This window comes from Bacillus sp. CD3-5, assembly GCF_006349665.1.
GTDB classification, from domain to species: Bacteria; Bacillota; Bacilli; order Bacillales; family Bacillaceae_G; genus Bacillus_A; species Bacillus_A paranthracis.
This window is the reverse complement of the sequence record NZ_VEPX01000007.1, coordinates 115,344-230,530: the sequence shown is the minus strand read 5'-3', so window position 1 is coordinate 230,530 and position 115,187 is coordinate 115,344. Positions and strand designations below refer to the sequence as shown.

The 115,187-nt window shown below is 36.7% G+C and carries 121 protein-coding genes, 6 pseudogenes and 5 other annotated features (1 of these 132 only partly in view); of the genes and pseudogenes, 88 read left to right on the top strand and 39 right to left on the bottom strand.

From position 1 onward, the window contains the following. Nucleotides 1-324 precede the first annotated feature (324 nt). The 3 genes from acuC to acuA are packed head-to-tail and all read right to left on the bottom strand — an operon-like array spanning nucleotide 325 to nucleotide 2,782. Entirely contained in the window at nucleotides 325-1,491 is a 1,167-nt protein-coding gene (gene acuC / locus FH036_RS16150) for an acetoin utilization protein AcuC (protein ID WP_000092805.1), read from the bottom strand. Further along, complete coding sequence (locus tag FH036_RS16145; protein WP_139895988.1) at nucleotides 1,488-2,132, bottom strand: acetoin utilization AcuB family protein; 645 nt, start codon at nucleotides 2,130-2,132, stop codon at nucleotides 1,488-1,490. The genes acuC and FH036_RS16145 overlap by 4 nt, the downstream gene beginning before the upstream one ends. Before the next feature lie 17 nt (nucleotides 2,133-2,149). Next, nucleotides 2,150-2,782: an acetoin utilization protein acetyltransferase AcuA gene (gene acuA / locus FH036_RS16140; protein WP_000581383.1), complete on the bottom strand. Its 633-nt coding sequence runs from the start codon at nucleotides 2,780-2,782 to the stop codon at nucleotides 2,150-2,152. 176 nt (nucleotides 2,783-2,958) lie between these two features. Between acuA and acsA the strand changes: the two genes are divergently transcribed. From acsA to tyrS, 6 genes are all read left to right on the top strand, one after another. Continuing rightward, nucleotides 2,959-4,677 carry an acetate--CoA ligase gene (gene acsA, locus FH036_RS16135; RefSeq protein WP_000862042.1) on the top strand — a complete coding sequence of 573 codons (1,719 nt, stop codon included), beginning with the start codon at nucleotides 2,959-2,961 and terminating at the stop codon, nucleotides 4,675-4,677. Between the two features lie 81 nt (nucleotides 4,678-4,758). Then, complete coding sequence (locus FH036_RS27450) at nucleotides 4,759-4,884, top strand: hypothetical protein (RefSeq protein WP_257469603.1); 126 nt, start codon at nucleotides 4,759-4,761, stop codon at nucleotides 4,882-4,884. A gap of 72 nt (nucleotides 4,885-4,956) precedes the next feature. Continuing rightward, nucleotides 4,957-5,412, top strand: coding sequence for a hypothetical protein (locus FH036_RS16125; RefSeq protein ID WP_000066452.1), 456 nt, complete (start codon nucleotides 4,957-4,959; stop codon nucleotides 5,410-5,412). Further along, complete coding sequence (locus tag FH036_RS16120; RefSeq protein WP_000057186.1) at nucleotides 5,393-5,938, top strand: RNA polymerase sigma factor; 546 nt, start codon at nucleotides 5,393-5,395, stop codon at nucleotides 5,936-5,938. The genes FH036_RS16125 and FH036_RS16120 overlap by 20 nt, the downstream gene beginning before the upstream one ends. After that, on the top strand, nucleotides 5,919-6,164 hold the full coding sequence (locus tag FH036_RS16115; protein ID WP_139895987.1) for a hypothetical protein: 246 nt from the start codon (nucleotides 5,919-5,921) through the stop codon (nucleotides 6,162-6,164). Before FH036_RS16120 ends, FH036_RS16115 begins: the two co-directional genes overlap by 20 nt. 77 nt (nucleotides 6,165-6,241) lie before the next feature. Beyond that, nucleotides 6,242-6,470: a binding site (T-box leader), on the top strand. A 70-nt stretch (nucleotides 6,471-6,540) separates the two neighbouring features. Further along, nucleotides 6,541-7,797: a tyrosine--tRNA ligase gene (gene tyrS / locus FH036_RS16110; protein WP_000512078.1), complete on the top strand. Its 1,257-nt coding sequence runs from the start codon at nucleotides 6,541-6,543 to the stop codon at nucleotides 7,795-7,797. A gap of 77 nt (nucleotides 7,798-7,874) precedes the next feature. Here the strand turns inward: tyrS and FH036_RS16105 are convergent, their stop codons facing one another. Then, entirely contained in the window at nucleotides 7,875-8,177 is a 303-nt protein-coding gene (locus tag FH036_RS16105) for a YjdJ family protein (RefSeq protein WP_000154634.1), read from the bottom strand. Between the two features lie 150 nt (nucleotides 8,178-8,327). Here FH036_RS16105 and FH036_RS16100 point away from each other — a divergent pair, with 150 nt between their 5' ends. After that, a complete protein-coding gene (locus FH036_RS16100) occupies nucleotides 8,328-8,456 on the top strand; it encodes a hypothetical protein (protein ID WP_044790658.1) in 129 nt (42 codons plus the stop codon). Nucleotides 8,457-8,774: 318 nt separating this feature from the next. Here FH036_RS16100 and FH036_RS16095 read toward each other — a convergent pair whose 3' ends face one another. Next, entirely contained in the window at nucleotides 8,775-9,155 is a 381-nt protein-coding gene (locus FH036_RS16095; protein ID WP_139895986.1) for a DUF6572 domain-containing protein, read from the bottom strand. A gap of 12 nt (nucleotides 9,156-9,167) precedes the next feature. Continuing rightward, nucleotides 9,168-9,578 (bottom strand): SMI1/KNR4 family protein, encoded by a 411-nt coding sequence (locus FH036_RS16090; protein WP_044790656.1) that lies wholly within the window; start codon nucleotides 9,576-9,578, stop codon nucleotides 9,168-9,170. 435 nt (nucleotides 9,579-10,013) lie between these two features. On the opposite strand from FH036_RS16090, the gene FH036_RS16080 reads away from it, so the two are divergent. Continuing rightward, a complete protein-coding gene (locus FH036_RS16080) occupies nucleotides 10,014-10,259 on the top strand; it encodes a hypothetical protein (RefSeq protein WP_044790655.1) in 246 nt (81 codons plus the stop codon). 107 nt (nucleotides 10,260-10,366) lie between these two features. Here FH036_RS16080 and FH036_RS27445 read toward each other — a convergent pair. Next, a pseudogene (locus tag FH036_RS27445) lies at nucleotides 10,367-10,598 on the bottom strand (N-acetyltransferase); the annotation flags it as partial. Here FH036_RS27445 and FH036_RS16070 point away from each other — a divergent pair. Continuing rightward, on the top strand, nucleotides 10,489-11,175 hold the full coding sequence (locus FH036_RS16070) for an ImmA/IrrE family metallo-endopeptidase (protein ID WP_306821675.1): 687 nt from the start codon (nucleotides 10,489-10,491) through the stop codon (nucleotides 11,173-11,175). The pseudogene FH036_RS27445 and the gene FH036_RS16070 overlap by 110 nt on opposite strands. 61 nt (nucleotides 11,176-11,236) lie before the next feature. Here the strand turns inward: FH036_RS16070 and FH036_RS16065 are convergent, their stop codons facing one another. From FH036_RS16065 to rpsD, 4 genes and pseudogenes are all read right to left on the bottom strand, one after another. Continuing rightward, complete coding sequence (locus FH036_RS16065) at nucleotides 11,237-11,452, bottom strand: bacteriocin immunity protein (protein WP_044790654.1); 216 nt, start codon at nucleotides 11,450-11,452, stop codon at nucleotides 11,237-11,239. A gap of 27 nt (nucleotides 11,453-11,479) precedes the next feature. Further along, a pseudogene (locus FH036_RS27730) lies at nucleotides 11,480-11,932 on the bottom strand (HNH endonuclease signature motif containing protein); the annotation flags it as partial. A 720-nt stretch (nucleotides 11,933-12,652) separates the two neighbouring features. Next, entirely contained in the window at nucleotides 12,653-12,781 is a 129-nt protein-coding gene (locus FH036_RS27440) for a hypothetical protein (protein ID WP_257469601.1), read from the bottom strand. Between the two features lie 494 nt (nucleotides 12,782-13,275). After that, complete coding sequence (gene rpsD, locus FH036_RS16055; RefSeq protein ID WP_000135311.1) at nucleotides 13,276-13,878, bottom strand: 30S ribosomal protein S4; 603 nt, start codon at nucleotides 13,876-13,878, stop codon at nucleotides 13,276-13,278. A 398-nt stretch (nucleotides 13,879-14,276) separates the two neighbouring features. On the opposite strand from rpsD, the gene megL reads away from it, so the two are divergent. Then, the gene (megL, locus tag FH036_RS16045) at nucleotides 14,277-15,455 is read left to right on the top strand and encodes a methionine gamma-lyase (protein ID WP_000726583.1); all 1,179 of its coding nucleotides are present in this window, start codon (nucleotides 14,277-14,279) and stop codon (nucleotides 15,453-15,455) included. Nucleotides 15,456-15,516: 61 nt separating this feature from the next. On the opposite strand, the gene FH036_RS16040 is transcribed toward megL, so the two are convergent. Further along, nucleotides 15,517-15,996: a GAF domain-containing protein gene (locus FH036_RS16040; protein WP_000494335.1), complete on the bottom strand. Its 480-nt coding sequence runs from the start codon at nucleotides 15,994-15,996 to the stop codon at nucleotides 15,517-15,519. Nucleotides 15,997-16,143: 147 nt separating this feature from the next. On the opposite strand from FH036_RS16040, the gene refZ reads away from it, so the two are divergent. After that, nucleotides 16,144-16,782 carry a forespore capture DNA-binding protein RefZ gene (gene refZ, locus FH036_RS16035; RefSeq protein ID WP_139895985.1) on the top strand — a complete coding sequence of 213 codons (639 nt, stop codon included), beginning with the start codon at nucleotides 16,144-16,146 and terminating at the stop codon, nucleotides 16,780-16,782. 11 nt (nucleotides 16,783-16,793) lie between these two features. Here the strand turns inward: refZ and FH036_RS16030 are convergent, their stop codons facing one another. Beyond that, on the bottom strand, nucleotides 16,794-17,738 hold the full coding sequence (locus FH036_RS16030; RefSeq protein WP_138320982.1) for a DMT family transporter: 945 nt from the start codon (nucleotides 17,736-17,738) through the stop codon (nucleotides 16,794-16,796). A gap of 124 nt (nucleotides 17,739-17,862) precedes the next feature. Between FH036_RS16030 and FH036_RS16025 the strand changes: the two genes are divergently transcribed. The 8 genes from FH036_RS16025 to FH036_RS15990 all read left to right on the top strand — a co-directional run bounded on the left by FH036_RS16025 (nucleotide 17,863) and on the right by FH036_RS15990 (nucleotide 27,492). Beyond that, a complete protein-coding gene (locus FH036_RS16025; RefSeq protein ID WP_139895984.1) occupies nucleotides 17,863-18,705 on the top strand; it encodes a LysR family transcriptional regulator in 843 nt (280 codons plus the stop codon). 207 nt (nucleotides 18,706-18,912) lie between these two features. Beyond that, nucleotides 18,913-20,625, top strand: coding sequence for a septation ring formation regulator EzrA (ezrA, locus tag FH036_RS16020; protein WP_000377295.1), 1,713 nt, complete (start codon nucleotides 18,913-18,915; stop codon nucleotides 20,623-20,625). Between the two features lie 168 nt (nucleotides 20,626-20,793). Continuing rightward, a complete protein-coding gene (locus FH036_RS16015) occupies nucleotides 20,794-21,936 on the top strand; it encodes a cysteine desulfurase family protein (protein ID WP_138320984.1) in 1,143 nt (380 codons plus the stop codon). 6 nt (nucleotides 21,937-21,942) lie between these two features. Further along, nucleotides 21,943-23,157, top strand: coding sequence for a tRNA uracil 4-sulfurtransferase ThiI (gene thiI / locus FH036_RS16010; RefSeq protein ID WP_000989284.1), 1,215 nt, complete (start codon nucleotides 21,943-21,945; stop codon nucleotides 23,155-23,157). An 80-nt stretch (nucleotides 23,158-23,237) separates the two neighbouring features. Then, nucleotides 23,238-23,435: an alpha/beta-type small acid-soluble spore protein gene (locus FH036_RS16005; protein ID WP_000091639.1), complete on the top strand. Its 198-nt coding sequence runs from the start codon at nucleotides 23,238-23,240 to the stop codon at nucleotides 23,433-23,435. 279 nt (nucleotides 23,436-23,714) lie between these two features. Beyond that, on the top strand, nucleotides 23,715-25,301 hold the full coding sequence (gene mbcS, locus FH036_RS16000; protein WP_044790649.1) for an acyl-CoA synthetase MbcS: 1,587 nt from the start codon (nucleotides 23,715-23,717) through the stop codon (nucleotides 25,299-25,301). A 103-nt stretch (nucleotides 25,302-25,404) separates the two neighbouring features. Beyond that, nucleotides 25,405-25,836 (top strand): VOC family protein, encoded by a 432-nt coding sequence (locus tag FH036_RS15995; protein WP_070806953.1) that lies wholly within the window; start codon nucleotides 25,405-25,407, stop codon nucleotides 25,834-25,836. 87 nt (nucleotides 25,837-25,923) lie between these two features. Next, the gene (locus FH036_RS15990) at nucleotides 25,924-27,492 is read left to right on the top strand and encodes an amidohydrolase (RefSeq protein WP_139895983.1); all 1,569 of its coding nucleotides are present in this window, start codon (nucleotides 25,924-25,926) and stop codon (nucleotides 27,490-27,492) included. Between the two features lie 193 nt (nucleotides 27,493-27,685). On the opposite strand, the gene FH036_RS15985 is transcribed toward FH036_RS15990, so the two are convergent. After that, on the bottom strand, nucleotides 27,686-28,489 hold the full coding sequence (locus tag FH036_RS15985; RefSeq protein ID WP_000785168.1) for an NAD kinase: 804 nt from the start codon (nucleotides 28,487-28,489) through the stop codon (nucleotides 27,686-27,688). A 205-nt stretch (nucleotides 28,490-28,694) separates the two neighbouring features. On the opposite strand from FH036_RS15985, the gene FH036_RS15980 reads away from it, so the two are divergent. The 5 genes from FH036_RS15980 to ackA all read left to right on the top strand — a co-directional run bounded on the left by FH036_RS15980 (nucleotide 28,695) and on the right by ackA (nucleotide 33,053). Next, nucleotides 28,695-29,333, top strand: coding sequence for a DUF2953 domain-containing protein (locus tag FH036_RS15980; RefSeq protein ID WP_041184147.1), 639 nt, complete (start codon nucleotides 28,695-28,697; stop codon nucleotides 29,331-29,333). A gap of 12 nt (nucleotides 29,334-29,345) precedes the next feature. After that, a complete protein-coding gene (gene ytfJ, locus FH036_RS15975; RefSeq protein ID WP_000350002.1) occupies nucleotides 29,346-29,741 on the top strand; it encodes a GerW family sporulation protein in 396 nt (131 codons plus the stop codon). Nucleotides 29,742-29,875: 134 nt separating this feature from the next. Then, nucleotides 29,876-30,376, top strand: a complete 501-nt coding sequence (tpx, locus tag FH036_RS15970) for a thiol peroxidase (protein WP_000024530.1) — start codon at nucleotides 29,876-29,878, stop codon at nucleotides 30,374-30,376. Nucleotides 30,377-30,573: 197 nt separating this feature from the next. After that, nucleotides 30,574-31,560: a class I SAM-dependent methyltransferase gene (locus FH036_RS15965; RefSeq protein WP_044790647.1), complete on the top strand. Its 987-nt coding sequence runs from the start codon at nucleotides 30,574-30,576 to the stop codon at nucleotides 31,558-31,560. A 299-nt stretch (nucleotides 31,561-31,859) separates the two neighbouring features. Continuing rightward, nucleotides 31,860-33,053: an acetate kinase gene (ackA, locus tag FH036_RS15960; RefSeq protein ID WP_139895982.1), complete on the top strand. Its 1,194-nt coding sequence runs from the start codon at nucleotides 31,860-31,862 to the stop codon at nucleotides 33,051-33,053. Nucleotides 33,054-33,076: 23 nt separating this feature from the next. Here ackA and FH036_RS15955 read toward each other — a convergent pair whose 3' ends face one another. Continuing rightward, entirely contained in the window at nucleotides 33,077-33,511 is a 435-nt protein-coding gene (locus FH036_RS15955) for an NUDIX hydrolase (protein WP_000283489.1), read from the bottom strand. Between the two features lie 224 nt (nucleotides 33,512-33,735). Continuing rightward, nucleotides 33,736-34,371, bottom strand: a complete 636-nt coding sequence (locus FH036_RS15950; RefSeq protein ID WP_139895981.1) for a DUF1796 family putative cysteine peptidase — start codon at nucleotides 34,369-34,371, stop codon at nucleotides 33,736-33,738. A 136-nt stretch (nucleotides 34,372-34,507) separates the two neighbouring features. On the opposite strand from FH036_RS15950, the gene FH036_RS15945 reads away from it, so the two are divergent. After that, a complete protein-coding gene (locus FH036_RS15945) occupies nucleotides 34,508-35,341 on the top strand; it encodes an EcsC family protein (RefSeq protein ID WP_044790645.1) in 834 nt (277 codons plus the stop codon). 31 nt (nucleotides 35,342-35,372) lie between these two features. On the opposite strand, the gene FH036_RS15940 is transcribed toward FH036_RS15945, so the two are convergent. Next, the gene (locus FH036_RS15940; protein WP_001244530.1) at nucleotides 35,373-36,035 is read right to left on the bottom strand and encodes a YitT family protein; all 663 of its coding nucleotides are present in this window, start codon (nucleotides 36,033-36,035) and stop codon (nucleotides 35,373-35,375) included. A gap of 843 nt (nucleotides 36,036-36,878) precedes the next feature. Between FH036_RS15940 and FH036_RS15935 the strand changes: the two genes are divergently transcribed. Next, nucleotides 36,879-37,073, top strand: a complete 195-nt coding sequence (locus FH036_RS15935) for a hypothetical protein (protein WP_044790644.1) — start codon at nucleotides 36,879-36,881, stop codon at nucleotides 37,071-37,073. A 28-nt stretch (nucleotides 37,074-37,101) separates the two neighbouring features. On the opposite strand, the gene FH036_RS15930 is transcribed toward FH036_RS15935, so the two are convergent. Then, nucleotides 37,102-37,419: a hypothetical protein gene (locus tag FH036_RS15930; RefSeq protein ID WP_044790643.1), complete on the bottom strand. Its 318-nt coding sequence runs from the start codon at nucleotides 37,417-37,419 to the stop codon at nucleotides 37,102-37,104. A gap of 166 nt (nucleotides 37,420-37,585) precedes the next feature. Here FH036_RS15930 and FH036_RS15925 point away from each other — a divergent pair, with 166 nt between their 5' ends. Both FH036_RS15925 and argH read left to right on the top strand, forming a co-directional pair. Further along, on the top strand, nucleotides 37,586-38,791 hold the full coding sequence (locus FH036_RS15925) for an argininosuccinate synthase (protein ID WP_070806949.1): 1,206 nt from the start codon (nucleotides 37,586-37,588) through the stop codon (nucleotides 38,789-38,791). Further along, nucleotides 38,788-40,176 (top strand): argininosuccinate lyase, encoded by a 1,389-nt coding sequence (gene argH, locus FH036_RS15920; RefSeq protein WP_044790641.1) that lies wholly within the window; start codon nucleotides 38,788-38,790, stop codon nucleotides 40,174-40,176. The genes FH036_RS15925 and argH overlap by 4 nt, the downstream gene beginning before the upstream one ends. A gap of 73 nt (nucleotides 40,177-40,249) precedes the next feature. Here the strand turns inward: argH and FH036_RS15915 are convergent, their stop codons facing one another. After that, on the bottom strand, nucleotides 40,250-40,429 hold the full coding sequence (locus tag FH036_RS15915; RefSeq protein ID WP_000342760.1) for a hypothetical protein: 180 nt from the start codon (nucleotides 40,427-40,429) through the stop codon (nucleotides 40,250-40,252). A gap of 95 nt (nucleotides 40,430-40,524) precedes the next feature. Here FH036_RS15915 and FH036_RS15910 point away from each other — a divergent pair, with 95 nt between their 5' ends. Continuing rightward, nucleotides 40,525-41,220: a hypothetical protein gene (locus FH036_RS15910; RefSeq protein WP_070806948.1), complete on the top strand. Its 696-nt coding sequence runs from the start codon at nucleotides 40,525-40,527 to the stop codon at nucleotides 41,218-41,220. A 41-nt stretch (nucleotides 41,221-41,261) separates the two neighbouring features. Here the strand turns inward: FH036_RS15910 and FH036_RS15905 are convergent, their stop codons facing one another. Continuing rightward, on the bottom strand, nucleotides 41,262-41,720 hold the full coding sequence (locus tag FH036_RS15905; protein WP_001066673.1) for a universal stress protein: 459 nt from the start codon (nucleotides 41,718-41,720) through the stop codon (nucleotides 41,262-41,264). Nucleotides 41,721-41,867: 147 nt separating this feature from the next. Here FH036_RS15905 and FH036_RS15900 point away from each other — a divergent pair, with 147 nt between their 5' ends. The 7 genes from FH036_RS15900 to FH036_RS15870 all read left to right on the top strand — a co-directional run bounded on the left by FH036_RS15900 (nucleotide 41,868) and on the right by FH036_RS15870 (nucleotide 46,633). Continuing rightward, the gene (locus tag FH036_RS15900; RefSeq protein ID WP_070807324.1) at nucleotides 41,868-42,659 is read left to right on the top strand and encodes an SDR family oxidoreductase; all 792 of its coding nucleotides are present in this window, start codon (nucleotides 41,868-41,870) and stop codon (nucleotides 42,657-42,659) included. 213 nt (nucleotides 42,660-42,872) lie between these two features. Further along, a complete protein-coding gene (gene ald / locus FH036_RS15895; RefSeq protein ID WP_001219405.1) occupies nucleotides 42,873-44,006 on the top strand; it encodes an alanine dehydrogenase in 1,134 nt (377 codons plus the stop codon). 142 nt (nucleotides 44,007-44,148) lie between these two features. After that, nucleotides 44,149-44,577: a hypothetical protein gene (locus tag FH036_RS15890; protein ID WP_000534957.1), complete on the top strand. Its 429-nt coding sequence runs from the start codon at nucleotides 44,149-44,151 to the stop codon at nucleotides 44,575-44,577. A gap of 44 nt (nucleotides 44,578-44,621) precedes the next feature. Beyond that, on the top strand, nucleotides 44,622-44,954 hold the full coding sequence (locus FH036_RS15885) for a cupin domain-containing protein (protein ID WP_070806947.1): 333 nt from the start codon (nucleotides 44,622-44,624) through the stop codon (nucleotides 44,952-44,954). Then, nucleotides 44,951-45,739 (top strand): GNAT family N-acetyltransferase, encoded by a 789-nt coding sequence (locus FH036_RS15880; RefSeq protein ID WP_139895980.1) that lies wholly within the window; start codon nucleotides 44,951-44,953, stop codon nucleotides 45,737-45,739. The genes FH036_RS15885 and FH036_RS15880 overlap by 4 nt, the downstream gene beginning before the upstream one ends. Before the next feature lie 2 nt (nucleotides 45,740-45,741). Continuing rightward, nucleotides 45,742-46,086 (top strand): DUF6176 family protein, encoded by a 345-nt coding sequence (locus tag FH036_RS15875; protein ID WP_001100203.1) that lies wholly within the window; start codon nucleotides 45,742-45,744, stop codon nucleotides 46,084-46,086. A gap of 340 nt (nucleotides 46,087-46,426) precedes the next feature. Then, nucleotides 46,427-46,633 (top strand): hypothetical protein, encoded by a 207-nt coding sequence (locus FH036_RS15870; RefSeq protein ID WP_001248905.1) that lies wholly within the window; start codon nucleotides 46,427-46,429, stop codon nucleotides 46,631-46,633. A gap of 14 nt (nucleotides 46,634-46,647) precedes the next feature. Here the strand turns inward: FH036_RS15870 and FH036_RS15865 are convergent. Continuing rightward, nucleotides 46,648-46,923, bottom strand: a pseudogene (locus FH036_RS15865) (DUF2785 domain-containing protein); the annotation flags it as partial. On the opposite strand from FH036_RS15865, the pseudogene FH036_RS27645 reads away from it, so the two are divergent. Both FH036_RS27645 and FH036_RS15860 read left to right on the top strand, forming a co-directional pair. After that, nucleotides 46,915-47,094, top strand: a pseudogene (locus FH036_RS27645) (hypothetical protein); the annotation flags it as partial. The pseudogenes FH036_RS15865 and FH036_RS27645 sit on opposite strands and share 9 nt — an antisense overlap. A 20-nt stretch (nucleotides 47,095-47,114) precedes the next feature. Further along, the gene (locus tag FH036_RS15860; RefSeq protein WP_044790636.1) at nucleotides 47,115-47,480 is read left to right on the top strand and encodes a DUF3221 domain-containing protein; all 366 of its coding nucleotides are present in this window, start codon (nucleotides 47,115-47,117) and stop codon (nucleotides 47,478-47,480) included. A 29-nt stretch (nucleotides 47,481-47,509) separates the two neighbouring features. On the opposite strand, the gene pepQ is transcribed toward FH036_RS15860, so the two are convergent. Then, nucleotides 47,510-48,607, bottom strand: coding sequence for a Xaa-Pro dipeptidase (gene pepQ / locus FH036_RS15855; RefSeq protein ID WP_000994042.1), 1,098 nt, complete (start codon nucleotides 48,605-48,607; stop codon nucleotides 47,510-47,512). Nucleotides 48,608-48,756: 149 nt separating this feature from the next. Between pepQ and FH036_RS15850 the strand changes: the two genes are divergently transcribed. Next, a complete protein-coding gene (locus tag FH036_RS15850) occupies nucleotides 48,757-49,440 on the top strand; it encodes a metal-dependent hydrolase (protein WP_000868941.1) in 684 nt (227 codons plus the stop codon). 40 nt (nucleotides 49,441-49,480) lie between these two features. On the opposite strand, the gene FH036_RS27155 is transcribed toward FH036_RS15850, so the two are convergent. Then, entirely contained in the window at nucleotides 49,481-49,642 is a 162-nt protein-coding gene (locus FH036_RS27155; RefSeq protein ID WP_044790635.1) for a hypothetical protein, read from the bottom strand. Nucleotides 49,643-49,886: 244 nt separating this feature from the next. Here FH036_RS27155 and FH036_RS15845 point away from each other — a divergent pair, with 244 nt between their 5' ends. The 4 genes and pseudogenes from FH036_RS15845 to FH036_RS15835 all read left to right on the top strand — a co-directional run bounded on the left by FH036_RS15845 (nucleotide 49,887) and on the right by FH036_RS15835 (nucleotide 52,222). Then, complete coding sequence (locus tag FH036_RS15845; RefSeq protein ID WP_000201583.1) at nucleotides 49,887-51,200, top strand: CBS domain-containing protein; 1,314 nt, start codon at nucleotides 49,887-49,889, stop codon at nucleotides 51,198-51,200. A gap of 167 nt (nucleotides 51,201-51,367) precedes the next feature. Then, a complete protein-coding gene (locus tag FH036_RS15840; protein WP_139895979.1) occupies nucleotides 51,368-51,691 on the top strand; it encodes a hypothetical protein in 324 nt (107 codons plus the stop codon). 10 nt (nucleotides 51,692-51,701) lie between these two features. Next, nucleotides 51,702-51,869: pseudogene (locus FH036_RS27565) on the top strand (phosphotransferase enzyme family protein); the annotation flags it as partial. Nucleotides 51,870-51,958: 89 nt separating this feature from the next. Beyond that, the gene (locus FH036_RS15835) at nucleotides 51,959-52,222 is read left to right on the top strand and encodes a DUF3949 domain-containing protein (protein ID WP_000099739.1); all 264 of its coding nucleotides are present in this window, start codon (nucleotides 51,959-51,961) and stop codon (nucleotides 52,220-52,222) included. A gap of 7 nt (nucleotides 52,223-52,229) precedes the next feature. Here FH036_RS15835 and FH036_RS15830 read toward each other — a convergent pair whose 3' ends face one another. Next, entirely contained in the window at nucleotides 52,230-52,535 is a 306-nt protein-coding gene (locus FH036_RS15830) for a YtpI family protein (RefSeq protein ID WP_044790633.1), read from the bottom strand. Between the two features lie 236 nt (nucleotides 52,536-52,771). Here FH036_RS15830 and FH036_RS15820 point away from each other — a divergent pair, with 236 nt between their 5' ends. Next, nucleotides 52,772-53,704, top strand: coding sequence for a DHH family phosphoesterase (locus FH036_RS15820; RefSeq protein WP_206703574.1), 933 nt, complete (start codon nucleotides 52,772-52,774; stop codon nucleotides 53,702-53,704). Between the two features lie 51 nt (nucleotides 53,705-53,755). Here FH036_RS15820 and ytrI read toward each other — a convergent pair whose 3' ends face one another. After that, nucleotides 53,756-54,259: a sporulation membrane protein YtrI gene (gene ytrI / locus FH036_RS15815; RefSeq protein WP_001265736.1), complete on the bottom strand. Its 504-nt coding sequence runs from the start codon at nucleotides 54,257-54,259 to the stop codon at nucleotides 53,756-53,758. Continuing rightward, nucleotides 54,256-54,669 (bottom strand): YtrH family sporulation protein, encoded by a 414-nt coding sequence (locus FH036_RS15810; protein WP_001998397.1) that lies wholly within the window; start codon nucleotides 54,667-54,669, stop codon nucleotides 54,256-54,258. The genes ytrI and FH036_RS15810 overlap by 4 nt, the downstream gene beginning before the upstream one ends. A 42-nt stretch (nucleotides 54,670-54,711) precedes the next feature. Between FH036_RS15810 and dnaE the strand changes: the two genes are divergently transcribed. The 8 genes from dnaE to FH036_RS15770 all read left to right on the top strand — a co-directional run bounded on the left by dnaE (nucleotide 54,712) and on the right by FH036_RS15770 (nucleotide 65,545). After that, nucleotides 54,712-58,038: a DNA polymerase III subunit alpha gene (gene dnaE / locus FH036_RS15805; protein ID WP_139895978.1), complete on the top strand. Its 3,327-nt coding sequence runs from the start codon at nucleotides 54,712-54,714 to the stop codon at nucleotides 58,036-58,038. Nucleotides 58,039-58,171: 133 nt separating this feature from the next. After that, nucleotides 58,172-59,380, top strand: a complete 1,209-nt coding sequence (ystJ, locus tag FH036_RS15800) for an NADP-dependent malic enzyme (RefSeq protein ID WP_001970845.1) — start codon at nucleotides 58,172-58,174, stop codon at nucleotides 59,378-59,380. 14 nt (nucleotides 59,381-59,394) lie between these two features. Then, nucleotides 59,395-60,039, top strand: coding sequence for a FadR/GntR family transcriptional regulator (locus FH036_RS15795; RefSeq protein WP_000204431.1), 645 nt, complete (start codon nucleotides 59,395-59,397; stop codon nucleotides 60,037-60,039). A gap of 185 nt (nucleotides 60,040-60,224) precedes the next feature. Then, on the top strand, nucleotides 60,225-61,094 hold the full coding sequence (gene accD, locus FH036_RS15790) for an acetyl-CoA carboxylase, carboxyltransferase subunit beta (protein WP_000942861.1): 870 nt from the start codon (nucleotides 60,225-60,227) through the stop codon (nucleotides 61,092-61,094). Then, entirely contained in the window at nucleotides 61,082-62,056 is a 975-nt protein-coding gene (gene accA / locus FH036_RS15785) for an acetyl-CoA carboxylase carboxyl transferase subunit alpha (protein ID WP_000818794.1), read from the top strand. Before accD ends, accA begins: the two co-directional genes overlap by 13 nt. 128 nt (nucleotides 62,057-62,184) lie before the next feature. Next, nucleotides 62,185-63,144 carry a 6-phosphofructokinase gene (gene pfkA / locus FH036_RS15780; protein WP_000821163.1) on the top strand — a complete coding sequence of 320 codons (960 nt, stop codon included), beginning with the start codon at nucleotides 62,185-62,187 and terminating at the stop codon, nucleotides 63,142-63,144. Between the two features lie 53 nt (nucleotides 63,145-63,197). Beyond that, nucleotides 63,198-64,955 (top strand): pyruvate kinase, encoded by a 1,758-nt coding sequence (gene pyk, locus FH036_RS15775; RefSeq protein ID WP_001232661.1) that lies wholly within the window; start codon nucleotides 63,198-63,200, stop codon nucleotides 64,953-64,955. A gap of 200 nt (nucleotides 64,956-65,155) precedes the next feature. Beyond that, nucleotides 65,156-65,545: an FxsA family protein gene (locus FH036_RS15770; protein WP_000871625.1), complete on the top strand. Its 390-nt coding sequence runs from the start codon at nucleotides 65,156-65,158 to the stop codon at nucleotides 65,543-65,545. A 588-nt stretch (nucleotides 65,546-66,133) separates the two neighbouring features. On the opposite strand, the gene ytvI is transcribed toward FH036_RS15770, so the two are convergent. Beyond that, nucleotides 66,134-67,252, bottom strand: a complete 1,119-nt coding sequence (gene ytvI, locus FH036_RS15765; RefSeq protein ID WP_001081397.1) for a sporulation integral membrane protein YtvI — start codon at nucleotides 67,250-67,252, stop codon at nucleotides 66,134-66,136. Between the two features lie 420 nt (nucleotides 67,253-67,672). Between ytvI and FH036_RS15760 the strand changes: the two genes are divergently transcribed. From FH036_RS15760 to FH036_RS15735, 5 genes are all read left to right on the top strand, one after another. Then, nucleotides 67,673-68,134, top strand: coding sequence for a DUF441 domain-containing protein (locus FH036_RS15760; RefSeq protein WP_000625506.1), 462 nt, complete (start codon nucleotides 67,673-67,675; stop codon nucleotides 68,132-68,134). A gap of 387 nt (nucleotides 68,135-68,521) precedes the next feature. Then, nucleotides 68,522-69,670, top strand: a complete 1,149-nt coding sequence (gene citZ / locus FH036_RS15750; protein WP_138321022.1) for a citrate synthase — start codon at nucleotides 68,522-68,524, stop codon at nucleotides 69,668-69,670. A 160-nt stretch (nucleotides 69,671-69,830) separates the two neighbouring features. Beyond that, entirely contained in the window at nucleotides 69,831-71,123 is a 1,293-nt protein-coding gene (gene icd / locus FH036_RS15745; protein ID WP_000206898.1) for an NADP-dependent isocitrate dehydrogenase, read from the top strand. A gap of 19 nt (nucleotides 71,124-71,142) precedes the next feature. Next, a complete protein-coding gene (gene mdh / locus FH036_RS15740; protein WP_000153232.1) occupies nucleotides 71,143-72,081 on the top strand; it encodes a malate dehydrogenase in 939 nt (312 codons plus the stop codon). 216 nt (nucleotides 72,082-72,297) lie between these two features. Continuing rightward, on the top strand, nucleotides 72,298-72,771 hold the full coding sequence (locus FH036_RS15735) for a MaoC family dehydratase (RefSeq protein ID WP_000914178.1): 474 nt from the start codon (nucleotides 72,298-72,300) through the stop codon (nucleotides 72,769-72,771). Between the two features lie 55 nt (nucleotides 72,772-72,826). Here FH036_RS15735 and FH036_RS27430 read toward each other — a convergent pair whose 3' ends face one another. Beyond that, a complete protein-coding gene (locus FH036_RS27430; protein ID WP_001241581.1) occupies nucleotides 72,827-72,958 on the bottom strand; it encodes a hypothetical protein in 132 nt (43 codons plus the stop codon). Between the two features lie 101 nt (nucleotides 72,959-73,059). Here FH036_RS27430 and FH036_RS15730 point away from each other — a divergent pair, with 101 nt between their 5' ends. The 19 genes from FH036_RS15730 (at nucleotide 73,060) to FH036_RS15640 (ending at nucleotide 93,239) form a co-directional block, all read left to right on the top strand. After that, nucleotides 73,060-73,296 (top strand): hypothetical protein, encoded by a 237-nt coding sequence (locus FH036_RS15730; protein WP_044790629.1) that lies wholly within the window; start codon nucleotides 73,060-73,062, stop codon nucleotides 73,294-73,296. 148 nt (nucleotides 73,297-73,444) lie between these two features. Further along, the gene (gene phoP / locus FH036_RS15725; RefSeq protein WP_001065225.1) at nucleotides 73,445-74,164 is read left to right on the top strand and encodes a two-component system response regulator PhoP; all 720 of its coding nucleotides are present in this window, start codon (nucleotides 73,445-73,447) and stop codon (nucleotides 74,162-74,164) included. Then, the gene (gene phoR, locus FH036_RS15720; RefSeq protein WP_070806938.1) at nucleotides 74,157-75,920 is read left to right on the top strand and encodes a sensory box histidine kinase PhoR; all 1,764 of its coding nucleotides are present in this window, start codon (nucleotides 74,157-74,159) and stop codon (nucleotides 75,918-75,920) included. Before phoP ends, phoR begins: the two co-directional genes overlap by 8 nt. 284 nt (nucleotides 75,921-76,204) lie before the next feature. Then, nucleotides 76,205-78,838 carry a DNA polymerase I gene (gene polA / locus FH036_RS15715; RefSeq protein ID WP_000412811.1) on the top strand — a complete coding sequence of 878 codons (2,634 nt, stop codon included), beginning with the start codon at nucleotides 76,205-76,207 and terminating at the stop codon, nucleotides 78,836-78,838. A 12-nt stretch (nucleotides 78,839-78,850) separates the two neighbouring features. Continuing rightward, a complete protein-coding gene (gene mutM / locus FH036_RS15710) occupies nucleotides 78,851-79,681 on the top strand; it encodes a DNA-formamidopyrimidine glycosylase (RefSeq protein WP_139895977.1) in 831 nt (276 codons plus the stop codon). A gap of 72 nt (nucleotides 79,682-79,753) precedes the next feature. Then, entirely contained in the window at nucleotides 79,754-80,386 is a 633-nt protein-coding gene (ytaF, locus tag FH036_RS15705) for a sporulation membrane protein YtaF (protein ID WP_000281744.1), read from the top strand. Between the two features lie 53 nt (nucleotides 80,387-80,439). After that, on the top strand, nucleotides 80,440-81,042 hold the full coding sequence (gene coaE / locus FH036_RS15700; RefSeq protein ID WP_044790626.1) for a dephospho-CoA kinase: 603 nt from the start codon (nucleotides 80,440-80,442) through the stop codon (nucleotides 81,040-81,042). 109 nt (nucleotides 81,043-81,151) lie between these two features. Further along, nucleotides 81,152-82,180 (top strand): glyceraldehyde-3-phosphate dehydrogenase, encoded by a 1,029-nt coding sequence (locus FH036_RS15695; protein ID WP_139895976.1) that lies wholly within the window; start codon nucleotides 81,152-81,154, stop codon nucleotides 82,178-82,180. 387 nt (nucleotides 82,181-82,567) lie between these two features. Next, entirely contained in the window at nucleotides 82,568-82,951 is a 384-nt protein-coding gene (gene speD / locus FH036_RS15690) for an adenosylmethionine decarboxylase (protein WP_002003660.1), read from the top strand. Nucleotides 82,952-83,236: 285 nt separating this feature from the next. Continuing rightward, a complete protein-coding gene (gene nrdR / locus FH036_RS15685) occupies nucleotides 83,237-83,698 on the top strand; it encodes a transcriptional regulator NrdR (RefSeq protein ID WP_001203687.1) in 462 nt (153 codons plus the stop codon). Between the two features lie 126 nt (nucleotides 83,699-83,824). Further along, complete coding sequence (locus FH036_RS15680) at nucleotides 83,825-85,231, top strand: replication initiation and membrane attachment family protein (protein ID WP_138321028.1); 1,407 nt, start codon at nucleotides 83,825-83,827, stop codon at nucleotides 85,229-85,231. A gap of 33 nt (nucleotides 85,232-85,264) precedes the next feature. Next, nucleotides 85,265-86,203: a primosomal protein DnaI gene (gene dnaI / locus FH036_RS15675; protein WP_000400101.1), complete on the top strand. Its 939-nt coding sequence runs from the start codon at nucleotides 85,265-85,267 to the stop codon at nucleotides 86,201-86,203. A gap of 279 nt (nucleotides 86,204-86,482) precedes the next feature. Further along, complete coding sequence (gene ytxC, locus FH036_RS15670) at nucleotides 86,483-87,364, top strand: putative sporulation protein YtxC (protein ID WP_000569622.1); 882 nt, start codon at nucleotides 86,483-86,485, stop codon at nucleotides 87,362-87,364. A 31-nt stretch (nucleotides 87,365-87,395) separates the two neighbouring features. Continuing rightward, nucleotides 87,396-87,624, top strand: a binding site (T-box leader). A 47-nt stretch (nucleotides 87,625-87,671) separates the two neighbouring features. Continuing rightward, nucleotides 87,672-89,609, top strand: coding sequence for a threonine--tRNA ligase (gene thrS, locus FH036_RS15665; RefSeq protein ID WP_000786083.1), 1,938 nt, complete (start codon nucleotides 87,672-87,674; stop codon nucleotides 89,607-89,609). 210 nt (nucleotides 89,610-89,819) lie between these two features. Then, nucleotides 89,820-89,940 (top strand) — a sequence feature (ribosomal protein L20 leader region). A gap of 62 nt (nucleotides 89,941-90,002) precedes the next feature. Then, entirely contained in the window at nucleotides 90,003-90,506 is a 504-nt protein-coding gene (gene infC, locus FH036_RS15660; protein ID WP_000973214.1) for a translation initiation factor IF-3, read from the top strand. 21 nt (nucleotides 90,507-90,527) lie between these two features. Beyond that, on the top strand, nucleotides 90,528-90,728 hold the full coding sequence (rpmI, locus tag FH036_RS15655; protein WP_001125945.1) for a 50S ribosomal protein L35: 201 nt from the start codon (nucleotides 90,528-90,530) through the stop codon (nucleotides 90,726-90,728). Between the two features lie 37 nt (nucleotides 90,729-90,765). Continuing rightward, nucleotides 90,766-91,122 (top strand): 50S ribosomal protein L20, encoded by a 357-nt coding sequence (rplT, locus tag FH036_RS15650; protein WP_001138362.1) that lies wholly within the window; start codon nucleotides 90,766-90,768, stop codon nucleotides 91,120-91,122. A gap of 470 nt (nucleotides 91,123-91,592) precedes the next feature. Beyond that, nucleotides 91,593-92,084, top strand: coding sequence for a dUTP diphosphatase (locus FH036_RS15645; RefSeq protein WP_000365050.1), 492 nt, complete (start codon nucleotides 91,593-91,595; stop codon nucleotides 92,082-92,084). Nucleotides 92,085-92,153: 69 nt separating this feature from the next. Further along, nucleotides 92,154-93,239, top strand: a complete 1,086-nt coding sequence (locus FH036_RS15640) for a M42 family metallopeptidase (protein WP_000163568.1) — start codon at nucleotides 92,154-92,156, stop codon at nucleotides 93,237-93,239. Nucleotides 93,240-93,279: 40 nt separating this feature from the next. On the opposite strand, the gene FH036_RS15635 is transcribed toward FH036_RS15640, so the two are convergent. After that, nucleotides 93,280-93,897, bottom strand: coding sequence for a TetR/AcrR family transcriptional regulator (locus tag FH036_RS15635; RefSeq protein WP_000023667.1), 618 nt, complete (start codon nucleotides 93,895-93,897; stop codon nucleotides 93,280-93,282). Between the two features lie 297 nt (nucleotides 93,898-94,194). Here FH036_RS15635 and FH036_RS15630 point away from each other — a divergent pair, with 297 nt between their 5' ends. Then, nucleotides 94,195-94,848 (top strand): HlyD family secretion protein, encoded by a 654-nt coding sequence (locus FH036_RS15630; protein ID WP_001071403.1) that lies wholly within the window; start codon nucleotides 94,195-94,197, stop codon nucleotides 94,846-94,848. A 12-nt stretch (nucleotides 94,849-94,860) separates the two neighbouring features. Beyond that, nucleotides 94,861-96,660: a DHA2 family efflux MFS transporter permease subunit gene (locus FH036_RS15625; protein WP_000095290.1), complete on the top strand. Its 1,800-nt coding sequence runs from the start codon at nucleotides 94,861-94,863 to the stop codon at nucleotides 96,658-96,660. A 23-nt stretch (nucleotides 96,661-96,683) separates the two neighbouring features. Here the strand turns inward: FH036_RS15625 and FH036_RS15620 are convergent, their stop codons facing one another. Together FH036_RS15620 and FH036_RS15615 are read right to left on the bottom strand one after the other, a co-directional pair. Further along, nucleotides 96,684-97,040: a hypothetical protein gene (locus tag FH036_RS15620; protein ID WP_041184146.1), complete on the bottom strand. Its 357-nt coding sequence runs from the start codon at nucleotides 97,038-97,040 to the stop codon at nucleotides 96,684-96,686. Nucleotides 97,041-97,077: 37 nt separating this feature from the next. Further along, a complete protein-coding gene (locus tag FH036_RS15615) occupies nucleotides 97,078-97,449 on the bottom strand; it encodes a DNA-binding protein (RefSeq protein ID WP_070806935.1) in 372 nt (123 codons plus the stop codon). A gap of 143 nt (nucleotides 97,450-97,592) precedes the next feature. On the opposite strand from FH036_RS15615, the pseudogene FH036_RS15605 reads away from it, so the two are divergent. Then, nucleotides 97,593-98,021: pseudogene (locus FH036_RS15605) on the top strand (sigma-70 family RNA polymerase sigma factor); the annotation flags it as partial. Between the two features lie 51 nt (nucleotides 98,022-98,072). On the opposite strand, the gene FH036_RS15600 reads toward FH036_RS15605, so the two are convergent. The 5 genes from FH036_RS15600 to sspI form a co-directional block, all read right to left on the bottom strand. Beyond that, nucleotides 98,073-98,747 (bottom strand): CPBP family intramembrane glutamic endopeptidase, encoded by a 675-nt coding sequence (locus FH036_RS15600; protein WP_000059262.1) that lies wholly within the window; start codon nucleotides 98,745-98,747, stop codon nucleotides 98,073-98,075. 264 nt (nucleotides 98,748-99,011) lie between these two features. Next, nucleotides 99,012-99,725 carry a CPBP family intramembrane glutamic endopeptidase gene (locus FH036_RS15595; RefSeq protein WP_001182105.1) on the bottom strand — a complete coding sequence of 238 codons (714 nt, stop codon included), beginning with the start codon at nucleotides 99,723-99,725 and terminating at the stop codon, nucleotides 99,012-99,014. Nucleotides 99,726-99,864: 139 nt separating this feature from the next. Continuing rightward, nucleotides 99,865-100,422: an HD domain-containing protein gene (locus FH036_RS15590; protein ID WP_000554793.1), complete on the bottom strand. Its 558-nt coding sequence runs from the start codon at nucleotides 100,420-100,422 to the stop codon at nucleotides 99,865-99,867. 264 nt (nucleotides 100,423-100,686) lie between these two features. After that, on the bottom strand, nucleotides 100,687-102,138 hold the full coding sequence (locus tag FH036_RS15585; RefSeq protein WP_139895975.1) for an IS1182 family transposase: 1,452 nt from the start codon (nucleotides 102,136-102,138) through the stop codon (nucleotides 100,687-100,689). A gap of 145 nt (nucleotides 102,139-102,283) precedes the next feature. After that, on the bottom strand, nucleotides 102,284-102,493 hold the full coding sequence (gene sspI / locus FH036_RS15580) for a small acid-soluble spore protein SspI (RefSeq protein WP_000009513.1): 210 nt from the start codon (nucleotides 102,491-102,493) through the stop codon (nucleotides 102,284-102,286). 82 nt (nucleotides 102,494-102,575) lie between these two features. On the opposite strand from sspI, the gene FH036_RS15575 reads away from it, so the two are divergent. From FH036_RS15575 to FH036_RS15555, 5 genes are all read left to right on the top strand, one after another. Then, nucleotides 102,576-103,373, top strand: a complete 798-nt coding sequence (locus FH036_RS15575) for a TrmH family RNA methyltransferase (RefSeq protein WP_139895974.1) — start codon at nucleotides 102,576-102,578, stop codon at nucleotides 103,371-103,373. A gap of 48 nt (nucleotides 103,374-103,421) precedes the next feature. Beyond that, nucleotides 103,422-103,650 (top strand) — a binding site (T-box leader). A gap of 44 nt (nucleotides 103,651-103,694) precedes the next feature. Continuing rightward, nucleotides 103,695-104,729, top strand: a complete 1,035-nt coding sequence (gene pheS / locus FH036_RS15570) for a phenylalanine--tRNA ligase subunit alpha (protein ID WP_044790621.1) — start codon at nucleotides 103,695-103,697, stop codon at nucleotides 104,727-104,729. An 18-nt stretch (nucleotides 104,730-104,747) separates the two neighbouring features. Then, nucleotides 104,748-107,168, top strand: coding sequence for a phenylalanine--tRNA ligase subunit beta (gene pheT / locus FH036_RS15565; RefSeq protein WP_139895973.1), 2,421 nt, complete (start codon nucleotides 104,748-104,750; stop codon nucleotides 107,166-107,168). Nucleotides 107,169-107,321: 153 nt separating this feature from the next. After that, nucleotides 107,322-107,573: a binding site (T-box leader), on the top strand. A gap of 52 nt (nucleotides 107,574-107,625) precedes the next feature. Beyond that, nucleotides 107,626-109,017 carry an asparagine--tRNA ligase gene (gene asnS / locus FH036_RS15560; protein ID WP_000432166.1) on the top strand — a complete coding sequence of 464 codons (1,392 nt, stop codon included), beginning with the start codon at nucleotides 107,626-107,628 and terminating at the stop codon, nucleotides 109,015-109,017. Nucleotides 109,018-109,110: 93 nt separating this feature from the next. Next, nucleotides 109,111-109,245, top strand: a complete 135-nt coding sequence (locus FH036_RS15555) for a YuzL family protein (RefSeq protein WP_000039588.1) — start codon at nucleotides 109,111-109,113, stop codon at nucleotides 109,243-109,245. Nucleotides 109,246-109,286: 41 nt separating this feature from the next. On the opposite strand, the gene FH036_RS15550 is transcribed toward FH036_RS15555, so the two are convergent. The 3 genes from FH036_RS15550 to rnhC form a co-directional block, all read right to left on the bottom strand. Then, the gene (locus tag FH036_RS15550; protein ID WP_139895972.1) at nucleotides 109,287-109,538 is read right to left on the bottom strand and encodes a hypothetical protein; all 252 of its coding nucleotides are present in this window, start codon (nucleotides 109,536-109,538) and stop codon (nucleotides 109,287-109,289) included. Continuing rightward, on the bottom strand, nucleotides 109,535-109,804 hold the full coding sequence (locus tag FH036_RS15545; protein WP_044790618.1) for a hypothetical protein: 270 nt from the start codon (nucleotides 109,802-109,804) through the stop codon (nucleotides 109,535-109,537). Before FH036_RS15545 ends, FH036_RS15550 begins: the two co-directional genes overlap by 4 nt. 116 nt (nucleotides 109,805-109,920) lie before the next feature. Further along, on the bottom strand, nucleotides 109,921-110,856 hold the full coding sequence (gene rnhC / locus FH036_RS15540) for a ribonuclease HIII (RefSeq protein WP_044790617.1): 936 nt from the start codon (nucleotides 110,854-110,856) through the stop codon (nucleotides 109,921-109,923). Nucleotides 110,857-110,980: 124 nt separating this feature from the next. Here rnhC and zapA point away from each other — a divergent pair, with 124 nt between their 5' ends. The 4 genes in view from zapA to FH036_RS15520 are tightly spaced (at most 55 nt apart) and all read left to right on the top strand, a layout consistent with a single transcriptional unit that may run on beyond the window. Further along, nucleotides 110,981-111,250 carry a cell division protein ZapA gene (zapA, locus tag FH036_RS15535; RefSeq protein ID WP_000082701.1) on the top strand — a complete coding sequence of 90 codons (270 nt, stop codon included), beginning with the start codon at nucleotides 110,981-110,983 and terminating at the stop codon, nucleotides 111,248-111,250. Nucleotide 111,251: 1 nt separating this feature from the next. Then, nucleotides 111,252-111,791 (top strand): CvpA family protein, encoded by a 540-nt coding sequence (locus FH036_RS15530; protein WP_000565413.1) that lies wholly within the window; start codon nucleotides 111,252-111,254, stop codon nucleotides 111,789-111,791. A 55-nt stretch (nucleotides 111,792-111,846) separates the two neighbouring features. After that, nucleotides 111,847-113,565, top strand: coding sequence for a DNA polymerase/3'-5' exonuclease PolX (gene polX / locus FH036_RS15525; RefSeq protein WP_139895971.1), 1,719 nt, complete (start codon nucleotides 111,847-111,849; stop codon nucleotides 113,563-113,565). A gap of 19 nt (nucleotides 113,566-113,584) precedes the next feature. After that, nucleotides 113,585-115,187, top strand: partial view of an endonuclease MutS2 gene (locus tag FH036_RS15520; RefSeq protein ID WP_071728173.1) — the 5' portion only. Its footprint extends 758 nt past the window's final position; 1,603 of the gene's 2,361 nt are visible here — the first part of the coding sequence; the start codon lies at nucleotides 113,585-113,587; its stop codon lies off the right edge, out of view.

Sequence of the window (115,187 nt, the reverse complement as noted above, 5' to 3'; positions counted from 1 at the left end):
CCAAATCATTATAAATTCATACTGGATAAACCAATGTATTGGGCCTTATCAAATTACACAGACTTCTTGACGGAACCGATCATTTGTTGTTTCCACATAATATCCCGACCTTTTCTTATAAAGTCCGTTAGTACATAAAAATATATCAACGATTATTAGAATATATCGGCGCAACTCGGAATATATCAGCGATTATCAAAATATATCGGCGCAACTTGAAATATATCAGCGATTATTAAAATATATCGACTTACCGACAGAAATCGACAATAATAGCAGGCTTTAAATAAAAGGAGGCTATTCAAAAACGAGCCTCCTTTTCTTTTAGTACAAAGATTTTTTCATATTATTCCGAATAATTTCAAGGGATTTCGCTACAGTTAATGCATTCTTTTCTTCAATTTCTGGTTTGCGGGGGATAGGTTTATACATGTTGTCTGGATCTTCCCATGTGAGAGGAAGTTCTGTTTCTGCTTGTCCTTTCCAAGCTTCAATCCATTCTGGAGGGAGATAACCTGAGATGTTTTGGATGTTGTTCATTTCAAGCCAAATGAGTGCCCAAGCTCTTGGGACGACGCGCCAGTGGTCATAACCACCACCGCCGACAGCAATCCAGCGACCTTCGCAATATTCGTTAGCGATTTCGCGAGCGAGCTTCGGTATCTCGCGGTAAATATTCATCGTTGCGCAAAGGTGTGTAAGTGGGTCGTAATAATGTGCGTCAGCACCATTTTGCGTTAAAATAATATCCGGTTTAAAGTATGCGGCCACTTCTCTTACGACAGTTCGATAGGAATCTAAGAAAGATTCGTCTTCTGTAAAAGCATCGAGTGGAACGTTAAAAGAATAACTATAGCCATTACCTTGTCCGCGTTCGTTTACAGCGCCAGTTCCAGGGAATAAATATCGACCAGTTTCATGTAGTGAAATGGTGCATACGTTAGGATCGTCATAAAAGGACCACTGTACACCATCACCGTGATGAGCATCTGTATCAATATATAAAACGCGTAAACCGTATTTCTTCTGAATATATTTCATTGCGATGGAACTGTCGTTATAAATACAAAAGCCAGATGCCTTGCCGCGGAAACCGTGATGTAAGCCACCTCCTAAGTTAAGCGCGTGCTTTACTTTCCCGGAAAGAACAGCATCGACAGCTGTTAACGTACCCCCAACGAGTAATGCGCTTGCTTCGTGCATATTCGGAAACATTGGTGTATCTTCTGTTCCGAGTCCATATGTCATCGCAATTGATTTTTCTAACTTTCCTTCTCCAGCACGTTTTACCGCATTTATGTACTCCTCTGTATGAATGTAGGCAATTTCTTCATCTGTAGCCATCCTTGGTGAGATGATTTGGGAAGGAGAGATGAAACCACCCTTTTGTAATAAATCATACGTAAGTGTGACGCGCAGTTGGTTAAAAGGATGATCAGGGCTAAATGAATAGCCCCGAAAGTCATCCGAATAAATAAACGCGCTACTCATGCTTGCATCCCTATAATGTTCGGCCATAATACGCGGTAGCCTTCTGCCTCAAGTGCATCAATCACTTTTAGCGGATTCATCGTTTGGATGCGGAAAACGAGTACTTTATCATTCTCATCTTTTGCTGGGTAGACGAGAACGCTCACGATATTGATTTGTAACTCACTAAAAATAGCAACGACTTTCCCGAGAATACCAGGTTCGTTTTTTACTTGAATTTCAATTTGTGAACTCGGTTGATGTGCTCCTGTTAATTTCACTAACGTGTGTAGCACAGTAGATTCAGAAATAATTCCAACTAACTTTCCAGCCTTTGTAACAGGAAGACAGCCAATTTTATTTTCAAAAAATAAAGTAGCAATTTCCTCAACAAAGTCGAGAGGATGGCAAGTCATAACAGGGTGTTTCATAATAAGTTCAAGTGGTTGCTTCAGCATATCGAGTGAAACTTGTTCATCTAAAATAGACGGACTTGCATCTCTTACATCCCGATCAGAAATAATGCCTACGACATGATTATTTTGATCGACAATTGGAATGTGCCGAATGCCTTTCGTGCGTATCGTTCGGATTGCTGTTTCGATTGTATCGTTTGGGTGTAGTGTCACCACATCTTGATTCATAATTTCTTCTACAATCATTCCAGTTGCCCCCTTTATTAATACATAAAACGATTGTGAAAACGTAGACGATCAAATGCTTGAATAGAATCCGTATCAACGCGTTTACCGATGCGGACCATTAAACAGTTAGCAGGATGCGAACAAATTTCAGGATCATCTGTAGCCATCCATTGTAACCCGCCAGCATTCATCATTTTTTCCATTACTTTTCGATACTCCCAAACATTTAAGCCAGTTTGTTTTAAATCCCAGTGCCAATAATATTCAGTCGTCAATATAATGTAATCTTCCATATGGTCGTCCATCATTGAAACTTCTAATAAGTTTTTTCCGACAGCGCAACCGCGGAAGGCAGGGACAACTTCAATCGCCCCAAGTTCAATTAAGTTTTCCATCTTTCCTTCTGACCATCGTTCAAGTGGATCAGGATACAAGTATGTAACATATCCAACAATCGTTTGGTCATGTCTAGCAATAATGAGACGAGCTTCTGGCAATTTAGAAATTTCGACAATTGCTTTATATTGTTGCTCGGCAGGACGAAACGCAATTAAGTCTGGATGAAATTCATACATTTCTAAGTTATGTGTAGAGACAGGCCCTTCAATAATTAAAGTGCCTTTCGCTGTTTTTAAGTTTCTAGCATTATATATTTTTTTATGAATCAATGTATTGCTCACCACCTTGAGGGTTTGTGAATCTATTCATATCGTACTTTATAATATATGCGATGTGAATCGAAATTTGTCATTAAAAATTTGTCTAAAAATCAACAAATATACTGAAAATTTTAAATAATGTTATTATAATAGATAATAGAATACATAGGAGGGGGATGTAAAGTATGAAAGTAGAAACGCTTCCTGTTATTAAAGGAGAAAATAATTTGCCGAATTATGATGAGGCATACGCGAATTTTAACTGGGAAGAGGTTAATAAAAACTTTACTTGGAATGAAACAGGCCGAGTAAATATGGCGTATGAGGCAATTGATAAGCATGCGAAATCCGATCGGAAGAATAAAGTAGCCCTTTATTATCAAGATGGATCGCGAAAAGAGAAGTATACATTTAAGGAAATGAAGGATTTTTCTAATAAAGCAGGAAACGTCCTGAAAAATTATGGCGATGTAGAAAAAGGCGATCGCGTTTTTATTTTTATGCCGCGTTCCCCAGAGTTATATTTCGCACTTCTTGGTGCAGTGAAGTTGGGAGCAATTGTTGGTCCGCTATTTGAAGCATTTATGGAAGGCGCAGTTCGCGATCGTTTAGAAGATAGCGAAGCAAAAGTGTTAATTACAACACCTGAATTGTTAGAGCGTGTACCATTAAATGATTTACCTGCTTTAAAAACAGTCTTTCTTGTTGGAGATCATGTAGAAGAAGGCGGTAAAACGGTAGCATTCAATCCTTTATTTGAACAAGCTTCAAAAGAATTACATATTGAATGGTTAGGCCGTGAAGACGGTTTGATTCTACATTACACGTCTGGTTCTACTGGTAAGCCAAAAGGTGTGCTTCATGCGCAAAACGCAATGGTTCAGCACTACCAAACGGCGAAGTGGGTATTAGATTTAAAAGAAGACGATGTATATTGGTGCACAGCTGACCCAGGCTGGGTAACGGGAACTGCTTACGGTATTTTTGCGCCGTGGTTAGTCGGAGCATCAAATGTTATTTTAGGCGGACGCTTTAGTCCAGAAGCGTGGTATGAAGCACTGCAAGATTACGGTGTAACAGTTTGGTATAGTGCACCAACAGCATTTCGCATGTTAATGGGCGCTGGACAAGATGCAATTAAAAAATACGATTTATCACAAGTGCGCCACGTATTAAGCGTTGGTGAACCGTTAAATCCAGAAGTAATTCGCTGGGGTATGAACGCATTTGGACTTCGTATTCATGATACGTGGTGGATGACAGAAACAGGTGGACAAGTTATTTGTAACTACCCTTGTATGGAAATCCGTCCAGGGTCAATGGGGAAACCAATTCCAGGTGTAAAAGCAGCAATTGTTGATAATGAAGGAAATGAAGTGCCTCCATACACAATGGGTAACTTAGCAATTGGCAAAGGTTGGCCAGCGATGATGCGCGGAATTTGGAATAACAAGCAAAAGTATGAGTCTTACTTCATGCCAGGCGATTGGTACGTATCAGGTGACTCTGCATACATGGATGAGGATGGATACTTCTGGTTCCAAGGGCGTATTGACGATGTAATTATGACATCAGGCGAGCGCGTTGGTCCGTTTGAAGTAGAAAGCAAATTAATCGAGCATGCTGCTGTTGCAGAAGCTGGTGTAATCGGTATTCCTGATCCGGTGCGCGGCGAAATTATTAAAGCATTTATCGCGCTTCGTGCAGGATACGAACCATCTGAAGAATTAAAAGAAGAAATTCGTCAATTTGTAAAGAAAGGTCTAGCAGCTCATGCAGCGCCAAGACAAATTGAATTTAGAGATAAATTACCGAAAACGAGAAGCGGTAAAATTATGCGCCGCGTATTAAAAGCGTGGGAGTTAAACTTACCAACAGGTGACTTATCAACGATGGAAGATTAAGAGAGAAAGGTCTGAACGAAATAGCGTTCAGACCTTTCTTTTTTTCTTCTCTCTTTAACCTACATATAAAGAGGGAAGAAAATGAAAACAGAAAAAGAAAAAATGATACTAGGAGAAATATATATACCGACTGATCCAGTTGTATTAAAAGATGTGTCAGATCATGTAGTAGTTGGCGGAAATCCTGCAAAGATTATAAAAAAATAAAATAATATTTGAACGAAGTACCTTCCTCGTCTGTATACATTTATGAAACAATAGATGAGGGAGGCTTTTTATATGTCTAATAAATTACTTCTTACTTTTGCTTTAATTGGAGTTATAGTCGTATTTTCTTGTGGTTTGCTATTACCGATGCCAATCGGATTTAAAGTATCAATGATTACAGCTGGAGTTATGATGATTGTTATATTTTCAATCATTATTCCATTTGATAGAAAACATATAGTAAGAAAAAATGGATATAAAATTGATTTTACGAAAACAAAAGTATATTTTCGCTGGAATGTATTTGATACGATTTCGGCTTGCCTGGCAGTGTATGCATGTATATGTGTGCAAGCATTAAATATTTTAGTTTCAACTGGCGAGACAATTCAAAACCCGTATGTTCAATTTTTTACGAATCAATCACAAGTATGGATTATTGTCGCAAGTTGCTATTTAATTTCCCGTATTTCATTAACGTTAAAAGGAATAAAGGAGATCAAAAATCATGGCGCAGATTGGGATTGAGGAGGAACTTATGCTTGCATATCAAAGTGGAGATAAGCAGGCTGGGGAAAAACTATACGTTTTAATCAAACCAGCGCTATACACATTTTTATATCGATTTAACCGAGATGAACAATTGAGTATCGACCTTGTCCAAGATACGTTTTTGACGTTAGAACGAAAGAAACATATGTATGAACTTGAAAAAGGAAAAATAAAAACGTATTTATTTCAAATTGGTTATCGTCTTATGATTAATAAATTAAATAGGAGAAAAAAGTGGCGTACGCTTTTGCCATTTTTAGTGCCGATTCCGGAAAAAGAATTTTCTCACGAAGATCGGCTCACAGTAAGAGAAGCAATTTTGAAAGTTCCAGAAGAGCAAAGAGCAGTCCTAATCCTTTCTTATTATCATGACATGCAGCAAAAAGAAATTGCAGAGGTATTAGATATTCCGGTTGGAACGGTGAAGTCGAGACTTCATAACGGGATAAAGAAATTGAAACAATTGCTGGAGGTGGACGAAATTGAGCGAAAATCCCTTTAAGAGTGAATATAAATTAAAACAGCATTTAGATAGTGACCATGTAGAAGTACCGGACTTTCCAAAAACGGTAAGTCGATTCGATCGATTAATCGGGTTTCTTGGTTCCTCGGCGAAAGATCCTGTGGAGGCTACGATTGGGAATGATTTATCAATTGTATTTCATGTATCGTTATTAGTTGGGGTTCCAATTCTTTCTCTTATTACGATACTCTTTATGACGCTGTAAAGGATCGGCAAGGAGGGAAAACTGACCTCTATTTGACACGCCTATATAAATGATGGTATAAAGAAAAGTATATGAATAATTGAGCGTGGAAAGGGAGAAGTAGTGATCATTTCCCTGTTTTAGAGAGCTGATGGCCGGTGAAAATCAGCACATAGATGATCGCGAATTACGCCCCTAGAGCATCTTTTTTCGATTGAATTGTATTCAAAAGGGAAGAGACGGTGCTAAGCCGTTATGTAAATAAGGTGGTAGGCTTTTTTGGTCTGCAACTAGGGTGGTAACGCGATAATCAAAATCGTCCCTTATTTGAAGGGGCGATTTTTTTATGTTTTCAACCTTCACGCCAGTAATGAACTTAAAGGAGAGTATGTAGGATATGGGTATTTTACAAGATCTTGAATTTCGCGGTCTAATTAATCAGCAAACAGACGCTGAGGGCCTTGAGCAATTATTAGAAAAAGAAAGCGTTAAATTATACTGTGGTTTCGACCCGACAGCGGATAGCTTACACATCGGTCATATGTTACCAGTGTTAATGTTACGTCGTTTCCAATTAGCTGGTCACCAACCAATCGCACTTGTTGGCGGTGGTACTGGTATGATCGGTGACCCAAGTGGAAAAAAAGCGGAGCGTACATTAAATACGAAAGATACAGTTGCTTACTACACAGAAAGCATTAAAAACCAACTTTCAAACTTCTTAGAGTTTGAAAACGTGGACAACCCAGCAACGATGGCTAACAACTATGACTGGCTTGGTAACTTAGATGTCATTTCATTCTTACGCGATATCGGTAAAAACTTCGGTTTAAACTATATGTTAGCAAAAGATACAGTAGCATCTCGTTTAGAAACTGGTATTTCATTTACTGAGTTTAGTTACATGATTTTACAATCATACGACTTCTTAAACTTATACCAACACCATAATTGCCGCCTACAAATCGGTGGTAGTGATCAATGGGGTAACATTACAGCTGGTCTTGAATTAATCCGTAAATCAGAAGAAGATGCGAAAGCATTCGGTTTAACAATTCCACTTGTTACAAAATCTGACGGTACGAAGTTTGGTAAAACAGAAGGCGGCGCAATTTGGTTAGACCCAGAGAAAACAACTCCTTACGAGTTCTACCAATTCTGGATTAACACAGATGACCGAGACGTTGTTAAATACTTAAAATACTTTACATTCTTATCTCATGAAGAAATTCTTGAGCTTGAAAAGCAAGTAGCTGAAGCACCAGAAAAACGTGCAGCACAAAAAGCATTAGGTGCAGAAATGACAAAACTTGTTCACGGCGAAGAAGCATTAGAGCAAGCGATTAAAATTTCAGCTGCATTATTCAGCGGTTCTGTAGCAGAACTAACTGCAAGCGAAATCGAGCAAGGCTTCAAAGACGTACCATCTGTAGAACGTACTGCAGAAGATACAGTATTAATCGACTTACTTGTAGAAAGCAAAATCTCTCCATCAAAACGTCAAGCACGTGAAGATGTAACGAACGGCGCAATCTACGTAAACGGTGAGCGTACACAAGCATTAGACTACGTTGTAACAGAAAAAGACCGCATCGAAGGTAAATTCACAATCATTCGCCGCGGTAAAAAGAAATATTTCTTAATTCGTTACTAATTAGAAACGAATATAAATAAATAGTACCCCGAATTGTAGGTTGAAAAGTCTATGATTCGGGGTTTTTATGTATGGATTTAAAACGCCGCATCTTTTCTTTTAAATAGAATATAAAGAATTAATATGAGCATATAAAGTAAACTCACTAGCATAACGATAAATGCTGTCGGATAAAATTTTGCTGCATATATAAAGAAATCAATTTGATAAATATCTTCGTAATTAGAAACGGTGCCTTTGAAGTAATTCGTAAACTTAGCGCTATATTTCCATTCATCAGGATCATCTATTAAATTACTCCCCTGATACCAATTAATAAGCGCGGAAGTAATAAACAACATACATGCACTGCCTAACTGAACCATTTGGTTTATTGTCAAAATGAATCAACCTCCTATTTTATGGTTATTATAGCGTGCATTCATATACTTGTAACCATTTTGTTGTAATCTCCTTTTCGAGTTCATACGGAAATCACATGTAAGCGGTATGATAAATGTATAACAACTAGAAAGGAGTGGTAAAACAAAATGTCACTAGAAGCGCTCATTATTTTTTCTTTGCTAAATGCGGGTCAGCTTGCAGAGAATTCGAAGGTTGATGTACATAAAGAGCAGAAAGATGCTTATGTATATGTTCAGAAAGAGGGAAATAAATAATTTTATTTTATATATAAACGAAAAAAGAAGGTGTCCAAAAAGTCAGTGAAAATGGTTTTTGAGAGATACCTTCTTTTTGGTATACACATATTATTTTTAATGGTTTCTTGTACAAATATTGATAAAAGAGCTAGTTGAATGTTGGTATTTACATAACTAAAGTTATCGGCAGTCATTTTGGTTTTCGTATGCAAATTCTATACATTGTGGAGGTACCTTCTCGAAGGACCTACCCTCATAATACATGCATCGCATGTATTATGAGGGTAGGGGGGTGTGAAATGTCTAGGGGAATTTATAAATATTACATAATAAAAGTCACAGCTCGTGTGAGTGTGACTTAAATGTTTTTTTTGCTAAATTGTCCCCTTCTTCATGGGGCTTATGTATATATTGGAAACCGTATCCAGCTTTCATAACTATTTCCTCAGTCTTTTCAAAAAACTCTTCACCGTACTCAGTACAACGATATTTTCCGTGTATGCTAATAACAAATTGTCGTCCCTTAGCATCAGGATACATTTCATATATCGCTCCACTTTCAATAACTCCTAAGTAAGCATAAATCTTCTCTATCAATAAAGATACGTGTTCTTCTTCGTCTGACCAATCCTCTTCATCAGCAATAATAAGATGAACATATCCTGTTTCTTTTTCAACGGCTAATAAGTCTATTTGTTCTAATTCTCTTAAAGACATATATACACCTCATTATGCTTCATTATATAAGCAGTCTAAGAAATCCACAAAAGTGTTACTGATTACTGCCATTTCATCTAAATCCATTCCCATTAAAGGTATTTCAATTATTTGAGTTTCCCCGCCTTTTTCAAAAAAACCGTAAGCTGCATTCCCACCGTCTGAACCAAACAAAGTGACTCCTGGTGCAAATTCTTTTACTTCGTAGCCCTCGTTATGCTGTATTAAAACATCAATTGACCACAATTGTAGATATCCATTTTCACCAATTGCACCTTCTGCACCGTTTGATTCTAGCATAAAAGAAATATAGTCTGTTGGAAAACTTATATTCAATTGAGATTCAATTACAGTGATATTTTCTAATGATGTGGGTTGTTCCAAATCCATATCTTCAATGTATTTATGAAATATATTATCCATGATTATTCATTCTCCTTTAGCTTTTTTAACTCTCTCATAAGTCTGTTCCAATAGTTATTATACTGATAGTGTTCTGTGGGGGATAATGGAAGTTTATTTGCTAAATCTGTAGGACTACCGCCGTATTTTACGGGGTGAACTTCATGGATTTGTTTCCCTTTAAATTCAGGGTTTTCTCTATGAATCTTCCTATTAGCACTATTTGCGGCTTTTCTTGCTTGGTTATATTCTTCACCTTCTAATAATCTAAATGGACCATCAGGTTTCGGACCATTTTCAGGATAACCATGCCAACTTCGGAGGGTTAATTACATATAAACTCACTATCAAAGTAAAACTTGTTTATTAAATTGTTTAAGTAACTTATTATTTTGTAAAGGTATTAACATATCTCAAAAGCAAACTTATCCATATTCCAACTGAAAGGGCGATTAAATGATAATTAGAGAAGGCATTGAAGTAACTAAAATAACCTTAGATGGTTATGAATTACCGATTTCAGAAGGATATTCTGAGTTTCTACTTCGTGCTGGATATTGGAGGTACGATGAAGAAATCGAAAAAATAAAGCGTGATGAAATTCTAGCGTATTATGACAGAAAGGTTGTTCTGGAAGATGGTAAGTTGTGTACGATACTTATTTACAAAGGGAATAAAAAGAAAAGGGATAAAAAATCATGAATAAAAAAGAAAGTCTTATGGAAAGAAAAGAACGTACTATATACGATAACTCACCAAGTAAAAAGTGAACGCATAGGAGAAATATTTGTTCACTTTTACTTCATTCTTTACGTTAAATATAATTCATAATCCCCATCAATACTGCTTGGATCTCCGAATGTTTCCACGTATAGATTACACGCTTTTGTAAACCTATTTTTTTAATGCAAAGTGGTAACCTGCTTTGGTTATGACTTCTTGTAATACTAAACGCTCGAAGCCCTTTTCTTTTGCGAATGTTTTAAACCATTCAAGAATAATGCTTCCTTTTCCTGGATTACTTGGTGTAATGCTTATAGCAGCAGCTCATGAGCTTGCTCACATATTAATTCATGAGCCTTATCTGGACTTATCTACGTTGTCTAAAGATGAAGAAAGGGAAATGGAACAGCAGGCAAATGATTTTGCTAGTGCATTTCTACTACCTAAGGAGCCTTTTATTAGAGATGTTAGTATGTTTCCGATTGATCTAGACCATTATGTCTTTATGAAGAAGAAGTGGCATGTTTCTGTGGGAGTAATGATTAGAAGAGCATATAATTTAGGGGTAATTACTTTCAATCAATATTCATATCTGCAAAGACAAATGAGTAAAAATGGTTGGAGAAAAAAAGAACCATTAGATGGACAATCTAAGCCTACAAGTCCAGTTTTAATTAAAAAATCAATTCTTGCATTGTTTGAAAATGATGTTTTTGATGGCAATAGCATTTTAGAAGAACTTTCAAGTGAGTATCAATTAAGTCTACGTGAAGATATGTTTGAAGCATTAACTGGTTTAGCAGAAGGTACACTGGCTAACTTTAGAAATGATAAATCTAATGTTGTATTGGCACTAAAAAGAAATACTAACACTAGATCGAATAAGACAGTATAAAATGGATTAGGTAATGAAGAAAGCCGCTCATTTTTAGATGGGCGGCTTGTCCTTTAATATTTTATTTTTCGTCTTTCTTATAGTTCCAAGCGATCTCTACTACTTCTTCGGGTGTCAATTCTCGCGCATCCCAGAAAATCAGATCTCCCGCACCAGGATAAGGAACATTTTCCTCGAAAATGTCTACAGCTTCACTAACTTCTTCCTCTGTCATATTAAGTTCGTATATTTTTTTTACAAGCTCAAGAACTTCATGTTTAGTTAATTTTTGAGTCATTGGTCTCCTCCGTTTCAAATTTTATGTTTATCCTTTTTTTCCAAAGTGATATTTTGGATCTAAAATATTTTGATGCATTTTTGGAGATACAATAATCAAGTTATCAAGATCGTATACTTCGCCACCTTGATGAATAGGTTGTTTGTGGTGCAAGATAAAAGTCTTATGATTTCCGTATCTCTCCGAACTCGGACAAAATGGTGCATATCCTTTTTCCATAAGTTTAATGTTCATAGAATTAAATTCTTTTGCATAACTTGACTCAGCAACGGTTTTCCAAAACTCTTTTCTAAATTCATCAAACGAACTAAATTCTCTTCCTACTAATTTTTCTCGAACTTCTTGAGGAATAACACCAATAGCACCATCATTAAACATTAACTGCTTTTGAGTACTTAAACTTCGTTCAAGATTAAAGCTTGAAGTCACTGCACCCGGTGAATTTCTTTTTACTGCACTTGAAGTTTTCGCAAACGAATATGTATCTAAAGGTTTAATAGTATCTACTTTATAATCTATGTTACCATAAGCAACGGCCGGTTCTAAACGAATTCCGAATCGAAAGGCCGACATAGATGGTAAATCTTTACCCCACCTTACGCCATTACCTACAGCACCAGCACCTTTGGTACCAACTGCAAGGATCGCCAAGGAAGTCGCTCCATATGCTAACGATTCTACATAGCTTTCTGTATCACCGTATTCTACGTTCTTTATATACCAGTCAGACAAAACGTTTCGCATATCATACATCTTTTGAATTGCTTCGTTTTTTTCATGATTCAGTGTTCCGATAGGGTCATTCCACAGGCCTCTAATAAATTCGTATTTATCTTTAAATTCCTCTTTCTTGTCATGAACAGAACTCTCCACAAAGTCCATGATTCCATCTTTCGCGTCTTCGAATGTTCCTTTTGGGTCATCAACTAAGTTTCCGAAAAAGTCTAATACTTGTTTTCCTGCTTTTTCAAGCGGCTCAATAAGCTGATCTCCTGCTGCCTTCCCACTTCCTCTCTGAAAGGCTGTCCAGATTTTATCAACTGGATTATATTCACCGTATGCTTTTTCATCCGCTTCACGAAATTTTTTCGCAATTCTTCTTAATTCTAACTCTGTGAACGTTAAATGTTTTAAGTATGACTCCATCTGCTTTTTCGCTTCAAAAAAATCAGCATAAAAGCGTTGTTGCGATGTTCCAATCTACTGCATTTGTAAATTGAAAATGATTAGTGTAAGATCTTGAATGGTTCTTTCACTATCTCCCTTTGCCCGTGCTACAGAACTTGCCATTTCCTCTAATCTTTCAGGAGTAACTCGTATTTGCCCCAATTGATTTGTTCCCCCCTTCTTTTTTGTGTGTATAAAATTACCAATACAAGTATAGCAAATTTATAGAGGGGGATTGCGGAAAAATATGTAATAGAGAAACGAAATACAAAAAATTCAATTTATAGATATTTTAAAAATCGAAACATCTAGCTAGTGGGTTTGAGTCACCACTTTTGGAGAGTGAATTAAATTAATTGATGAATATCCGAAAATAGATAAGTGAATTTTCACTAGTCAGACTCACTGTCCAAAATTGGACTACGAATGAGTTTTCGTTCCTGAAATTTTAGGGGCGAAATATTTTTTATTAATATACTTACACTTACCAATTTCTATACACACGCCAGCCTTTTTATTGTGGCCCCAAACTGGCCCCAATTACATTCTTTTTTATGCTTTATCTTGCATTATCAAATAAAATAAAAAAAGCCCAGAATCCTTGAATTAACAAGGTTCCTAAGGCTTTTAATACGACTCTTTTCAGAGTACCAAGATTAACGAGAGTAGAACTCTACGATTAATGCTTCGTTGATTTCAGCTGGTAACTCAGCACGCTCAGCGTGACGAGTGTAAGTAGCTTCTAATTTGTCAGCATCGAAAGTTAAGTATTCTGGTACGAAGTTGTTAACTTCGATCGCTTCTTTAACAACAACAAGGTTGTTAGATTTTTCGCGAACGCTGATAGTTTGACCAGGTTTTACACGGTAAGATGGGATATCTACGCGAGCGCCATCAACCATGATGTGACCGTGGTTTACTAATTGGCGAGCTGCACGACGAGTGCGAGCTAAGCCCATACGGTAAACTAAGTTGTCAAGACGAGCTTCAAGAAGGATCATGAAGTTTTCGCCGTGCTTACCAGGCATTTTACCTGCTTGGTCAAATGTGCGACGGAATTGACGCTCAGTCATGCCGTACATGTGACGAAGTTTTTGTTTCTCTTGTAATTGTAAACCGTATTCTGAAAGTTTCTTACGTTGGTTAGGACCGTGAGGACCTGGTGCGTAAGGGCGTTTTTCTAATTCTTTTCCTGTGCCGCTTAGAGAGATTCCAAGACGACGAGACAGTTTCCAAGCTGGACCTGTATAACGAGCCATAGTTGACTCCTCCTTTAAAATGTTTTTATTTACGTAAAATAAAAACAGACGTAATCGATATTTACGGGCATTTTGTTTTCATGTACCTTCGCTCCAGCAGCAGGGAGTTACGAGATACACCTCCGCAGAGGAACAAAATACAAACGATAAACTCACATTACAAGGCTGCCTTTTTATTTTACACAAACGCTATTATATCTTTTACCCAGAGTTTCGTCAAGCGAGTACGTTTTTGTTTTATGCATATAAATTTTGGAAATGAACAAGAAGGAATTTAAAACGATATAAAAGAAGAGATAGAAACACAAATAAAACGCTTACATAAAATGTAGTAAAAACGTTCATCAAATTTTTGTTGGTGAATATGCGGCAATAAAAACATAAAAGGGGATGTTTTTATGAAAAAGAAGCATATGGAGACAGCGTTAATTCATCACGGTTATACATCAGAGGAACATAAAGGAAGCTTAACACCGCCTTTATTTCAAACGTCTACATTTACATTTGAGACTGCGCAGCAAGGAGAGGCGAGTTTTGCGGGAGTGGATCCATCTTATATTTACTCAAGACTTGGAAATCCGACTGTGAAATTATTTGAAGAACGTATGGCGGTGTTAGAAGGAGGAGAAGAAGCGCTTGCTTTCGGATCCGGTATGGCAGCTATTTCCGCAACGTTAATTGGTTTTCTAAAAGCTGGAGATCATATTATTTGTTCAAATGGATTATACGGATGCACATACGGCTTTTTGGAAGTGTTGGAAGAAAAATTTATGATTACGCATTCGTTTTGTGATATGGAGACAGAGGCTGATATTGAAAATAAAATTCGCCCAAATACAAAGCTTATTTTCGTTGAAACACCGATTAATCCGACAATGAAATTAATTGATTTAAAACAAGTGATTCGGGTTGCGAAGCGAAATGGTTTACTTGTCATTGTTGACAATACGTTTTGTTCACCTTATTTACAAAGACCGCTTGAACTTGGCTGTGACGCCGTTGTTCATAGTGCGACAAAATATATTGGTGGTCACGGTGATGTTGTGGCGGGTGTAACAATTTGTAAAACGAAAGCGTTAGCTGAAAAAATTCGCCCGATGCGAAAAGATATCGGCGGTATTATGGCACCGTTTGATGCGTGGTTATTGTTACGCGGATTAAAGACACTAGCGGTAAGAATGGACCGCCATTGTGATAATGCAGAAAAAATTGTATCGTTCCTAAAAAATCATGATGCGGTAGAAGGTGTTTGGTACCCAGAAGGAGAGTTAGCATCTCGCCAAATGAAACGTGGGGGCGGCGTTATATCTTTTTCAATTAAAGGCGGGAAAGAAGAGACGCAGGCGTTTATTAATGACCTTCACTTTATTACAATTGCGGTAAGTTTAGGAGATACAGAAACGTTAATTCAGCACCCGGCAACGATGACGCACGCTGCGATTCCAGCTGAGTTAAGACAAGAAATGGGCATTTATGATAATTTAATACGTTTATCTGTCGGTTTAGAATCGTGGGAGGATATCGTTTCTGATTTAGAGCAAGCGTTAAAGAAAATATCTACTGTTAGTAATCAATAAAAAAAGAGCTAGCTATCGGTTTTGTACGTCATGTACTTAATCGATAACTGGCTCTTTTTTGTTACATATGTTTCAGGAGTGTTTCCACAAACTTTTCTAAATAGCGCTGATCTACTTCGTCGAAACGATTTTTTTCAGGACTATCAATATCAAGTACACCAATGACATTCCCATCCTTAATAATCGGTACGACAATTTCTGAATTTGAAGCACTGTCGCAAGCGATATGCCCTGGGAATTGGTGGACGTCTGCTACAAGCTGCGTTGTTTTCGTTTCAGCTGCAACGCCGCAAACGCCTCGTCCAAATGGAATGCGCACGCAAGCAGGCATTCCTTGGAATGGTCCAAGAACAAGCTGATTTCCTTCTGTTACGTAAAAGCCAACCCAATTAACGCGATCTAAAAATTGGTTTAATAATGCGGACGCATTTGATAAGTTTGCGACTACGTTTGATTCGCCAGTTAATAATGCATCCAGTTGTTTTATTACTGTCTCATATTGCTGCACGCGAGATCCTGCATAACTTTCTTTAGTAAACATGGAAACAGCTCCTTTTTTATCGAGATGTGTAAAATATTAGCAAAATACGATGTATTTCACATGACTTTGTCGATAGAAAATTAAAGGAATTTGTCTTAAAAGTCAAGAAATTTACACTATAGCTGTTCAGTGAGAGGAAGTGAGCGCATGAAACAGACGAAACAAAAAGTAATCGATGCGGCAATATCGTTGTTTAACACGAAAGGGTATGATGGAACGTCGGTGCGAGACATTGCAAAGCGAGCGGATGTGAATGTAGCGAATATTTCATATTATTTTGCTGGAAAGCAGGGCCTATTAGAGCAGCTTATTACTAATTTTTTAGAAGGGTATATTCATGTGATTGAAACATCCTTTGAACAGAGGGAGTATTTGTCGGCTAAAGATGTAATGGTGCAAATGGTGCGCGGGATTTTACGATATCAATTTGAAAATAGGGAGCTGACACGTTTCTTTTACCGAGAGCTGTCGCTTGATACGACATTAATTCGCGAAGTGATGACCGTTTATTTTTCTAAAGAAAGATATTATATAGAGCAAGTGATTAGACAGGGACAAATGAAACAAGAGTTTAAGAAGGTATCTTTTACAATGTTTATGACGCAATTAAAAGGCATGATGAATATGCCGTTTTTATATCCGCAATATATATCAGAAGTGCTGCATTCTTTTCCATCTGAGACCTTTTTCTTAGAAATGTACACGAAAGAAATTGAACAATGGATAGAACAAACATTATGTATAACGAATATGTATTATGAATGGCCAAGAGCTGTTCATATGTGAGAAATCCCCACCTAACGAACGGAGGTGGGGATTTTTGTGCTTTCTTTTCTTTGCCATAAATTGTTGCATAATAGCGCGATAATTGTTAATGAGGCTCCAGCAACTTCAATTTTGTCGACTGTATAACCTCGAAAGATGGAGCCGGTAAGTGCAAGCACAGGAACTAAATTCATAAATAATATGCCGTTAATAGATGAAATATAGCGATTTCCTGCGTTCCAGCAAAATACTGCGATAACGCCTGCAATAATAGACATATATAAGAGTTCAAAACGAACGTTCATAATTGTCGATAGTGAAGGTACAGTAACGACGTTTGTATAAGTTAAAAAAGTGACGATAGTGATGAGTGAAATTGAGCCAAATAAACAAGTTAGCGTCGTATACCTAAGTGGCGACCAAGATTGAAAACTAGCACCACCGTTTGTATAAATGACCCAGCAAGTAACGCCGCACAGCATAAGCATATTTGTTGAGAGGTGACTGGCAGCTCCAAATAATAAGTGAATATTTCCTTTTGAAATGACAAGCATAACACCGATAAGTGCAACGAACATACAAAGGAAAGTGTAGTTTTGTGGACGTTTGTTTTTTGTTAGCCACTGCAATAATAAAGCGATGAGTGGCATAAGAGACTGAATCATCGCGGCATGGATGGCTCCAGACGGTCCGGCAAGTTGTTGTCCGTAGAAAACGAGAAAACCATATCCTGCGAAACCGACTGTTCCGTAAAAGAGTAACGAAAGTGTTTTCTTTTCTAAGCGGAGTGACTTTGTCCCTTCGGTAAGTAATAGCAGAATAAGAAAAATAATAGCTGCTGATCCATAGCGAATCGTTGTGAAGAAGAACGGATCGATAAACTGTAAGGCGTTTGCCATGACAGGAAACATAAATCCCCAAGCCGTTACGGCAAGTAAGCATAGGAGGGATCCGAGTAGCATTTGTTTTTTGTTCAAGAGTATCTTTCCCCTTTACATTTCGTTATAGTAAGTTGATGAAATAAGTATAAAGAGTAATTGTTTATAGGAGGAAATATCGATTTCTTATAACGGTTATAACTTTTTGTTAGAGGTGTGTACGATGGATTTGGAGGCAGTACGATCGTTTATTGAAGTGAAAAATACGCGAAGTTTATCAAAGGCGAGTAAAATTTTACATATTTCTCAGCCGGCGCTTAGTAAACAAATTCAAAGGTTAGAAGCGGATTTAGAGGTTACTTTATTAAAACGTTCCGCGCAAGGAGTCGAATTAACAAGTGCTGGAGAGTTATTCATAACAAGAATGTTACCGATTTTGGGACACATACATGAAGTGAAAGCCGAAATGAAGAAGTTTCAAGAGAAGAGGAACATTTCTATAGGGATATTGCCAAGTTTAGCAGCACATTACATAGCAAAATGTAAAGATATATTAGGTGACGGGTTCGAAATAGAATGGAAAATTGAGCATACGAAAGTACTGATAGGACTTTTTAAAGAACGGAAGATTGAAGCGATGTTCATCGATTCAGTAGTAGAAGGTGCTACGTGTATAAAAGAAATACGAGAAGAAAAAATTGTGTGTGTCGTTTCAAATGATCATCTTTATAAAGAGAAAACAGTAATTCGAATGGAAGATTTGCAAAATGAAAAGTTAATCGTATACCCAGAAATCTGCGATGTAAGGAAAATGATTACGAATCTGTTTCAAGGGATAGGTGCGAAACCGATTATTGCATTTGAAACTTCTTATGCAGAACCGATGCTTGCGATGGTCAGTGCTGGACTTGGCATCACGTTACTTCCAGAAATATTAGTAGAGCAAGCGGTAAGGCAAGGAAATGTGCATGCGATTTCTATTGAACCGCCACTTGTACGTAAAATATATTTCGCATCTCATATGGAAGAAGGCCCTTTGCTGCATTCATTTGATGAGGAGAGGTAATCCAAACGGAATATTGAGAAAGATTACAATTGCATTGAAAGAAACATGAAATTTTAAAAAAAACTAGGTCAAAAACAAACCATTACATGGTATGATTAGTACATTGTTAGTTGTTAAATATAGGGGAATTCCCTTTTTATACATAATGCCTTCCATTTCATAAACGGAACGGACAAAAAAAGAGATATAACTAGGAGGCTTTTTTGCATGGATTCTATCCTGACGATCGTTATCATTGTAGTAAGCTCTATTCTAGTGCTGCTCATGATAGAGCTTGTGATAAGAAATCGTTCATATAAAGATATTGAAGCACTTGAGCAGTGGAAACAAGAGATAAAAGATAAACCTGTGGCAGATGAACTAAAACGGGTGAAAGATTTAAATATGACGGGTCAAACAGAAGAACTGTTTGGTAAATGGCGTGAAGAATGGGATGAAATTGTATCAACAACTATTCCGAAAGCTGAAAAAGATTTAGCGCAAGCGCGAAAATTCGCCTCGCAATTCTCCTTCCGAAAAGCAAAGCATGCGATGAATGAATCCATAAGTGGTTTAGATGACGCTGATAATCGTATTACAGACATTTTAAATGAATTACAGCAATTGTTAGAAAGCCATGAAAAAAATAGCTCGGAAATTGAAGGGTTACGTGATACATATCGTAGTATGAAGAAGAGTGTTCTTGCTCATAGACATATGTATGGAGCAGCAGAGCAGAAAATCGAAGAGATGCTAGACGCTGAATCTGAGAAATTTAAAACCTTTGAAGAAGCAACAAATAATGGTGACTATTTAAAAGCGAGAGAAATTGTTATTAGTTTGGAAGAAGGTTTAGCAGATTTAGAAATCATTATTCACCAAATTCCAGATTTATTGGTGGAGTGTCAAGCGACGTTACCGGTTCAGCTGGAAGATTTATTACACGGACATAATGATATGGTAAGACAAGGTTATGTATTAGAGTATTTGGAAATCCCTAAAGAAGTTCGCGATATGAAGAAACAACTACAAATATGTTTAATGGATATACAGGAGCTTCACATAACAGAAGCGGCTGAAAAAGTAGAAAACTTAAAAACAAGTTTAGATAGCTTCTATGATCAACTAGAACAAGAAGTACATGCGAGACATTATGTGGAGCAAAAAACACTTTCTGTTTATGAAGACTTAGAAGAAATTCGCATTGAAACGATTGAAACAAAAGCAGAAACACAGCTTGTGAAACAAAGTTATCAGTTACAAGATAAAGACATTGAGTCTCAAAAAGTAATTGAAAAGCAAATGCACATTTTAATGAAACGTTTTGAAATGCTGCAATTACGCGTTGCGGAACAAGATATTGCCTTCTCTATTATTCGTGAGGAACTAGAAGAGATTTATGAGCAATGTGAAACATTAAAAGTACTTCATGCAGAATATAAAGAAATGCTGCAAACGATGCGTAAAGAAGAATTTGAAGCGCGTGAGAAGTTACAAGAAATGCGAAATACTATTTTCGAAACGAAACGCTTTATGCAAAAGTCGAATTTGCCAGGGCTTCCAGAGAGCATTATGGAAGATTTAAAAAGAGGACAAATGGCAATGCAAGCTGTATATGAGCAATTAGAAGTGAAGCCGTTAAATATGAATGCTGTAAATAGCAGTTTAGAAGAAGCTTACAAAACTGTTAATGGTGTAGCTGAAATGACAGAAGAGTTAATTGGACAAGCGTATTTAGTTGAAAAATTAATTCAATATGGTAATCGTTACCGCAGTCATGATGAAAACCTTGCAGAGAGCTTAAATTACGCGGAGAAATTATTCCGTGAATATCAATACGATGCTGCTTTAGAACAAGCGGCTTCTGTACTAGAGCAACTTGAGCCTGGCGTTGTTCAAAAAATAGCTGAATATGTAGACAATGAACAAACCCTTTCATAAGGGTTTGTTTTTTTGTGTAATTTTGCAGGCGATGTTGCTATAATGAAGAGCGGAATACAGTAAGGTTATTCGTTTTAAAATATAACGGAACCTTTGAGTAGTCTTAGCGTAATGACACGTATTTGTGATATGATTATATGATGTGACAGCGCTGAAAGGGGAAGAACGATGATCTATTTTGATAATAGTGCGACGACAAAGCCATATCCAGAAGCTCTTCAATCGTACGTAACGGTTGCGGGGAAATATTTTGGGAATCCTTCTTCTATTCATTCGCTTGGAGGAGAGGCAGAGCGTCTATTAACACAATCAAGAACAATTGCAGCGCAGCTTCTTCATGTTAAACCTTCTGAAATTATTTTCACATCAGGTGGAACGGAAGGGAATAACCTTGCGATTAAAGGGATAGCGATGAGGAATCGTTCGCGCGGTAAACATATCATTACAACAAATATTGAACACGCGTCTGTGTTTGAAGCATATAAACAATTAGAAGATCTCGGTTTTGATGTAACATATTTACCGGTTAATGAGCATGGTGTTGTATCGGTAGAGGATGTAAAACGAGCGCTTCGTGAAGATACGATTCTTGTGTCAATTATTCACGTGAACAACGAGACTGGAGCAATTCAGCCTGTTGCTGAAATTGGAACGTTATTATCGAATTATCCGAAAATAAGATTCCATGTGGACCATGTACAAGGGATAGGAAAAGTACCGCTTAATTTATACGCTTCTCATATTGATCTTTGCTCAATATCTGGACATAAATTCCACAGTGTAAAAGGGACGGGTCTTCTTTATGTACGTGATGGCGTAAGATTAGATCCGATTTTATCAGGTGGTCAACAAGAGCTGAAGTACCGCTCTGGTACAGAAAACTTACCTGGCATTGTAGCGATGGTGAAAGCACTTCGCATGACGATGGAACAAGTGAAAGAAAAGGTAGCTCATTTGCAAAGCTTACAAGCAGAGCTTGTTCGTTTCTTTAAAGAGATGGAAGACGTAACGATCAATACGTCGCTTGCACACGCAGCGCCGCACATTTTAAATGTATCATTTGTAGGTTTAAAACCAGAAGTGGTCGTTCATGCTTTAGAAGAACACGGTGTATATGTATCAACGAAATCTGCTTGCTCTTCAAAAGCAAATGAAGTGAGCAGAGTGTTAGTGTCAATGGGAGTACCGCATGCGGCGGCTGCAAGTGCTATTCGCATTAGTTTGGCCCCAGAAAACACGATGGAAGAAGTAAAGCAATTTGAAGGTATTGTGAAAGAAACAATGCCAAAATTATATGAAGTGATGAGGTAAAGGAATATGATGACATATGAATATATTTTAGTTCGTTATGGAGAAATGACGACTAAAGGAAAGAACCGTTCTAAATTTGTAAGCACATTAAAAGATAACGTGAAGTTCAAACTGAAAAAATTCCCAAATATTAAAATCGATGCAACGCATGATCGTATGTACATCCAATTAAATGGTGAAGATCATGAAGCGGTATCAGAAAGATTAAAAGATGTATTCGGTATTCATAAGTTTAACTTAGCGATGAAAGTACCATCAGAATTAGAAGATATTAAAAAAGGTGCATTAGCAGCTTTCTTACAAGTAAAAGGCGATGTGAAAACATTTAAAATTACTGTACACCGTTCTTATAAGCATTTCCCAATGAGAACGATGGAATTATTACCTGAGATTGGTGGACACATTCTAGAAAATACAGAAGATATTACTGTAGATGTTCATAATCCAGATGTAAATGTACGTGTAGAAATTCGCAGTGGTTATAGCTACATTATGTGCGATGAGCGTATGGGAGCTGGCGGTTTACCAGTTGGCGTTGGCGGAAAAGTAATGGTACTTCTTTCTGGCGGTATTGATAGCCCAGTAGCAGCGTACTTAACGATGAAACGCGGCGTATCTGTGGAAGCAGTTCACTTCCATAGCCCACCTTTCACAAGTGAGCGCGCAAAACAAAAAGTAATCGATTTAGCACAAGAGTTAACGAAATACTGTAAACGTGTAACACTTCACCTTGTTCCATTTACAGAAGTGCAAAAAACGATTAATAAAGAAATCCCATCTAGCTATTCAATGACAGTTATGCGCCGTATGATGATGCGTATTACAGAGCGTATCGCAGAGGAGCGTAACGCACTAGCAATCACGACTGGTGAAAGTCTTGGACAAGTAGCAAGTCAAACGTTAGATAGTATGCATACGATTAACGAAGTAACAAACTATCCAGTTATTCGTCCGCTTATTACGATGGATAAATTAGAAATTATTAAAATCGCTGAAGAAATCGGCACATATGATATTTCAATTCGTCCGTACGAAGATTGCTGTACAGTATTCACACCAGCAAGCCCAGCGACGAAGCCGAAGCGTGAAAAAGCGAATCGTTTTGAAGCGAAATACGATTTCACACCATTAATCGATGAAGCTGTAGCGAACAAAGAAACAGTGGTATTACAAACGGTAGAAGTAGTGGCGGAAGAAGAAAAATTCGAAGAACTTTTCTAAAACCATAAATTACCATATCTAAAACGTGTATGAAGTCATGTTATTTATCACACTCTATACTCACAAGGAGGTGATATAACATGTCACGTAGCACAAATAAATTAGCGGTTCCTGGTGCTGAATCAGCATTAGACCAAATGAAATACGAAATCGCTCAAGAGTTTGGTGTTCAACTTGGAGCTGATGCAACAGCTCGCGCTAACGGTTCTGTTGGTGGTGAAATCACTAAACGTCTAGTTTCACTAGCTGAGCAACAATTAGGCGGTTTCCAAAAATAATCCCATATAAGATGGCTTAGAAAGAGCGGGTTCTCCCGCTCTTTCTTTTTTGTGTTGTGTCACTATTTGTCGGCAAGACGATATCCTTTGTCGAAACGTCGATATAGTTAATTTTTCGTTGATATATTCTAAGTTGTGTTCGATATATGTGAAAAATCGTTCATATAATTTCATTTACCAATTCGACAGAACTGAAAAATTTGTCAAAAGAAGAGGGTTCAAAATTGACAGAAAATTCTTTATTATATAAGGGAGGCATAAAGAAAAAGGAGGATGTTTATGAAGAGAGAGGAATTGTTGGCACCACCGTCTTATAATTTAGTTTCTGAAATAGAGAAATATACAGGTGATAAAGAGAAGCTTGCTTTAATTTGGCAAGATGATAAAGGGAATCGACGAGAAGTTACATACGCTGAGTTAATGAAAGGTGCAAATAAAATTGGAAACGCTTTTATAAAGAGTGGTCTGCAAAAAGGGGACAAGCTCCTCATTATGATGCCGCGTTTAATTGAAGCATACATGACGTATATCGCTGCGATTAAAGCAGGATTTGTCGTAATTCCGAGTTCGGAAATGTTACGCAAAAAGGATATTGAATACCGCATTGGACACGGGGAAGTAAAAGCAATCGTAAGTTATGAGCCTTACATTGGACAATTTGATGATATAGAAGCGATGGAATCTCTTCAAAAATTCGTTCTGAGCGAGCAGTCAGTAGATGGATGGATGAATTTAAAAACAGCGTTAGAAACAGAAAGTGACATGTTAGAGATGGCAAAGACAGATAAAGAAGATATGGTCTTTTTATCGTATACGTCAGGAACGACAGGAAATCCAAAAGGTGTTGTTCATACGCATGCGTGGGCATATGCTCACTTACGTACGAGCGCTCCAAATTGGCTCGGAATTGAAGAGAATGATGTTGTATGGGCAACGGCTAGTCCAGGATGGCAAAAGTGGATTTGGAGCCCGTTTTTAGCAACTCTAGGCTCGGGGGCAACAGGGTTTGTATACCACGGTAAGTTTGAACCAAAAACGTATTTAAATTTATTAGACGATAATAAGGTGAATGTGCTTTGTTGTACGCCAACTGAGTATAGATTAATGGCAAAGGTAGAAAATTTAAGCGAGTACAATTTAGAAGCGTTACATAGCGCTGTATCAGCAGGTGAGCCGTTAAATAGAGAAGTCATTGAAACGTTCCAAAAGCACTTTCATATTACAGTGAGAGACGGCTATGGGCAAACGGAAAACACATTGCTTGTTGGTGTAATGAAAGGGATGGATATTAGACCAGGATCAATGGGGAAACCGACGCCAGGCAACCACGTTGATATTGTAGATGAGGAAGGGATGCCGGTAAGGGTAGGCGAAGTTGGTGATATTGCGGTTCACATTGAAACACCAGCCCTCTTTAAACAATATTATAAAGATGATGAGCGCACAGCGATGCAATTCCGCGGTGATTATTATATTACTGGCGATAAAGCGAAGAAAGATGAAGACGGCTATTTCTGGTTTGAAGGGCGCGGTGATGATATTATTATTAGCTCTGGTTATACAATCGGGCCGTTTGAAGTAGAAGATGCGCTCGTAAAGCACCCTTACGTGAGAGAATGTGCGGTTGTCGCAAGTCCTGATGAAATTCGCGGAAGTGTCGTGAAGGCATTTATCGTATTAAGAGAGAATATAGAAAAGAACGAAGAAACATTAATTCCAATACTCCAACAACACGTCAAAGAACTTACTGCACCATATAAATACCCTCGCAAAATTGAATTTGTAGATGAACTACCAAAAACGATTTCTGGAAAAATCCGCCGTATTGAACTTAGAAAACAAGAGATGGAGATTCCGTCAAAATAAATTTGAAAACAGTGAAGGAAATAGTTGAATGAAATGGCAAACAATGATAATATAAAAAACGAACACAAGTTCGATTTTATAAATTAAAAAAAGAGGTGTCCGTATGATTTTAGGTATTAATCCGTACTTAGTTTTAGATGGTAGTGGGCAAGAAGCTGTACAGTTTTATAAAGAGGCGTTAGATGCAAAAGTGGAAGTCATGCAAACTTTTGGTGATATGCCTGAAAATCCAGAATACCCGGTTCCAGCTGAAGCGAAAGAACGCGTTTTACACGCTACTTTAAAAGTTGGTAATACGGATCTTATGATTTCTGATACATTCCCAGGTCAAGGGCATGCAATTGGATCTCAAGTAACAATCGCAATTCAAATTAGTAACGCGGAAAAAGCGAAAGAAGTATTCGATAAGTTACAAGAAGGTGGCGAAGTTATTATGCCCCTTCAAGAAACGTTCTGGAGCCCAGCATACGGACAACTAAAAGATAAATTTAGCATTGAATGGCAAATTACAACGTCTACTACTGAACAAAAGTAATTTTTGGAAAAGCACCATTTTTAATCGAAATGGTGCTTTTTTTATACGAATGAATTTCGTAGACTTAAGGAAAAAGGGGATGAGTATATGGGGGAAATTTGGTATGGCGGCACCATTTACACGATGAGAGAAGAAAACGAGAAAGTGGGTGCTGTTTACGTTGAAAATGGCAAGATTGTTGATATAGGGGAGAAACGAGCGTTAGAAGATCGATATGTTACGGAGAAGCTGCACGATTTAGAAGGCAAAACGATGATTCCAGGTCTCGTTGATAGTCATATGCATCTTATTGGGCATGGAGAGAGGTTACTTCGTCTAGATTTATCAAATTGTACATCTTACAGTGAAGTGCTGACTCTTGTTCGGAAACGAGTAGAAGAAGCACCAAAAGGTTCTTGGATTATTGGAGAAGGCTGGAATGAAAATAATTTTACAGATACAAAGCAAGTTCATGTACGTGATTTAGATGAAATTTCGAAAGAACATCCCATTTTATTAAAGCGAGTTTGTCGTCACGTTACATGGGTGAATTCATACATATTGCAAGAAGCGAACATAACAGAAATGACGCAAGACCCAAAAGGCGGGAAAATTGGCCGTGATTCATCAAATATGTTAACAGGGCTTTTATATGAACAAGGACAAGATTTAATTAAACATGTGCAGCCTGAAATTGATGAAGCTTATTTACAAAGCGCTTTGCAAACAGCGATTAAAGATTGCTGGCAATATGGTCTCGTTGGTGGGCATACGGAAGATTTAAATTATTACGGTGGTTTTAGAAAAACGCACAATGCGTTTTCTCATGTCATAAAGGAAATGCCATTTAAAGCACATTTACTCGTTCACCATGAAGTAGCACAGGAACGAAAAGAATATGAAAATGAGCATTATATTGAATTTGGTGCGATGAAAATTTTTTCTGACGGTTCTTTTGGCGGAAGAACAGCTTTATTAAGTGAACCGTATGAAGATGCGCAGGAAACAAATGGAGTTGCAATCTTCTCGCGCAAAGAGCTTGCGGAGTTAGTGAAGAAAGCACGAGACTTACATATGCCAGTTGCGATTCATACAATCGGTGATTTATCTCTTGAATATGTCATTGATGCACTTGAATTATATCCACCAGCAAAAGGATTACGCGACCGCATTATTCATTGTCAGCTCGCTCGTGAAGAGTTGATTGAGAGAATGAAATATTTGCCGGCTATTATCGATATTCAGCCCGTCTTTCTGTCATCGGACTTCCCGTCAGTCATTGAAAAACTAGGCGAGCATCGTCTCCGTTATGCATACGCGTGGAAAACGTTACTAGAAGCAGGGTTACACTGCAACGGTGGTTCTGACGCACCCATTGAACAAGTAAATCCGTTTCTAGGTATATATAGCGCTGTTACACGTAGAAGTTTTATTGACGGTTTATGTTATATGCCAGAAGAAAGATTAACGGTATATGAGGCTGTTTCTTTATTTACAACAGGAAGTGCCTATGCGATTGGAAAAGAAGCGAAGCGAGGGCAAATTACAAAAGGATATGAAGCAGACTTTACGATATTAGACCGCGATATTTTTGAAATAGAGGCAGAAGAAATAAAAGAAGTACAGGCAGAAATGACCGTAATAGATGGCCGAGTCGTCTATAGAAAAGATGCGTAAAAATATATCAGCGATTATTGAAATATATCGACCGTAACTCGAAATATATCAGCGATTATTAAAATATATCGACTTATCGACAAAAACTGACAAGAATATCGGCCGGATAGCGAGAGGTTGTTGCTCGCGCCAATCGGGGTAAATAAATAACCGTAGAATTATGGGCCACCATAATTCTACGGTTATTTTAATACTATAAAAACGTTCTCTGTACTTTTTCCCAGAAAGAGTTGTTTTTTAATTTAACTGTTTTAATTTGTTTATCGCTTAAGCGTACAACAGCTTTTTCCACTTGTTTAATGCTAAGCGCTTCGTTATCCATGCCGATAACAGGATAATCGTTACCGTCTGGTCTTAGTTTTAAAGTTAATGTACGTTCGTGATTTAAAATGAACGGTGAACCAAGTGTACGATATGTGTTGTTATTTAAAGATGCCAATTCACTTACTTGGAAGCAAGGGATAAGCGGATCAACAACTGCACCACGTAACGATTTATTGTAAGCTGTACTTCCTGTTGGGGTAGAAACAACTAAACCGTCACCTCTAAAAGTTTCGAAATATAAATCATCAACGTGAACATCTACAACGAACGTTTTAATAATGCTAGAACGTAATGAGAACTCATTTAAACAATGGAAAGATGTGCTACCATCTACATCTACCTCAATTGTTGGATATTTTCGCACTTCAATTTCATTTTTTGTAATTTCTTGAAGGGCTGTATCAACGTGATCAATATGGAAATCGCAGTAGAATGAAATTTCATCTTTCGTAGAAATCCCTGCGTATAAGCAATCTTCCCTAAAACCAGTTTTACGAACGGCTTGTAAGAAAGTTGCATCATCTCCAACACTGACGATAGCGTTTGCATTTTTTGGATGATCTAATATGGTGAATCCATTCTCTTCTAAAATACGATAGATTGGTTTCATTTTTTCAACGAGCTTTGCTTTGTCATCACCATAAAAGAAAAATAAATTGCGACGATCTGCCATTATGTATCCCTCCACTGCAGTTAAATTTTCTATGCTTCGTGCTACATATCATTAGAGTCCGTTCCCTGACGATATGTTCAAATAATATATTTCGATATAAATTGTCAAAATACCTTTTTATTTTTAGAAAAATTTTTATATTCAATCTTATAAAACTCTGTTTAATGATGAATAAAGTTGTCGATAATGGGTACGGAGTGAAAGGATGATACGTATGAAGTGGCTCATAATTGGAATAATAATTCTTCTCCTTTTTATTTTGTTTATACTATTGTCGAAAATAAAGCTTAAAGTGACATTTTTATATTCAGAAATGGAAAAGCAATGTTTGCTTCAAGTGAAAATATGGATGATCCGATATACATTTGATGTGTTGGAAAGAATTGAAAAACAGCAGAAGAAAACAGGACAAAAAATCGAAAAAGCTGAAGAGGACGGCGGAATTGATAATAAAATTATGGCACAACTTGATAGTATGGGGGAACTGATAAAAAAGCTGCAAGAAGTTCATACTATCGTTAAAGATTTTCTCAAACGAGTGAAAATCAATGGTTGGAAATGGCATACGCAAATTGGAGCAGGCGACGCAGCTAGTACTGGAATTGTCACCGGATATGCATGGGGGACAAAAGGGATGGCTGCTGGAGTTGTAGGACAATATATGCATATTGTCGACGTACCAGAATTTGAAATTACTCCTGTTTTTCAAGGGAAAGGATTTGCATCAAGATGTGAGTTAACAGCATCTTTTCGTATATTCCGTACTATAAAAACAGCGGTGAAATTACTCGTGTTTATGAGAAGACAAAGATCTGGTACGACAGAAAAATCTGTTCAAGCATAGGGGGGATATAGAATGGACCATCCAATTCAAGGTTTAATGACAACTGCAATGCAGCATTTAAAACAAATGACTGATGTAAATACAATTGTCGGCGATCCAATTAAAGCTGCTGATGGAAGTGTAATTCTTACCGTTTCAAAAGTTAGCTTCGGATTTGCGGCTGGTGGAAGTGAATTTGGTAAAATAGAACATTCAGGCCGCCATCCATTTGGCGGGGGAAGCGGTGGAGGAGTTTCTATTAATCCTGTTGCTTTTCTTGTTATAAATGGAGAAGGCGTAAAAGTGTTGCACTTAGATAAGCAAACACACGTCATCGATAAAATAATTGAATTAGCGCCACAAGCTGTTGATAAAGTGAAAGAAATGATGGATAAACGAAAAGAAGACGATCCTGAATTTCAAATTTAACGAATAAAGAAGCTGATCAATAGATTAGCTTCTTTAATTTTTTTGTAAATAAAGCGATTTTATTTGCATTATCGATAGGGACAAACTATCATTTACATTGTACATATTTTGTTTAAATAAGGGAGGATTTTCAAGTGGCAAACGTAACTTTTAAAGGTAACCCAATGACTTTAGTTGGAACAGAAGTTAAAGTTGGCGATCAAGCGCCAAACTTCCAAGTGTTAGCAAATGACTTATCTCCAGTAAGTTTAGAAACATACAAAGGTGAAGTGAAATTAATTAGTGTTGTACCTTCAATCGACACAGGTGTGTGTGATGCACAAACACGTCGTTTTAACCAAGATGCAGCAGGTATTGAAAACGCGAAAGTATTAACAATTAGCGTTGACTTACCATTTGCTCAAAAACGTTGGTGTGCAGCAAACGGTTTAGAAAATGTTGTTACACTTTCTGACCACCGTGACCTTTCATTCGGTGAAGCTTACGGCTTAGTAATGAAAGAGCTTCGTTTACTTGCTCGTGCAGTATTCGTAGTAGATAGCAATGACAAAGTAGTTTACGTAGAATACGTAAGCGAAGGTACAAGCCATCCAAACTATGAAGCAGCATTAGAAGCAGCAAAAGCTGCAAAATAATGTGAACGAAGATGACCTCTTTGTAAGAGGTCGTCTTCTCTCATATATTGCTATATGGAATCGATATACGAGAGAAGACGTTACATCATACATCACTAAAAAGGGAGCTCTAAAAAAGAGGTCGCTTTTTCTTTTGGGAAAAAATCAGATTATGGTATGATATAAGTTATGTGTAAAAGAGAGAAGGAGGAATGTACGTGAGTCAGACAGTAGAAACTTTATTTTCTATTTTTGATTCTTCTGCGGTAGTTTTACGTAAAGAATTAGATGTAACATATTTAGAGGCGCTTGTAGAAACAGGGGATAACTTGTTTGAAGGAGCGATTTTACAAGAGGAATTATCAGAATCAGCAATTGAAATGCTGAATCGTGAATATAGTACGTTTAATGAAGAAACATATAAAGGTGAAGAAATTCGTAAAGCATTTCAGTTAGCCATCTTAAAAGGAATGAAGGAAGGCGTACAAGCGAATCACGAAATGACGCCTGATGCAGTTGGTATGTTCATGAGCTACTTATTCCATAAATTTATGAAGGGTCAAAATGAAATTACTGTGTTAGACCCTGCAATTGGAACGGGTAACTTGATGACGACAGTTTTCAATAGTGCTCAAGAAAACATTACGATGAGTGGATTTGGTGTAGAAGTGGACGAAGTGCTAATTAAACTTGCTTTAGTAAATGCGAATTTACAAAAGCATGCAATCGAATTCTTCCATCAAGATGGACTAGCACCGCTTTATATCGATCCAGTTGATGCAGTCGTTTCAGATTTACCGGTTGGTTACTATCCAAATGAAATCGGTGCAAGTGAATATAAGTTAAAAGCAGATGAAGGAATGTCATATGCCCACCACCTATTTATTGAACAAAGTGTGAAGCATACGAAAGAAGGCGGATACTTATTCTTCCTAGTACCGAACTTCATTTTTGAAAGTGATCAAGCACCGAAATTGCATGCGTTTATTAAAGAAACATGCTTTATTCAGGGGTTATTACAGCTACCTGTTTCCATGTTTAAAAACGAGAAAAATGCAAAAAGTATATTTGTTCTCCAAAAGAAAGGCCCTAGTGTAACGATGCCAAAACAGGCGTTATTAGTGGAGTTACCTAAATTCTCCAACATGAAGGCGATGGAGGACATTATGGACCAATTAAATACTTGGTTTGCAACGCATAAATAAGGCTAGGTATATGTAACAGGGCTAGTAATTCATGTAGTACAGTTTTATATGATATGTCATATTTTTAAATATATACAAGATTTAACTGAATTTTTTTGAAATCTGTAATATATTTTTTTTCTTGGTGTTACAATTTTTTCACTTGAAATATATGTCGTACGATGTTTAAATTAAAATCGTGAGTATAAAATTTACTAATGATGAAACGTTTTCATATTTAGTAAATTTGATCAGATAAAATCGAGCGGTTTGTGGAAACATCCACACAACTACCAAGAGAAAAAGGGGCGAAAGACTAGATGTCAAAAATCATCGCGATTAACGCAGGAAGCTCTTCCTTAAAATTCCAATTATTTGAAATGCCAAGTGAAACAGTATTAACAAAAGGTTTAGTAGAACGTATCGGTTTAGAAGATAGTATCTTCACTATTACTGTAGATGGCGAAAAACAAAAAGAAATTACAAACATTCCAGATCACGCAGTAGCAGTTAATATGCTTCTTAAAAAATTAACTGAAAACGGAATCGTTAAATCTCTAGATGAGATTGGCGGTATCGGTCACCGTGTTGTTCACGGCGGCGAAAAATTTGCTGACTCTGTTCTAATTACTGATGAAGTATTAGCTGATATCGAAGAATTAAGCGATTTAGCACCACTTCACAACCCAGCAAACGTTGTTGGTATTAAAGCATTCCAAGAAGTATTACCAAACGTACCAGCAGTAGCAGTATTCGATACAGCATTCCACCAAACAATGCCGGAATCTGCATTCCTATACAGCTTACCATATGAGTACTATGAAAAATTCGGCATCCGTAAATACGGTTTCCACGGAACTTCTCATAAATATGTAACTGAGCGTGCAGCTGAGCTATTAGGTCGTCCACTTGAAAGCTTAAGCTTACTTTCTTGTCACTTAGGTAACGGTGCAAGTATCGCAGCAGTAGAAGGCGGTAAATCTATCGATACTTCTATGGGCTTCACTCCACTTGCTGGTGTAACAATGGGTACACGTTCTGGTAACATTGACCCTGCGTTAATTCCATACATCATGGAAAAAACAGGCCAAACAGTAGAAGAAGTAGTTAACGTATTAAACAAGAAGAGTGGTATGTTAGGTCTTACTGGTTACTCTAGTGACCTACGTGACATCATTGCGAAAGAAGAAGAAGGCGATCACCGTGCGAAAGTAGCACTTGATGTATTCGTAAGCCGTATCCACAAATACATCGGTTCTTACACTGCTCGTATGAAAGGTGTAGACGCAATCATCTTCACAGCTGGTGTAGGTGAAAACAGTGCGATTATTCGTGAACGCGTATTAGAAGGCCTTGAATACATGGGCGTATACTTCGATGCAAAACGCAATAACATATTCGGTGAGGAAGCATTCATCAACTTCCCACATTCTCCAGTAAAAATTATTGTAATTCCAACTGACGAAGAAGTTATGATCGCTCGTGACGTACTACGTCTTGGAAACATTGGTTAATATATGAAAAGAAAGACGAGATCCTATAGGATTTCGTCTTTTTTCTTTTGGATATAGTTTAAAATTCCATCTGGATATAGTGCTTTTTTCTCCTGAATGAATGCTGTAATGGGAATCCACTTCGCATACGATACTGTTTGTTCATCTTGTATATTCAGTACTTCCATTCCATATAGTGACGTGTCTAATAAGCGTAAAGAATATAACTGAATGATTTCATGAGCAATTTCTCCATCAAGATGAAAGATGTTTTCTAAGCAACCTAAATAAGCAGTGATTTCCACTTCTGTATGAAGCTCTTCTTGAAATTCACGAATAACGGTATGTGCTGATTTTTCACCAAGTTCAATTGAACCGCCAAGAGGCCGGTAATATGTTTCATCGTCTGTATGATATTCTTGTACGAGAAGCCGCTCGTGATGTAAAGCAAGACCGAAAGCTTTTGCACGTGGATACATATACAATCACTCCTTATTTATCCCGCTTTAACGGGCAGTAAGACCCCCACCTCAAAATTCAGCGGAAGCAAAGAAGTTAGGTGGGGGGGCGGGCTGTCCGTAAAAGTCCGATTGGTGAGGGCTAATAATCAGTGGGGGATGAACAAAAACCCCACTGATTAAAGTTTCACTTTATTTTGTATAAGGATGATTATAATGTATTGCGTAATAAAAGTGTCGTGTATTTAAGAATGTGGTCGAATTACGATGCCATTAAATAAGTCATTCCAAAATGTTTCATTGTACTGAAATACATCCATAATAGGACATTTTATAACGCAAATATTTTGCAATCCCCAATCTTCTTCCGTAACAGTTGGTACATCTTCAGGAATGAGTAGTAGGACAGAGAATGTATGTGTAACGATTTGAGATAAAATGTGTTCCAAGGAACGTGCTTCTTCGTATGTTCCTCCAGTTCGAATAAATAATATGGATTGTGCTGTGTCAATTGTTGTTAGAAAACGATTAATTCGGTGCTCATAATTTAACTTAATTTCTGTATAAGAAGGCCAAGAAGTTGGTGTGTTTACATCTGTTTTAAAGTCGTGGCAGGAGTCGATTTCATATAGATTGTCCCGTAGTCTTAATTTCGCATCATCATCCCAAAATGAGATGAAGGATAAGTTTTCTAACTGTAAAAAACGGTCAAATTGATTTTGTAATAATATATTCACCCTTTCTAATGATGGGCTTAGCATAAAATCAATAACGCCAAAAAATGGTGATAATTTGAATTGATATAACGCCCAAGCAGGCCAGCAGTTTTGTCCTAAACTGAATACTGCATGATATTCTTTTTTTATATCGGATAGATTCATGTGATTTATCTCATCCTTTTTGTTAATATTTTATGTCACTAAAAGTGGTATGTGAATAAAGATAGACAAGCATATTTGCAAAGAATAAGCAGAAATATGTTACAATAGAAAAAAATCGAACGAGGTGGTTGTTACGATGCGATCGAAGCGAGAACAAGCCATTTTAGACAATATAAAAGAATGGGAATCGCAATTAGTTGAGCAAGAAGCGACTGATTTTCAAAAACTGTTTGATAAATGGGTACATACTACAATTGCGAAACTACCTGAGAAAAAACGAAAAGATTTCTTTACGAAAGCAGATGGATGGCTCTTTCATTTGCATGCATTGATTCAAAGTTCACAATCACAGTTAGATGCGCGTAATCGTATTTTAGGAACATCGAGATTATTTGATGAATCGATTGAGCAACTAGAGGATTTAAAAGCATTATCTATTGATCAATTAACATACATAGCAGAGCAGCAAACAGCACGCCATCGCCTATATTCATTCGTACAAGGCGGAGCAACGGGTGCTGGAGGTTTATTATTATTAACAGCTGATTTTCCGGTTATGATTGCGTTAAATGTGAAGGCTGTCCAACTTATTGCAACGTCATTTGGGCATGATGTGAACAAGCCGTATGAAATGATGATTGCGTTAAAGGTATTTCATGCGTCATTACTACCAGGAAGACTTCAGCAATACGCATGGTACAATTTACTGCAAGAGCTAGAACAAGAAGATTCCTTCTTCTACGAAGGAGATGAAGCGGTGTTACAACCAGCTTCTACTGAAATTATTTTAAAACAAATTTTGAAAACATTTTCGATTTATGCCCTTCGTCGTAAATTATTCCAAGGTATTCCGGTAATTGGAATGGCAATCGGGTCTACAGTGAATTATCGTTTAACAAGAAACGTTACTGAATTTGCAAATAGATTTTATCAAGTGCGCCACATAGTCGAGAAGGAAAAAAGAGCATAAAAAAAGCGAGAGGCCGAAGCCTTTCGCTTTTTTAATTTGTTGCATGCTTTTTGGACAGTGGAATAGATACTGGCTGCTTTTCTTCTGCTTTTTCTGTTTTTGGATAATAAATTAAATCCAATGTTTTTGCCTGTACGGCAATCGAAAGAATAGTAAAAGCAATTTCTGTCCAATTTAAATAATATAATGAAAGCGCAAGAACAATCGCGTCAAAGACGAAGAAAATTTGCCCAATTGTAAAACGTGTTTTTTTACTTAATACAATTGTTAAAATATCGTCTCCACCGGTTGCACCGCCAAATCGCAATATAAAACCGAGTCCAATACCAGCTAACGCACCGCCAACTACTGCAGCTATAAATAAATTATTTGATAAATCGACCGTAAATGGAGAATAATTTTCCATAAGAGAATAAAATACTCCGAATGAAATTGAACCTAAGAATGAATAGCCAACCATTTTTCTACCTAACAATGAAGCGCATAGTAGAATAATTGGGATATCCATCATTACAGTTGAAATAGATGGTGAAATATCATAAAAATTTTGGATGAATAGTGCGATACCTACAAAGCCACCTTCTGTTAAGTGATTTTGGAAGTGAATGTGATATAGCGCTGCTGCTAAAATAAATGAACCGATTAAAACCATAAAAACTTCTTTAATAATTTGTCGACTTTGGATGTTCCTCATCGTTATTCCTTCTTTCCGTAGTTAGTATTCCTTTTTTGTGTTGTAAACTAACTACGAGCTCACATGTAGCTTCAGTTAGTTTACGAAAAAACTAACTACGCTATATGTCGCTGAAGAAATAACGAATAATCCTCTCGTCCATCAATTCTCCCTACTTTCGTTTTAGTTTAAGTCTTAAAACGACTAAACAAAACGTGGAGTAGGATTCTTCATTTAGCAATCCTGCTCTTCTTTGTTTTGTTTAGCTAGTAACAATTAAGCCCTAAACAAAACGCTATGTGTAAGAAGAGTCTTTTTTTTGCCAAATTATCCTTCGGGCAATCATAATTTCCCCACTCTCGTATTTTTTTCGCTAGACTAAAGTATCTGAGCTGGAAAATACGCTACGTGTATGATTCGTCAATACGATGCCACATGCTCCTTCGAGCGATCATGATATCAAAATCCCTTCCTTCAAGATTTATATTATTATATCATACTTTCAAAAAATGTATGCGGATGGAAACCGACAATAAACGGAGGAAATCTACAAAAATTGTTATGTTTAAATATTTTTGTAGAAAAGCCTAAGTTATTTTGGAGAATTGGACAGTTTTTTTTAGTTTGTCCAATAAGTAAGAAAAGAAGAGTTTCTATTCAGTTGTATTTTTATCTTTAAAAAACGCATCCCAGCTAATCACACTTAAAAAAGTTAAAGCGATAATAACGAAAGCGCGCATAAGTGTAAGGCCTCCTTTTGTACATAGTATATGAATCATTTACTTTATAATGTGTCATGTTTTTACAAGTTTTAACTATTATGAGAGTATATTAATATAGATAGATGAAGAGGAGAGTGAGAATATGCTAAAAGACATGTTTAAAAGAAAAGAGTTAACATGTGCTTCATGTCAGAAAAAGATTCAATATGAAGAAGAGCTTATTGCTTTTGTAAAGTTGCCGAAAGAAAGAAGTATATTAGTTGGTCCATTTGATGTGTGTTTGGCAAAAACAGCACAAGAAATATATTGTAAATCGTGTTACGACAAAAAAGCATGACCCGAAGTAATTGAGGGGCATGCTTTTTTTATTGGTGTGCTTTCCCCTCAGATACATGTTGAGTGAGTCGATACCAAAGCCAAAGGTCATTAATGATGGAAGCGAGATCGGCAATTTCTGAATTCAGTTTGCAAGAAATTTCGAAGTCTTCTTCGTTATTTAAATGATGCTGTTTTGCATTAATATAATGTTCGAGTTCTTTTATACGATCAGGAATCTTTCCGCGAACTTGTTCCCATTTTAATAAAATCGCATGTTGCATTTTTTCGGGGATATCTTCCCAGTCTTCTTGTAAATGCGGAACTTCAATTCCGAGATGTTCATCGTATAAGAAATACTTTTCCATAAGTTCACCCCCGTTTTCCTGCTTATATTGTACAAAAAAACAGAAAGAAGTTCGACGAAATTGTTTGAAAAAATTTGAAAATGACTCTTGATACATTTTGTAAAAGGTGTTAAAGTGTGAATTATTATAAAAGAAAATGAATATTTATTCTTTAGGGGGATGCAAAATGGAGAAGAAAAAAGTTGTATTAGCATATTCTGGAGGCCTTGATACTTCCGTTGCAATTAAATGGTTACAAGAGAAGAATTATGATATTATCGCGCTTTGTTTAGACTTAGGGGAAGGTAAAGACTTAGCATTTGTAAAAGAAAAGGCACTTTCAGTAGGTGCAATTAAATCATATATGATTGATGTTCAAGAAGAATTTGCAAATGAATATGCATTGATGGCGATGCAAGCGCACACGTTATACGAAGGGAAATACCCTCTCGTTTCAGCGTTATCACGTCCGCTTATCGCGAAGAAATTAGTAGAGATTGCAGAACAAGAAGGAGCGACTGCAGTGGCACACGGATGTACAGGGAAAGGGAATGATCAAGTTCGTTTTGAAGTTTCTATTCAAGCGTTAAATCCTTACTTAGAAGTGATTGCGCCTGTACGTGAATGGAAATGGTCACGTGAAGAAGAAATTGCCTATGCAAAAGAAAACGATGTACCAATTCCGATTAATTTAGACAGCCCATTTTCAATCGATCAAAACTTATGGGGACGCAGTAATGAATGTGGCATTTTAGAAAATCCATGGGCAGCACCGCCAGAAGATGCATATGAGATGACATTAGCATTAGAAGATACACCGAATAAACCAGAGTTTGTAGAAATCGGCTTTGAAGCAGGCGTACCGACGACTTTAAATGGTATTGCATACCCACTCTCAGAATTAATTAAAACGTTAAATGCACTTGCTGGAAAACATGGCGTTGGACGTATCGATCACGTAGAAAATCGTCTTGTCGGTATTAAATCGCGTGAAGTATATGAATGCCCAGCAGCGATGACTTTAATTACGGCGCACAAGGAACTGGAAGATTTAACACTCGTAAAAGAAGTAGCGCATTTTAAACCGATGATTGAGCAAAAAATAACAGAACTTATTTATAACGGTTTATGGTTCTCGCCTTTAAAACAAGCGCTGAATGCTTTCTTACAAGAAACGCAAAAGAATGTAACAGGCATGGTGCGTGTGAAATTATTTAAAGGTCATGCAATTGTAGAAGGACGTAAATCTGAGTACTCTTTATACGATGAAAAATTAGCAACATATACTGCTCAGGATGAATTTAATCATGATGCAGCAGTTGGATTCATTTCATTATTCGGGTTACCGACAAAAGTATACAGCCAAGTGAACCAAAAGAAGGTGGAAGCGTGAGCAAACTTTGGGGCGGACGTTTTACAGAAGAAGCGGAAGCATGGGTTGAAGAGTTCGGAGCATCCATCTCCTTCGATCAACAGTTAGTAAATCAAGATATAAACGGAAGTATTGCACACGTAACGATGCTAGCAAAGCAAGGCATCGTTACGAAAGAAGAAGCCGAAAAAATAAAGATAGGTCTTCAATATTTATTAGAAGAAGCGAAACAAAATAAATTGCATTTTTCAGTTGAAGCGGAAGACATTCATTTAAATATCGAAAAGATGTTAATTGAAAAAATCGGTGAAGTAGGAGGGAAACTTCATACTGGCCGAAGCCGTAACGATCAAGTAGCGACTGACATGCATTTATATTTGAAAGAAAAAGTAGAACATATTATAAAAGCTACAAAACAATTGCAAACTGTTCTTGTTCATCAAGCAGAAAATAATATTGAAACGATTATGCCTGGTTATACGCATTTGCAGCGTGCGCAGCCGATTTCATTTGCACATCATATTCTCGCTTACTTTTGGATGTTAGAGCGCGATGTGAACCGTTATGAAGATTCGTTAAAGCGTATTAACATTTCCCCATTAGGAGCAGGAGCGTTAGCTGGGACAACATTCCCGATTGATCGAGAATATAGCGCGGAGCTTCTTGGATTGAATGGAATCTATGAAAATAGTTTAGACGCAGTAAGCGATCGTGATTTCATACTGGAGTTCCTAAGTAACTCATCTATGCTCATGATGCACTTATCACGCTTTTGTGAAGAACTTATTTTATGGAGTAGCCAAGAGTTTCAATTTATTGAAATGAGCGATCAATACGCAACGGGAAGCAGCATTATGCCGCAAAAGAAAAACCCGGATATGGCAGAACTTATTCGTGGTAAAACAGGCAGAGTATACGGTAATTTATTTAGTTTACTTACAGTAATGAAAGGATTACCACTCGCTTACAATAAAGATTTGCAAGAAGATAAAGAAGGAATGTTCGATACAGTAAAAACAGTAGAAGGATGCCTTCATATTATGGCAGGCATGCTAGAGACGATGACTGTAAACAAAGAAAAAATGGGGCAAGCTGTAACGCAAGATTTCTCTAACGCAACAGAAATTGCCGATTACTTAGCAAGTAAAGGACTACCATTCCGTCAAGCTCATGAAATTGTTGGGAAGCTAGTGCTACACTGTACACAAAAAGGGATTTATTTAGTAGATGTCCCACTTGAAACGTATAAAGAAATGAGCTCGCTATTTGAAGAAGATTTGTATGAAGTGCTGTTACCATATGCAGCTGTAAAGCGTCGTAACAGTGCTGGTGGGACAGGGTTTGAACAGATTGAAAAAGCTTTGGAGAAGGCGAAGGGATTAGTTGGAGAGTTTGTGGGAAGTTGATTGATTAGAAAGAAGGTACGCTAACCTTAGTAGAGGGAAGTGTACCTTCTTTTGTAATTTTTATAGCTTAAAATCAATCATACTTATGCCGATCTTCCGTAATTCGAATATACTCAATATCCATCAAATCTCGTAGTAATGCACCATTACTTAGTTCCACACCATGTTTTTCTTTAAAATGAGTACGAATCGTATCTAACATTTCGATTTCTTTCCCATTCACATCTAAAATAATGCGTTCAGAATCATCCATGTAGCAGCCTCCTTTTTTCAACATATATATTTTGTCCGTTTACTTCTAAAAAATGTATGTTAATGTAATGTTAGGAAATAAGAAAGGGATGGAAAATGAGACGTATTTATTTTATAGGGTTAATTTTGTATACGTTGGTTGTAGTACATGTTGCATTCCCAATCGTATTTTCATTTAAGGATGTAGAAACAGTACACGTTGGGATATTTATCTTTACTCTATTTATAGTAGATTGCTGTATTTCAATATGGCTTTCGAAAAGAAAACATGTACAAGATAAAAATGAAATGGAACGAAAAAAGAGAAAACGTTCATTTTGGATGACGACGTATTGTTTTACTTTAGCGATTGCTGCTACTTTTTTTAGTGAGAATATCCCATTAGAAAGATTAAATATTGGATTTGGAGCGTTCGTATTTGCATATTATTTTTTCATGCATTTTCTTCCTTATATGAAAGAAAAGCGAGGAGAAGAGGAAGATCCACTTGTAGAAGAAGCGAGAGAACGAGAGCATAAGAGAATAGAAGAAGATATAAAGAAACTCGGGGAACAAAAATGGTATTTGAAATCTAAAATCATATATGTTCTTTGCTTTATTACGCCGCCAATTGGTTATTTGTACGTTTTATGCCTTCGTAAAAAAATGACAGAAGATGCAAGGCAATCTTATTTAACAGTAGCTACGATTATGATGGCATTGTGGTCTTTGAAGTTTCTTCCGCCTTATGTGTTAGCAATTACCGTTGTTGTTATAGCTTGTCTTGTATTTCTAGTAAAATATGTGAAATGAAAAACACCAAGCCCATCTGGACTTGGTGTTTTATTTATAAATTAAAGCTCACCTTGCTCCTCATCACCACGAACAACAAGGACATCGCATTTCGCATAGCGAATAATATGTTCAGAGACGCTACCAATTAGGAAACGCTCAACAGCATTTAAACCAGTTGCACCACACATAATTAAATCTACTTTATGATTTGGAGCGATTTCTTTTGAAATTTTTGATTTAGGATTACCAAATTCTAATACAGTTTCAATTTTTTCAAGGCCAGCTTCAAGCGCAGTTTTTTTGTAGTCTTCTAATAAGTCTTCTGCAAATAGATTTGCACGTTCAGCAATTGCACGGCTATAAGCTTCTACTGCTGAGTATGCTTTTACATCAACGATATGAGCAATAGTTAATGTTGCATTGTTGCGTTTTGCGACTTGAATTGCTTTTTTAAAGGCTTTTTCTGCTTCTTTAGAACCATCCACCGCGATTAAAATATTTGTATATGTATTATTCATAGTAAATTCCTCCCAATCATTTTTATTACCGTTTACAACTTTATTATAAAACAAATTTTGGTAATGTGCTTGCCAGAAACGTTACAGAATTTCGAAAACTCTGTTTCAATTCATTTTAGTTGTAATTGGTGCGAGAACTTGTTACATATGAACTATAGCAATTTAAAAGGGGGCCGTTTTGTGAGACACGTGCTCATTACAGCCGGTACGAAAGGTTTAGGAAAGCAAGTAACAGAGAAGTTATTGGCTAAAGGGTATTCAGTAACAGTAACGTATCATAGCGATATCACGGCTATGAAAAAAATGAAAGAAACATATAAAAATATGGAAGAGCGTCTACAATTCGTGCAAGCGGATGTCACGAAAAAAGAAGATTTACATAAAATAGTAGAAGAAGCGATAAGCCGTTTTGGCAAAATTGATTTCTTAATTAATAATGCTGGTCCATATGTATTTGAACGAAAAAAGTTAGTCGATTATGAAGAAGATGAATGGAATGAAATGATTCAGGGTAATTTAACAGCGGTATTTCATTTGTTGAAACTTGTCGTTCCGGTTATGAGAAAACAGAACTTTGGCCGTATTATTAATTATGGATTCCAAGGGGCAGATAGTGCACCGGGATGGATTTATCGTTCAGCTTTTGCAGCAGCGAAAGTAGGACTTGTTTCATTAACGAAAACAGTGGCTTATGAAGAAGCAGAATATGGTATTACTGCAAACATGGTATGTCCTGGTGATATTATTGGTGATATGAAAGAAGCGACAATTCAAGAAGCACGTCAGTTGAAAGAACGTAACACACCAATTGGTAGATCTGGAACAGGTGAAGATATCGCAAGAACGATTGCGTTTTTATGTGAGGACGATTCCGATATGATTACCGGTACAATTATTGAAGTGACTGGTGCAGTTGATGTTATTCATAGACATCGATAGAGAAAAATAAAGTGAAGTTTCGAATAATTGGACAGTTTATCCTGTATGCAAAGAGGTGCGGATAATACTGTCCTTTCATGTAAGATTAAATCTATCGGAAAACTCGCATTATTTTTTGTCAAATATTGAGATATTATGTTAAAATATAAGAGCGTAGAAAGCGCTTTAAAAAATGATTCAGGGGTCATTTCATAACTCAAGGGGGAACTAATCATGCGTATCGGTATTCCAACAGAAATTAAAAACAATGAAAACCGCGTGGCAATGACGCCAGCGGGAGCAGTACATTTAGTACAAAATGGTCACGAAGTTTTTGTTCAAAAAGGAGCAGGTTTAGGATCTGGCTTTACAGATGAAGAATACGTACAAGCTGGTGCGAAACTTGTTGAAACTGCTGAAGAAGCATGGAATCAAGATATGGTTATGAAGGTAAAAGAGCCAGTAGCAAGTGAATACGGCTATTTCCGTGAAGGTTTAATTTTATTCACATACTTACACTTAGCTCCAGAACCAGAATTAACGAAAGCATTAATTGATAACAAAGTCGTATCAATTGCATACGAAACAGTACAATTAGACAATCGTTCACTACCATTACTTGCACCTATGAGTGAAGTAGCAGGTCGTATGTCTGCACAAATCGGTGCACAATTCCTTGAGAAAAACAAAGGTGGTAAAGGTATTTTACTTGCAGGCGTTCCAGGGGTAAAACGCGGCAAAGTAACAATTATCGGCGGTGGTCAAGCTGGTACAAACGCAGCGAAGATCGCAGTAGGCTTAGGTGCAGATGTAACAATCATCGACTTAAGTGCAGAACGTCTTCGTCAACTAGATGACATTTTTGGTAACCAAGTAAAAACGTTAATGTCTAATCCATACAACATCGCAGAAGCCGTAAAAGAATCTGATCTTGTTATTGGTGCAGTATTAATTCCAGGTGCAAAAGCGCCAAAACTTGTAACAGAAGAAATGATTCAATCAATGGAGCCAGGTTCTGTCGTTGTAGATATCGCGATTGACCAAGGTGGTATTTTCGAAACAACTGACCGTATTACAACTCATGACAACCCAACTTACGAAAAACATGGCGTTGTTCATTATGCAGTTGCTAATATGCCAGGTGCGGTTCCACGTACATCAACTCTTGCATTAACAAACGTAACAGTACCATATGCAGTACAAATTGCGAACAAAGGCTACAAAGATGCTTGCTTAGGTAACACTGCATTACTAAAAGGTATTAATACATTAGATGGATATGTAACATTCGAAGCAGTTGCAGAAGCTCATGGCTTACAATATGCTGATGCGAAAGAGCTACTTGAAAAAGCTCCTGCTTTATCATAATAGAAATACATTTGAGACCTTCCTTTTCATAAGGAGGGTCTTTTTTATATGGGGAAATAACATGTGAATAATTGTTATTTATTGGTGTAAATCGATTTTTATTGTGATAATTTAGAATTATATAATAAAAAGAGGGGATTGGATGGGGAGTAAAAAGAGGAAGCAAAAGCAAGCTAAAAGACAAAAGTACATAAAGAAAAAACAGGAACAGAATATACCTCTTTCAAAAAAAGTAGTTCTTATGATAGAAAAAACATTTCGGTATATTTGTATGGCTCTGTATGTAATTTTGTGTATGTATTCATTTGGAGTGTTTTACAGTTTGGAGATAACTCCTAATATTATTGAGAGTATTTTAGAATTTCTCCTTGTTGCAATACAATTAGTCTTATTCTCTGTACTATTTGATACAGTATGGCCTAGTCATGAAAGTAAGAAAGATAAGAAAAGAAAAAGGAATAAAAAATCTTCATCCGCTTCAAGTTCATCAAGCGGATTTGGTGACTATAGTAGCAACGATTGTAGCAGCTCAAGTGATGGTGGAGGAGATTGCGGAGGTGGTGGAGACTAAGTTAGTTTTTCAGAAGAACGACTAATGAAAGGGTGAGACGAAAGATGGAATCTGTGAACTTAATAGAATTAACAAAAGACATTCAAGATCAACATAAAAACTTCGTCGTTTCAAATGTAAATAGTCATTGCTTACGAATCGCTGTATTTACTGGTGAATACGATTGGCACTATCATTCTAATTCGGATGAATTATTTATTGTACTAGAGGGAGAATTACTTATCGATTTTGAAGATGGAGAAACAGCGGTTTTAAATCCGAATGATTCTATCTTAATTCCAGCATGCACGATTCATAGAACGAGAGCATTAAAGAGAACGGTAAATCTTTGTTTTGAACATATAGAGGCGGATACGATTAAAGTGGAGCAATTATGAAAAAATTATCTGTAGCTGAGTATAGAAAAATCCTTCCGATTTTAGAAAGCCATACAAAAACGACGACGTTTGCTTATGCGGTATGTGATCAAGTGATAGATGGTGATGTTTTTGTAAACGAGAAGTTAACAGCAGGACTAATTCGTACAGCGAATGGCATTTATTATTTATTTGGTCATACTGATGATCAAAATTACAACGAAGATTTATTTTCGTTTATAAAAAAGGCTATCGAAAAAACAGAGAAGAGATTTACATTGTTCTCTTCGAGTGACAAGTGGGAAATGATGATAGAAGAACGTTTTAGTCATGTACTTCGAAACATCCCGCGAATGAAGTTTCAAAGCGTAATCTTTGAAGAGAGAAAACGGGATTGTAACAAAAATACATATGAAGTGAAGCGTATTAATAGAAGATATATAGAACGAAGCAGTGAATTTACAGAGGAGTACTACAAAGAATATTGGGGATCAAAAGAAACATTTTTAAACGATGGTTTTGGATTTTGTATAGAACTAGAGGGAATAATTGTAGCGGAATGTGTTTCAATATTTAGTGGAAACGGATTTGCTGAAATTGATATTGTGACGCATAAAGCATATCAAGGGAAAGGGTTAGCTCAAGCTGTTGCGACGCGGTTCATTGAGCATTGCATGCAAAATGATATTACACCGTGTTGGGATTGTTATGTAGACAATATTTCTTCGCGAAAATTAGCTAGCAAATTAAGTTTTCATAATCCAATAGAATATAGATTATTTGTACGGAAGAAAACGGGGGAATAAAAATGAATGTGGAATTAACGAGATTTAAAGTGAAGCCTGGTAAAAGTCATCGTGTAGATGAATGGTTGCAGCTTCTGAATGACAATATGAAAGAAGTACTTTTGACATTAAACGACGAAAAGATGTACGTTGAGACAATTTTCCGGGAAATAAGAGATGGAGAAGAGTACTTATATTGGTATTCTGTGCAAGGAGAAGGCGGGGCTCTTGTCGAAAATTCTCATCATGAAATTGATAAAAAGCACTTGGAATTTTGGTATGAATGTATTGATGAGGAAGTACCGTCTGTTGAAATGAAAACAGAAGTCGTTATGATTCAAGATGTTGTGAAGGACGCGATGAAATAATAGAATAGTATTTTTGGGAGAAGCACATCAAGGTAGGTGTGCTTTTTTATCTTGAAAAAAACTTTGAAGAAAAGCTGTATTTAGATATCTTTAAGTGAAAAAAACGAGGGATATTAAAAAAATTTAGGGGAAACTATAACAAGGTGAAAACTTTAAACCAAAAAATCTACCCATATACGTTGTAGTTGTAACAGGAAAAACAGAGGATTTACAAAGTTTACAAGGAGCACCATATATTAAGGCTGCTGTTAGAGGTGTAACAGTTGAGAAATATTAATTACAGTCTATTAATGTGAATAATCAGAAAATTTATGTTATACTATGGGAAAAGGAGGTTTGTATGAGGCAAATACATGGAGCAATTTATATTTACATAACTATGTTTTTCGTGGCGATATCCTATGGATTAGGGCACGTGTATTCGCATCCTATACTAACTTTTTTAAGCGGAGCATGTATGGCGTTTGCGCTTCTTGTCCACCTTTTCTCAGTTTGGATCGTGAAATTTCAATTAAATATTAGTGAAATAGAAGAAGGCACTTTTTAAGTGGCCTTCTTTTTTTAATAATATTTTGGAAGCTCTTGTAGCAATTTTTCAATTTCGCATTCGGTTTCTTTACATATAGACAGTGTGCGTAGTCTGAAAAATAAGCTGCGTAAGAAAGATTTTATATTTCCGTATAAGTACTCATACGATTTAATATGTAATGTTTGTTTTTGGACGGGTAATTGAGCTACTAAATTATGAAGGGCTAATATGAGAGCTTCTTCCTTTAGACCATTTTGTAGCATTGCGACAATCGGATAAACGAGGCGCTCGTCTTCTTCATATTTGTAAATGAAACCTTTCGTACAATGACACAAACGTCAGAAGTTCATAAAGGAGCAAAGATTGAAATGAAATCATCTTGTATAAGTTGTGCGCCTTTATCTAAAGATGAACCGATAGAGGTTGTGATTAAATGGGATGATAAGTATGAGGAGAAGATGGTGTTAAATTTGAAATAGCCTTGAGTAAGGAGTTAAAAATGAATAGGTATATGAAAAAATTAATGTTTATAATTGTATTTCTAACCATATTATCAGCGTGTACTACAAAACGAGTAGAGCAAGTAGCAGTAAAAAAAGTACCTGAAGAAGGGTATGTCATACTAAGAGATGGTACGGTGTTTTTTATCGGTGGTAAAACGTTTGAAACGAAAGTAGAGCTGCAAAATTATATAGAACAACAAATGAATCAAGATTATCCATCACATATAGTACTAATTTTTAAGGATAAAGATGCATATGATCAATTAAAAACAGGGGATAAAATAAAAGTATGGTCTTCTCAAATGCTTGAAAGCTATCCCGCAAAAATGATTGTAGAGAAGTTTGAAGTAGTAGAGAAATAAAAAAGGCAGCACTCACGCTGCCTTTTTTATTATTTTACAAATTGTAATTCTTTCGGGAATTTCGTTAAAATTTCTGATCCGTCTTTTGTGATATAAATATCATCTTCAATACGAACACCACCTACGTTTGGTACGTAAATACCTGGCTCGATTGTGAAGACCATACCTTCTTTTAATGGAGACTCGTTACCAGCTTTTACATCTGGATATTCATGTACGCTAATTCCAAGTCCGTGACCAAGACGGTGCGGGAAGAAGTCGCCGTAACCTGCATCTGCGATAACAGAACGAGCAGCGTTGTCGATTGCGCCAAGTGTAACACCTGGTTTACATGCTTCAACTGCTTGTAGTTGTCCAGCAAGTACAGTGTTGTAAATGCGAGTTTGCTCTTCAGAAATGTCGCCAAATGCCACTGTACGTGTAATGTCAGAGCAATAACCGTCAATGATTACGCCTAAATCAAATAGTACGAAATCGCCGCGTTTCATTTTGTTTGCACCTGGAATACCGTGTGGAAGAGCAGAGTTTGCACCTGCTAATACCATCGTGTCAAATGACATTTTATGTATGCCTTTTGTTTTTAATTCGTGTTCAATAATTGCTAATACTTCTAGTTCGCTACGATCTTCTTTAATTGCATTTACACCAACTTCAACAGCATAGTCTGCCATTTTAGCTGCTTCGCGTAAAATAGAAAGTTCTTTTTCGTCTTTAATTAAACGAAGTTCACGAACTTTTTCCTCAGCTGACGTGAAAGCTGCATTTGGGAATAATTTTGTTAATTCTTCGTAGCGCTCTACGTTTAAATGTTCTTTTTCAATTGCAACTGCATTTGCATTGATACCGCGGTCTTTAATTGCTTTTGCAATCATATCCCATGGTCTGTCAGTATCAGTAAATCCGATAATTTCATGTGCCCAGCCAGCGTTACGTGCTTGGCCTTCTTCCATTTTAGGGCAAATTAAAATAGGTTCTTTCTCTTGGAATACAAACATACCAAGAAGTCTTTCGTGTGGTTCACAGTGGAAGTTTGTCATGTAGAAGACGTTCGGTGTAGAAGTTAAGAACGCAGCTTCAACGTTTTTTTCTTTTAGCCATTGCATTAAATTTTCTAATCTAGCATTCATCGATTGGCACCCCCGAGATATTTAATTACAAATATAACTTTAACTCGGAAGAAAGTGTTATGACAAGTAAATAGATGTTAGAAAAGACAGGGAATTGAAAAATCATGTAGAATAAAAAGTGAGAATGTAATAAGGGGAGGAATGTAATAATGAAAGTATCTTATCACGGGCATTCAGTTGTAAAGATTGAAACGAATGGAAAAGTAATTTTAATTGATCCGTTTTTAACAGGAAATCCAAAAACAGATTTAAAGGCTGAAGATGTAAAAGTAGATGCGATTCTTTTATCACACGGTCATGGTGATCATGTTGGAGATACAGTAGAACTTGCGAAGAAAAATAATGCGGTTGTAGTGGCACCATTTGAACTAGCGACATTTTTAAGTTGGCAAGGTGTAAATACACATCCGATGCATATTGGTGGTTCACATGAATTTGACTTCGGAAAAGTGAAGTTTACACAAGCATTCCACGGCTCTAGTTATATTGATGAAGAAAATAAGACGATTACATATACAGGTATGCCAGCGGGTATTTTATTTACAGCAGAAGAGAAGACTTTGTACCATGCAGGGGATACTGCTCTATTCTCTGATATGAAATTAATTGGGGAATTAAATAACATTGATGTAGCATTTTTACCAATTGGTGATAATTTCACAATGGGACCAAAAGATGCTGTTTTAGCAGCAAAATGGGTTCAGGCGAAAACTGTTGTACCGATGCATTACAATACGTTCCCAGTAATTGAACAAGATCCATATCAATTTGTCGAAAAGCTACAAAATTGTACAGGGAAAGTATTAGAAGCTGGAGAAAGTATTACACTATAAAAAAGAAACCCTTCATTTGAAACGACAAGTGAAGGGTTTTTTACGTGTGTAGGATAGTTTTTAATGGTTGTACTTGTTTTGATGATTCTTTTCTTTTTGGGAGTGGCTGTTCAGGTGTTTCATTCAATTCCATTGCAACTTTTTTCCCGTCTACGAAAGCTAACAATACAGCACCTACAACTTCTAATAATTTTTTCATCATGTATCCGCTCCTTTGTTTCATTTCTTGTCTTCATTGTATATGGAAGCGGCTGGACAAACTATCGAACGAGATGACAATACCATTACATTGTTGTAATAGAAGAAGTGGTGTAATGTAAGGCGTATTTTGTTATAAAAAAAATAGTACAGATATACAAAGAGAGAGTGTAACAGTTTTGAAAATATAGTATACTAAAAATACAACACATGAAGAATTTAGGGAAAAGAAAGTATGGTGAAACCATTTGGCTACCAAGCATAACCAAATTTTAGAACATATTAATAGCCTGCCAGTAGGGCATAAAATTTCTGTAAGGCAAATTGCAAAAGATTTGAGTGTAAGTGAAGGTACAGCTTATCGTGCAATTAAAGATGCAGAAAATAAAGGGTATGTTAGTACGATTGAACGTGTCGGAACAATTCGAATTGAACAAAAGAAGAAAGAAAATATTGAAAAGCTGACATATGCAGAAGTCGTTAACATTGTCGATGGTCAAGTACTTGGAGGCAGAGAAGGACTACATAAAACGTTAAATAAATTCGTAATCGGAGCAATGAAATTAGAAGCGATGATGCGCTATACAGAAGCTGGAAACTTACTTATTGTCGGTAATCGTACAAACGCACATCAATTAGCGTTAGAAACCGGAGCTGCGGTGTTAATTACGGGCGGATTTGATACGGAAGATCATGTGAAGAAATTAGCAGATGAATTAAAACTGCCGATTATTTCAAGTAGTTACGATACATTTACAGTTGCAACGTTAATTAACCGTGCGATTTACGATCAGCTTATTAAGAAAGAAATTGTACTCGTTGAAGATATTTTAACGCCAATTGAAGAAACGTTATATTTAAAGCCAGATGATACAGTGCAGCAATGGCATGCGTATAACGAAGAGACGATGCACGGAAGATATCCGATTGTTGATGAAAATAAAAAGGTGTTAGGTATTGTAACTTCAAAAGATATGATCGGTGTAGCGAAAGAAACACCAATTGATAAAGTGATGACAAAGCATCCGATTACGGTAAATGGAAAAATGTCTGTCGCAGCTGCGGCACGTATGATGGTGTGGGAAGGTATTGAGTTACTTCCAGTTGTTGATGAAGGAAATAAGTTGCAAGGTATTATTAGCCGTCAAGATGTACTTCAGGCGTTGCAAATGATTCAGCGTCAACCGCAAGTCGGTGAAACAATCGATGATATTGTAACGAATCAATTTATGACGCCGAAAGAAGCGAAAAATGAGCATCTATATCAATTTTCAGTGACACCGCAAATGACGAATTCAATCGGAACGCTATCTTACGGTGTATTCGCAACGATTGTGACAGAAGCAACGAATCGCGTTATTCGTGCGCAAAAGAAGAGCGATTTAATTGTTGAGAACTTAACAATTTATTTCGTAAAACCAGTTCAAATTGACAATGTTGTATCCGTTCATCCGAAAGTATTAGAAATTGGACGTAAATTTGGTAAGGTTGATGTAGAAGTACATCATGAAGGTAATGTTGTCGGGAAAGCATTGCTTATGGTGCAATTGATCGATAAATAAAAAGATGGAGCAAGCCGCTTTGGTTTGTTCCATTTTTTTAAAGAACGCTATAGTAGGGAGTTTTTAATTTAGTTAGCAACTGAATCTATCACGTTCTGTTTCATATTTATAAGATAAGGGCATGCAATCACTTGAAGATACTTGAATAATAATTGTGGAGGTGTCGAATGGGAGTAATCGTTCTCTTTTTGGGGGTAGTATTTGCAATAACTTTTCATGTGGTAACACATCGAAGAATGGATGCAAATAAAAAGAAATTGTATATGGTAAGTTTGGTTTTCGCTATTGTTTGTTCCGCTATCCCTACAACTGGAGAAAAGAAGAGTGATTTTCTTTACTTTGGTATACCAGCAGAAAATTTTATTTATTATGGCGGATGGGAAATTTCTTTTAATCCATTAGGCTTTTTTGTTAACTTTATTTTGTTTTATTTGGTTTTGAATGTATTATTTAAGCTACGTAAGAGTTCGGATAGAGAAGTGAAAAAATAGAAGGATATGTATTTCAGAACCATCCATTCGACTTGGGACCGCTTCAAGAATCTTTTATATGGCTGGAAAGATACTGTTAAGGCTCGATATTGAACCTATTAGAAAAGATCCTGGCGCTTTTATTCGGCGATATATTCAGTATGCTGAAAAAGAGTTAGGTGGAGAAACAGTTATATAAAGAAAAGACAGAATAGTAATTCAACTCAGTTGTATATTGTGTTATGATTATATTGTAAGAAAATGGATTCCTGAAAGGTGGTATGCATTATGTCATCAACAGTACTCTTTTTTGGTAGTATCGCACTATTTTACTTCCTTGTGATGATACCGATTCAATATTTATACTTACAAGGTTTACATGAAAAAAAGAAAAAAACAGGATTATCTCAGCGAGAACTATACGAAAAAATGTCTTTTGGGGAAGAACAATTACATCTTCATGTGCAAGGCAACCCATTTAATATACCATCTGCGTTTGTCGCATATATGATTTTGAAAGTTAGAGGACGTAAAAAAGCATCACAATGTTGATGCTTTTTTACGTTGCTTCATAGACTTCGGCTTCTTCAACTGCTAATGGTAAGAAATGTTTGTATTGGCGAAATCCATTAAAGGCACTTGCACTGCCGAATAGAACGAATAAGATACCAACGATAATACGAGCGGTTGAAAGTTCTAAAAAGAATTGGTTTATCCCGAAGAATAAGACGAATGAACCAAGTGCCATTGCGGATTTTCCTGAGAGCCAACCTTTCTCCATTGGGCGGTTTGTACGAAAGTATTTTGTTTTGTAGAAGAGGTACAACATAAATGAGACGATAATACAGAAGACTAATACTGGCATCATGCACACTCCCATCGCTTTATGAAAAAATAGTAGAGAAAAAAGAAATATCTAAACTTTCTAATTTTTATTATAAAGCAATTGTTCGCATGTATGAAATACTTTCCGTTATAATGGAGGATAAAGTGAGACTTTCATTAGTGTGGGGATGTTTCCGCGCTAATGATTAGCCCACATTCATTGGGCTTTTACTGCACGTTGAAGTGAAGAAGTTGAATAAAAAGGAGATTATACATATGCATGAGCAAATTTTAGGAGCAATTAAAGAGTTTGATACAATTATTATTCATCGTCATGTGCGTCCGGATCCAGATGCGTTAGGTTCGCAGGGCGGTCTTAGTACAATTCTACAAGAATCGTTTCCAGAGAAAAATATTTATACGGTTGGGTACAATGAACCGTCACTTGCATATTTACGAGTAATGGATGATATTGAAGATAGTGTATATGAAAATGCACTTGTTATCGTATGTGATACTGCGAACCAAGAACGTGTTGACGATCAACGCTATGCAAAAGGGAAGATGTTAATTAAAATTGATCATCATCCAAATGAAGATCCATACGGAGATATTACGTGGGTAGATACGACAGCAAGTTCTACAAGTGAAATGATTTATGAGTTTTACACGTATGGAAAAGATAAAGGATTACAGATAACAAAAGAAGCAGCTCGTCTTATTTTAGCAGGTATTGTTGGAGATACAGGTCGTTTCTTATTCCCGAATACAACAGCAAAAACACTTCGTTACGTAAGTGAGCTTGTTGACATGGGTGTGAAATTCACAGATTTATACAATGAAATGTATAAGACAAAAGAAAAAATCGCTCGTTTAAACGGTTATATTTTACAAAACTTTACGATGGTAGAAGAAGGAGCAGCTTACATTAAATTAACGAAAGGAGTATTAGAAGAATTTGATGTACTTCCTTCTGAGGCATCTGGCGTTGTTGGAGCACTTGGTAATATTGATGGATTAAAGGCATGGGTTTTATTTTTAGAGGAAGACGATGTGATTCGTGTTCGCCTTCGTTCAAAAGGACCAGTTATAAATAAATTAGCAATGCAATATAACGGCGGAGGACATCCGATGGCTTCAGGTGCAAAAGCATCTTCTTGGGAAGAAGCGGATCGTCTATTTGCTGATTTACGTGAGCTGTGTAGATAAGAGATTATATAGTAGAACAAAAAGAAGGAGCGGCGCTAAAGCCCTCCTTCTTTATTTTTCTTTCTCTATCGTAATACTAATTTCAAGCACTGTATCAAAAGATATCGTATCGACTTTGAAACGGTATAGCCGATCGTAATGTTTGTACGTTTTGTTTTCGATTACCTTTTTGAGTAGGTCTTTATTTTTTGCTATACTTTGAATGTTTTTCGTTAAAAGATGCTGGAGGTCATTATGGATAGATGTAGTCATATTTTCGAGTGTAAGATTATCTAAATCGTATTTTTCTCGATTTATAAGTTTTATTTTAATCTCTTGAATGGTTAAGAGCCGTTTATTTTCAGTATTTAATTTTTCTTGATCTTCGAGAAGGACGTGGAGCTTTGCTTCTTGTTTTTCTATAATTTCCCTTTGTTCTGCTATTTTACTAGCTTGTTCTTCTTGAAAAACACCGTATATGTACAAAAAAATAAACCAGCTCAACACACCTCCAACAGCAGCCCCAGCTAAAACTAAATACCATCTTTTTGCTGTATTGGCACTTGGTACTCTCATACATGTTCCTGCGTTAGCCATTTAATAATAATAAGACCGGTTTGCATACCACCCGTTGCGAAAAAAATAAGGAGAATTTGTTTTACGATATCTTTCATATCCCCGCCAAAGAAACTTCTTTCAAAGCTATAAAAAGTATCAAATGTTCCGCCAATCGCTGCAACGAGTGCCCAAATTCTTAAATTTTGGGCGAATTGATTAATGTAAGTGAGAGTTGGTTTTCCGATAAGAAATGCACCAAATCCACCAATTAATGAACCACCAAGTATAACCCCAAAGGCAATAAAATAACTAATAATAAGCAGAGAGAAAAAAGTGTGTTCTCTTACATCCATCGTCATTCCCCTTTCTTCTTCATATATATGGACAAAGTATAAGAAGTATGTTTTGATTTCCTCTTTCCTCTTCACCTATAATAAAAGTAGTCAAATAGGTAAAGAGAGGGTACAACAGTGAAGTTTGTGCATTTACAATGTCAAACCGTTTTTAGTTTATTAAAAAGTGCTTGTAAAATTGATGAACTTGTAGTTAGGGCGAAAGAGCTCGGTTATTCATCACTTGCTATTACGGATGAGAATGTTATGTATGGCGTTATTCCGTTTTATAAAGCATGTAAGAAACATGGTATACATCCTATTATCGGCTTAACAGCTTCTATTTTTAGTGAAGAAGAAGAAAAGCCTTATCCGCTTGTCTTACTTGCTGAAAATGAAATAGGTTATCAAAATTTATTAAAGATTTCTAGTAGCATTATGACGAAGTCAAAAGAAGGTATTCCTAAGAAATGGCTTGCACATTATGCGAAAGGATTAATTGCAATTTCACCAGGTAAAGATGGGGAAATTGAACAATTATTATTAGAAGACAAAGAGAGTCAAGCTGAAGAAGTAGCTCGCATGTATCGAAGTATGTTCGGTAATTTTTATATGAGTTTACAGCATCATGCGATTCAAGATGAACTGCTTCTGCAAGAGAAATTACCTGAATTTACGAGTAGGATAAATATTCCAGTCGTTGCAACAAACGATGTACGCTACATCAATCAAAGTGACGCACTTGTTCATGAATGCTTATTATCTGTTGAAAGTGGAACGAAAATGACGGATCCAGATAGGCCGAGGCTGAAAACAGATCAATATTATTTAAAATCATCAGATGAAATGGAAGCACTGTTTTCTCACGTAGAAGAAGCGATTTATAACACAGTAGAAATTGCAGAACGTTGCAGAGTAGAAATACCGTTTCATGTAAATCAATTACCGAAATTTCCTGTTCCAGCGAACGAGACGAATGACACGTATTTGCGCCGCGTTTGTGAAGAAGGGTTACAGAAACGTTATGGTACGCCGAAAGAAGTACATATAAACCGTTTGAATCATGAATTAAACGTGATTTCTAGTATGGGGTTTAGTGATTATTTCCTCATCGTATGGGATTTTATGAAGTATGCGCATGAAAATCATATTTTAACAGGGCCAGGACGTGGATCGGCGGCTGGATCACTCGTTTCTTACGTATTAGAAATTACAGATATTGATCCAATTGAATACGATCTATTATTTGAAAGGTTTTTAAATCCCGAACGTGTGACACTTCCAGATATTGATATCGATTTTCCAGATATAAGACGTGATGAGATGATTCGATATGTGAAAGATAAATATGGTCAGCTTCGTGTTGCACAAATTGTAACGTTTGGGACGTTGGCAGCGAAAGCGGCAATTAGAGATATTGCGCGTGTGATGGGGCTTCCGCCGCGAGATATTGATATATTCTCAAAACTTATTCCATCAAAGCTTGGTATAACGTTAAAAGATGCATATGAGGAATCGCAATCACTCCGTGAGTTTATACAAGGGAATCTTTTGCACGAGCGTGTGTTTGAAATTGCAAAACGTGTAGAGGGCTTACCACGTCATACGTCTATTCATGCAGCTGGCGTTATTATGAGCCAAGAGCCATTAACCGGGAGTGTTGCAATTCAAGAAGGACATAACGATGTGTATGTTACGCAATACCCAGCTGATGCATTAGAAGAACTTGGGTTGCTCAAGATGGACTTTTTAGGATTACGTAATTTAACGTTACTTGAAAATATTATAAAGTTTATCGTGCAAAAAACAGGGAAAGAAATCGATATAAGAAATTTACCACTTCAAGATGAAAAGACATTCCAATTGTTAGGTAGAGGGGATACAACAGGTGTATTCCAGCTTGAATCAGGTGGTATGCGAAATGTACTTCGCGGGTTAAAGCCGAATGAGTTTGAAGATATTGTCGCTGTTAACTCGTTATATAGACCAGGACCGATGGAACAAATTCCAACCTTTATTGAATCAAAACACGGAAAAAGACAAATTGAATATTTACATCCGGACTTAAAGCCGATTTTAGAAAGAACATACGGTGTAATTGTATACCAAGAACAAATTATGCAAATCGCGTCGAAGTTGGCGGGCTTCTCGCTCGGAGAAGCAGATTTATTACGCCGTGCAGTGAGTAAAAAAAATCGTGATATTTTAGATCAGGAACGTAAGCATTTTGTGCAAGGGTGTTTACAAAATGGTTATGACGAGACATCTGCAGAGAAAATTTACGATTTAATTGTAAGATTTGCAAATTACGGCTTTAACCGAAGTCACGCTGTAGCCTACAGTATGATTGGATATCAGCTTGCTTACTTAAAAGCGAATTATACGCTGGAATTTATGACGGCACTATTATCGAGTGCAATTGGAAATGAAGATAAGATTGTGCAGTATATACGCGAAACGAAGCGAAAAGGTTTTCATGTTTTGCCGCCGTCTCTTCAGAGAAGTGGTTACAATTTCCAAATAGAAGGAAATGCGATACGTTACAGCTTACTTTCTATTCGAAACATCGGAATGGCTACAGTGACAGCATTAATCGAAGAACGAGAGAAAAAAATGTTTGAAGATTTATTTGAATTTTGTCTGCGCATGCCATCAAAGTTTGTAACAGAGCGAAATTTAGAGGCGTTCGTCTGGTCTGGATGTTTTGACGATTTCGGTGTTTCGAGAACGAATTTATGGAAAAGTCTTAAAGGAGCGTTAGAGTATGCCAATCTTGCACGTGATTTAGGAGATGCTGTTCCAAAATCAAAATACGTACAAGGAGAAGAGCTCTCCTTTATTGAACAGTTAAATAAAGAGAAGGAAGTACTAGGTTTTTATTTATCAAGCTATCCGACAGCGCAGTATGTGAAGTTAGCGAAAGAATTAGAAATTCCATCTCTCGCTCAGGCGATGCGACATAAGAAAAAAGTACAAAGAGCTATCGTGTATATAACAAGTGTGAGAGTGATTCGTACGAAAAAGTTGCAAAAGATGGCGTTTATTACATTTTGTGATCAAAATGATGAAATGGAAGCAGTTCTTTTCCCCGAAACGTATATACATTTCTCAGATAAGTTACAAGAAGGAGCAATTGTTTTAGTTGACGGCATGATTGAGCTTAGAAATCATAAGTTGCAATGGATTGTAAATGGACTATATCCGTTAGAAGAAATGGATGCGTATGAGGAAAAGAAAGATGCGTCTGTTTACGTGAAATTGCCGTCTCAGTATGAGAAAAAGCTTTTAAATCAAGTTACTAAAATATTGTTTGACTATTCGGGTTTTGCGAAAGTACTAATTTATTATGAAAAGGAACATAAAATGGTACAATTATCTCGAAGTTTATCGATTCATCCAAGTGAAGAATGTTTAGGAGCACTTCGTGAAATTGTCGGGGAAGAAAATGTGGTTGTGAAAATATAATGGACAATTTCCCTACACTTCGATTATTATAGTAGTAGTGTTCGTGGTCAGACCACTTGGAGAAATTGATATCAGCAAGAATAATTTGAGGAGAGTGGATAGTTTGTCAACACTTCGTGAAGAAGCACTTCACATGCATAAAGTGCATCAAGGAAAATTAGAAACTGTATCAAAAGTAAAAGTAGAAAATGCAAAAGATTTAAGTCTTGCATATTCTCCAGGGGTTGCAGAACCTTGTAAGGAAATTTATGACGATAAAAGTAAGGTATATGAATATACAATGAAGGGAAATATGGTAGCAGTTGTGACAGATGGAACGGCTGTACTTGGTCTTGGTAACATCGGACCTGAAGCATCTCTTCCAGTAATGGAAGGTAAAGCTGTATTATTCAAGAGCTTTGCTGGTGTAGATGCATTCCCAATTGCCTTAAATACAAACGATGTAGATAAGATTGTTGAAACTGTAAAATTAATGGAGCCAACTTTTGGCGGCGTTAACTTAGAGGATATCGCAGCACCAAACTGCTTCATTATTGAAGAACGTTTGAAAAAAGAAACAAATATTCCTATCTTCCATGATGATCAACACGGAACAGCTATCGTAACAGTAGCGGGTCTTGTGAACGCGCTAAAACTAGTTGGAAAGAAAATGTCTGACATTAAAGTTGTCGCAAATGGCGCAGGTGCAGCAGGTATTGCAATTATTAAACTTTTATATCGCTATGGCGTACGCGACATTATTATGTGTGACCGTAAAGGGGCAATCTATGATGGTCGTCCTACAGGTATGAATCCGGTGAAGGATGAAGTGGCAAAATATACAAATAAGAATCGTATCGAAGGTTCTTTAGCTGATGTTGTACAAGGTGCGGACGTATTCATTGGTGTATCTGCAGAAGGTGCATTAACAGAAGAGATGGTTCGTACAATGAATGACGATGCAATTATTTTTGCAATGGCGAATCCAGTTCCAGAAATTATGCCAGAATTGGCAAAAGCAGCGGGCGCAGCTGTTGTTGGAACGGGTCGTTCTGACTTCGCAAACCAAGTAAATAATGTACTAGCGTTCCCTGGTATTTTCCGCGGTGCACTTGACGTACATGCGACACAAATTAACGAAGAAATGAAGATGGCAGCTGTACAAGCTATTGCTGAGCTTGTAGCAGAAGATGAGTTAAATGCAGACTATATCATTCCAGCACCATTTGACGCGCGTGTAGCGCCTCAAGTAGCAGCTTACGTTGCAAAAGCTGCAATGGAGACAGGAGTAGCTCGCCGTCAAGTAGATCCAAATGAAGTTGCTGAGAAAACAAAACAATTAGCGCTGATTGGAAAAGAATAAGCGAGGAATTTCCATTGACATCATCAAATACAAAAGTATATCTCGAAATTGTAAAAAAAATCCGTTCCATTATGGAAGAGGATGGATTGGTAGCAGGGGATCGTTTGCCGTCTGAGCGTGAGTTAAGTTCACGTTTAAACGTAGGACGTTCCTCTGTAAGAGAAGCGTTGCGTGCTTTAGAACTTGTAGGATTAATTGAAACGAGACGTGGTGAAGGGACGTTTATTCGAAACTTTTACGATAACGGTCTTGTACAATTGATTGCTCCGTTCTTGCTGCAAGATGAGAAAACAATTCGTGATTTATTACAAACAAAACGATTGCTTGAGAAAGATATGATTCGAATTGTATGTAATTTACCGAAAGAAATGTTTTCTAAAGTGCTAAGTAAATTACATCAAGTGCTTGAAGGAAATGAAAACTCAGTTCCAATGCTTCACCAAACGTTCTTTAAAACACTTATTGAACAAGTCGATAATTATTTACTATATCGCATTTGGATGATCGTAAATGATTACGTATCAACGCTTTCTTGTAAAGTTTCAGGAGATTCTATCGATATGTATAGAAAGCTTTACGCTATTTTGGAAGAAAAACAAGAAAATGATGCACTAAAAATTTACGATGAATTAGTAGAGAATATACAGTTTCACTCGTAATGTATAAAATTTGTCGAAATGACCATGACACGTTATGACAAACATTCTATCGCGTAGCGGTTAAAGTTAAACGTAAAGAGTGAGGTTATTAGACAGATTGAGAAGATAAGGCTAACATCAAACTTTGGTGTTAGCCCAATTTTCTTCTTACGCTAACCTTAGCTCTCAACGAAGGGGGTCAAATTGTGCTAAGAGATTTATTCGTGAAAAAGAAAAAGTACGCTGCAATACCTTCAGAACAAGTACGAAAAGATGTACCAGACGGCGTTATGACAAAATGTCCGAAATGTAAAAAAATCATGTATACGAAAGAGCTTCTAAAAAATTTAAAAGTATGTGTGAATTGTGGATATCATCATCCTATGAATGCATGGGAACGTCTTGATAGTATATTGGACGAAGGGTCATTCCGTGAGTATGACAAAGAAATGGTTTCGTTAAATCCACTCGAGTTTCCAGATTATGAAGAGAAACTAGAGAGCGATCGTAAGAAGACTGACTTGAACGAAGCAGTTGTAACTGGTGAAGGAACAATTGATGACATGCTTGTTGTTGTTGCAGTAATGGATTCTCGTTTTCGAATGGGGAGCATGGGCTCTGTTGTAGGAGAAAAAATTGCCCGTGCGGTTGAAAAGGCATACGACTTACAAGTTCCATTTATTATCTTTACTGCTTCGGGTGGTGCCCGTATGCAAGAAGGGATATTAAGTTTAATGCAAATGGCAAAAACAAGCGTAGCTTTGAAAAAGCATAGTAATGCAGGAGGATTATTTATTTCTGTTATGACTCACCCAACGACGGGCGGGGTTTCAGCGAGTTTCGCTTCACTTGGTGATTATAATCTTGCAGAACCAGGGGCGCTGATCGGATTTGCTGGTAGACGTGTAATTGAACAAACGGTGCGTGAGAAACTACCGGAAGATTTCCAAACGGCAGAATTCTTACTAGAACATGGTCAATTAGATGCGGTGGTACATCGTGATGATATGAGAGAATCGCTTCGTAAGATTTTAGAAGTTCATCAAGGAGGGGAAATGGCTGTATGGCAGAGCTAGAATTTGAGAAACCAGTTGTTGAGCTAAGAAATAAGATTCGTGAACTGAAAGACTATACGAAAAACAGCCAGATGGACTTCAGTGAGGAGATTCGTATTTTGGAAGACAAGCTAGAAAATTTAGAGGAAGATATATACGGCAATATGAAAGTATGGGACCGTGTTCAAATTGCTCGTCATGCAGAACGACCGACAACGCTCGATTATATTGAGCACTTATTTACTGATTTTTTTGAATGTCATGGAGATCGTCTATTTGGCGATGATGCAGCGATTGTCGGCGGCATTGCGAAGTATAAAGGGATGCCTGTAACTGTAATCGGGCATCAACGCGGAAAAGATACGAAAGAAAATATTCGCCGTAATTTTGGGATGCCTCACCCAGAAGGATATCGAAAAGCATTGCGTTTAATGAAGCAGGCGGAAAAGTTCAATCGTCCAATTATTTGTTTTATTGATACGAAAGGAGCTTATCCTGGTAAAGCTGCTGAAGAACGTGGTCAAAGTGAAGCGATCGCCCGCAATTTATTTGAAATGGCAGGCTTAACGGTGCCTGTTATTTGTATCGTTATCGGCGAAGGTGGTAGTGGTGGTGCACTAGGTCTTGGAGTAGGAGATTACATTCATATGCTAGAAAATTCCACTTATTCTGTTATTACGCCAGAGGGTGCAGCGGCAATTCTTTGGAAAGATGCAGGGAAAGCAAAGGAAGCTGCAGAGGCGATGAGAATTACAGCAGCAGATTTGAAAGAATTAGGTGTAATTGACGAAATTATTCCAGAGGCAAAAGGTGGAGCACACCGTAATGTTTTGAAACAGTCAGAAAATATAGATTTAATGCTTAGAAAAACTTTTGAACAATTAAACGGAATTTCGAAAGATGAATTAATCGAAAAACGTTATGAAAAATATATGAAAATTGGGCAAGTTTCGTTTTCAAACGCTTCCATTTGGATAAAATAAGAAAAGCGTGCGTTCCACTTCGCGAATGCACGTTTTTATTATGAAAAGACACATCTTCTCCATTGTATTTTTATATTTTTTCGTGTTATTTTATTATAAGGCAAATAATCTTTATGAGGTGAGTACAAATGAAACGTATTGGTGTATTAACAAGTGGTGGAGATTCACCTGGTATGAATGCTGCCATTCGTGCAGTTGTTCGTAAAGCGATTTTCCATGATATTGAAGTATATGGTATTTACCATGGATACGCTGGATTAATTTCTGGTCACATTGAAAAATTAGAACTAGGTTCTGTTGGCGATATTATCCACCGCGGTGGTACGAAATTATATACAGCAAGATGTCCTGAGTTTAAAGACCCAGAAGTACGACTAAAAGGTATCGAGCAATTAAAGAAACACGGTATCGAAGGACTTGTTGTTATTGGTGGAGATGGTTCTTACCAAGGCGCTAAAAAATTAACTGAACAAGGATTCCCATGTGTTGGTGTACCAGGTACAATTGACAATGATATCCCTGGAACAGACTTCACAATTGGTTTCGATACAGCTTTAAACACTGTTATTGATGCAATTGATAAAATTCGTGACACAGCTACATCTCATGAACGTACATATGTTATCGAAGTAATGGGACGTCACGCTGGTGATATCGCATTATGGGCTGGTTTAGCTGATGGTGCGGAAACAATCTTAATTCCAGAAGAAGAGTATGACATGGAAGATGTTATCGCTCGTCTGAAGCGCGGTAGTGAACGTGGTAAAAAACACAGTATTATCGTTGTAGCTGAAGGTGTTGGAAGTGCAATTGACATCGGTAAGCACATTGAAGAAGCAACAAACTTTGATACTCGCGTAACTGTATTAGGTCACGTACAACGTGGTGGATCACCAAGTGCACAAGACCGTGTATTAGCAAGCCGTCTTGGTGCAAGAGCAGTTGAATTATTAATTGCTGGTAAAGGTGGACGTTGTGTCGGTATTCAAGATAACAAACTTGTTGATCATGATATTATCGAAGCGTTAGCTCAAAAGCATACAATCGATAAAGATATGTATCAATTATCTAAAGAATTATCCATCTAATCGGCGTAATGTCGGATATTTGGGAACGGTTTCATAATTTTCGGAGGTGCAATATGCGTAAAACTAAAATTGTATGTACTATAGGTCCTGCTAGTGAAAGTATTGAAAAATTAGAGCAATTAATCGAAGCAGGTATGAACGTTGCTCGTTTAAACTTCTCTCATGGTAGCCATGAAGAACACGGCGCTCGTATTAAAAACATTCGTGAAGCTTCAAAGAAAACTGGTAAAACAGTTGGTATCTTACTTGATACAAAAGGTCCAGAAATCCGTACTCACGACTTCGTAGACGGACAAGCTGAGCTTGTAACAGGTGCAGAAGTAGTTATTTCGACTGAGCAAGTATTAGGTACTGCAGAGAAGTTCTCTGTATCTTATGCTGGTCTTTATGACGATGTAAACCCAGGTTCTCGCATTCTAATCGATGACGGTCTTATCGAGCTAGAAGTAATCGAAAAAGCTGACGGAAACATCCGTACAAAAGTTCTTAACAGCGGAACTGTAAAAAATAAAAAAGGTGTTAACGTACCAAACGTAAGCATTAAGCTTCCTGGTATCACTGAAAAAGACGTAAAAGATATCATCTTCGGTATCGAGCAAAAAGTTGATTTCATCGCAGCTTCATTCGTACGTAAAGCAGCTGACGTATTAGAAATCCGTGAATTACTAGAAGAGCATAACGCTCAATACATCCAAATCGTACCAAAAATCGAAAACCAAGAGGGTATCGACAACATCGATTCAATCTTAGAGGTTTCTGACGGTTTAATGGTAGCTCGTGGTGATATGGGTGTAGAAATTCCACCAGAAGAAGTACCATTAGTACAAAAACGTCTAATCAAAAAATGTAACGTGTTAGGTAAACCAGTTATTACTGCAACACAAATGTTAGATTCTATGCAACGTAACCCACGTCCAACTCGTGCGGAAGCAAGTGACGTAGCTAACGCAATCTTCGATGGTACAGACGCAATCATGCTTTCGGGTGAAACAGCTGCTGGACAATACCCAGTAGAAGCAGTAACAATGATGGCTAACATCGCAGTACGTGTTGAAAAGTCATTACAATATGAAGATATGTTCAAAAAACGTATTAAAGAGTTCACTCCAACAATTACAGATGCAATTAGCCAATCTGTTGCGCATACAGCACTTGCTCTTGATGTAGCTGCAATCGTAGCTCCAACAGAAAGTGGATATACTGCGAAAATGATCTCTAAATACCGTCCAAAATCTCCAATCGTAGCTGTAACATCTGACGAGCAAGTAGGACGTCGTCTTGCACTTGTTTGGGGTGTACAAGCATTTATGGCTGAGAAGCGCGCAGCTTCTACTGACGAAATGTTAGATACAGCGATTCAAACAGGTATGGATGCAGGTCTAATCGGACTTGGAGACACTGTAGTAATCACTGCTGGTGTTCCGGTTGCTGAAACTGGTACAACAAACTTAATGAAAATCCACGTTGTTGGTGAAGAAGTTGCTAAAGGACAAGGGATCGGTCGTAAAGCTGCAAAAGGTAAAGTAGTTGTAGCGAAAACAGCTGCTGAAGCTGTAGCAAACGTAAACGAAGGTGATATCCTTGTTACAACAAGCACTGATAAAGATATGATTCCTGCAATTGAAAAAGCTGCTGCTCTAGTTGTAGAAGAAGGTGGCCTAACAAGCCATGCGGCTGTTGTAGGTGTATCAATCGGTATTCCTGTTATCGTTGGTGTAAACGGCGTAACAGCAACTTTAAAAAATGGCCAAGAAGTAACAGTTGATGCAGCACGCGGAATTGTTTATAATGGACATGCGGAAGTGCTATAAGTAATACGGAGAGAAGGATCGGAGTCCTTCTCTTTTTTTTTTACACAAAAATGAGGTGAAACTAGCTTAAAACGTCTGAAATTGCTTTTAAAAGCTGTTTATTATGAAGTTTGATGGGAAAGTACGTTTAGCTTTTATATGGTGTATATGGACGTTGTGAGGGTGTTTAAAGTGATAGGATATGAAAGGAGTGTAGAACTATGAAGTGGTTACTATTCTTGTTTATATTAATACCGGCTATTGAGATTACAGTCTTAATTGGATCGAGTCATGTAATAGGTTTGTGGTCTACGTTCGCTATGATCGTATTTACAGGCGTTGTAGGTGTGTATTTGGCGAAAAGACAAGGGTTTAAAGTACTTGGAGAGATTCAATCTAAGTTGAATAGAGGAGAAATGCCAGGAGCAGCGGTTTTAGATGGTATTTTTATCTTTGTAGGGGGTATTCTTTTAGTGCTTCCTGGATATGTAACGGATATAATAGGTTTTATCTTTGTTGTCCCTATGACGAGGGCTTTATTGAAGCCGTTTGTTATGAAGTGGATGGAATGGAAGTTTAGAAAAAACTCAACTATTATTGTGCAGAAATAGTGCTTAGATTATAGCGATCTAAGCACTATTTTTTTTGTCTGTAAAAGGATGAGAGAGTGGTTAAAGTTCAGTTAATGAAAGATGTGTTTTAATATGCGGTGAATGTGACGGTTGATAATCGATGGGGATAGGATCCTTTAGATTAAAGTTTTACTTTGTTGTATTTGTTGTGTATTTTTTCGATTGGATATGTGATTTGGGAGTTATTAGCTCTGAATCAGTGTGTTTAAAGTGGGAATCTGAACTTAAGATTGTTTTTTGTATGTAAAAAAGAATGAATTGGAATGAAAAAAGTTAAATAAGAATAGGTAAATGGTCAGTTTAAGTCTCATTCTATGCCGATTTGTATATTTATTTATTTACATAAAAAGTAATAAATGTAAGTAATAAATATAAAATTATTAGAATAAATATGTAAAAATACCACGAAATATGCGTTTTTTATGCGAAAAACAAGAGAATTATCCTGTTTTTAGGGTAATTCTCTTGTTGTGTGTAATGAGTATGAAAAATAAGTACAAGGAATAATAAGTGGGGAATTTCCACTGATTATATGTAAGTTTTTGGTTGTGTATGAATTAGAAACTATTATTTTGAAGGTGAGCCTTTAATATATTTCCACAAATCATGGAATACACGAGCTTTGTGTAATGTATTAAGTAGTACTAAGGTGACTGGACCGATGATTAATCCTAAGAAGCCAAAGAGCTTAAAGCCGACAAATAGAGCAATCAGTGTTGCTAATGGATCAAGGCCGATATTAGATGAAAGTACCTTTGGCTCCATAATTTGTCTTTGGACAATCACGACGATGTATAAAATGAGAAGACCGATGGCGAAGGCGGTGTCGCCAGTGAAAAATACGTATATAACCCAAGGAACGAAGACAGCTCCTGTTCCTAAATACGGGAGTAAATCTACAACCCCTGTAATAATCGCGATAGTAATGGCGTATGGTACGCGTAATATTAAAAGTCCGATTAGTACAATAACAGTTGTCATAGATACGAGTGTAAGTTGTGCTTTAACAAAACCGAATAAAGCTTTTCTTAAATCCACAAAAATAGTTTTTCCATAGCCATGAACACGGTTGGGCAAAAACTTTCTTACTTTCTGAGCAAGACGATGCCAATCGTAACTAATGAAGAAAGTGGCTAATAAAACGAATACAAGTACAGTTAAAGTAGTTGGTAGTGCACTAATGAAATTTGTTAACCCGCTTATAATAGCGGTTAAAAGTTCTTTCATTTGCGTCGTTGCTTCGGTTCCTAAGTTTTGAATGTTTTGTGTAATCGTATAGCGCTGCGGTTCCCCAAGATGATTAAATTTAGAAATTAAATCATCGTAGAGAGGCATAATATGATTAAGTGCAAACTGCTGAGCGAATGCAACGATATCCGGAAATTTTACTGTAACAAGTTGTAGTAAGTATGTTGTAGCAGATATTGCTTCTGTTACAAGGTATGTAACGAGTCCGACGATAGCTCCAAATACGAGAATTAAGCTAACGAGTACTGCGAGTGCGCGGGGGAATTGTAGTTTTTGATTAAGAAAATTGACGACAGGATTAATCAAATAAGCAAATGCGAAAGCGATAATAAAAGGATAGATAAGTCCTGACATATATAGTAATGCATAGAACCCGGCTACCGTAGCTACAATGACAAATACGAGTCGCAATATCATATATAGTAAGTTTCGATTCAAAGATGTATACCTCCCATTCCAATTTGGATTATCCTAATTCGTTCAACTTATAACGAGTGTACCCCACTGATTAAAGTTTCACTTTATGTTATAGTGGAATGATGGATTTTTCCTGCTTTTTCAGTATGTGAGTGACTGTGAAAGCTTGCTGTTGATGCTTCTACTATATGGTAAAAACTTCATTTTCTCTTCTTTTTATTTTACCTGTTTCTAATTAGAAAAGAAAGGAGAGACGCCCGTTTTTTAAAATGTATACATGCTTACATTTGGATGGTGAAAGTCTCAGTTTTTCATTTTAAAATGCATAAAAAAATGAAGTGATTCATGTTGGATAGGCATCGATATAGCATGTATAACGATAGGTTTAAAGGTATTTTGGTTTGGAAATGAGTTCATTATTTTCAGAAAGGAAGTGCAAACATGATTAGTCAGTCAACGTTATTTTTATTCATACTACTTATTATAGGACTTATTGCGAAAAACCAATCGCTTACTGTAGCTATTGGTGTGTTATTTCTATTGAAATTTACGTTTCTAGGAGATAAAGTCTTCCCTTATCTACAAACGAAAGGGATTAACCTCGGTGTTACGGTTATTACAATAGCAGTACTCGTACCGATTGCAACGGGGGAAATAGGTTTTAAACAACTTGGGGAAGCAGCGAAATCGTATTATGCATGGATTGCTTTAGCTTCAGGGGTAGCAGTTGCTCTGTTAGCGAAAGGTGGCGTACAATTATTAACGACAGATCCTCATATTACAACTGCACTCGTTTTCGGGACAATTATAGCAGTTGCTTTATTTAATGGGGTCGCTGTAGGTCCATTAATTGGGGCTGGAATTGCCTATGCAGTTATGAACATTATACAGATGTTTAAATAAAGAATTTTATAGTAATATAAAATTTTTGAATTCTTTCTGTTCACAAAAGTCAGATAATTGTTTATAATAGGATTAGAAACTTTGAAAAGTTACATAACAGCAGAGACTTTACACCAGATAAAATAAAAACAACATAAAACAATTTTATAATGATATTGCTTTATGTTGTTTTTATCATAAAACTCTTCGGAATTCATTTTCCTCACTAACTTGTTGTTTTGAGCGTGAGGATTCGGGGAGACATTCACGCTCATGCTTTCCATGTAAACAATGGACAATAAGAGGGGAACATCGCAACAAATTTGCATGATCGTGCATTTTGCTTGCCTAAAGAGTGAACGGGCGTTCATAATTCAAAAGGGAAGCAAATAGATATAAGGAGCAAGGTTGGGAGAATTTTCAGGAAAAGGAGAGAATGTCATGACTGTTATTCGAGGTTTAGAAGGGGTAGTAGCAACAACATCATCTGTGAGCTCTATTATTGATGATACATTAACTTATGTTGGGTATAATATTGATGATTTAGCTGAGAATGCTACATTTGAAGAAGTAGTGTACTTATTATGGCATCGCAAGCTTCCTAACGAGCAAGAACTAGCGAAATTTAAGGAGATTGTATCGGAATACTATAAAGTTCCAGGTGAGATTTTAGCATATTTGAAACAAGTAGATTTAAAAATCGCACATCCGATGTCTGTTTTACGAACTGCAATTTCCATGCTATCATTATACGATGAGAGCGCTGAAATTATGGATGAAAAGTCCAATTATTTGAAAGCGGTTAAATTACAGGCTCAAGTGGGAACTTTAGTTGCTGCTTACGCAAGAATCCGTAAAGGCTTAGATGTTGTTGAGCCTAGAAATGATTTATCATTAGCTGCAAACTTCTTGTACATGTTAAATGATCGCGAGCCAAATGAAGTTGAAATTGAAGCTTTTGATAAGGCACTTGTACTTCACGCAGATCATGAGTTAAACGCTTCTACATTTACTGCACGCGTTTGTGTAGCTACACTTTCAGATGTATATTCTGGCATTACAGCAGCAATCGGTGCGTTAAAAGGTCCTCTTCACGGCGGGGCAAATGAAAATGTAATGAAGATGTTAACTGAAATTGGCGAAGAAGAAAATGTAGAATCATATATTCATAATGCTCTTCAAAATAAAGTGAAAATTATGGGCTTTGGCCACCGTGTATATGAGCATGGTGATCCACGTGCAAAACATTTACGCGAAATGTCTAAGAGATTATGCGTGCTTTTAGGAGAAGAGAAATGGTATAATATGTCTATCAAAATTGAAGACATTGTAACAAAAGAAAAAGGTCTTCCACCAAATGTTGATTTCTATTCAGCTTCTGTATACCATTGTTTAGGAATTGACCATGACTTATTTACACCTATTTTTGCAATTAGCCGTATGTCAGGCTGGTTAGCTCATATTCTAGAACAATATGAAAACAACCGTTTAATCCGTCCGCGTGCTGATTATAATGGACCAACACATCAAGTGTACGTTCCAATTGCACAACGATAAGCGAATAACACTATTTTGATAGTGAAAATACGCTTTCAAAAGTCTGATTTTTTCGGGAAGATGTAATGATTAGAATATTTTAATTTGACTAACGGTTTGAACTGAGGGGTTATTCCCTCAGTTTCATACATATGAAATTTCAAACATGGGGGTTATCACATTGACGACAGGTGAAAAAATTACTGTAACTAATGGTGTTATGAATGTACCAAACAATCCGATTATTCCATTTATCGAAGGAGATGGAATTGGTCCTGATATTTGGGCAGCTGCATCTCGTGTACTAGAAGCAGCAGTTGAAAAAGCTTATGATGGTGAGAAGAAAATCGTTTGGAAAGAAGTGCTTGCAGGGGAAAAAGCATTCAACCAAACAGGCGAGTGGTTACCAGAAGAAACTTTAAATTTAATTCGTGAATATTTAATCGCGATTAAAGGTCCACTTACAACTCCAGTTGGCGGTGGTATTCGTTCTCTAAACGTAGCACTTCGTCAAGAATTAGATTTATATGTATGTCTACGTCCAGTTCGTTATTTTGAAGGTGTTCCTTCACCTGTAAAACGTCCGGAAGATACTGATATGGTTATTTTCCGTGAAAATACAGAAGACATTTATGCTGGAATTGAATATGCACAAGGATCTCCAGAAGCAGAAAAAGTTCTTGCTTTCTTAAAAGAAGCAATGGGTGTTAATAAAATCCGCTTCCCAGAAACATCTGGTATTGGTATTAAGCCAATTTCAGAAGAAGGGACAAAGCGTCTTGTTCGTGCTGCAATTCAATATGCAATTAACGAAAAACGCTCTTCTGTTACATTAGTTCATAAAGGAAACATTATGAAATTTACAGAAGGTGCTTTCAAAAACTGGGGTTACGAAGTAGCGGAACAAGAATTCGGCGACAAAGTATTTACTTGGGCTGAATACGATCGTATCGTTGAAAAAGACGGTAAAGATGCAGCGAATAAAGCGATGGCAGACGCTGAAGTGGCTGGAAAAATCATCGTAAAAGATTCTATTGCAGACATCTTCTTACAACAAATTTTAACTCGTCCACGTGAGTTCGATGTTGTTGCAACAATGAACTTAAATGGTGACTATATCTCTGATGCACTTGCTGCACAAGTAGGTGGAATTGGTATTGCACCTGGTGCAAACATTAACTATGTGACTGGACATGCTATCTTTGAAGCTACACACGGTACAGCTCCAAAATATGCAGGTTTAGATAAAGTAAACCCATCTTCTGTTCTTCTTTCAGGTGTATTATTATTAGAACACTTAGGATGGAACGAAGCTGCGAAATTAGTAACTGCTTCTGTTGAGAAAACAATTGCTTCAAAAGTAGTAACTTATGATTTCGCACGCTTAATGGAAGGTGCAACAGAAGTGAAATGTTCTGAGTTCGCTAATGAACTTATTAAAAACATGGATGTAGCGATAATCAAAAACGCATAATTAAAGCGGGGGGTAAATTATGACAATCAAGCGCAAGAAAGTTTCAGTCATCGGTGCAGGATTTACAGGAGCAACAACGGCATTCTTATTAGCACAAAAAGAACTTGCAGATGTTGTATTAGTGGACATTCCACAACTGGAAAATCCAACAAAAGGGAAAGCGTTAGATATGTTAGAAGCGAGCCCAGTACAAGGTTTTGATGCTAACATTATTGGAACATCTGATTACGCAGATACTGCTGATTCTGACGTTGTTGTGATTACAGCAGGTATCGCGCGTAAGCCTGGTATGAGCCGTGATGATTTAGTAGCAACAAACTCCAAAATTATGAAAAGTATTACGCGCGACATTGCAAAACATTCACCAAATGCAATTATTGTTGTGTTAACAAATCCAGTTGATGCAATGACATATTCTGTATTTAAAGAAGCTGGATTCCCGAAAGAGCGTGTTATCGGTCAATCGGGCGTATTAGATACAGCTCGTTTCCGTACATTCATCGCACAAGAATTAAATCTTTCTGTGAAAGACATTACAGGATTTGTTCTTGGTGGACACGGTGACGATATGGTACCTCTTGTACGTTATTCATATGCAGGTGGCATTCCGTTAGAAACGTTAATTCCGAAAGAGCGTTTAGAAGCAATCGTAGAACGTACCCGTAAAGGTGGCGGCGAGATTGTAGGCTTATTAGGAAACGGTAGTGCATATTACGCACCAGCTGCTTCTTTAGTTGAAATGACAGAAGCAATCTTAAAAGATCAACGCCGTGTATTACCGGCTATTGCGTACCTTGAAGGTGAATACGGTTATAGTGACCTTTACTTAGGGGTACCAGTAATTCTAGGTGGTAACGGAATTGAAAAAATTATTGAATTAGAACTTCTTGCAGATGAAAAAGAAGCGTTAGATCGCTCTGTAGAATCTGTACGTAATGTTATGAAGGTTCTTGTTTAATCATTAAATATAAGTAGAAAAAGATTCGGGGCCCCGAATCTTTTTCTACTATTTATACAAATGTTTTTTTGAAATAACATGAAAACGCTATCATTTGTAATATCCTATAATGAAACTGTAGATTTATACTATACATTGCCCTCATCATAGTAAATATCGGATCAAGTATCGCTTTTAGTAGGATAATAAGGTGAAAAAATCGGAGGGGGTTGTAACATGTTAAAGAAAAAAGTTCAAATTGGTCGTAAAATGGATGAAATTACAGTAGGAGAGAAATTATCTATCACTGAAAAAATTGAGGATAAAGATTTGTTATTGTACTTAGGGTTAACGAATGATGCCAATCCATTATATATTCAGCATGATTACGCATCCCAAACTCCGTATGAAAAGCCGATTGTACCAAGCATTATGCTAACTGGAATGATTACAACGGCAGTTACGAAATATTTACCAGGTCCAGGTAGTCATATTACGAGAAAGGACCTTACGTTCGTGAAGCATGTTCACCATTATGAAACGTTACAAATCCACTTTGAAGTTGTGGCTGTTTCTGAGGAGGAACATACAATTGATATGCTTGTATCTGCTCATGATGAAAAAGGGGATACTGTTGTGAAAGGCTCATTAACAGTAACGCCACCTTACAAATCAGTCTCTATTATGGAAAAAGCATTAGATAATTTTTAAAACATGAAAATGTGAATAGCGCTAGCATACCTTTTATAAGGAGCTAGCGCTATTTTTAGTTGAAGAATCCTTGTGTGAATCCTTCGGCGAAATCAGAACAACCTGTTTTAATCGTATCCCAGCTTGGGGCGTTGAATGTAAGAATGCACGTTACTATTAAAGATAGAATAGGTAGCACTAGTCGCATAATAGAGTCTCCTTATCTTTTATATTAGGATTTTCGGATTAACAATATTTACTATATAGTGATTTGATAATTAAAGTCAATTGAAGGGGTGGTTTTTTAAGATGAGATGGAAGAGAGAAGACGTTATCTTTGAAACGATGAGAGAGGCTGAAGTGTGGGCAGACGGGATCGCGAATGAAATGTATGGAAGAGTATTTGGTGGATATGAAACGCGGGACTATAAAATAGCGTATGCTCTTTCGTTTTTTCTAGCGCAAAATCAAGAATTCAATATTCATACAGAAGTAGAATGGAATGAAAATATAGATGTATATAAAGTATGGATAACAACACGTTAATTGGAGTGAATGAGTAATAACAATAGAACAATCTGAATCCATGTATAGACAATTATATTGAGAGGGACCTTGTTTTCTAGTATGATGAGAATAACGGGGAAAATACTAGGATGAAGAAGGTTTCAAGTCTATAACTTGGAGGAAAAGAATGAACAATCGTATTTTAGTAGTTGATGATGAGGAGTTTATCTTAACTTTAATCGAATTTAATTTACAACAAGCTGGTTTTGAAGTGATAACAGCGATGGATGGAGAAATGGCGCTTCAAAAAGCGACAACAGAACGTCCAGATTTAATTATATTAGATTTAATGCTTCCAAAAATGGATGGTATGGAAGTATGTAAAGAATTACGATTGCAGCGCGTTATGACGCCGATTTTAATGTTGACAGCAAAAGATGATGAGTTTGATAAGGTGCTAGGTCTTGAACTTGGGGCGGATGATTATATGACGAAGCCATTTAGCCCAAGGGAAGTTGTTGCGCGTGTGAAGGCAATTTTACGCCGTACGAAATTACAACAAGAAGAGCAAGTTACAGAATCGTCAGATGAAGAGAGCATTACAATTGCTGAACTTAAAATTTTACCGGAGTTTTATGAGGCTTATTTCCAAGGAAGAAAGCTTGAATTAACACCAAAAGAATTTGAACTACTTGTTTATCTTGCGAAAAATAAAAGTCGCGTATTAACGCGTGATCAATTATTAAGTGCTGTATGGAATTATGATTTCGCTGGTGATACACGAATTGTTGACGTTCATATTAGCCATTTGCGCGATAAAATTGAACAAAATACGAAAAAACCGACGTACATTAAAACGATACGTGGTTTAGGATATAAATTAGAGGAGCCAAAAGGGGATGAATAAATTTCGTTCCAGGCTTCTTTTTACATTTGTTTCTCTTATTGTTTTTATTTTAGTCGGACTCGGTTTATTGCTGGAAACCGTGTTTGAAAACTATTATATAGATCATGCGAAAGAGAGAATGGTAAAAGAGACAGAGTATGTTGCGGTATTAGCAGAAGAACAAGGTTTTGATGATGTTTTAAAAAATCCATATATATTTAAAAAGCTAGAAGAAAAAATTCAGGCTTCTATTGCCTTTGTAGATGAGAAAAAGAAAGTTCAATATAGCGGGGGAGAACCGTCTGCTTTTAGCCAAGGGATAATAAAAGAACTTTCCTCTGAAACAACGAAACAAAGAAATAAAGTCATTACGAAAGAAACAGATCAAAATAATGAATTTTACCATGCGGTGTTCGTGCAAGATGTAGCAGGGAAACAAGGATACATTTTGGTGAAGAGCACAATTGAGCCTTTGAAAGACGTTCATCAAAAAACGTGGGGATTATTAATTATCGGATTTGTTATTGCGTGTCTTGTAGTCGTATTTTTAGGTATGAAAATTACAGGGCAATATATTAGGCCGATTGAGTCCGTTACGAAAGTTGCCATCGAATTAGCGAAGGGTAATTATAAAGCACGCGCTTATGAAAGTCATTCGGATGAAACGGGAATGTTAAGTAAAGCGATTAATATTTTAGCTCGTAATTTACAAGAGATGACACTTGAGCAAGAAATGCAACAAGATCGTCTGCATACGTTAATTGAAAATATGGGAAGTGGAATGATTTTAATTGATAGCCGCGGTTATATCAACCTTGTAAACCGTTCGTATAAGGAAACTTTCCACGTCACAGATGAAGAATATTTAAATCGTTTATATTATGAGTCGTTTCATCATCCGGAAATTATAGAGCTTGTGGAAGAAATCTTTATGACAGAAGTGAAAGTGCGCAAACAAATGTTATTGCCACTTGGAATTGAGCGAAAGCATTTCGAGGTATATGGAGCACCGATTATCGGGACGAACCATGAATGGAAAGGGATTGTCCTTGTATTCCATGACATTACTGAGCTGAAAAAGTTAGAACAAATGAGAAAAGACTTTTTAGCGAATGTTTCCCATGAACTAAAAACGCCGATTACTTCTATTAAAGGTTTTTCAGAAACACTTTTAGACGGTGCTATGGATAATAAAAAATTCTGCGAACATTTCTTGCACATTATTTTAAAAGAAAGTGAACGTATGCAAGGATTAATTGAAGATTTATTAGATTTATCAAAGATTGAGCAACAAGGATTTAAATTGAATATGGGTACCGTTGATATGAAGGGACTTCTTGAAGATATTCATATGGTGCTTGATAATAAAGCGGGAGAAAAAGAAATCTCTTTACAAGTAAATGCATTAAAACGTGTTTCTGTCATTGGAGATCCAAGTCGTTTGCAGCAAATCTTTATTAATTTAATGAATAACGCAATCGTATATACACCGGCTGGAGGCGTTGTTTCTGTAGAATTAGCAGAAGATAAATATAATGCTTATATAAAAGTATCGGATACTGGAATTGGTATTAGTAAAGATGAAATTCCGCGTATTTTCGAACGCTTTTACCGAGTTGATAAAGCGAGAAGTAGAAATACTGGTGGTACAGGTCTTGGGTTATCAATCGTAAAGCATTTAGTCGAGGCCCATCACGGTACGATTACAGTGGATAGTGAAGTAGGAGAAGGGACAACCTTTACAGTTGTTTTACCAAAATCAGCAACTGAAAAATAGGATGAAGGATGTTTACAATATATTAACAATGGCTTAATTAAATATTAATAAAGCTCTGTTAATATAATACATGAAAACCCCTTCATCCAAGGAGTAATTTGGGACGAGAATAGTTAAGCTATTCTCGTCACTTCCCTTTATGCCAATATAAGTCTGTTTTATATATGAAAGAAAATAACCGTTATTTTTCTTCTCTCTATTAGTCATGTTAATATAGAGAGAGGAAAGAAACGGTTTTTTCTGTGAAAAAAATCATTTCAAATTTGTATGGGGAGGTTTCTGATTTGGAAAAAAAGGTCGTATTAGTAGATGGTAATAATATCGCGTATCGTGCTTTCTTTGCACTACCGCTTTTAAATAACGACAAAGGTATACATACGAACGCAATTTACGGTTTTACAATGATGTTAATGAGAATATTAGAGGAAGAAAAACCGACGCATATGTTAGTAGCATTTGATGCTGGGAAAACGACATTCCGTCATAAAACATATAGTGAGTATAAAGGAGGACGTCAAAAGACTCCGCCTGAGTTATCAGAGCAATTCCCATTTATTCGTGAGATGCTTGATGCATTCAATGTACCGCGTTATGAATTAGAAAATTATGAAGCGGATGACATTATGGGAACGCTAGCGAAAGAAGCGAGTGAACAAGGAGCTAGTGTAAAAGTTATTTCAGGAGATAAAGACTTACTTCAACTTGTTTCTGATAACACGCTTGTATGTATTCCTCGAAAAGGGATTACGGAAGTAGACGAATATACGAAAGAAGCTTTATTTGAAAAATACAGCTTATCACCAAAGCAAATTATCGATATGAAAGGTTTAATGGGAGACCAATCAGATAATATTCCAGGTGTACCAGGAGTTGGTGAAAAAACTGCGATTAAATTGTTAACACAGTTTGGAACGGTTGAAGAAGTGTATGAAAATATAGATCAAGTAAGCGGGAAGAAATTAAAAGAAAAGCTGGAAGCAAATAAAGACCAAGCTCTTATGAGTAAAGATCTTGCAACGATTATTACAGACGCGCCGATTACAGTGCATGTGGATGATATGGAGTATAAAGGGTATGAAGCAAGTGATGTCATTCCAATGTTCGAGAATTTAGGATTCACATCTCTTTTAAATAAATTAGGTGTTACGCCAGAAGAAACGGCTCCAGCTGAATTAGATGATATTACATTTGATATTGTAGAAGAAGTTACAGAAGAAATGCTTCAGCAAGATAGTGCGCTTATCGTTGAAGTACAAGAAGATAATTATCATAAAGCAGATATTCAAGGTTTCGGTATTCAAAATGAAAACGGATGTTACTTTATTCAGACAGACATTGCACTTAAATCAGATGCTTTTAAAGAGTGGCTTGCAGATGGAGAAATGAGAAAGTATACATTTGATGCGAAGCGTGCGATCGTTGCGCTGAAATGGAACGGTATAGATATGCAAGGAATTGACTTTGATCTATTAATCGCTGCTTACTTACTTGATCCGGCTGATACAGATAAAGATTTCCGTACTGTAGCGAAAATGAAAGAAACGCATGCTGTGAAATCTGATGAAGAAGTTTACGGAAAAGGTGCGAAGCGTGCTGTTCCAGAGTTAGAGATAGTAGCGGAGCATGTAGCTCGTAAAGTGCATGTATTATATGATGTGAAGCAAACATTCGTTGAAGAGTTAGAAAAGAATGAGCAATATGAACTGTTTACAGAGTTAGAATTACCACTTGCACGTGTATTAGCTGATATGGAAGTAAAAGGTGTAAAAGTTGATACTGAACGTCTTCGTAATATGGGAGAAGAACTTGCAGGTAGATTAAAGGAAATGGAACAGGAAATTTATAAGCTGGCAGGAACAGAATTTAATATTAATTCACCGAAGCAGCTTGGTGTGATTCTGTTTGAGAACTTAAACTTACCAGTTATTAAAAAGACGAAAACAGGTTATTCTACGTCAGCTGATGTACTAGACAAGCTGATGGATCACCATGAAATTATTCCAAACATTTTACATTACCGTCAATTAGGGAAACTAAATTCAACTTATATTGAAGGGTTATTAAAAGTTGTACATGAAGATTCATCTAAAATCCATACTCGCTTCAATCAAGTATTAACGCAAACAGGTCGATTAAGTTCAACGGATCCAAACTTACAAAATATCCCGATTCGATTAGAAGAAGGAAGAAAGATTCGTCAGGCATTCGTTCCATCAGAAGAAGGATGGATTATGTACGCGGCAGATTATTCACAAATTGAACTTCGTGTATTAGCTCATATTGCCAATGATAAAGGGCTAGTTGAAGCATTCCAACATGATATGGATATTCATACGAAAACAGCTATGGATGTATTTGGCGTTGAAAAAGATGAAGTAACTTCAAATATGAGAAGACAAGCGAAAGCTGTTAACTTCGGAATTGTGTATGGTATTAGTGATTATGGTCTTTCACAAAACTTAGGAATTACAAGAAAAGCAGCAGCGGAATTTATTGAAAAGTATTTAGAAAGTTTCCCTGGTGTACAAGAATACATGGATGACATCGTAAAAGATGCGAAACAAAAAGGATATGTAGCTACATTATTAAATCGCCGCCGTTACATTCCGGAAATTACGAGTCGTAATTTTAACTTGCGTAGCTTTGCTGAGCGTACAGCTATGAATACACCAATTCAAGGTACTGCAGCAGATATTATTAAAAAAGCGATGATTATTATGGCAGATCGTTTAGAAGAAGAAGGATTACAAGCGCGTCTTCTATTGCAAGTACACGATGAATTAATATTTGAAGCACCAAAAGAAGAAATTGAAAAATTAGAGAAGCTTGTACCAGAAGTAATGGAGCATGCAATTGAACTCGCAGTTCCGCTGAAAGTTGATTATTCTTACGGTCCAACTTGGTACGACGCAAAATAAGGAAGTGATGAAATGCCTGAATTACCAGAGGTTGAAAACGTCAGACGGACACTTGAAAATCTTGTAACAGGAAAAACGATTGAAGATGTCATTATTACCTATCCCAAAATCGTAAAACATCCAGATGATGCAGAAATCTTTAAAGAAATGCTAAAAGGCGAGATGATTGAAAATATAAAGCGAAGAGGAAAGTTTTTGCTTTTATATGTAACAAATTATGTCATTGTTTCACATTTGCGTATGGAAGGAAAGTTTTTATTGCATCAAGAGGATGAACCAATTGATAAGCATACGCACGTCCGTTTCTTATTTACAGATGGAACGGAATTACATTATAAAGATGTGAGAAAGTTCGGTACGATGCATCTCTTTAAAAAAGGTGAGGAAATGAATCAAATGCCTCTTGCTGACTTAGGTCCAGAGCCATTTGATGCTGAATTGACACCACAGTATTTACACGAGAGATTGCAAAAGACAAATCGTAAAATAAAAGTTGTATTATTAGACCAGCGTCTTTTAGTAGGGCTTGGAAATATATATGTAGATGAAGTTTTATTCCGTTCTCAAATTCATCCAGAACGAGAAGCGTCGTCTTTAACAGCAGAAGAAATTGAGCGAATTTATGAGGCGACTGTTACAACGTTAGGCGAAGCAGTGAAGCGTGGCGGAAGTACAATTCGAACGTATATCAACTCACAAGGGCAAATTGGCTCATTCCAAGAACTGCTAAATGTATATGGAAAAAAAGGAGAACCGTGTGTGACTTGCGGTACGATATTAGAAAAAACAGTTGTTGGTGGAAGAGGAACGCATTACTGCCCAATTTGTCAGCCAAGAATATAGAAAAGAGATAACATCGGATAGGCATTTGTCATATACATACAGCAGAGCTATGTATAAGGGAGGAGCTTACCGATGTACCTTTATTTATCTCTTATTTTATTAGCTTTTACATTAAGCTTAGATAGCTGTAGTGTAGGGCTAACATATGGTTTAAGAAGCGTAAGAATTCCACTAAGATCAATTATAATTATCGGAATGTGTTCAGCGGCTGTTATGCTTGTTTCAATGGGAATTGGACATATGATTGCGAAAGTATTTTCACCTGTTATCGCAACGCGTATCGGTGGGCTTGTTCTTATTGGAATAGGAATTTGGGTATTATACCAATTTTTTCGAAGTGAGAAAAAAGAAGAACCGAAGCAAGAGGAGAAGGTATGGAAATTAGAGATTGCCTCGCTTGGGTTAGTCATTCAAATTTTACGGAAACCGACTGTAGCAGATTTCGATAAATCAGGCACCATTTCTGCAGGAGAAGCGTTACTTCTTGGTATCGCTCTTTCTGTAGATTCATTTGGTGCTGGAATTGGTGCATCTTTATTAGGGTATGCACCTGCTATGATGGCGATATTAGTTGCAGTGATGAGTTCTTTGTTTTTATTTATTGGAATGAAACTTGGAACGGTTTTATCAAATATGAAATGGTTGCAAAAATTTACATTCCTGCCTGGGGTATTACTCATTATTATTGGAATTTGGAAAATGTAAGTACGGGCGTGGAACATTAGTTTCGCGCCTTTTATTATGAGGAGGATTATATGATGACAGTAGTAATTGGATTAACGGGAGGTATTGCAAGCGGAAAAAGTACAGTATCTCAAATGTTTCGCGAGCTAAATATACCAGTTATTGATGCAGATATTATTGCGCGAGAAGTTGTAGAACGAGGAAAGCCAGCATATAACAAAATTGTAGAAGTGTTTGGAACAGAAGTATTACAAGAAGATGGAGAACTAGATCGGCCGAAATTAGGAAGTGTCGTTTTCTATAATGAAGAGAAACGATTGCAGTTAAACAAAATTGTTCATCCTGCAGTGCGTGAGGAAATGAATAGGCAAAAGGAAATGTACATAAAAGAAGGTATGCAAGCGGTTGTGTTAGATATTCCTCTCTTATTTGAAAGTAAATTAACAAGTCTCGTTGACCGCGTTTTAGTTGTAGCAGTTAAGCCACATACGCAATTAGAACGTTTAATGAAGCGAAATAATTTTTCAGAAGAAGAAGCAACAGCTCGTATTCAATCTCAAATGCCGTTAGAAGAAAAAGTGAAACATGCAGATGAAGTGATAAATAATGATGGCACAATTATGGGAACGAAAACACAATTGGAGGTCATTTTAAAGAATTGGAACATTATTGACTAAAAAATTGTGAAATTAATGAAAATGCTTAGTGACATATCCCCTTTTTGTGTTATACTATTATTGGGATTGGAGATAAATAGTATAACGCATTCAAGGGGGATAACATATTATGACTCGTGTGGCAATTAATGGATTTGGACGTATTGGGAGAATGGTATTTCGTCAGGCAATAAAAGAAAGCGCATTCGAAATTGTAGCAATCAATGCAAGCTATCCATCTGAAACGTTAGCACATTTAATTAAATATGATACAGTTCACGGCAAGTTTGACGGAACAGTAGAAGCATTTGAAGATCACTTATTAGTTGATGGGAAAATGATTCGCCTTTTAAACAACCGCGATCCAAAGGAATTGCCTTGGACAGATTTAGGTGTTGAAGTTGTAATTGAAGCAACTGGTAAATTTAATTCAAAAGAAAAAGCAATTCTTCACGTTAAAGCTGGAGCGAAAAAAGTTATTTTAACAGCGCCTGGTAAAAATGAAGATGTAACAATTGTAGTTGGTGTGAACGAAGACCAATTAGATATTACAAAACATACTGTCATTTCAAATGCATCTTGTACAACAAACTGTTTAGCACCTGTTGTGAAGGTGTTAGATGAGCAGTTTGGAATTGAAAACGGTTTAATGACGACAGTTCACGCTTATACAAATGACCAAAAAAATATTGATAACCCACATAAAGATTTAAGAAGAGCACGTGCTTGCGGACAATCAATTATTCCGACAACGACAGGTGCTGCGAAAGCGCTAGCAAAAGTTCTTCCACATTTAAATGGAAAACTTCATGGTATGGCACTTCGTGTACCAACACCAAACGTGTCTCTTGTTGACTTAGTAGTAGATGTAAAACGTGATGTAACAGTTGAAGCTATTAACGATGCATTCAAAACTGTTGCAAACGGTGCGTTAAAAGGCATTGTAGAATTCAGCGAAGAGCCTTTAGTATCTATTGACTTTAATACAAATACACACTCAGCTATTATCGATGGTTTATCTACAATGGTAATGGGTGATCGTAAAGTAAAAGTACTTGCTTGGTATGATAACGAGTGGGGCTACTCTCGTCGTGTTGTAGATCTTGTAACGTTAGTTGTGGATGAATTAGCGAAACAAGAAAATGTGCAACATATTTAAGTGAATAAGGAGAGGGCAAGTGAATATTTGCCCTCTTTTTTTTATTTTTTTCTGAAAAGGAAAAAAATTATATAAGTATATTTTTAGAAGTGGACATACCACGAAGTGTTGGGATTACTGCATTCGTGAATCATTTATTTTTTTTAGGGAAAAGTAAAGAGGAAAATATGACAGAAAATCGAAAAAACTGTTGTTGCAAAATGAAAATAAACAAAGTATACTAACACTCGTAAACTTAAGAGCTGAGGTACGTAGTCACTACTTAAAGGGTTAGGACCTCTCTGGACTAACTTTCCCCCGTGGTAGTGGAGCAAGCCAAATTGCAAATTAGTTTTCAATTCGAACAGTTAGAATAAATTTACAAGGGGGAACTGTAGAATGGATACTATGGATACGATGGGTCGTCACGTGATCGCTGAACTTTGGGATTGCGATTTCGACAAGCTTAATGACATGCCGTATATTGAACAATTATTTGTGGATGCAGCACTAAGAGCTGGTGCTGAAGTGCGTGAGGTTGCTTTCCATAAATTTGCACCACAAGGTGTAAGTGGAGTAGTAATTATCTCGGAATCACATTTAACAATTCATAGCTTTCCGGAGCACGGTTACGCAAGTATTGATGTTTATACTTGTGGGGATCGTATTGATCCAAATGTTGCTGCAGAATATATTGCAGAAGGTTTAAACGCGAAAACGCGTGAGAGCATCGAGCTTCCTCGAGGCACTGGTAGCTTCGAAATTAAGCAGAGAGAAACAAAAGCTCTTTAAAAAAGAACATAATTGATTTAAAATGTAAAGAGGTGTATAATGCACCTCTTTTTTAGTTTATAAAAAAGAGAAAATATAACGTACTCGTTAGTTAAATAAATGGAGCTCTTACGAATGAGTTAACGCCCTATCTACTATCTTATTTTTGAAAACGAGATGATAACATAATGCGTTTAAACTTAAAGTGGTAAGAGAGTTAAAATGAGTTATATAATAATGTATATATATTGTCAGATGAAGTAAGTAGAGAAAAAATAAAGAGTATAGTGTAAAGGAGTGAATATATTGCGTTGTCCATCCTGTTCTCATAATGGTACAAGAGTGTTAGATTCGCGTCCGGTAGACGAGGGGCGCTCTATTCGAAGAAGGAGAGAGTGTGAAAGCTGTTTAAGCCGCTTTACGACATTTGAAAGAGTGGAAGAGTCACCTCTTATCGTTGTAAAAAAAGAAGGAACACGAGAAGAGTTTAATAAAGAAAAGATTTTACGTGGCTTAATTAAAGCGTGCGAAAAAAGACCAGTATCTTTAAGACAATTAGAAGAAGTAACTCAAAGTGTGGAACGTGAACTTCGTAATTTAGGTATATCAGAAGTGAAAAGTGATATGATTGGTGAAATTGTTATGGAAGAACTGCGTGATATCGATGATGTTGCTTACGTGCGTTTTGCTTCTGTATATCGCCAATTTAAAGATTTAAATGTATTTATTGAAGAATTAAAAGATATACTGCAAAAAGAAAGAGAGTAGCATCTGTATCGTATTCTCTTTACATACCGTAAGTAATGAGATAAGAGAGCTAGAAGCGAAAGCTAATAGCTCTTTTTCGCTAATAAATTATATAGTGAAGATTGGATGAGAGAAAGGAAAGCAAGAATGGAAAAACAGTCATGGATGGAGCTATTGCCGATTGATCGTTATAAAGTAAGTGCGAAAGGGTTACTGCATAATTACGACCGAAAAGTGTTAACGATGTTATATCAGCCGTTAATAGGTAGTAGAGCTTTTAGCTTGTACATGACGCTATGGGGAGAGTTAGAACAAGATCGTGTGTTTGGAAAAGAGAATACGCATCATTCCCTTATGGTGACCATGCAAATGCAGCTTCCTGAAATATATGGGGAACGAGTAAAGTTAGAGGCAATTGGGCTTTTGAAAGTATATATTAAGAAAGAAAAAGATATTCGAATGTTTATATATGAGCTGCAACCACCTTTATCTCCGAAGCAGTTTTTTGATGATATTGTTTTAAGTATCTTTTTATACAATCGATTGAGTCGGACAAAATATAATCAAGTAAAACAATATTTCTTAGAAGAAGAATTTGATTTTGTATCGTATGAAAATGTTACGCGTTCTTTTAATGATGTGTTTGGTTCGTTTAATCCAGGACAGCTTGAGCATGCGCAAGAAGACCTTCGTATTCCAAAAACGACAGCTATGCCAAGTAATGAAAAGGGAGACGCTCCAAAAGTTTGGAATGATTTCTTTGATTTCTCTTTATTTGTAGATGGCTTATCCGCTCTTGTCCCTAAAAAGGCGATTACAGATCAAGTGCGAGAATGTGTCATTACGCTTGCTTACGTGTATGATGTAGATGTGTTATCGATGCAAAATATCGTTCTTGGTGCGGTGACAGAGATGCAGACAATTGATATCGAAAGGCTTAGAAAAGGAGCACGTGATTGGTATCAGTTCGAAAACGGCCAAGCGTTACCTGTATTAAGTGAAAGAGTACAGCCTCATGCTGCACGTATGATGAAAGAAAAAGAGCCTTCATCGCAAGAAGAGATGTTAATCAAACAGTTAGAGGAAATCTCACCAAAACAACTATTGAAAGAAATCTCTGGCGGTGCAGAGGCAACGAAGGCTGACTTGCAAATCGTTGAAGATGTAATGATGAATCAAAAGTTAACACCAGGTGTTGTGAATGTACTTATTTATTACGTTATGCTACGCTCAGATATGAAACTTGCGAAAACGTATGTGGAGAAGATTGCTGGACATTGGGCACGTAAAAAGGTCGGTACAGTAGCTGAAGCGATGGCATTAGCGAAAGAAGAAAATCGTCAATATCAAGAATGGGCTGAGACGAAGAAGAAAGGTCGTACGTCGAAGAAAACAGTACGAAAAGAAATGGTACCAGATTGGCTGAAAGAAGAGCCGAAAGAACAAGAGAAAGAAACTGTGAAAAAAGATGTAAATGCTGAAAAAGGTGCAAGTACGTTAGAGGACGAACGAAAACGATTAGAAGAAGTGTTAAAAAAATATAAGCGTGATTAATAGAAGAGAATGAACGCTCTTTGAGGTGAGAAAATGGAGCATATTCAAAATTCATTTGCAAAGTTAATGGAAAATGAAAATTTTAAAAATAGATATGAAGTATTAAAGGCGGAAGTAATGGCACATCCGCGTGTGAAAGAATTTATAGACGAACATAAAGGGGAAGTAACAACGTCTATGATTGAACGCAGTCTTGTGAAATTATACGAATATATTGGACAAAGTGTAGGTTGCGCGGATTGTCCGGATCTAGGTTCGTGTAAAAACATGCTGCAAGGATATGAGCCAAAGCTCGTTATCCAAGGGAAGATGATTGATATTCAATATGATCGTTGCGTTAGAAAAGTAGCATATGACGAGAGGAAGAAATATGAAAAGCTCGTTCAAAGTGTATATATGCCAACTGATATTTTGCAAGCAACGATGGAAAACTTAGACCCTTCAGATTTAGATGCGCGTATTGATGCAATTGGTGCAGCTAATGAGTTTTTAAGTACATATGAACCTGGTAAAAAAGTACAAGGTTTATATTTGTACGGTAAATTTGGAGTAGGGAAAACGTATTTGTTAGGAGCAATTGCGAATGAGCTTGCTCGAAAGAAAATAAGTTCGATGCTTGTATACTTCCCTGAATTTCTACGTGAAATTAAAAGTTCGATTCAAGATAATTCGATTGGGGAAAAGATTGATGCAGTAAAACGCGTACAAGTTTTAATGTTAGATGATATTGGAGCAGAAGCGATGTCAAGCTTTGTACGTGATGATGTACTCGGTGCAATTTTGCAATTCCGTATGTTAGAAAACTTACCGACGTTCTTTACGTCTAACTTTGATTTTAAACAGCTAGAACATCATTTAACGTATACACAGCGCGGTGAAGCGGAAGAAATGAAAGCAGCTCGTATTATGGAGCGAATTAAATATTTAGCGAAACCAATTCCGATTGGCGGGAAAAACCGTCGTCATAAGTAAAGAGTAAGCTGAGAAGCTTGCTCTTTTTTTGTAGTTAAACGCTTTTTAAAGTAGTCGAATTATAAAATGAAAAGTTCTTATTGAAAATTCCTAGTAGCTTGTATCATTTTTTTCTCCCTCCCTTAATATATATAAAATTAGCAAGCCATATCGAGTGGATTTTCTAACGATAGGAAAGGTAATTCTACTAAGAGTGAACTTTCACGCGGGACGGACTCTTATAGGATTTGTAACGTATAGATACAGTCCTTTAGAGCAGGGATAAAAGGGGGGACAAAAGTGATTGAAATTTGCTTCGAAGAAAAAAATGATGCTATGCACGTATATAGACAACTACTGAAAAGAGCGGAACTGTTATATAAGGAAACGAGTGTGTATTTACAGGGACAAAAAGTGGTGATTCACATACCAGTATGTGAATCAAATTATATTGAAAAGATTTTATTGCCAGTAATGGTATATTTCATTGTGAATGTGAAACAAAATGAGTGGATATATACAATATTAAAAGAGAAGTTTTTTTATGAAGAAGAGGAAGAGTGCCATCAAATATTGCATATGGCACAAGAGATTTTAAAAGGAAGAAGAAAAGGAATTGCTCGTGAATTAACACGTCACACATTTGAATCATATATTAAATCCTCTTTAAATAACTGGCTTTGTGATCCACTTTCATTCTCGTTTTCATCATATGTTCGTTTTCGTCTTCGTACATATAGGGAAATGGTAGCTAAGCTTGCTGAAGTGGCGATTGATGAGTATAAGTTGGAACAAGAATATCAAATGTTTATTGAAACGCTTCGGCAACAAGTTCGTAGCCGGAAATCACGTTTGTCATGTGTACATCTTATTTTTGATGAAAGTTTTATTTTCTATGATGATAAAGGTAGACGTTTAAAACAAGAGAAATTGGTTCAATATATAGATGAAGACTTATTAAAACAAAAGGATGTATATATTGATACGAAAGTAATTGCACCACTTCTTTCTATTTCGCCGAAAAAAATTTATTTATATACGAAAGAACAAGACCATAATATGATTATTACTTTGCGAAATGTATTTCAAGAACGGGTACAATTACATGGATTACATGAGTTTGAGCGCAATGTGAAAAATTTAAAAAATAAAGGTAACGCCCTTGATTTTCTAAGTTTTTGAGCATATAATTACCTACATAAATGAAATATATTGAAATGTCATGATGAGGACATGAGTAGTTTTCTACGATTTTCAGAGAGGGAAGCCTTAGGGTGTGAGCTTCCTAGTACGGGATTATTACTTACCACCTCTAAACTTTAGCAGTGAACGATTCTTCTAGTAATTGCTAACGGACAACACCGTTATGTTGAACTTGAGCAATTAACAATTATGTTAATTGGAACAAGGGTGGAACCACGAATTCAACACTCGTCCCTTTTTACGGGATGAGTGTTTTTTATTTTGAGAAAAAGAGGAGTGACCAGTGATGGCAGATGTAGTTAAAATTACTTTCCCTGATGGAGCTGTGAAGGAGTTTCCAAAAGGCGTAACAACTGAAGAAATCGCAGCTTCTATTAGCCCAGGCTTAAAGAAAAAAGCTGTGGCTGGAAAATTAAATGATGAGATGATTGATCTTGTTACACCAATCGAAGAAGATGGTGCAGTTTCTATCATTACATTAGATTCTGAAGATGGCTTATATATTTTACGCCACTCAACAGCTCACCTTTTAGCACAAGCGTTAAAACGTTTATATAAAGATGTTAAGGTTGAGCTTGGTATTGGTCCAGTAATTGAAAATGGCTTCTACTACGATATTGATATGGAAGAAGCAATTACAGTTGAAGACTTCAAGAAAATCGAAAAAGAAATGCAAAAAATTGTGAACGAGAACTTAGAAATCGTTCGTCATGAAGTACCACGTGCAGAAGCAATTCGCCGTTTTGAAGAAATCGGCGATGAGTTAAAATTAGATTTAATTAACGATCTTCCAGAAGATGCAGTTATTTCAATCTATGAGCAAGGCGAATTCTTCGACCTTTGCCGTGGTGTTCACCTTCCATCTACAGGGAAAATTAAAGTATTTAAATTATTAAGCGTTGCGGGTGCTTACTGGCGCGGCGATAGCAATAATAAAATGCTACAACGTATTTACGGTACTGCATTCGTTAAGAAAGCAGAATTAGATGAGCATTTACGTATGCTTGAAGAAGCGAAAGAGCGCGATCACCGTAAATTAGGTAAAGAATTAAAACTATTTACTAATAGCCAAAAAGTAGGACAAGGTTTACCACTTTGGTTACCAAAGGGTGCAACAATCCGCCGCATTATCGAGCGTTACATCGTTGATAAAGAAGCAAGCTTAGGCTATGATCACGTATACACTCCAGTACTAGGAAGCAGAGAGCTTTATGAAACTTCTGGTCACTGGAACCACTACCGTGATGGCATGTTCCCATCAATGGAAATGGATAATGAAGAGTTAGTTCTTCGTCCAATGAACTGTCCTCACCACATGATGGTTTATAAAAACGATATTCACAGCTACCGTGAATTACCAATCCGTATTGCGGAACTTGGAACAATGCACCGCTATGAAATGTCAGGTGCGTTATCTGGATTACAACGTGTACGCGGAATGACTTTAAACGATGCGCACATTTTCGTACGCCCAGATCAAATTAAAGAAGAATTAAAACGTGTTGTAAACTTAACTCTAGAAGTGTACAAAGATTTCGGTTTAGAGAACTACTCATTCCGTCTATCTTATCGCGACCCAGCAGATACTAAAAAGTACTATGCTGATGATGAGATGTGGGAAAAGGCACAAGGTATGTTAAAAGAAGCTATGGATGAAATGGGTCTTGATTACTATGAAGCTGAAGGTGAAGCGGCATTCTACGGTCCAAAACTTGACGTTCAAGTTCGTACTGCTCTTGGAAAAGACGAAACACTTTCAACTGTACAATTAGACTTCTTACTTCCAGAACGCTTTGAACTATCTTACGTCGGTGAAGACGGTAAACAACATCGTCCAGTTGTAATTCACCGTGGTGTTGTATCTACTATGGAACGTTTCGTAGCCTTCTTAATTGAAGAATACAAAGGTGCATTCCCAACTTGGTTAGCTCCAGTTCAAGTACAAGTAATTCCAGTTTCTCCGCAAGTACATTTAGACTATGCGAAGAAAGTACAAGACGAATTACGCCGTGCTGGTATCCGTGTTGAATTAGATACTCGTGAAGAGAAAATTGGTTACAAAATCCGTGAAGCACAAATGCAAAAAATTCCGTACATGCTTGTAGTAGGTGACAATGAAGTAACTGAAAACGGCGTAAACGTACGTAAATACGGTGAACAAAAATCAGAAACAATTGCATTAGATGCTTTTGTTGATATGATTAAAGTAGAAGGAAAACGATAAGAAAAAGCCGCGGTATACCGCGGCTTTTCTATGTAATATGAGTAAGGGAAATTAGAAAAAAAAACCATGTAACACTTATCGTAAAAAAGTATTGCAAGTATGTTAGTTGTTTGTTACAATATTTCTTGTTGTTAGTAAAACACATCGCGTCTTCTTGACAGACGTCATGTCCTATGATAAACTCATCAAGGATAATAGAATATTGTTTTGTGGAACAAGTAGAAGCACCCGCTTCTCACCTGATGGACGCATTCGCAGTTTACAGGTAAATGTATTTCTTACTTAAGATTTTACAAGTGTGGGTGTCGTATGCCCGCACTTTTTTTGTCGGGTTCTATGACTACAAACTATGTTCTGAGAAAACCTTGGAGGTGGCTTACTATTAGCAAGGATATGATGATTAACGAGCAAATTCGTGCACGTGAAGTACGTTTAGTTGGTGCAAATGGCGATCAACTTGGAATCAAGTCTCGTAATGACGCTTTAGACTTAGCTGCAAATCTTAATCTTGATTTAGTATTAGTTGCTCCAAATGCGAAACCGCCAGTATGCCGCATTATGGACTACGGTAAATTCCGCTTTGAGCAACAGAAGAAAGAAAAAGAACAGCGCAAAAATCAAAAAGTAATTAGCATGAAAGAAGTTCGTTTAAGTCCAACAATTGATGAACACGACTTTAACACAAAACTTCGTAATGCTATCAAGTTTTTAGAGAAAGGCGACAAGGTTAAAGCGTCAATTCGCTTTAAAGGACGTGCCATTACTCATAAAGAAATCGGTCAACGTGTTTTAGATCGCTTCTCAGAAGCTTGTGCTGAAGTTAGTACAATCGAATCTAAGCCTAAAATGGAAGGACGCAGTATGTTCTTAGTTTTAGCACCGAAAAACGATAAGTAATAGATAGAGGAGGAAATACCTATGCCTAAACAAAAAACTCATCGCGGCGCTGCAAAGCGTTTCAAAAAGACTGGATCAGGTAAACTGAAACGTTCTCACGCTTACACAAGCCATTTATTCGCTAACAAATCTACAAAAGCTAAACGTAAACTACGTAAAGCTGGTGTAGTAAGCGCTGGTGACTTCAAACGCATTCGTCAAATGCTTGACAACTTAAAATAAGTTCGGCTGATATATAGAACAATTAGGAGGTAATATTATGCCAAGAGTAAAAGGTGGTACAGTTACTCGTCAACGTCGTAAAAAAGTAATTAAATTAGCAAAAGGTTACTACGGTTCAAAAAATACATTATTCAAGGTTGCTAACCAACAGGTTATGAAATCTCTAATGTATGCATTCCGTGACCGCCGTCAAAAGAAACGTGACTTCCGTAAATTATGGATTACACGTATCAATGCAGCAGCTCGTATGAATGGTCTTTCTTACAGCCGCTTAATGCACGGTCTTAAAAATGCTGGCATCGAAGTTAACCGCAAGATGCTTGCTGACTTAGCTGTTCATGACGAAAAAGCTTTCGCTGAATTAGCAACAGTTGCAAAAAACAACATTAACTAATTAATTAGTTGAAACCTTAGAAGATTTTTCTTCTAAGGTTTTTTTATTTGTATGCAAAGAGAAGTGTGTCGTTATCGATATGACAAAATCAATATAAAAGTTATAGCAATATAGAAGAATATGCATATGAAGTCAGGAGAATCCTCCTGGCTTCTTTTAATTATCATCCTCTGGAAAGAAGAGTATCTTTCCTACCTGAAACGACACTGCTATAATGGAAAGATGATATGGAACTTTCATCAGATAAAATAATATTTTTATTAGTGGGCAATTCCTGGATAATTATTAACTATCACCAATTGGAGTAAGCAATCTAATCGTGATGATTGAAACGTATTTGTAAATTAAGGACAAGCTATTTTGTAAAGAGGTAAATGGCTGACTTATTAATAAGAAACGAAAAATAATAATGAACTTTGAGATGAAACAACATTGTTGCGTAAAATGCGATGTTGGAGGAGGACAATAGAGTGGACTTACTACAACTATTTAAATTACAAAAAGAATTAGATGACCGTATTGCGAAAGAACATGACTTACAACCGAAAAAATTGTTAAAAGAGAAAATGTTAGCTCTTCTTGTAGAAATTGGAGAACTTGCAAATGAAACACGTTGTTTTAAATATTGGAGCAACAAACCAGCATCAGAACGTGAAGTCATACTAGAAGAATACGTAGATGGTTTACATTTTATTTTATCAATCGGAATTGATTTAGGTATTGATAAAAACTTCTTATTCTATAAGTGTGCACAGACGAATAAAACACAAGTAGAAATTTTCTTAGACACATATGCGAAGGTGATTCGTTTTACAGATCAACCATCTATTACGAACTATATTGAATTATTTACAAGCTACCTTCGACTTGGACAAGCACTTGAGTTTGAACAAGAAGAGATTGAAAAGGCATATTTAGATAAAAACGAAGTAAATCATCAGCGTCAAACACAAGGATACTAAGTTAATTTTTGAATATTTCAATTTCCTTTTGTATAATGAAGTGACTGAAGAAAAAGGAGGGTGTTGGCAATGACAAAATTAGACGAGACATTGACAATGCTAAAAGAATTAACAGATGCACGTGGTATTGCGGGTAACGAGCGTGAACCACGCGAAGTAATGAAGAAATATATTGAGCCGTTTGCGGACGAACTTTCTACTGATAATTTAGGAAGTTTAGTTGCGAAAAAAGTAGGGGAAGAAAACGGCCCGAAAATTATGGTTGCAGGTCATTTAGATGAAGTTGGATTTATGATTACACAAATCGATGACAAAGGTTTCCTTCGTTTCCAAACGGTTGGTGGCTGGTGGTCACAAGTTATGCTTGCACAGCGCGTAACAATTGTAACGCGTAAAGGAGATGTAACAGGTGTTATCGGTTCAAAACCACCGCATATCTTACCTCCAGAAGCGCGTAAAAAGCCAGTTGAAATTAAAGACATGTTCATCGATATTGGTGCTTCTAGCCAAGAAGAAGCAATGGAGTGGGGCGTACGACCAGGAGATCAAGTTGTACCTTACTTTGAATTCCAAGTGATGAAGAATGAAAAAATGTTACTTGCAAAAGCATGGGATAACCGAATTGGTTGTGCAATTGCAATTGACGTATTAAAACAATTAAAAGATGAAAAGCATCCAAACGTTGTATATGGCGTAGGGACTGTACAAGAAGAAGTCGGTCTTCGTGGTGCGAAAACATCTGCAAACTATATTAAACCAGATATCGCATTCGCAGTAGATGTTGGTATTGCTGGTGACACACCGGGGGTAACGTCAAAAGAAGCACAAAGTAAAATGGGTGATGGACCACAGATCATTTTATATGATGCTTCTGTTATTGGTCATACAGGTTTACGTGACTTTGTAGTTGATGTTGCTGATGAATTACAAATTCCATACCAATATGATTCAGTAGCGGGCGGTGGAACGGATGCAGGTGCAATTCATATTGCTGTAAATGGTATTCCGTCTATGGCAATTACGATTGCGACGCGCTACATTCATTCTCATGCGGCAATGTTACACCGTGATGACTATGAAAATGCAGTGAAGTTAATTGTAGAAGTTATTAAACGTCTTGATAAAGAGGCTGTACATAACATTACATTTAATTAATAGAAAAAGCGAAGGAGCCTCTCCTTCGCTTTTTTATATTTTAAAAAGGTCGTTCTAATCCCGCTGCAGTATGAGCACCTAAAATGATTAAGCGAGTTAATTGCATGGCCATAAAATGCGGGGTATATATCATCCCTCTTTTTAGCCATGACATAATCATCCCGAGGTGGGCACCAGTAACATAACTAATGAGAATATCACGCGGAACCATTAGTTTTTCATCGTTAGGTTGTGAAATAGAGAGGCTTAATGTTAAATGTGTTTGAATTGCTTTCATCATCTTATACGTATAGTTTCCGGCAGCTTTATCACCAAGCATGACGTTATAGAAGTTCGCATTTTCTGCAATATGTTCGAACAAGGCCAAAAAACTTGGATGTGGTGAATCAAATGCAAGTTGAAAATCTTCTTTATTTCTATTTTTCGGTTTAATGACTTCTGTTAGCTTCTCTAACATTTCTTCAATGCTTTTGTCCAATAAGTCATATTTATCGTGGTAATGGCTATAAAACGTAGCACGATTTACAGGAGCACGTTCTGCAATATGTTGAACAGTTACATTTTCAAACCCTTTTTCGCCTACTAAAGCGACAAAAGCATCCTGTATGAGTTGTCTCGTCCGTTTTACACGTGGATCATTTGTATTTTTAATAGACATTTTTATTTCCCCTCGTTTAATTTTCTATACTTAAGCAACATATTGGTATTATATTGTTGTTTAAGCGACATTTCATACGTAAATTGTCGGTTGTAGATTTAAAATAATTATTTATAATTATAAACGATAGTCCTTCAGAAATCAGCACCGCTCGCAGGTAGATAAATTTCGATTTACACCGCAGATGGTGTGATTTTTTTGTTTAAAAGTTAATATAATTAACAATTAAATAGTCTAAACAATAAGGACGTAAATAGTTTAGAAAAAAATTATATGCGATATAAGGAGAGGAATGCAATGAATCAGTTTCGAAGAATGGTGATTATCAACATTATCACATTAATTGTACTAGTTGGCGGCGGTATTGGCGGTTATTACTATTACAATCAAGCGGAAAATTACTTAAAAACAGACAATGCAAAAATTGATGGAAAGGTAATTCCGATTGCATCACCAGTAGCAGGTAAATTAACTGACTGGAAAGCTGAAGTAGGTAAGAACTACAATGAGAACGATAAATTAGGTGCTGTTACTGTAGCGGCAGCAAATGGAGAACAAACAGTAGATGTAACAATTCCACAAAATGCAACGGTTGTACAATCAAACGCGACGACAAATGCTTTCGTTGGAGCAGGTAGCCCGATCGCTTATGCATTTGATATGAACAATTTATGGGTAACGGCAAACATTGAAGAAACAGATGTTGACGATGTACAAAAAGGTCAAGACGTAGATGTGTATGTAGATGCATACCCAGATACAACGTTATCAGGAAAAGTAGAGCAAGTTGGATTAACAACAGCGAACACATTCTCTATGTTACCATCAAGCAACGCAACAGCGAACTATACGAAAGTAACACAAGTAGTACCAGTTAAAATTTCTTTAGATCATAGCAAATCAGTAAATATTGTTCCTGGCATGAATGTGACAGTTCGTATTCATAAGTAAGGGGGAGATGAGATGTCCTCAATTGTAATTGCAGGATATGCACTATTTTGTATAATCGTCTTCTTCCTTGTAAATCGTCTTTTACGAAAGAAAAAAACGAAAATGGGAGAAGAACAAGTCCCAGCCGTAAGTAAAATAGAAGTAAGTAAAGTTGAAACAGAAGAGAAAGAAATTGAACGAAAGCAAGAACCGGAAATTTCTAATGTAGTTGAGTTAGAAACAGGAAAGCAAGAAGAAGTAAAAGAAGAAAAAGAAGTGCCGAAAAAACAAATGTCTACGCCTGTAGAGAATGTGAACGTAAAAGCAGTTGTAGCTGTATTAATTCTCGGCATGTTCGTTTCTATTTTAAACCAAACAATCATTAACGTTGCATTACCTCCGTTAATGAATGAATTTAACGTATCAACTTCAACAGCACAATGGTTAATTACAGGTTTCATGCTTGTAAATGGTATTTTAGTACCGATTAGTGCCTTTTTAGTTTCACGATTTACGTATCGTAAATTATTCGTAGCAGCAATGTTATTCTTTACGGTAGGATCTATCATTTGTGCTACTTCAGGAAACTTTACGATGATGATGACGGGCCGTGTTATTCAAGCGGTTGGTGCGGGTATTTTAATGCCGGTTGGTATGAATATCTTCATGACACTATTCCCGCCTCATAAGCGCGGAGCAGCGATGGGATTACTAGGCGTAGCAATGATTTTAGCACCAGCTATCGGACCAACTGTAACAGGTTGGGTAATTGAAAATTACAGCTGGAACTTAATGTTCTATGCGATGTTTATTATCGGTTTAATTATTACGTTCCTATCTTTAAAATTCTTTACACTAGCTCAGCCAGTGTCTAAAACGAAATTAGATATATTCGGTGTGGTTAGTTCAAGTATTGGACTAGGAAGCTTATTGTACGGATTTAGTGAAGCTGGAAATAATAGTTGGACTAGTGCAGAAGTTGTTATTTCACTTATTATCGGTGTAATTGGTTTAGCGTTATTTATTTGGAGAGAGTTAACAACGGACAATAAAATGCTTGATTTACAAGTATTTAAATATCCAGTATTTACTTTCACTTTAGTAATTAACGCAATTGTTACAATGGCATTATTCGGAGGTATGTTATTACTTCCGGTATATCTGCAAAACATTCGTGGCTTCACGCCAATTGAATCTGGTTTACTACTTCTTCCAGGATCATTAATTATGGGGATCATGGGACCAGTAGCGGGTAAATTATTCGATAAATATGGCATTCGTCCATTAGCGATAATTGGATTGGCAATTACGACGTATGCGACATATGAATTTACAAAATTATCGATGGATACACCGTATAGCGTTATTATGACGGATTATATTATACGTTCAATTGGTATGTCATTCATTATGATGCCAATTATGACGGCTGGTATGAACGCGCTGCCGATGAAATTAATTTCTCACGGTACAGCAACGCAAAATACGTCAAGACAAGTAGCGGGTTCAATCGGAACAGCGATTTTAATTACACTTATGACGCAACAAACGACTGCTCACGTAGCAGATTACGGCAACATGTTAACAACTTCAAATCCAATTTTAGTTGATAAAGTACACGGCATGGGGCAAAGTTTAGCAGCGATTGCTGGATCAGCGCAAGCAGGAGATGCGATGAGCACGCAATTATTATATGGACAAATTTCAAAGCTATCTGCAATTAACGGTATTAACGATGCCTTCTTAATTGCAACGATACTCGCAGGGATTGCTTGGGTGTTATCGTTCTTCTTACCATCAGGCAATAAACCAAATAGAAAAGCAGGGAATTAATTTCCCTGCTTTTTTTGTGTTCTTTATGCAGTTACATATAAAAGCTGATAACCAGCTACGGAGCAAAGCCCTGCTATAAACAAAATCGTCCCCATAGAACGAATACTCGATATGTGTCTGCCGCTTATAATAGCTAATAGTCCAGCTAAAGAGAAGAAGCACCAATATAAAGTTCCCGAAATTGGAACCATCCCTTCTAAATCTATTCCAGAACCTATACAAAAGATAGGAACAACGATAAGTAATATGCTAATGAAACCAGCTATAGTGGTAAGTGATTTCCGATGTTTCATGCCAGCAATAATTAAAAAAATGCCGACGATGAATTCGCATAACATGAAAGTAAGAGCTAAAATCATCCAAGTTAATATTCCGAACACTTCTGTATTACCTCCGATTTTTGGGTTTCAAAAAATGTTATATATAGAATGAATCACCTACAGACATGAGCACCCAGAAAATAACCCCTAATATTCCAGCGGTAAAAATAATGAATCCCATATTACGTATACTTTTAATTTTGGCTTGTAATCCACTTAACCCTGCTAATAATCCAGTTAAAGAAAACAGTATCCAATATAAAGTAGTGGAAATAGGGATGATTGTATTGCTCTCCACTCCCATGCCCCAAAAAACAAAAGGTAGTGTGACAAAGGAAAAGCTAAGTAGTCCCATTAAACCGACAAATAATTTACGGTGTTTCACGCTAATAACAATTAAAAAAATACCACCGAAAAATCCGCATAAAACAAGAAGTGGCATATAAACAATCCAAAGTAAGCTCAACATATATAATCTCCTTCTGTGTAATCAGTTATATTTTACTACATGAGGTTTATTTTGGATATTATTAATAAATATGTATAAATTGATAGAAATGAGTAGTACCGATACGAATTAATAGATGTAGAGCATGAGAGAGGAGGAGATGTATGAAAATTACAGAAGAAAATGTTGTGAATCAGCTAAGGAAAAGGGACAAAAAAGCATTATATTTTATTATCGAGCAGTACAGCGGACTAATAAAAAGTATTATTCAGAAGCATGTAGCTTCGTTTGGAGATATGCAAGAGGAATGTATGGATGATGTGTTATTGGCAATTTGGAATCATATTGAAAAGTATGATGAAGAGAAAAATACGCTAAAAAATTGGATTGCAGCTATTACAAAATATAGATCTATCGATTATGCGAGAAAATATACGAAGACAGTAAATGAAAAAGGAATAGATCAAATAGATGAAATAGCGGTACATACCGATACTACTAAAAGAGAAATTAGTAATGATATGGAACATATATTAAATCATTTAAAGAAGAAAGATAAAGAAATCTTTATGAAGCATTATGTGGAAGAAGAGTTTGAAGTTGTTATAAAAGAGTAAAGAGAGGTATCGTGATGATACCTCTCTTTATCCTAAAAAGGCTAACATATTATTCATAATATGAAGTAATATAGCTGGAATAATGGATTTTGTTTTTTTACATAAAATAGCCATAAATAGACCCATGATGAACATACTAAACATCACACCAGTTGAGTATATATGAGCTATTCCGAAGAGGAAGCTAGACCCAAGCGCTGCAATCCAAAATGGGAAACGCTGTTGTAGGAAGTGAAGAATAATACCGCGGACTATAAGTTCTTCAAAAATAGGTACAAGTATAGCGCCACCTATTAGTAATAATAGTTTGTATTGTTTTAACATTTCTAGATCTAAAGCAGATGACTGCTCTTTTACCGCATCAGGAAAAATATTATTAATTATAAATATGTCATTAATGATATGTAGTCCATAAAAAAGAATGATATAGATGTATGTGCTTACTTTTTTTAATGCTGTAAAGTTTAGTGTTGGGACAATTAAATTTTTTAATGGCTTATATGCATAAATTAAAATTAATAAAATGCACAATACAAATAAATTCTTCCCAAAAGTAGTAAGTGATTTTGTTAAAGCAATTTGTTTTGGATCGGTTAAACCTTCTGTATAAATAACGGTAGGAAGACCTATAAAGAGGTCGGCTAGAAATCCTGTTCCCCAAATCGCAAAAACGAGTGAAAATAGAAATTGTGAGAGTGACATAGGATGTTTTTGTGGGTAAGTTAGTTGCGTGGCTTGTATAATAGTGAATCACCTATCCTTTATTTTTTAATAGTCATATATAAATATTATAGAATATTCATACAGAAAAGTCATCATTGTAGTAAAAAAGATATGGTGAAGCTACTATTTACAGACAGTAATAATTTTATATTGATGTTCTGTACAAATGGTTTGTCTAAAAGTGTTAACGGAAGAGTTTATAATTGTGATAAAAGAGTAAAGAGAGGTATTGTGATACCTCTCTTAAGGTAAAAAAGCAATTATGTTGGTCAAAATATGTAATATTATAGCTGGAATAATAGATTTAGTTTGTTTGTACAATAAACAAGCGAAAATTCCAGTCACAAATGCACTAACCATAATTCCTACAGAATACGTATGGGCAATACCGAAAAGTAAACTGGAGAGAATTGCAGCTGGCCAAAAAGTAAACTTTTCTTCAAAAAAACGAAGAAAAATACCTCTGCATATAAGTTCTTCAAAAATAGGCGCAAAAATTCCACCAGCTAGAAGTAAGAGAAGTGGATAGTGCTCTAGTGTTGAAAGTTGTAATGCATTAGACTGTTCTTGTATGGATGAAGGGAATAATTTATCTAGCACAAACATATCTACAAACAAGGTGATTACATAATAAATGAGAACATAGATGTACATCCGAAAAGATTTTAAAACTCGAAAATCGAATATAGGTAATACTAGTTCTTTCAGTGGTTTATATTTCGTGATAAATGCAATTAGTAAAAGTAAGGCAACTAATTCATAACTTACATTTTCTATGGAATTAAGCAAAAATTTATTTGTATTTGGGTTAATGTATCCATATAACTCAATAGGTAAAAATGTAAGAATTATATTTATTAATGAGAGACATGGAAAGAGAATGAATAAAACTCCAAGAAATTGTAACCATGACATAGAGTATTTTTTTTCATAAGGAAGTTGTGTAGCGGGTTGCATATGTAAAATCACCTCTTTATATTTGTATATTTGATTATAAAGCATTTTATTTTCGAGTGTAATATTAAAATATTACATATAAAGGTGTATTTTCCATAAAATAATAAAAGAGGTATCACCCTATAGTGATGCCTCTTTCTCATTGATAACTATGTTCTGCCCTGTTATTCGATTTTGATTGCTCTATTTGCAATTCACGCTCTACTAATCGATCTAACTGCTGAATAGCTTTTAATGCTTTTTCATAAGAAATCGTTCGATAATGATGCGCTCCGCCCGGTTCTTCATCTGCTTCGTCTGCCCATTTAATAATGTTTTGCAGAGATGTTCTTTCGATTTCTTGCTGTACTAAGAAAGAATCTGTATGAAGAAGAATTGCGATAGAAATTTCTTTTGCTAGTTTAGGATGCTCTCCTAATCTAATAAGCAGTTTATGAGCTCTTTCTGCTCCTTTAATTGCGTGTATATCATTCTTTTTATATAAATCATAGTCCCATTCGCCGCCTGTGTACCACGTATGATGTCCGATATCATGAAGGAAACCAGCTTTTGTTGCAGCATCGACTGAGGCGTGATGCTTTTTGGCTAGGTGAAACGCATGGTAAGCGACAGCGATCGCGTGGACCATTCCAGAACGGTTTACGTATTTTTGTGTAATGTGGTGTTTAAAAATTTGTTCAAGCGTAATACGGTGCATAAAACATTCACTCCTTTTATCTAATGGTGTCTATAAAGAAAATCGATCGGTTTAAATGTATTTTGAACATTGTACTCCATCACAGTTCGTTAGTAAAGTAGAAATGTTTAGGAGAAGAAAAAAATTTTCTGCAAAAAAATCACCTTAGCTTATGCGAGGGCACTGAAAAACTTACGTTTTTCATCTCCGAAGACATATCTGTAACTAAAAAAGGTGACTTTTCGTTCGAACTCGAACGGAAAGTCACCTTTTTCTTATCATTTTCTACCCTTTTTCTTTCATTAATGTCATGATTCGTTTTAAATTAACTGCGAATATAGTCATCGCTCCTTGCATTTGCATACCAATCAGACCCGAGGAAGTTGCCACATTATACCCGTGTCTATGTTTTAATTCACTATTTTTCGCTTCAATTTTATAACGTTCTTTCCCTTTTTCTTTGAAGTATGCACTTTCCTGAAATATTTGTTGTTCCGTATGTTCTGTCGATTTTATGCCGACTGAATATGTTTTACTTTTTGCCCCTTCTTTATAGCACCCTTCTTTAAAGGCACATATCTTGCATATTTTGATATCAAAGTAGTAAGTGTGTTTTTGATTTTTATTTGTTCCTTTTTTACCTGTGCGCGCCTTGCGAATAGCCATATGTCCAGCCTTGCATACATACATTCCAGCATCTTTGTTAAATTCAAATTCATTTTCTTTTTGATGTGTAATCATTGGATTTAATTTTGAGACTAATTGTAAGTTGTGTTCATTCGCATATTGAATATTCCCTTTTCCAGAATAAGCGGTATCCCCAATGACTGTATCGATTTCCATTCCCGTTGCACAACTTTTTTTCACTAACGTTTGAAGGAATTTGCCGTCGCTTTTCTCACCTGTTGTAATTACAGCCGCTGTAATAATACGTTCTTCATTCATCGCAATGTGTGTTTTATACCCAAAGAAAGAGGAGTCAGCTGTTTTATGCCCAATACGTGCATCAGGATCTTGAGAAATCTGGAGGTGTTCATGGTGATCCTCTACAATTTCTTTCAAATAGTTGAGCCTTTCTTTTACATTCGGGTTTTCACGAATGAGCTCTTCTTTTTCTACCACTTGGATAACTTTTTGGCAGTATATAATCTCATCAGTTAATTCATTCGTTGTCGTTTTAACAGGAAATTTTTCTTTCATTCCTTCATCAATTCGATAAACCGCTTTACGGAGTAATTTCGATTTCTCCATTAAAAATTCTTTTGGTGATTTTTGATTAAAACGTGCTTTTGTATGCGTAGCATCCACAATAATGGATTTACTCTGAATTAAGTTCTTATCTAACGCGATTTCTACTGTTTTTTGGATGAGCATATCAAGCAACTCTACATCTTTTAAACGAAGCTTACGAAACTTCGTTAATGAACTTGGATCAATCACCATGTCTTCTGGTGCCATATCTAAGAAATATTTAAAAGACATATCATATTTTGAGCGCTCAACGACATCTACATCAGATAAATCAAAAATAGATTTTAACAATAAATATTTGAACATACGAACAGGTGGTACTGCATTACGACCGTTATCGAGGCAATATTTATCCTTTAATTCTTCGAAAACAAAAGAAAAATCAACCATTTCATTGAATTGACGAAGCATATTATCTTTGGGCACAACGATATCATAAATCGCCATGAATGGACTAAGAGTAAGAGATTGTTGATTTGAAATCATCCAAAACACCACCTAGAATTAGTACAACCATTATTCATAAAAATAATGAAAATTATACATAAAAAGCGAAAGCTTCTTCGATTAAATCGAAGAAGCTTTCGCTTTTTCAGTGCCCTCGCTTATGCAAAGGTGATTTTTAAATTGCTTATTTTTTTAATCCTTGCTCTAGTGTTTCTAACATTTCGTGCTTTTCATTTTCATCAGCGTTTTTCCAAATGACTTCAAATAAAACACCCAGACCTGGAAGCATTTTTTCTTCACCGCTTTGAATTGCATCGACAATTGTTTCTTGTAATTGATCTTGTGTATTACCAGATACATTTGCTAATACAGCACCGCGTAAATTAAAACTCATTGTTTTCACCTCTTCTTCAGAATTGAAACTGACATTAGTTTTTGTTCTTTTTTATGTAAATATGTATGAAAAATAGGCTATAATGATAAGACAAGAAGAGAGGGAAATACATATTATGAAAAACATTGATTCAGTACAAAATCCGCGTGTGAAGCAGTGGAAAAAGCTGCAAACGAAAAAAGAGCGCGATAAAAAAGGTTTATTTTTTGTAGAAGGATTCCACTTAGTGGAGGAAGCTTTAAAGGCAGGAATTGTAACGGAACTTATCGTTTCAGATCAGACAGACCTTCCGAAAGATTGGACAGTTAATGATGTAGAAATGTATATCGTACCTGAAGCTATCGTAAAAGTACTTCGTGAAACAGAAACGACGCAAGGTGTATTTGCTGTTTGTGAAAAGCATGAGAAGGAAGTAGCTCTTGCTGATGGGAAGTTTCTTTTATTAGACGGCCTGCAAGACCCAGGTAACTTAGGGACAATTATTCGTACAGCTGATGCAGCCGGTATTCATGCCGTTGTGCTTGGAGAAGGATGCGTTGATGCATATAATAGTAAAGTGCTTCGCTCTACACAAGGTTCTATTTTCCACTTACCAGTTGTAAAAGGTAACTTAGAAGAATGGGTAGACAAGCTAAAAGAAAATAACGTTCCTGTATATGGAACAGCTCTTGAAAATGGAGTTCCGTATGGTGAAGTAACACCAGCTGGTAGTTTTGCATTAATTGTAGGAAATGAAGGAAATGGCGTACGCCAAGAAATTCTTGCGAAAACGGATCAAAACTTGTATATTCCGATTTACGGCGGGGCAGAATCATTAAATGTTGCAGTTGCAGCAGGGATTTTAACGTATTATTTGCAAAGCCCAGTTGCGAACAAATAAAAAACTTCTTATAATAAGTTGAAGTACATTATATTAAAAGTTAAATAACGAAAAACGTTGATAGAGAAGAGTAGCTTACAAAATCGCCATATAGGGAGAGAATGCCGTAGACTGAAAGCATTCTTATGGTAGACGGAAGTGAATTCACCTCTGGAGTTGACGCCAGGACCATGTAAATGTAAAGGCGTTCCGGTCAGAATTGATCGTTATAACTAATGAGTGGGCAGACATGTTCTGTCAATTTAGGGTGGTACCGCGAATTTACCTCGTCCCTTTTTGGGAGCGAGGTTTTTTTATTTTTAAAATTAGGAGGGTTCCAAAATGGAAGCACGTTTAAAAGAGCTAAAGCAAAAAGCGTTAGAGCTTATTGAAGAAGCGAAAGAGCTAAAAGGCTTAAACGACGTACGCGTAGCGTATTTAGGAAAAAAAGGTCCAATTACAGAAGTATTACGCGGTATGGGAAAATTATCAGCAGAAGAGCGTCCACGTATGGGAGCATTAGTAAATGAAGTACGTGAAGCGATTCAAACTCGTTTAGACGACAAAATTAGTAATTTAGAAAAAGCAGTAATCGAAGCGAAATTAGCTAATGAAACAATTGATGTTACATTGCCAGGTCGTCCTGTTGAAACAGGTTGTCATCATCCGTTAACAGCTGTTGTTGAACAAATTGAAGATGTATTCATCGGTATGGGTTATGAAGTAGCTGAAGGAACAGAAGTAGAAAAAGACTACTACAACTTCGAAGCATTAAACTTACCGAAAGATCACCCAGCGCGTGATATGCAAGATACATTCTACATTACAGAAGAAACGTTATTACGTACACATACATCTTCTGTGCAAGCGCGTACGATGGAAAATAATAAAGAAAAAGGCCCAATTAAAATTATTTGTCCTGGTAAAGTGTATCGCCGCGATGACGATGATGCGACTCATTCACACCAGTTCATGCAAATTGAAGGTCTTGTAATCGATAAAAACATTCGCATGAGTGACTTAAAAGGTACACTGCAAGTATTCGTGAAAAAGATGTTCGGTGAAGATCGTGAAATCCGTCTTCGTCCAAGTTTCTTCCCATTCACAGAGCCATCTGTAGAGATGGACATTTCTTGTATGATGTGTCATGGCAAAGGTTGCGGCACTTGTAAAGGAACTGGTTGGATTGAAATTTTAGGCGCAGGTATGGTTCACCCGAACGTACTTGAAATGGCTGGTTATGATTCGAAAGAATATCAAGGTTTCGCATTCGGTATGGGCGCAGAGCGTATCGCAATGTTGAAATACGGCGTAGATGACATTCGTCATTTCTATACAAATGATGTACGTTTCTTACAACAATTCAAACGAGCGTAAGGGAAGGAGAGGATAAGTATGTTCGTATCATATCGTTGGTTACAAGAGTATGTAGATATTAAAGATGTAACAGCACAAGAACTAGCAGACAAAATCACGAAAAGTGGTATTGAAGTAGAAGGTGTTGAAGTATTAAATAAAGGTGTAAAAGGTGTTGTAGTTGGTCACGTATTAGAATGTGAAAAACACCCAGAAGCTGATAAATTAAGCAAATGCTTAATTGACATCGGTGAAGAAGAACCAGTTCAAATTATTTGTGGAGCTGCTAACATTGCAAAAGGTTTAAAAGTACCAGTTGCAAAAGTTGGCGCTGTACTTCCTGGTAATTTCAAAATTAAAAAAGCAAAACTACGTGGTGAAGCTTCTCACGGTATGGTTTGTGCTCTTCAAGAGCTTGGCATTGATGGAAAGTTAGTTTCAAAAGAATACGCAGATGGTATCTTCATCTTCCCAAGTGACGCTGAAGTTGGTGCAGATGCACTTGAAATTTTAAACTTACATGATGAAGTACTTGAGCTTGGTTTAACACCAAACCGTGCAGATTGCTTAAACATGTTAGGGGTTGCATATGAAGTAGCTGCTATTTACGGCCGTGAAGTAAAACTTCCAGCTATCGATTTACAAGAAACAGCAGAAAAAACTGCCGATTACATTTCTGTAAGTGTAGAAGCGAAAGAAGAAAATCCATTATACATTGCAAAAATGGTGAAGAACGTAAAAATTGGTCCATCACCAATGTGGATGCAAACTCGCCTTATGGCAGCTGGCATTCGTCCGATTAGCAACGTAGTTGATATTACAAACTACATTTTAATGGAATACGGTCAACCGTTACATGCATTCGATTACGATAAATTAGGTTCAAAAGAAATCGTTGTTCGTCTTGCAAAAGAAGGCGAAAAAATTGAAACGTTAGATGATCAAGAGCGTACGTTACAAGACCATCATCTTGTAATTACAAACGGAACAAAAGCTTTAGCTGTTGCTGGTGTAATGGGCGGAGCGGATTCAGAAGTTACAAATGAGACAGTAAACGTTCTAATTGAGTCTGCATACTTTGCGGGTCAAACAGTGCGCCGTACATCAAAAGACTTAGGTCTTCGCAGTGAATCAAGTGCACGTTTTGAAAAAGGAATCGACCCAACACGTACGTTTGAAGCAATTCAACACGCAGCTGCTTTAATGGCGAAATACGCTGGCGGAGAAGCGCTTGAAGGTGTAGTAGAAGCTGATAACTTACAAGTACAAGAGCGTACAGTATCTGTTACTGCAGAAAAAGTAAACCGTGTATTAGGTACAAATATTTCTGCAAGTGAAATGGGTACAATGTTCACAAACTTAAAATTCCCATTCACAGAAGTAGAAGGAACATTCCATGTGAATGTACCAGCACGTCGTCCTGACATTACAATTTCAGAAGACTTAGTAGAAGAAGTGGGTCGCCTATACGGTTATGACCACATTCCAGTTACATTACCTTCTGGAACAATGACTCGTGGTAAATTAACAGCAGCACAAACGAAACGTCGTAAAGTACGTCGCTTCTTAGAAGGCGCTGGTTTATATGAAGCAATCACATATTCATTAACAAGCGCTGACAAAGCGAAACAATATATGGTTGAGCCTAACGAAAAGGCGCCTGTAGGTCTTGCACTTCCAATGAGTGAAGAGCGTAGCCAACTTCGTTTAAGCCTAGTGCCACAATTGTTAGAAGCAGTTTCATACAACGTTGCACGTAAAAACGATAGCGTTGCTTTATACGAAGTAGGTTCTATCTTCTTACCGACAGAAGATGGAGAACTTCCGAAAGAAGAACAACATCTTGCAGGTGTTATGACAGGTCTTGCTCTTCACCATGCATGGCAAGGTGAGAAGAAAGTAGTAGACTTCTTCGTTGTGAAAGGTGTACTAGAAGGATTATTCGACGTACTTGGCGTTTCAAACCAAATCACTTATGCACCAGCAAAACGTGAAGGTATGCACCCAGGTCGTACAGCTGACATCGTATTAGATGGCGAAGTAATTGGTTATATCGGTCAATTGCACCCAGAAGCAGAAAAACAATTAGATGTGAAAAATACATTCGTATTCGAACTATCTCTTGTAAAAGTATTCGGTGCAGACGCAGAAGAAACTTACTACTCAGCAATTCCACGTTTCCCATCTATGACACGTGACATGGCTGTTGTCGTAACGAAAGAAACAAAAGCTGGCGAAATGAAGCAAGTTATTGCTGAAGCTGGTGGAGAACTGCTGAAAGACGTAACGCTATTTGACTTATACGAAGGTGAAAAAATGGAAGAAGGCAAGAAATCACTTGCATTCTCTATGAACTACTTCGATCCAGAGCGTACGTTAACAGACGAAGAAGTAACAGAAGCACATAACCGTGTATTAACAGCGGTAGAAGAGAAATTTGGTGCGGAGTTACGTAAGTAATAAGAAATTGCCGGATCTATTCCGGCAATTTTTTTAGTGGATTGGTTGTCGGAAAATGTCGGTAAGTCGATATATTGCAAAAATCGCTGATATATTTTCTGGCACCTTGCATCTTTCTCTCGAATGTAGTACATTAATTTTAGTTTAACAAAATGAAAGACGATGATAAGGAAAAGTAGTATATACTATAATCCAAAGCGAGTCAGGGACGGTGAGAGCCTGATGAGGCGGTATATGTGAAGAACACCTTGGAGTTGCTAACCGAAATTGAATCTTGTATTCAAGAGTAGACTTAGACGGGAATCCGGCCTGTTACAAACCGGGAAGTATGTATTACATACGAGTTAAAGTTGGTCTTTATGACAAATTGGGTGGTACCGCGAAGTTTAACCTTTCGTCCCTTTATGGATGAAAGGTTTTTTTGTATTTAAATATATCAGCAAAGGAGAATTTCACTATGGAAAACACATTAGTAAAAAGTCTGTATAGAGATACAGATAAATACGCAGGTCAAACAGTACAAGTATCAGGGTGGATTCGTAATTTACGTGATTCAAAAGCATTTGGCTTCATCGAATTAAACGACGGTAGCTTCTTCAAAAGCGTTCAAATCGTTTTCGATACAGAATTAGATAACTTCAAAGAAATTGCAAAACTTCCACTTAGCTCTTCAGTTAAAGTAGAAGGTAAAGTAATTGTAACGCCTGGAGCGAAACAACCATTTGAAATTAAAGCAGAAAAAATTGATATTGAGGGCTTATCAGATTCTGATTACCCACTTCAAAAGAAGCGTCATACGTTTGAATACTTACGTACAATCGCTCACTTACGTCCAAGAACAAATGCATTCTCTGCAACGTTCCGCGTACGTTCTATCGCAGCATTTGCAATTCACCAATTCTTCCAAGAGCGTGGATTCGTACATGTTCACACACCAATCATTACTGGTAGTGATACAGAAGGTGCGGGCGAAATGTTCCGCGTAACAACGCAAGATTTAAACAACGTACCAAAAGGTGAAGACGGACAAGTTGATGAATCAAAAGACTTCTTCGGCAAAGAAACAAACTTAACAGTAAGTGGACAGCTGAACGCTGAAGCTTATGCATTAGCATTCCGTGATGTATACACATTCGGACCTACATTCCGTGCAGAAAACTCAAACACAACTCGCCACGCAGCTGAGTTCTGGATGGTTGAGCCTGAGATTGCATTTGCTGAACTAGGTGACGTAATGAACCTTACAGAAGATATGCTGAAATATGCAATGAAATACGTATTAGAGCATGCACCAGAAGAAATGGAATTCTTCAACAGCTTCGTTGATAAAACAGTTCTAGAGCGTATGAACAACGTAATTAACTCTGACTTCGGTCGCATCACTTATACAGAAGCAATTAAAGTACTTCAAGAATCAGGTGCTGACTTCAAATACCCAGTAGAATGGGGTATTGATTTACAAACAGAGCATGAAAGATACTTATCAGAAGAAATCTTCAAACGCCCTGTATTCGTAACTGACTATCCGAAAGACATTAAAGCATTCTACATGCGCTTAAATGATGACGGTAAAACAGTAGCTGCTACTGACCTTCTAGTTCCTGGCATCGGCGAATTAATCGGCGGAAGTCAACGTGAAGAAAGAATGGACGTTTTAGTAGATAGAATTAAAGAATTAGGCATGAAAGAAGAGGACTACTGGTGGTACTTAGAACTTAGAAAATACGGCGGTACAAAACACGCTGGATTCGGTCTAGGTTTCGAGCGCTTCCTAATGTACATCACTGGCATGGCTAACATCCGTGACGTAATTCCATTCCCAAGAACTCCAGGTTCTTCTGAATTCTAAAATATGAAAAAAGCGAGAGGATTTCCTCTCGCTTTTTTATTTTGTATAGTTTATTCTCCTGTAGCAAAAAGTAACGCGAAGGGGTGAATATAAATGAGTAAAAAAGTGAAAAAAGATCATTCAAGATCGGGCCTAGGTTCTCCAGAAGTAGAAGGACAAGGAACGACGACACATGAAACAGGTTCTCATAAAGTACCTTCATCAAATAAGAAGCAGAAACGAAGCTAACATAAAAAAGGAGAGTTTTGGCGACTCTCCTTTTTTATGTATTACATCTTTTTATCATGAATCTCTTTTGTAATGTTATCTATATCTTTGTCTATTCGATCTAAATAGAAAAACCAAAGTAAGCTCATGAGCACATAATAGATGGCCATCACACCAAGATTATCAGATATATTTTCGAATGTAGATTTAGTAGTGAAAAAAGCGCCCCAAATGGTAGAAATAGTGAGGTAAGAAAGTGGACCTACGAGGTGTACGAAAGCATATAATACTTTTTTTACTTTTACAGCGTTCATATGAAAAACCTCCTTTTTCTAATCATACATTCAAGTTCCTCACAGAAGTGTTGTAGTTTTGTTGGATTATGTATTAACAAGCGGGCATCGTGTTTTCCGATAAATCTGCGAATCCGCAAGTTTAATAAGAAAGATCGGCCATAACGCTCTATTAAATCGTTGAACTCTCGTTGTTCACTTAGCAGCTGAATGTTTTCTCTAATTTCAAACTGCCTTTCGTGTGGATCACCTAGTAAAATATTTAGAATCATTTGTAGAAGTAGCAATGGGGATCTCCTCTTATGTTAGAATAATCTGTATATTATGATTATAACAAAACTATAAGAACAATAGTAGGATAAAATAAAAAACAGGAGTTTGTAGGCTCCTGTTTTTGTCGATACTATTTTAGTAAGCGAAACGCCTTTTCCGTATTAGCAAAATGCAGTTTCACAAACTCAGGTAATCGTTCTTTACCAAGCTTTTGAATTAATTTAGCGGCGGCGATATCAACTTGTTTACCTGCACCTTTTGGAAGGGGCATACCAGCTTTTTTGCTTAGTTCGTTAAATTGTTTTACGAATGAGTAACGAGCTAAAATGGAGGCGGCGGCTACTGCTAAATGGACGCTTTCGCCTTTCGTTGCGAAGTAAACATTTTCACGTTGTACCTGTTTTTGTTTTGCTAAATATTTGTAGTATGTATCAGGCTGTGTGAATTGGTCGATTAAGACGCCTTCAGGTTTTGTAGGTGCCATTTTAGCTAATAAGTTTGTAATAGCTTTATTATGTAGCAAAGCTTTTAGTTTACCTTGGTTGTTTCCTTTATCAAATAGCTCGTTATATTTTTCGTTATGAAGAACGAGAGAGCTGTAAGGAACAACGTGTAGAAGTTTTTTTGCAATGGCAGTAATTTGTTCGTCATTTAAGTTTTTAGAGTCTTTTACACCAAGCTCTTTTAGTAGTGGAATTTGCTTCGCATCTACATATACAGCAACGACTGTCATCGGTCCGAAGAAATCACCAGTACCCACTTCATCTGACCCTACGATCGACATTGTACCGATGGAAGCAGGCGGTGCATAACGGTGTGAATCAACAGATCTTTTTACAGCTGTTTTCGGTGTTTGAGAGACAGTTTGCCAACGAGAAGCTTCTGCTTCAGCACGTCCACCTTGGAACATTACTTTTCCAGATTTATACGCTGTGATTGTGCAAGATGGCACTTTTGCCATGAAGATTCCGCCTTGTGGAGTTTTCGGGCTAAGCGAATGTTTATATTGTTGTTTCATGTCTTCAATTACTGTAGAATTTGTTTGAATTACGATAGAATTTGACATAATGGTCACCCCTTTTTTTATATTGTTATTTTTATCATATCGGATTGTTCTTTCTGTTTCCATATTATGAAGGTTCATGGTATGATAAACTTTAGGATTCTGTACGTGATTGGAGGCCGGTGAGTTGTCACAACAAAAGGGAAAGAAAAGTCGAATTAATGTAGAAATCTATGGTCAGCAATATTCAGTTGTTGGCGATGAAAGTACAAGTCATATCCGCATGGTAGCAGCGATTGTGGATGATAAAATGCGCGAACTCAATGCCAAGAATCCTTCGCTTGACACGAGTAGACTAGCGGTATTGACGGCGGTAAACGTCATACACGATTACATAAAATTAAAAGAAGAACATGAGAAATTGAAAGAAAGTATGACAAAAAAAGGAATGGAATAACATGATTGATATTATTATCATTTTACTGCTTGTTATGGGATTTTTCCTCGGCTTACGCAGAGGGTTTATTCTGCAACTTGTAAAGTTAACAAGCTTTATTATCGCATACCTTGTTGCATACTGGTACTGTAAAGATTTAGCGCCAGCACTTGCGAAATTTATTCCGTATCCATTTGATAAAAACGTATCTGTTCCAGAATGGATTGATGCAAATAATATTGAGACAGTATTTTATCAAGCGCTTGCGTTTATCATATTGTTTATTATTACAAAAATTGCACTTTCATTACTTGGTAATTTGTTAAATATGTTTGCAGAAATACCGGTTTTAAAGCAAGTAAATGCGTTTGCGGGGGCACTCCTCGGATTTTTAGAAGTATATATTATTTTGTTTGTCTTAATTATCATTGGAAACATTCTTCCGATTGAACAATTACAAACACCATTACAACAATCATCAATTAGCAAAATAATTGTAGACGATACACCGATTCTCTCTGAAAAGGTGAAGGAACTATGGCAGACAGGTAGCAGAGTATAACTTCTCTTTTTTCGGAAAGAGAAGTTTTTTTCTATGAAAGAAAGGCGGGGTAATGATGAAAGTAAATAAAAAACAAGTTATCAAATTATTAGAGACAATCGGGCTTTTTATGGAACTAAAGGGCGCGAATCCATTTAAAATATCTGCATTTCGTAAAGCGGCAGCAGCATTAGAAAGTGATGATCGTAGTCTTTCTGAGATTGAAGATTTCACGAAGATTCCGGGCATTGGAAAAGGAACAGCGGCAGTTATTCAAGAATATATAGAGTCGGGAACATCTGAAGTATTACAAGAGCTTGAACAAGAAGTGCCAAGTAGCTTATTACCGTTATTAAAATTGCCAGGCCTTGGTGGTAAAAAGGTAGCTAAGTTATATAAAGAACTTGGTGTTGTTGATATGGAATCGCTAAAAGCGGTTTGTGAGGAAAATAAAGTACAAGCTTTAGCTGGTTTCGGCAAAAAAACAGAAGAGAAAATATTAGAAGCAATCGATCAAGTAGGATCTCGTCCAGAGCGTTTACCAATCGCGATGGTATTGCCTATTGCCGGGGAAATAGAAGAGAAATTGTCGAATATTACTGAGGTAATTCGTTTCTCTCGCGCTGGTAGTTTGCGCCGCGTTCGTGAAACAGTAAAAGATTTAGACTTTATTATTGCAACGACAGAACCAGCTGCAGTACGTGAGCATTTACTACAATTTGATAATATGATTGAAGTAATCGCGAGCGGGGATACGAAAGTTTCTGTTCGTCTTCAATATGAATATGATATTTCAATTGATTTTCGCTTAGTAAAACCAGAAGAGTTTATTACAACTCTTCACCATTTCACAGGATCAAAAGACCATAACGTAAAAATGCGTCAAATCGCAAAAGATAAAGGCGAGAAAATTAGTGAGTACGGTGTAGAGAACTTGGAAACAGGTGAAGTGAAAACATTTGAGACGGAAGAAGCATTCTTTGCTCATTTCGGTCTTCCATTTATCCCGCCAGAAGTGCGTGAAGATGGAAAAGAAATTGAATTAATTAAAGAGTATCCGAACTTAATTCAGTTTTCCGATATACAAGGTGATTTACATATGCATACAACATGGAGTGACGGTGCTTTTTCTATTGAAGAGATGGTACAAGCATGCCGTGTTCGTGGATATAAGTTTATGGCGATTACTGATCACTCACAATACTTGAAAGTAGCGAACGGTTTAACGAAAGAGCGCCTTCGTGAACAAGCGAAAGAAATTGAACGTATGAACGAAAAGTATCCAGATATTACAATTTTACGCGGAATTGAAATGGACATTTTACCGGATGCCTCGCTTGATTTTGATGATGAAGTATTAGCAGAATTAGATTATGTCATTGGAGCAATTCACTCTAGCTTCTCACAAGACCGTGAAACGATTATGAAACGTCTTCGTGCTGCGCTAGAGAATAAGCATGTCACAATGATTGCTCATCCGACAGGACGTCTTCTTGGACGCCGTGAAGGTTATGATGTAGATACAGACTTATTAATCGAACTCGCAAAAGAAACAAATACAGTTTTAGAATTAAATGCGAATCCAAACCGTTTAGATTTAAGCGCAAAATTATTAAAACAAGCACAAGATGCTGGTGTAAAAGTAGCGATTAATACGGATGCTCATACACTTGAAATGTTAGAAGATATGGAAACAGGCGTAGCGGCAGCACGTAAAGGTTGGATTCAAAAAGATAACGTGATTAACACGTGGGATATTGAACGTTTATTAGACTATATTAAACGTAATAAGTAACACAAGGGGGACCTGCAACATGTTAGAAAGAACGTTGCGTGTATTAGAATACAATAAAGTAAAAGAACAATTACTTGAACATACAGCCTCTTCACTTGGTCGTGACAAAGTGAAGCATTTAGTGCCGAGCACTGATTTTGAAGAAATTGTAGAAATGCAAGATACAACGGATGAAGCAGCGAAAGTTATTCGTCTAAAAGGTAGTGCACCATTAGGGGGTATTACGGATATTCGCTCCAATGTGAAGCGTGCAAAGATTGGAAGTATGTTAAGTCCGAATGAACTACTTGATATTGCAAATACGATGTATGGTAGTCGCAATATGAAACGTTTCATTGAAGATATGGTTGATAATGGTGTCGAGCTTCCGATTTTAGAAACTCATGTCGCTCAAATTGTATCTTTATATGATTTAGAAAAGAAAATTACAAATTGCATCGGTGACGGCGGTGAAGTAGTCGATAGCGCAAGTGATAAACTGCGTGGTATTCGTACTCAAATTCGTACTGCGGAAAGCCGTATTCGTGAAAAGTTAGAAAATATGACGCGTTCTTCAAACGCGCAAAAGATGCTGTCTGACTCGATTGTAACGATTCGTAATGAGCGTTACGTAATCCCAGTAAAACAAGAATACCGCGGCGTATATGGCGGTATTGTTCATGATCAATCAGCTTCGGGACAAACGTTATTTATTGAACCGCAAGTCATTGTAGAATTAAATAACGCGCTTCAAGAAGCACGTGTGAAAGAAAAACAAGAAATCGAACGCATCTTATTAATGTTAACAGAAGAAGTGGCAGTGGAAGCGGATATCGTTTTATCAAACGTAGAAGTAGTTGCAAATCTTGACTTCATTTTTGCGAAAGCTTTCTATGCGAAGCGAATTAAAGCAACAAAACCAATCGTAAATAACGAGCGTTATATGGATTTAAGACAGGCACGTCATCCGCTTATTGATCCAGAAGTTATTGTGCCAAATAACATTATGTTAGGGAAAGATTTCACGACAATTGTTATTACGGGACCGAATACAGGTGGTAAAACAGTTACACTGAAAACAGTTGGTATTTGTGTTTTAATGGCGCAATCTGGTCTTCACATTCCAGTAATGGATGAGTCAGAGATTTGTGTATTCAAAAATATCTTTGCTGATATCGGTGATGAGCAATCGATTGAACAAAGCTTAAGTACGTTCTCCTCACATATGGTGAACATTGTTGATATTTTAGAAAAAGCTGATTTTGAAAGCTTAGTTTTATTCGATGAGTTAGGTGCTGGAACAGACCCACAAGAAGGGGCTGCACTAGCCATTTCAATTTTAGATGAAGTATGTAATCGTGGTGCTCGCGTTGTTGCTACGACGCATTATCCAGAATTAAAAGCATACGGATATAACCGTGAGCAAGTTATTAATGCGAGCGTTGAGTTTGACGTAAACACGTTAAGTCCAACGTATAAATTATTAATCGGTGTACCAGGACGTAGTAATGCCTTTGAAATTTCGAAACGCCTTGGATTATCTGATCGCGTCATTGAACAAGCGCGTAACCACATTAGTACAGATACAAACAAAATTGAAAATATGATTGCGAAGTTAGAAGAAAGTCAAAAGAATGCAGAGC

Excerpts from the sequence above, each read along its gene's own strand:
- acuC (WP_000092805.1), bottom strand. The coding sequence starts at position 1,491 with ATGAGTAGCGCGTTTATTTATTCGGATGACTTTCGGGGCTATTCATTT.
- FH036_RS16145 (WP_139895988.1), bottom strand. The coding sequence starts at position 2,132 with ATGATTGTAGAAGAAATTATGAATCAAGATGTGGTGACACTACACCCA.
- acsA (WP_000862042.1), top strand. The coding sequence starts at position 2,959 with ATGAAAGTAGAAACGCTTCCTGTTATTAAAGGAGAAAATAATTTGCCG.
- FH036_RS27450 (WP_257469603.1), top strand. The coding sequence starts at position 4,759 with ATGAAAACAGAAAAAGAAAAAATGATACTAGGAGAAATATATATACCG.
- FH036_RS16125 (WP_000066452.1), top strand. The coding sequence starts at position 4,957 with ATGTCTAATAAATTACTTCTTACTTTTGCTTTAATTGGAGTTATAGTC.
- FH036_RS16120 (WP_000057186.1), top strand. The coding sequence starts at position 5,393 with ATGGCGCAGATTGGGATTGAGGAGGAACTTATGCTTGCATATCAAAGT.
- tyrS (WP_000512078.1), top strand. The coding sequence starts at position 6,541 with ATGGGTATTTTACAAGATCTTGAATTTCGCGGTCTAATTAATCAGCAA.
- FH036_RS16100 (WP_044790658.1), top strand. The coding sequence starts at position 8,328 with ATGTCACTAGAAGCGCTCATTATTTTTTCTTTGCTAAATGCGGGTCAG.
- FH036_RS16095 (WP_139895986.1), bottom strand. The coding sequence starts at position 9,155 with ATGTCTTTAAGAGAATTAGAACAAATAGACTTATTAGCCGTTGAAAAA.
- FH036_RS16090 (WP_044790656.1), bottom strand. The coding sequence starts at position 9,578 with ATGGATAATATATTTCATAAATACATTGAAGATATGGATTTGGAACAA.
- FH036_RS16080 (WP_044790655.1), top strand. The coding sequence starts at position 10,014 with ATGATAATTAGAGAAGGCATTGAAGTAACTAAAATAACCTTAGATGGT.
- FH036_RS16070 (WP_306821675.1), top strand. The coding sequence starts at position 10,489 with ATGACTTCTTGTAATACTAAACGCTCGAAGCCCTTTTCTTTTGCGAAT.
- FH036_RS16065 (WP_044790654.1), bottom strand. The coding sequence starts at position 11,452 with ATGACTCAAAAATTAACTAAACATGAAGTTCTTGAGCTTGTAAAAAAA.
- rpsD (WP_000135311.1), bottom strand. The coding sequence starts at position 13,878 with ATGGCTCGTTATACAGGTCCAGCTTGGAAACTGTCTCGTCGTCTTGGA.
- megL (WP_000726583.1), top strand. The coding sequence starts at position 14,277 with ATGAAAAAGAAGCATATGGAGACAGCGTTAATTCATCACGGTTATACA.
- FH036_RS16040 (WP_000494335.1), bottom strand. The coding sequence starts at position 15,996 with ATGTTTACTAAAGAAAGTTATGCAGGATCTCGCGTGCAGCAATATGAG.
- refZ (WP_139895985.1), top strand. The coding sequence starts at position 16,144 with ATGAAACAGACGAAACAAAAAGTAATCGATGCGGCAATATCGTTGTTT.
- FH036_RS16025 (WP_139895984.1), top strand. The coding sequence starts at position 17,863 with ATGGATTTGGAGGCAGTACGATCGTTTATTGAAGTGAAAAATACGCGA.
- ezrA (WP_000377295.1), top strand. The coding sequence starts at position 18,913 with ATGGATTCTATCCTGACGATCGTTATCATTGTAGTAAGCTCTATTCTA.
- FH036_RS16015 (WP_138320984.1), top strand. The coding sequence starts at position 20,794 with ATGATCTATTTTGATAATAGTGCGACGACAAAGCCATATCCAGAAGCT.
- thiI (WP_000989284.1), top strand. The coding sequence starts at position 21,943 with ATGATGACATATGAATATATTTTAGTTCGTTATGGAGAAATGACGACT.
- FH036_RS16005 (WP_000091639.1), top strand. The coding sequence starts at position 23,238 with ATGTCACGTAGCACAAATAAATTAGCGGTTCCTGGTGCTGAATCAGCA.
- mbcS (WP_044790649.1), top strand. The coding sequence starts at position 23,715 with ATGAAGAGAGAGGAATTGTTGGCACCACCGTCTTATAATTTAGTTTCT.
- FH036_RS15995 (WP_070806953.1), top strand. The coding sequence starts at position 25,405 with ATGATTTTAGGTATTAATCCGTACTTAGTTTTAGATGGTAGTGGGCAA.
- FH036_RS15990 (WP_139895983.1), top strand. The coding sequence starts at position 25,924 with ATGGGGGAAATTTGGTATGGCGGCACCATTTACACGATGAGAGAAGAA.
- FH036_RS15985 (WP_000785168.1), bottom strand. The coding sequence starts at position 28,489 with ATGGCAGATCGTCGCAATTTATTTTTCTTTTATGGTGATGACAAAGCA.
- FH036_RS15980 (WP_041184147.1), top strand. The coding sequence starts at position 28,695 with ATGATACGTATGAAGTGGCTCATAATTGGAATAATAATTCTTCTCCTT.
- ytfJ (WP_000350002.1), top strand. The coding sequence starts at position 29,346 with ATGGACCATCCAATTCAAGGTTTAATGACAACTGCAATGCAGCATTTA.
- ackA (WP_139895982.1), top strand. The coding sequence starts at position 31,860 with ATGTCAAAAATCATCGCGATTAACGCAGGAAGCTCTTCCTTAAAATTC.
- FH036_RS15955 (WP_000283489.1), bottom strand. The coding sequence starts at position 33,511 with ATGTATCCACGTGCAAAAGCTTTCGGTCTTGCTTTACATCACGAGCGG.
- FH036_RS15950 (WP_139895981.1), bottom strand. The coding sequence starts at position 34,371 with ATGAATCTATCCGATATAAAAAAAGAATATCATGCAGTATTCAGTTTA.
- FH036_RS15945 (WP_044790645.1), top strand. The coding sequence starts at position 34,508 with ATGCGATCGAAGCGAGAACAAGCCATTTTAGACAATATAAAAGAATGG.
- FH036_RS15940 (WP_001244530.1), bottom strand. The coding sequence starts at position 36,035 with ATGAGGAACATCCAAAGTCGACAAATTATTAAAGAAGTTTTTATGGTT.
- FH036_RS15935 (WP_044790644.1), top strand. The coding sequence starts at position 36,879 with ATGCTAAAAGACATGTTTAAAAGAAAAGAGTTAACATGTGCTTCATGT.
- FH036_RS15930 (WP_044790643.1), bottom strand. The coding sequence starts at position 37,419 with ATGGAAAAGTATTTCTTATACGATGAACATCTCGGAATTGAAGTTCCG.
- FH036_RS15925 (WP_070806949.1), top strand. The coding sequence starts at position 37,586 with ATGGAGAAGAAAAAAGTTGTATTAGCATATTCTGGAGGCCTTGATACT.
- FH036_RS15915 (WP_000342760.1), bottom strand. The coding sequence starts at position 40,429 with ATGGATGATTCTGAACGCATTATTTTAGATGTGAATGGGAAAGAAATC.
- FH036_RS15910 (WP_070806948.1), top strand. The coding sequence starts at position 40,525 with ATGAGACGTATTTATTTTATAGGGTTAATTTTGTATACGTTGGTTGTA.
- FH036_RS15905 (WP_001066673.1), bottom strand. The coding sequence starts at position 41,720 with ATGAATAATACATATACAAATATTTTAATCGCGGTGGATGGTTCTAAA.
- FH036_RS15900 (WP_070807324.1), top strand. The coding sequence starts at position 41,868 with ATGAACTATAGCAATTTAAAAGGGGGCCGTTTTGTGAGACACGTGCTC.
- ald (WP_001219405.1), top strand. The coding sequence starts at position 42,873 with ATGCGTATCGGTATTCCAACAGAAATTAAAAACAATGAAAACCGCGTG.
- FH036_RS15890 (WP_000534957.1), top strand. The coding sequence starts at position 44,149 with ATGGGGAGTAAAAAGAGGAAGCAAAAGCAAGCTAAAAGACAAAAGTAC.
- FH036_RS15885 (WP_070806947.1), top strand. The coding sequence starts at position 44,622 with ATGGAATCTGTGAACTTAATAGAATTAACAAAAGACATTCAAGATCAA.
- FH036_RS15880 (WP_139895980.1), top strand. The coding sequence starts at position 44,951 with ATGAAAAAATTATCTGTAGCTGAGTATAGAAAAATCCTTCCGATTTTA.
- FH036_RS15875 (WP_001100203.1), top strand. The coding sequence starts at position 45,742 with ATGAATGTGGAATTAACGAGATTTAAAGTGAAGCCTGGTAAAAGTCAT.
- FH036_RS15870 (WP_001248905.1), top strand. The coding sequence starts at position 46,427 with ATGAGGCAAATACATGGAGCAATTTATATTTACATAACTATGTTTTTC.
- FH036_RS15860 (WP_044790636.1), top strand. The coding sequence starts at position 47,115 with ATGAATAGGTATATGAAAAAATTAATGTTTATAATTGTATTTCTAACC.
- pepQ (WP_000994042.1), bottom strand. The coding sequence starts at position 48,607 with ATGAATGCTAGATTAGAAAATTTAATGCAATGGCTAAAAGAAAAAAAC.
- FH036_RS15850 (WP_000868941.1), top strand. The coding sequence starts at position 48,757 with ATGAAAGTATCTTATCACGGGCATTCAGTTGTAAAGATTGAAACGAAT.
- FH036_RS27155 (WP_044790635.1), bottom strand. The coding sequence starts at position 49,642 with ATGATGAAAAAATTATTAGAAGTTGTAGGTGCTGTATTGTTAGCTTTC.
- FH036_RS15840 (WP_139895979.1), top strand. The coding sequence starts at position 51,368 with ATGGGAGTAATCGTTCTCTTTTTGGGGGTAGTATTTGCAATAACTTTT.
- FH036_RS15835 (WP_000099739.1), top strand. The coding sequence starts at position 51,959 with ATGTCATCAACAGTACTCTTTTTTGGTAGTATCGCACTATTTTACTTC.
- FH036_RS15830 (WP_044790633.1), bottom strand. The coding sequence starts at position 52,535 with ATGCCAGTATTAGTCTTCTGTATTATCGTCTCATTTATGTTGTACCTC.
- FH036_RS15820 (WP_206703574.1), top strand. The coding sequence starts at position 52,772 with ATGCATGAGCAAATTTTAGGAGCAATTAAAGAGTTTGATACAATTATT.
- ytrI (WP_001265736.1), bottom strand. The coding sequence starts at position 54,259 with ATGAGAGTACCAAGTGCCAATACAGCAAAAAGATGGTATTTAGTTTTA.
- ystJ (WP_001970845.1), top strand. The coding sequence starts at position 58,172 with ATGCATAAAGTGCATCAAGGAAAATTAGAAACTGTATCAAAAGTAAAA.
- accA (WP_000818794.1), top strand. The coding sequence starts at position 61,082 with ATGGCAGAGCTAGAATTTGAGAAACCAGTTGTTGAGCTAAGAAATAAG.
- pfkA (WP_000821163.1), top strand. The coding sequence starts at position 62,185 with ATGAAACGTATTGGTGTATTAACAAGTGGTGGAGATTCACCTGGTATG.
- pyk (WP_001232661.1), top strand. The coding sequence starts at position 63,198 with ATGCGTAAAACTAAAATTGTATGTACTATAGGTCCTGCTAGTGAAAGT.
- FH036_RS15770 (WP_000871625.1), top strand. The coding sequence starts at position 65,156 with ATGAAGTGGTTACTATTCTTGTTTATATTAATACCGGCTATTGAGATT.
- FH036_RS15760 (WP_000625506.1), top strand. The coding sequence starts at position 67,673 with ATGATTAGTCAGTCAACGTTATTTTTATTCATACTACTTATTATAGGA.
- mdh (WP_000153232.1), top strand. The coding sequence starts at position 71,143 with ATGACAATCAAGCGCAAGAAAGTTTCAGTCATCGGTGCAGGATTTACA.
- FH036_RS15735 (WP_000914178.1), top strand. The coding sequence starts at position 72,298 with ATGTTAAAGAAAAAAGTTCAAATTGGTCGTAAAATGGATGAAATTACA.
- FH036_RS27430 (WP_001241581.1), bottom strand. The coding sequence starts at position 72,958 with ATGCGACTAGTGCTACCTATTCTATCTTTAATAGTAACGTGCATTCTT.
- FH036_RS15730 (WP_044790629.1), top strand. The coding sequence starts at position 73,060 with ATGAGATGGAAGAGAGAAGACGTTATCTTTGAAACGATGAGAGAGGCT.
- phoP (WP_001065225.1), top strand. The coding sequence starts at position 73,445 with ATGAACAATCGTATTTTAGTAGTTGATGATGAGGAGTTTATCTTAACT.
- phoR (WP_070806938.1), top strand. The coding sequence starts at position 74,157 with ATGAATAAATTTCGTTCCAGGCTTCTTTTTACATTTGTTTCTCTTATT.
- mutM (WP_139895977.1), top strand. The coding sequence starts at position 78,851 with ATGCCTGAATTACCAGAGGTTGAAAACGTCAGACGGACACTTGAAAAT.
- ytaF (WP_000281744.1), top strand. The coding sequence starts at position 79,754 with ATGTACCTTTATTTATCTCTTATTTTATTAGCTTTTACATTAAGCTTA.
- coaE (WP_044790626.1), top strand. The coding sequence starts at position 80,440 with ATGACAGTAGTAATTGGATTAACGGGAGGTATTGCAAGCGGAAAAAGT.
- FH036_RS15695 (WP_139895976.1), top strand. The coding sequence starts at position 81,152 with ATGACTCGTGTGGCAATTAATGGATTTGGACGTATTGGGAGAATGGTA.
- speD (WP_002003660.1), top strand. The coding sequence starts at position 82,568 with ATGGATACGATGGGTCGTCACGTGATCGCTGAACTTTGGGATTGCGAT.
- FH036_RS15680 (WP_138321028.1), top strand. The coding sequence starts at position 83,825 with ATGGAAAAACAGTCATGGATGGAGCTATTGCCGATTGATCGTTATAAA.
- dnaI (WP_000400101.1), top strand. The coding sequence starts at position 85,265 with ATGGAGCATATTCAAAATTCATTTGCAAAGTTAATGGAAAATGAAAAT.
- thrS (WP_000786083.1), top strand. The coding sequence starts at position 87,672 with ATGGCAGATGTAGTTAAAATTACTTTCCCTGATGGAGCTGTGAAGGAG.
- infC (WP_000973214.1), top strand. The coding sequence starts at position 90,003 with ATGATGATTAACGAGCAAATTCGTGCACGTGAAGTACGTTTAGTTGGT.
- rpmI (WP_001125945.1), top strand. The coding sequence starts at position 90,528 with ATGCCTAAACAAAAAACTCATCGCGGCGCTGCAAAGCGTTTCAAAAAG.
- rplT (WP_001138362.1), top strand. The coding sequence starts at position 90,766 with ATGCCAAGAGTAAAAGGTGGTACAGTTACTCGTCAACGTCGTAAAAAA.
- FH036_RS15640 (WP_000163568.1), top strand. The coding sequence starts at position 92,154 with ATGACAAAATTAGACGAGACATTGACAATGCTAAAAGAATTAACAGAT.
- FH036_RS15635 (WP_000023667.1), bottom strand. The coding sequence starts at position 93,897 with ATGTCTATTAAAAATACAAATGATCCACGTGTAAAACGGACGAGACAA.
- FH036_RS15630 (WP_001071403.1), top strand. The coding sequence starts at position 94,195 with ATGAATCAGTTTCGAAGAATGGTGATTATCAACATTATCACATTAATT.
- FH036_RS15625 (WP_000095290.1), top strand. The coding sequence starts at position 94,861 with ATGTCCTCAATTGTAATTGCAGGATATGCACTATTTTGTATAATCGTC.
- FH036_RS15615 (WP_070806935.1), bottom strand. The coding sequence starts at position 97,449 with ATGTTGAGCTTACTTTGGATTGTTTATATGCCACTTCTTGTTTTATGC.
- FH036_RS15600 (WP_000059262.1), bottom strand. The coding sequence starts at position 98,747 with ATGTCACTCTCACAATTTCTATTTTCACTCGTTTTTGCGATTTGGGGA.
- FH036_RS15595 (WP_001182105.1), bottom strand. The coding sequence starts at position 99,725 with ATGCAACCCGCTACACAACTTCCTTATGAAAAAAAATACTCTATGTCA.
- FH036_RS15590 (WP_000554793.1), bottom strand. The coding sequence starts at position 100,422 with ATGCACCGTATTACGCTTGAACAAATTTTTAAACACCACATTACACAA.
- FH036_RS15585 (WP_139895975.1), bottom strand. The coding sequence starts at position 102,138 with ATGATTTCAAATCAACAATCTCTTACTCTTAGTCCATTCATGGCGATT.
- sspI (WP_000009513.1), bottom strand. The coding sequence starts at position 102,493 with ATGAGTTTTAATTTACGCGGTGCTGTATTAGCAAATGTATCTGGTAAT.
- FH036_RS15575 (WP_139895974.1), top strand. The coding sequence starts at position 102,576 with ATGATAAGACAAGAAGAGAGGGAAATACATATTATGAAAAACATTGAT.
- pheS (WP_044790621.1), top strand. The coding sequence starts at position 103,695 with ATGGAAGCACGTTTAAAAGAGCTAAAGCAAAAAGCGTTAGAGCTTATT.
- pheT (WP_139895973.1), top strand. The coding sequence starts at position 104,748 with ATGTTCGTATCATATCGTTGGTTACAAGAGTATGTAGATATTAAAGAT.
- asnS (WP_000432166.1), top strand. The coding sequence starts at position 107,626 with ATGGAAAACACATTAGTAAAAAGTCTGTATAGAGATACAGATAAATAC.
- FH036_RS15555 (WP_000039588.1), top strand. The coding sequence starts at position 109,111 with ATGAGTAAAAAAGTGAAAAAAGATCATTCAAGATCGGGCCTAGGTTCT.
- FH036_RS15550 (WP_139895972.1), bottom strand. The coding sequence starts at position 109,538 with ATGAACGCTGTAAAAGTAAAAAAAGTATTATATGCTTTCGTACACCTC.
- rnhC (WP_044790617.1), bottom strand. The coding sequence starts at position 110,856 with ATGTCAAATTCTATCGTAATTCAAACAAATTCTACAGTAATTGAAGAC.
- FH036_RS15530 (WP_000565413.1), top strand. The coding sequence starts at position 111,252 with ATGATTGATATTATTATCATTTTACTGCTTGTTATGGGATTTTTCCTC.
- polX (WP_139895971.1), top strand. The coding sequence starts at position 111,847 with ATGAAAGTAAATAAAAAACAAGTTATCAAATTATTAGAGACAATCGGG.